This is a genomic window from Streptomyces sp. NPDC047841, assembly GCF_040704085.1.
Classification (GTDB): domain Bacteria; phylum Actinomycetota; class Actinomycetes; order Streptomycetales; family Streptomycetaceae; genus Streptomyces; species Streptomyces argyrophylli.
Map to the genome: position 1 here is coordinate 1 of NZ_JBEYRP010000029.1, position 91,633 is coordinate 91,633.

69 protein-coding genes, 1 rRNA gene and 1 other RNA gene are annotated in these 91,633 nt (G+C 72.6%); 40 read left to right on the forward strand and 31 right to left on the reverse strand.

Annotation, left to right across the window (positions count from 1 at the left end; genetic code table 11):
- Positions 1 to 91 (forward strand): 5S ribosomal RNA (rrf, locus tag AB0947_RS35020); the annotation flags it as partial.
- Positions 92 to 187: 96 nt separating this feature from the next.
- Here the strand turns inward: rrf and AB0947_RS35025 are convergent.
- From AB0947_RS35025 to AB0947_RS35045, 5 genes are all read right to left on the reverse strand, one after another.
- Positions 188 to 1,498 carry a DUF58 domain-containing protein gene (locus tag AB0947_RS35025; RefSeq protein ID WP_366754415.1) on the reverse strand — a complete coding sequence of 437 codons (1,311 nt, stop codon included), beginning with the start codon at positions 1,496 to 1,498 and terminating at the stop codon, positions 188 to 190.
- Entirely contained in the window at positions 1,498 to 2,490 is a 993-nt protein-coding gene (locus AB0947_RS35030; protein WP_366754416.1) for a MoxR family ATPase, read from the reverse strand. Before AB0947_RS35030 ends, AB0947_RS35025 begins: the two co-directional genes overlap by 1 nt.
- Positions 2,487 to 3,683 carry a DUF4350 domain-containing protein gene (locus AB0947_RS35035; protein WP_366754417.1) on the reverse strand — a complete coding sequence of 399 codons (1,197 nt, stop codon included), beginning with the start codon at positions 3,681 to 3,683 and terminating at the stop codon, positions 2,487 to 2,489. Before AB0947_RS35035 ends, AB0947_RS35030 begins: the two co-directional genes overlap by 4 nt.
- Positions 3,680 to 4,399: a DUF4129 domain-containing protein gene (locus AB0947_RS35040; protein ID WP_366754473.1), complete on the reverse strand. Its 720-nt coding sequence runs from the start codon at positions 4,397 to 4,399 to the stop codon at positions 3,680 to 3,682. The genes AB0947_RS35035 and AB0947_RS35040 overlap by 4 nt, the downstream gene beginning before the upstream one ends.
- Before the next feature lie 73 nt (positions 4,400 to 4,472).
- The gene (locus tag AB0947_RS35045; protein WP_366754418.1) at positions 4,473 to 5,852 is read right to left on the reverse strand and encodes a glycerophosphoryl diester phosphodiesterase membrane domain-containing protein; all 1,380 of its coding nucleotides are present in this window, start codon (positions 5,850 to 5,852) and stop codon (positions 4,473 to 4,475) included.
- Positions 5,853 to 5,992: 140 nt separating this feature from the next.
- Between AB0947_RS35045 and mtnA the strand changes: the two genes are divergently transcribed.
- From mtnA to AB0947_RS35080, 7 genes are all read left to right on the forward strand, one after another.
- Positions 5,993 to 7,138 carry an S-methyl-5-thioribose-1-phosphate isomerase gene (gene mtnA / locus AB0947_RS35050; RefSeq protein ID WP_366754419.1) on the forward strand — a complete coding sequence of 382 codons (1,146 nt, stop codon included), beginning with the start codon at positions 5,993 to 5,995 and terminating at the stop codon, positions 7,136 to 7,138.
- Between the two features lie 118 nt (positions 7,139 to 7,256).
- A complete protein-coding gene (gene mtrA, locus AB0947_RS35055) occupies positions 7,257 to 7,946 on the forward strand; it encodes a two-component system response regulator MtrA (RefSeq protein WP_005316841.1) in 690 nt (229 codons plus the stop codon).
- Between the two features lies 1 nt (position 7,947).
- The gene (gene mtrB, locus AB0947_RS35060; protein ID WP_366754420.1) at positions 7,948 to 10,056 is read left to right on the forward strand and encodes an MtrAB system histidine kinase MtrB; all 2,109 of its coding nucleotides are present in this window, start codon (positions 7,948 to 7,950) and stop codon (positions 10,054 to 10,056) included.
- The gene (locus AB0947_RS35065; protein WP_366754421.1) at positions 10,046 to 11,878 is read left to right on the forward strand and encodes an LpqB family beta-propeller domain-containing protein; all 1,833 of its coding nucleotides are present in this window, start codon (positions 10,046 to 10,048) and stop codon (positions 11,876 to 11,878) included. Before mtrB ends, AB0947_RS35065 begins: the two co-directional genes overlap by 11 nt.
- Positions 11,879 to 12,025: 147 nt before the next feature.
- A complete protein-coding gene (locus AB0947_RS35070) occupies positions 12,026 to 12,976 on the forward strand; it encodes a ComF family protein (protein ID WP_366754422.1) in 951 nt (316 codons plus the stop codon).
- 279 nt (positions 12,977 to 13,255) lie between these two features.
- Entirely contained in the window at positions 13,256 to 13,987 is a 732-nt protein-coding gene (gene raiA, locus AB0947_RS35075; RefSeq protein ID WP_366754423.1) for a ribosome-associated translation inhibitor RaiA, read from the forward strand.
- Between the two features lie 203 nt (positions 13,988 to 14,190).
- Positions 14,191 to 14,934 (forward strand): response regulator transcription factor, encoded by a 744-nt coding sequence (locus AB0947_RS35080; RefSeq protein WP_366754424.1) that lies wholly within the window; start codon positions 14,191 to 14,193, stop codon positions 14,932 to 14,934.
- A 25-nt stretch (positions 14,935 to 14,959) separates the two neighbouring features.
- Here AB0947_RS35080 and AB0947_RS35085 read toward each other — a convergent pair whose 3' ends face one another.
- Both AB0947_RS35085 and AB0947_RS35090 read right to left on the reverse strand, forming a co-directional pair.
- Positions 14,960 to 16,135, reverse strand: coding sequence for a crosslink repair DNA glycosylase YcaQ family protein (locus AB0947_RS35085; protein WP_366754425.1), 1,176 nt, complete (start codon positions 16,133 to 16,135; stop codon positions 14,960 to 14,962).
- Between the two features lie 71 nt (positions 16,136 to 16,206).
- Positions 16,207 to 16,776, reverse strand: a complete 570-nt coding sequence (locus AB0947_RS35090; RefSeq protein WP_366754426.1) for a GNAT family N-acetyltransferase — start codon at positions 16,774 to 16,776, stop codon at positions 16,207 to 16,209.
- A 253-nt stretch (positions 16,777 to 17,029) separates the two neighbouring features.
- Here AB0947_RS35090 and secA point away from each other — a divergent pair, with 253 nt between their 5' ends.
- Complete coding sequence (gene secA / locus AB0947_RS35095; RefSeq protein ID WP_366754427.1) at positions 17,030 to 19,840, forward strand: preprotein translocase subunit SecA; 2,811 nt, start codon at positions 17,030 to 17,032, stop codon at positions 19,838 to 19,840.
- Positions 19,841 to 20,006: 166 nt separating this feature from the next.
- On the opposite strand, the gene AB0947_RS35100 is transcribed toward secA, so the two are convergent.
- Positions 20,007 to 20,486 (reverse strand): Rv3235 family protein, encoded by a 480-nt coding sequence (locus AB0947_RS35100; protein WP_366754428.1) that lies wholly within the window; start codon positions 20,484 to 20,486, stop codon positions 20,007 to 20,009.
- Positions 20,487 to 20,822: 336 nt separating this feature from the next.
- Here AB0947_RS35100 and AB0947_RS35105 point away from each other — a divergent pair, with 336 nt between their 5' ends.
- Together AB0947_RS35105 and AB0947_RS35110 are read left to right on the forward strand one after the other, a co-directional pair.
- Complete coding sequence (locus AB0947_RS35105; protein ID WP_366754429.1) at positions 20,823 to 21,335, forward strand: hypothetical protein; 513 nt, start codon at positions 20,823 to 20,825, stop codon at positions 21,333 to 21,335.
- A 57-nt stretch (positions 21,336 to 21,392) separates the two neighbouring features.
- Complete coding sequence (locus tag AB0947_RS35110) at positions 21,393 to 22,061, forward strand: HAD family hydrolase (protein WP_366754430.1); 669 nt, start codon at positions 21,393 to 21,395, stop codon at positions 22,059 to 22,061.
- A gap of 148 nt (positions 22,062 to 22,209) precedes the next feature.
- Here the strand turns inward: AB0947_RS35110 and AB0947_RS35115 are convergent, their stop codons facing one another.
- Positions 22,210 to 22,776: a DJ-1/PfpI family protein gene (locus tag AB0947_RS35115; RefSeq protein ID WP_171155722.1), complete on the reverse strand. Its 567-nt coding sequence runs from the start codon at positions 22,774 to 22,776 to the stop codon at positions 22,210 to 22,212.
- Positions 22,777 to 23,375: 599 nt separating this feature from the next.
- Between AB0947_RS35115 and AB0947_RS35120 the strand changes: the two genes are divergently transcribed.
- Both AB0947_RS35120 and AB0947_RS35125 read left to right on the forward strand, forming a co-directional pair.
- On the forward strand, positions 23,376 to 28,322 hold the full coding sequence (locus tag AB0947_RS35120) for an NAD-glutamate dehydrogenase (protein WP_366754431.1): 4,947 nt from the start codon (positions 23,376 to 23,378) through the stop codon (positions 28,320 to 28,322).
- A 246-nt stretch (positions 28,323 to 28,568) separates the two neighbouring features.
- Entirely contained in the window at positions 28,569 to 29,963 is a 1,395-nt protein-coding gene (locus AB0947_RS35125) for a hypothetical protein (RefSeq protein WP_366754474.1), read from the forward strand.
- 26 nt (positions 29,964 to 29,989) lie between these two features.
- Here the strand turns inward: AB0947_RS35125 and AB0947_RS35130 are convergent, their stop codons facing one another.
- The 4 genes from AB0947_RS35130 to AB0947_RS35145 form a co-directional block, all read right to left on the reverse strand.
- A complete protein-coding gene (locus tag AB0947_RS35130; RefSeq protein ID WP_366754432.1) occupies positions 29,990 to 31,654 on the reverse strand; it encodes a glycosyltransferase family 2 protein in 1,665 nt (554 codons plus the stop codon).
- Positions 31,651 to 33,861: a CDP-glycerol glycerophosphotransferase family protein gene (locus tag AB0947_RS35135; protein ID WP_366754433.1), complete on the reverse strand. Its 2,211-nt coding sequence runs from the start codon at positions 33,859 to 33,861 to the stop codon at positions 31,651 to 31,653. Before AB0947_RS35135 ends, AB0947_RS35130 begins: the two co-directional genes overlap by 4 nt.
- Before the next feature lie 101 nt (positions 33,862 to 33,962).
- Entirely contained in the window at positions 33,963 to 34,862 is a 900-nt protein-coding gene (locus AB0947_RS35140; RefSeq protein ID WP_366754434.1) for an ABC transporter ATP-binding protein, read from the reverse strand.
- Entirely contained in the window at positions 34,855 to 35,769 is a 915-nt protein-coding gene (locus AB0947_RS35145) for an ABC transporter permease (RefSeq protein WP_366754435.1), read from the reverse strand. Before AB0947_RS35145 ends, AB0947_RS35140 begins: the two co-directional genes overlap by 8 nt.
- Before the next feature lie 203 nt (positions 35,770 to 35,972).
- Between AB0947_RS35145 and AB0947_RS35150 the strand changes: the two genes are divergently transcribed.
- Positions 35,973 to 36,611 (forward strand): TetR/AcrR family transcriptional regulator, encoded by a 639-nt coding sequence (locus tag AB0947_RS35150; protein ID WP_366754436.1) that lies wholly within the window; start codon positions 35,973 to 35,975, stop codon positions 36,609 to 36,611.
- A 332-nt stretch (positions 36,612 to 36,943) separates the two neighbouring features.
- Here the strand turns inward: AB0947_RS35150 and AB0947_RS35155 are convergent, their stop codons facing one another.
- Positions 36,944 to 38,560, reverse strand: a complete 1,617-nt coding sequence (locus AB0947_RS35155; RefSeq protein WP_366754437.1) for a glycosyltransferase family 2 protein — start codon at positions 38,558 to 38,560, stop codon at positions 36,944 to 36,946.
- 44 nt (positions 38,561 to 38,604) lie between these two features.
- Entirely contained in the window at positions 38,605 to 39,876 is a 1,272-nt protein-coding gene (locus AB0947_RS35160; protein ID WP_366754438.1) for a glycosyltransferase 87 family protein, read from the reverse strand.
- Between the two features lie 231 nt (positions 39,877 to 40,107).
- Here AB0947_RS35160 and AB0947_RS35165 point away from each other — a divergent pair, with 231 nt between their 5' ends.
- On the forward strand, positions 40,108 to 41,586 hold the full coding sequence (locus tag AB0947_RS35165) for a glycosyltransferase family 39 protein (RefSeq protein ID WP_366754439.1): 1,479 nt from the start codon (positions 40,108 to 40,110) through the stop codon (positions 41,584 to 41,586).
- Here AB0947_RS35165 and AB0947_RS35170 read toward each other — a convergent pair.
- Complete coding sequence (locus tag AB0947_RS35170) at positions 41,534 to 41,998, reverse strand: MarR family transcriptional regulator (protein ID WP_366754440.1); 465 nt, start codon at positions 41,996 to 41,998, stop codon at positions 41,534 to 41,536. The genes AB0947_RS35165 and AB0947_RS35170 overlap by 53 nt on opposite strands.
- A gap of 101 nt (positions 41,999 to 42,099) precedes the next feature.
- Between AB0947_RS35170 and AB0947_RS35175 the strand changes: the two genes are divergently transcribed.
- Positions 42,100 to 42,513, forward strand: coding sequence for an organic hydroperoxide resistance protein (locus tag AB0947_RS35175; protein ID WP_366754441.1), 414 nt, complete (start codon positions 42,100 to 42,102; stop codon positions 42,511 to 42,513).
- Positions 42,514 to 42,580: 67 nt separating this feature from the next.
- Here the strand turns inward: AB0947_RS35175 and AB0947_RS35180 are convergent, their stop codons facing one another.
- The 7 genes from AB0947_RS35180 to AB0947_RS35210 form a co-directional block, all read right to left on the reverse strand.
- The gene (locus tag AB0947_RS35180; protein ID WP_366754442.1) at positions 42,581 to 44,782 is read right to left on the reverse strand and encodes a CDP-glycerol glycerophosphotransferase family protein; all 2,202 of its coding nucleotides are present in this window, start codon (positions 44,780 to 44,782) and stop codon (positions 42,581 to 42,583) included.
- Positions 44,783 to 44,788: 6 nt separating this feature from the next.
- Positions 44,789 to 46,990, reverse strand: a complete 2,202-nt coding sequence (locus tag AB0947_RS35185; protein WP_366754443.1) for a CDP-glycerol glycerophosphotransferase family protein — start codon at positions 46,988 to 46,990, stop codon at positions 44,789 to 44,791.
- Positions 46,991 to 47,115: 125 nt separating this feature from the next.
- Positions 47,116 to 49,323, reverse strand: coding sequence for a bifunctional glycosyltransferase family 2 protein/CDP-glycerol:glycerophosphate glycerophosphotransferase (locus tag AB0947_RS35190; protein ID WP_366754444.1), 2,208 nt, complete (start codon positions 49,321 to 49,323; stop codon positions 47,116 to 47,118).
- Between the two features lie 150 nt (positions 49,324 to 49,473).
- Entirely contained in the window at positions 49,474 to 50,382 is a 909-nt protein-coding gene (locus AB0947_RS35195) for a carbohydrate ABC transporter permease (protein ID WP_366754445.1), read from the reverse strand.
- The gene (locus AB0947_RS35200) at positions 50,379 to 51,659 is read right to left on the reverse strand and encodes a sugar ABC transporter permease (RefSeq protein ID WP_366754475.1); all 1,281 of its coding nucleotides are present in this window, start codon (positions 51,657 to 51,659) and stop codon (positions 50,379 to 50,381) included. The genes AB0947_RS35195 and AB0947_RS35200 overlap by 4 nt, the downstream gene beginning before the upstream one ends.
- Positions 51,660 to 51,729: 70 nt before the next feature.
- Positions 51,730 to 53,109 (reverse strand): ABC transporter substrate-binding protein, encoded by a 1,380-nt coding sequence (locus AB0947_RS35205; protein ID WP_366754446.1) that lies wholly within the window; start codon positions 53,107 to 53,109, stop codon positions 51,730 to 51,732.
- 231 nt (positions 53,110 to 53,340) lie between these two features.
- Positions 53,341 to 56,907, reverse strand: a complete 3,567-nt coding sequence (locus tag AB0947_RS35210; protein ID WP_366754447.1) for an FHA domain-containing protein — start codon at positions 56,905 to 56,907, stop codon at positions 53,341 to 53,343.
- Positions 56,908 to 57,303: 396 nt separating this feature from the next.
- On the opposite strand from AB0947_RS35210, the gene AB0947_RS35215 reads away from it, so the two are divergent.
- The 4 genes from AB0947_RS35215 (at position 57,304) to AB0947_RS35230 (ending at position 62,766) form a co-directional block, all read left to right on the forward strand.
- Positions 57,304 to 59,016 (forward strand): serine/threonine-protein kinase, encoded by a 1,713-nt coding sequence (locus AB0947_RS35215; RefSeq protein ID WP_366754448.1) that lies wholly within the window; start codon positions 57,304 to 57,306, stop codon positions 59,014 to 59,016.
- A 111-nt stretch (positions 59,017 to 59,127) separates the two neighbouring features.
- Complete coding sequence (locus tag AB0947_RS35220; RefSeq protein ID WP_366754449.1) at positions 59,128 to 60,354, forward strand: serine/threonine-protein kinase; 1,227 nt, start codon at positions 59,128 to 59,130, stop codon at positions 60,352 to 60,354.
- Between the two features lie 83 nt (positions 60,355 to 60,437).
- Positions 60,438 to 61,544 carry a peptide chain release factor 2 gene (gene prfB, locus AB0947_RS35225; protein ID WP_366754450.1) on the forward strand — a complete coding sequence of 369 codons (1,107 nt, stop codon included), beginning with the start codon at positions 60,438 to 60,440 and terminating at the stop codon, positions 61,542 to 61,544.
- A gap of 295 nt (positions 61,545 to 61,839) precedes the next feature.
- Positions 61,840 to 62,766 carry a hypothetical protein gene (locus AB0947_RS35230; RefSeq protein WP_366754451.1) on the forward strand — a complete coding sequence of 309 codons (927 nt, stop codon included), beginning with the start codon at positions 61,840 to 61,842 and terminating at the stop codon, positions 62,764 to 62,766.
- Positions 62,767 to 62,842: 76 nt separating this feature from the next.
- On the opposite strand, the gene AB0947_RS35235 is transcribed toward AB0947_RS35230, so the two are convergent.
- Entirely contained in the window at positions 62,843 to 63,043 is a 201-nt protein-coding gene (locus tag AB0947_RS35235; RefSeq protein WP_366754452.1) for a hypothetical protein, read from the reverse strand.
- A 261-nt stretch (positions 63,044 to 63,304) separates the two neighbouring features.
- Between AB0947_RS35235 and ftsE the strand changes: the two genes are divergently transcribed.
- The 5 genes from ftsE (at position 63,305) to ssrA (ending at position 67,340) form a co-directional block, all read left to right on the forward strand.
- Complete coding sequence (gene ftsE / locus AB0947_RS35240; protein WP_030610589.1) at positions 63,305 to 63,994, forward strand: cell division ATP-binding protein FtsE; 690 nt, start codon at positions 63,305 to 63,307, stop codon at positions 63,992 to 63,994.
- A gap of 42 nt (positions 63,995 to 64,036) precedes the next feature.
- Positions 64,037 to 64,954 carry a permease-like cell division protein FtsX gene (gene ftsX, locus AB0947_RS35245; protein ID WP_171155745.1) on the forward strand — a complete coding sequence of 306 codons (918 nt, stop codon included), beginning with the start codon at positions 64,037 to 64,039 and terminating at the stop codon, positions 64,952 to 64,954.
- Positions 64,955 to 65,022: 68 nt separating this feature from the next.
- Positions 65,023 to 66,210 carry a S41 family peptidase gene (locus AB0947_RS35250; RefSeq protein WP_366754453.1) on the forward strand — a complete coding sequence of 396 codons (1,188 nt, stop codon included), beginning with the start codon at positions 65,023 to 65,025 and terminating at the stop codon, positions 66,208 to 66,210.
- A 68-nt stretch (positions 66,211 to 66,278) separates the two neighbouring features.
- The gene (smpB, locus tag AB0947_RS35255; RefSeq protein WP_366754476.1) at positions 66,279 to 66,821 is read left to right on the forward strand and encodes an SsrA-binding protein SmpB; all 543 of its coding nucleotides are present in this window, start codon (positions 66,279 to 66,281) and stop codon (positions 66,819 to 66,821) included.
- Between the two features lie 149 nt (positions 66,822 to 66,970).
- Positions 66,971 to 67,340: a transfer-messenger RNA gene (gene ssrA, locus AB0947_RS35260) on the forward strand.
- 65 nt (positions 67,341 to 67,405) lie between these two features.
- Here ssrA and AB0947_RS35265 read toward each other — a convergent pair.
- Positions 67,406 to 68,638, reverse strand: coding sequence for an MFS transporter (locus tag AB0947_RS35265; protein ID WP_366754454.1), 1,233 nt, complete (start codon positions 68,636 to 68,638; stop codon positions 67,406 to 67,408).
- An 84-nt stretch (positions 68,639 to 68,722) separates the two neighbouring features.
- Here AB0947_RS35265 and AB0947_RS35270 point away from each other — a divergent pair, with 84 nt between their 5' ends.
- From AB0947_RS35270 to AB0947_RS35280, 3 genes are all read left to right on the forward strand, one after another.
- Positions 68,723 to 69,700 (forward strand): LysR family transcriptional regulator, encoded by a 978-nt coding sequence (locus AB0947_RS35270; RefSeq protein ID WP_366754455.1) that lies wholly within the window; start codon positions 68,723 to 68,725, stop codon positions 69,698 to 69,700.
- A 226-nt stretch (positions 69,701 to 69,926) separates the two neighbouring features.
- Complete coding sequence (locus tag AB0947_RS35275; RefSeq protein ID WP_366754456.1) at positions 69,927 to 71,015, forward strand: hypothetical protein; 1,089 nt, start codon at positions 69,927 to 69,929, stop codon at positions 71,013 to 71,015.
- Between the two features lie 22 nt (positions 71,016 to 71,037).
- Complete coding sequence (locus AB0947_RS35280) at positions 71,038 to 73,188, forward strand: bifunctional polysaccharide deacetylase/glycosyltransferase family 2 protein (RefSeq protein WP_366754457.1); 2,151 nt, start codon at positions 71,038 to 71,040, stop codon at positions 73,186 to 73,188.
- Positions 73,189 to 73,197: 9 nt separating this feature from the next.
- Here the strand turns inward: AB0947_RS35280 and AB0947_RS35285 are convergent, their stop codons facing one another.
- From AB0947_RS35285 to AB0947_RS35295, 3 genes are all read right to left on the reverse strand, one after another.
- On the reverse strand, positions 73,198 to 73,533 hold the full coding sequence (locus tag AB0947_RS35285) for a hypothetical protein (protein WP_366754458.1): 336 nt from the start codon (positions 73,531 to 73,533) through the stop codon (positions 73,198 to 73,200).
- 1,045 nt (positions 73,534 to 74,578) lie between these two features.
- Positions 74,579 to 74,776, reverse strand: coding sequence for a DUF397 domain-containing protein (locus AB0947_RS35290; RefSeq protein WP_366754459.1), 198 nt, complete (start codon positions 74,774 to 74,776; stop codon positions 74,579 to 74,581).
- Positions 74,777 to 74,787: 11 nt separating this feature from the next.
- On the reverse strand, positions 74,788 to 75,639 hold the full coding sequence (locus tag AB0947_RS35295) for a DUF5753 domain-containing protein (RefSeq protein ID WP_366754460.1): 852 nt from the start codon (positions 75,637 to 75,639) through the stop codon (positions 74,788 to 74,790).
- A 226-nt stretch (positions 75,640 to 75,865) separates the two neighbouring features.
- On the opposite strand from AB0947_RS35295, the gene AB0947_RS35300 reads away from it, so the two are divergent.
- Genes AB0947_RS35300 through AB0947_RS35310 form a run of 3 tightly spaced genes read left to right on the forward strand, consistent with a single transcriptional unit; the run spans position 75,866 to position 77,003 of the window.
- Entirely contained in the window at positions 75,866 to 76,342 is a 477-nt protein-coding gene (locus AB0947_RS35300; RefSeq protein WP_366754461.1) for an ATP-binding protein, read from the forward strand.
- A 56-nt stretch (positions 76,343 to 76,398) separates the two neighbouring features.
- A complete protein-coding gene (locus AB0947_RS35305) occupies positions 76,399 to 76,755 on the forward strand; it encodes a hypothetical protein (RefSeq protein ID WP_366754462.1) in 357 nt (118 codons plus the stop codon).
- A complete protein-coding gene (locus AB0947_RS35310; protein ID WP_366754463.1) occupies positions 76,752 to 77,003 on the forward strand; it encodes a hypothetical protein in 252 nt (83 codons plus the stop codon). Before AB0947_RS35305 ends, AB0947_RS35310 begins: the two co-directional genes overlap by 4 nt.
- Positions 77,004 to 77,022: 19 nt before the next feature.
- On the opposite strand, the gene AB0947_RS35315 is transcribed toward AB0947_RS35310, so the two are convergent.
- Together AB0947_RS35315 and AB0947_RS35320 are read right to left on the reverse strand one after the other, a co-directional pair.
- Positions 77,023 to 78,174 (reverse strand): uroporphyrinogen-III synthase, encoded by a 1,152-nt coding sequence (locus AB0947_RS35315; RefSeq protein ID WP_366754464.1) that lies wholly within the window; start codon positions 78,172 to 78,174, stop codon positions 77,023 to 77,025.
- An 86-nt stretch (positions 78,175 to 78,260) separates the two neighbouring features.
- Positions 78,261 to 79,634, reverse strand: coding sequence for a nitrate/nitrite transporter (locus AB0947_RS35320; protein ID WP_366754465.1), 1,374 nt, complete (start codon positions 79,632 to 79,634; stop codon positions 78,261 to 78,263).
- 266 nt (positions 79,635 to 79,900) lie between these two features.
- On the opposite strand from AB0947_RS35320, the gene AB0947_RS35325 reads away from it, so the two are divergent.
- From AB0947_RS35325 to AB0947_RS35350, 6 genes are all read left to right on the forward strand, one after another.
- A complete protein-coding gene (locus AB0947_RS35325; protein ID WP_366754466.1) occupies positions 79,901 to 80,494 on the forward strand; it encodes an ABATE domain-containing protein in 594 nt (197 codons plus the stop codon).
- 228 nt (positions 80,495 to 80,722) lie between these two features.
- Positions 80,723 to 81,307 (forward strand): sigma-70 family RNA polymerase sigma factor, encoded by a 585-nt coding sequence (locus AB0947_RS35330; protein WP_009188888.1) that lies wholly within the window; start codon positions 80,723 to 80,725, stop codon positions 81,305 to 81,307.
- Between the two features lie 62 nt (positions 81,308 to 81,369).
- Positions 81,370 to 82,137, forward strand: coding sequence for a zf-HC2 domain-containing protein (locus tag AB0947_RS35335; protein ID WP_366754467.1), 768 nt, complete (start codon positions 81,370 to 81,372; stop codon positions 82,135 to 82,137).
- Positions 82,138 to 82,206: 69 nt separating this feature from the next.
- Entirely contained in the window at positions 82,207 to 84,540 is a 2,334-nt protein-coding gene (locus tag AB0947_RS35340) for a UvrD-helicase domain-containing protein (RefSeq protein ID WP_366754468.1), read from the forward strand.
- A 377-nt stretch (positions 84,541 to 84,917) separates the two neighbouring features.
- A complete protein-coding gene (locus tag AB0947_RS35345; RefSeq protein ID WP_366754469.1) occupies positions 84,918 to 86,333 on the forward strand; it encodes an NAD-dependent malic enzyme in 1,416 nt (471 codons plus the stop codon).
- 322 nt (positions 86,334 to 86,655) lie between these two features.
- Entirely contained in the window at positions 86,656 to 86,937 is a 282-nt protein-coding gene (locus AB0947_RS35350) for an HU family DNA-binding protein (protein WP_014673024.1), read from the forward strand.
- 169 nt (positions 86,938 to 87,106) lie between these two features.
- Here AB0947_RS35350 and murA read toward each other — a convergent pair whose 3' ends face one another.
- Positions 87,107 to 88,447: a UDP-N-acetylglucosamine 1-carboxyvinyltransferase gene (murA, locus tag AB0947_RS35355; RefSeq protein ID WP_366754470.1), complete on the reverse strand. Its 1,341-nt coding sequence runs from the start codon at positions 88,445 to 88,447 to the stop codon at positions 87,107 to 87,109.
- A gap of 278 nt (positions 88,448 to 88,725) precedes the next feature.
- Between murA and AB0947_RS35360 the strand changes: the two genes are divergently transcribed.
- The 3 genes from AB0947_RS35360 to AB0947_RS35370 all read left to right on the forward strand — a co-directional run bounded on the left by AB0947_RS35360 (position 88,726) and on the right by AB0947_RS35370 (position 91,455).
- On the forward strand, positions 88,726 to 89,298 hold the full coding sequence (locus AB0947_RS35360; protein WP_366754471.1) for a YqgE/AlgH family protein: 573 nt from the start codon (positions 88,726 to 88,728) through the stop codon (positions 89,296 to 89,298).
- A 29-nt stretch (positions 89,299 to 89,327) separates the two neighbouring features.
- Positions 89,328 to 89,615 carry a DUF3039 domain-containing protein gene (locus AB0947_RS35365; RefSeq protein ID WP_189294548.1) on the forward strand — a complete coding sequence of 96 codons (288 nt, stop codon included), beginning with the start codon at positions 89,328 to 89,330 and terminating at the stop codon, positions 89,613 to 89,615.
- Between the two features lie 205 nt (positions 89,616 to 89,820).
- Entirely contained in the window at positions 89,821 to 91,455 is a 1,635-nt protein-coding gene (locus AB0947_RS35370; RefSeq protein ID WP_366754472.1) for a beta-N-acetylhexosaminidase, read from the forward strand.
- Positions 91,456 to 91,633 lie beyond the last annotated feature (178 nt).

Consider the following 91,633-nt stretch of genomic DNA (forward strand, 5'->3'; position numbering starts at 1 on the left):
GCCCGGTTACATTCCGAACCCGGAAGCTAAGCCTCACAGCGCCGATGGTACTGCAGGGGGGACCCTGTGGGAGAGTAGGACGCCGCCGAACAATTATTGGGAAAACCCCCGCACCTTCGGTGCGGGGGTTTTCTGCGTTTCAGGCCCCTGAGACATCCCCGAAGGGACACCGACGGTTCGGAGCCTGTCAGAGCCGGCCCGCCGCTTTGAGAGCCAGGTACGCATCCGCTAGCGCCGGCGCCAATTCCTCCGGCGTCGCGTCCACCACCGTCACCCCATGACGGCGAAGCTGCTCGGCAGTGCGCCGACGCTCGTCCTGCGCCTGAGCGGCCGCCGCCGCTTCGTACACCGCCTCCGTGTCCCCCCGGGCCTGCGCCATGCGGGCAATATAGGGATCCGCCACCGAGGCAACCAGAACTGTGTGGCGTTGAGTGAGCTGCGGGAGCACAGGAAGCAGGCCCTCCTCCACCGGTGCCGCGTCCAGCGTCGTGAGGAGCACGATCAGGGAGCGGCGGGGCGCGGTGCGGAGCGCTGTGGCGGTGAGGCCGCGAGCGTCGGTCTCGACGAGTTCCGGTTCCAGGGTCGCCATCGCATGGACCAGAGAAGGCAGCACATCGCCCGCCGCGCGGCCCTGGACCAGGGCGCGGATCCGGCGATCGTAGGCCAGCAGGGCCACGCGGTCGCCGGCGCGTGAGGCGAGAGCGGCGAGCAGCAGGGCCGCGTCCATGGAGGCGTCCAGGCGCGGTGCGTCGCCCACGCGGCCGGCCGAGGTACGGCCGGTGTCCAGGACCATCAGGATGTGCCGGTCGCGTTCGGGGCGCCAGGTGCGGACGGCGACGGCGGACTGCCGGGCCGTGGCGCGCCAGTCGATCGAGCGGGTGTCGTCACCGGGAACGTACTCGCGCAGGCTGTCGAACTCCGTTCCCTCCCCGCGGGTCAGCGCGCTGGTACGGCCGTCGAGTTCACGCAATCGGGCGAGTTTCGACGGGAGGTGCTTGCGGCAGGTGAACGGGGGCAGAACCCGTACTGTCCAGGGGACCTCGTGGGCGCCCTGGCGGGAGAAGAGTCCGAGGGGGCCGTAGGAGCGGATCGTCACGCGGTCGGCCCGGTGGTCGCCGCGGCGGGTGGGGCGCAGTCGGGTCGTCACGCGTCGCCGCTCGCCCGGTGGCACGGTCAGCCCGTGCCGGGATGCGGCGAACTCGGTGTCCGGCTGCCAGCTGCTCGGTGGCCACGCGTCGCGCAGTCGTGCCCGCAGCGGGCGGCGGGAGGGGTTCGTGATCGTCAGTGTGACGTCGGCGGCGTCGCCGAGACGGGTCGAGCTGTCGCCGGAACGGATCAGCTGGAGACGGCGTACCGGTGCGGCCAGTGCGTAGTCGCAGGCGCAGGCCAGGGCCAGGGGGCCGTTGACCGCGAGGATGCCCGTCCAGCTCGGTTCCAGGATGCCGATGGGGATGGAGCCGAGGGCCGCGAGGAGGGCGGCGCGTCCGGTGAGAGCCATCAGCGGGGGACCGGTACGTGGGCGAGGATGGCGTTGATGACCGCATCAGCGGTCACGCCTTCCATTTCGGCCTCGGGGCGCAACTGGACCCGGTGGCGCAGAGTGGGCAGCGCGAGGGCCTTCACGTCGTCGGGAATGACGTAGTCGCGGCCGGTCAGCCAGGCCCAGGCGCGCGAGGTGGCGAGCAGAGCCGTGGCGCCGCGCGGGGAGACGCCCAGGGTGAGGGAGGGCGACTCGCGCGTGGCGCGGCAGATGTCCACGACGTAAGCGGTGATCTCGGGGGAGACGGTCGTCTTGGCGACCGCGGCACGCGCCGCCTCCAAGTCGGCGGGGCCGGCGACCGGGCGTACGCCGGCGGCGCGCAGGTCGCGTGGGTCGAATCCCGAGGCGTGCCGGGTGAGTACGTCGATCTCGTCCTGCCGGGAGGGCAGAGGGATCGTCAGTTTGAGGAGAAAACGGTCCAGTTGGGCTTCGGGGAGGGGGTAGGTGCCTTCGTACTCCACCGGGTTCTGCGTCGCGGCGACGAGGAAGGGCTCGGGGAGCGGACGGGGGGTGCCGTCGACCGTCACCTGCCGTTCCTCCATGGCCTCCAGCAGGGACGCCTGGGTCTTGGGAGGGGTGCGGTTGATCTCGTCCGCGAGGAGGAGGTTGGTGAACACCGGGCCGGGCTGGAAGGAGAACTCGGCGGTGCGGGTGTCGTAGACGAGTGAGCCGGTCACGTCGCTCGGCATCAGGTCCGGGGTGAACTGGACGCGTTTGGTGTCGAGTTCGAGTGCCGATGCGAGGGCGCGGACGAGCAACGTTTTGGCGACCCCGGGGACTCCTTCTAGTAGTACGTGTCCGCGGCAGAGGAGGGCGACGACGAGGCCGGTCACGGCGGGGTCCTGGCCGACCACGGCTTTGGCGATCTCGGCGCGCAGGGCCTCCAGGGAGGCCCGGGCGGTGCCCGGGTCCCCGCTCCGCCCGGCGTTGTCGGTGGTCGGGTCCGTCATGAACGGCGTACCTCTCTTTCGAGGGCGTCGAGTTGGTCGGTGAGGGCGACGAGGGCCGTGTCGTCGCTAGGAGGCGGTCCGAAGAGGAGGGAGTGCAGGGCCTGCCCGTCACCGGCCAGGTGGGCGGACAGGGCGGGCAGCAGGGCCTCGGGCGTGTGCGCCTGGGGGGTGGGGACGCCGACGAGGGGGGCGAGGCGGGTGCGGGTGGCGGAGCGAAGAGCGGCGGCGGCGCGGTCCCGGGCGTTGGCGGTGCGGTAGAGGCGGGCGCGGCCTTCGGCGGTCTCGGAGGCGCGGATCGCGACGGGGAGTTTCTCGGGCACGAGGGGGCCGAAGCGGCGTGCCCGCCAGAAGGCGGCGAGGACGGCCGCGATGAACAGTTGCAGGGTGGCCCAGAGCCATCCCGGGGGGAGCAGGTCGAGGAAGCTCTTCCGCTCGCCGTTCTCGGTGGCGGAGGCGTCGGACAACGAGGGGAGGTACCAGACCAGATGGGGGCGGGAGCCGAGGAGTTGGAGGGCGAGCGAGGCGTTGCCCTGCTCGTCGAGGCGGTCGTTGTAGAGGATGTCGGGCGCGCCGAGTACGACGGTGTCACCGCCTCCGGAGGTCGCGGGGACGCGCAGGAGGGTGGCCAGGCGCTCGCCGGGGTAGCAGGAGTCGGCGTCGAGGCGGGTGGTGGTGTAACGGATGCCGCCGGTGTCGGCGGGGCCCGCGCGCCGGGCTTCGGGCAGCGTGCAGTGCGGGTCGAGGGTGGAGTTGTCGCTGGTGGCGGGGTCCGCGGAGATTCCGGGGGCGAGCCGTTCGACGGACCAGCTGCCGGCCGCGACGAGGACGGTCCGTCCGCCGGAGGACGCGGTCGCCGCGTGCAGCTCGGTCTGCTGGCGGTGGGTCAGCAGGTCGGGTACGGCGACGAGCAGGGTGGTGTCCGGCCCGGCGGCGGCGCGGGCCGCGCCGAGGGTGGTGACCACACGGGTGGAGACGCCTCGTTCGGCGAGGAGTTGGGCGACGGCCCGGCTGCCGTAGGGGTCGGGGGAGCGCGGGTCCAGGTCGCCGTGGTGGGTGGTGGAGCGGACGGCGGCCATGGCGACGGCCGCGGCCAGGAGCAGGACGACGGCGAGTGCGATGCCTCGCGTGCGGGTCCACACCTGGCGGCCGGTGGGCGCGGTGGAGGTGGCCGTCGGGAGGGCCGCGGTGGTCACTCGGCGGCCCCCTGGCGGGTGCTCCGGGCCTTCGTGGTGGTGCCGGCGGGGCTGGTGGCGAGGGCCGGCCTGGTGTGTTCCAGGTCGCGGTCGAGTTCGGCGAGGCGGTGGTACGACGGCTCGTCGGCCGTGCGTCCGCCGTATGTGACGTCGTCGAACGCACGGGCGGCGGCGCGCAGTCGGTCCGTGTGCGCGGGCAGGGCGCGCCCGGCCTCGGCGGCCGCCTCGTCGGCGGTGCGGCCGGGGCGTACGTCGAGCAGGGCCCGTTCCTCCAGGGAGCGGACGAGGGCCCGCATGCGTTCCTGGAGGGCCTGGTTCCAGTGGCCCTGGGCCGCGTGGGCCTCGCTGGCTGCGCGGTGCTCAGCGGCGCTGCGGGGGCGCTCGTCGAAGAGGACGGCGGCCGAGGCGGGCCGGCGCCGGGGAGTGCCCAGGCGCCACCACAGGGCGGCCAGCACGGCGACGACGAACAGGATGACGACGGCCAGGCCGACCGCGCCGCCCGGGGTCGCCGAGGCAGCCGAGCCGAGGGCCCGGTCGAGCCAGTCCCAGAACGCGTTCAGGGCGCGCTGGAGCAGGCTGGGGTCGTTCTCGTGGTACATCCCCTTGGACAGTTCGCGGCGGGCCGCCTCGCGTGCGGGATCGCGTCCGATGATCACCGGGGGCTCGTCCCCCGAGCCCCCGGTCGCGAGCACGACCCGGTCCGTCGCGCGCAGCAGCCGGTCCGCGACGGCGGTGGCGGCACGCGGTAAGGGCGCCGCCGTGAGGACTCCCCCCGTGAGGCTCACCGCATCAGCTCCCGGGGACGGGGCCGGGGACGCCGGTGCCGTAACCCTGGACACCGGCGGCGCGGGCCAGTTCGAGGTCGAGGGCCTCCCGGCGGATGCGCTGGTCGATGTAGAGGAGCACGGTGACGCCGGCGCTGATCGGAAGGGTGAGCGTGGTGCCGATCAGGGAGCCGATGCCCCGGATGATCAGGAACGCCCAGCCGACGTGTCCGCCGCTGGTGCCGAGGATGTCGTCCATGCCGTCGCCGCTGACGGCGGCGCCGATGAGGGCGAAGGGGATGGTGACGACCGCCGAGACGATGTTGGCGATGAGCCAGGCGAGGAGCTGGATGCCGAAGACGCGCCACCAGGAGCCGCGCACCAGCTTCGCGGAGCGGCTCATGGCCTTGGTGACGCTCTGGCGTTCCAGCATCAGGGCGGGGGCGGCCAGGTAGTAGCGGATGGCCAGCCACACCGCGACGACGACGGCTCCGAGGATGCCCAGGGCGAACAGGGCGGACCCGCCGATGTCGCTGCCGCCGCTCAGCAGGACCAGGAAGCCGGGCAGTGCGCCGACGACGATCACTCCGATGGTGATCAGGCCGAGCAGGAGGAGCAGTCCGGCCAGCCTCGGGATCTGCGGGCGGGCCTCGCGCCAGGCCTCGCCGGTGCTGACCGGCCTGCCGAGCACGGCGCGGCTGGTGATGGTGGTCAGCAGGGCGGTGGCGATGATGGCGGCGGCCGCGGAGATCACCGTGACGATGCCGGTGCCGATCATGGAGTCGCGCAGGGAGCGGTAGACGTCGTCGAGGGTGGCGGTCCGGCTGTCGAGCGATGTGCGGGCGAGGGCGTCGTTGACGAAGAAGCCCTGGACGAGCACCAGGCAGGTGTCCGTGACGACGGCGACGGCCAGCGCGATGCCGAGGACCGTGCGCCAGTAGGTGCGCATGGTGGAGACGGCACCGTCGAGGATCTCGCCGACGCCGAGCGGGCGCAGCGGGATGACGCCGGGCTTGGCCGCCGGCGGGGGACCTCCCCAGCCGCCGCCCCAGGCGGGGTAGCCGCCGGGGTTGCCGTAACCGCCGGGGTGCGGGCCGCCGTATCCGCCGCCGGGGGCACCGTAGCCGGGGCCGCCGGGCTGCCCGCCGCCCCAGCCAGGGCCGGGCGGCGGAGGCGGCGGGGCGTGGTGCGGGCTCGGGGCACCGGTGGGCGCGGACCACTGGCCGGCCGGCGGCTGCTCCTTGGACCACTTCGAGCCTGGGCCCTGCGCGTCCGGGCCCGGCTGCGGCGCGGGTTCGGTGGGGGCGGGGCGGTCCGCGGGCTCGGCGGGGCCGGACGCACCGGGTTCCCGCCCCTCGGGCGACGGGGCGGATCCGGGCGAGGCCCAGCCCGGAGTGTCAGTCATCGAAGCTCCTTCTCGGTGCCCGTCCGCGGTCGCGGCGGCAGGTTGGCAGCCATCGTGCCATGTGCTGGTCACCGGGTAACCGGCCACGGTGGGGGCCGGACGCCTTCAATTGTCCGCCGGATCCGGGGCAGACTGACGGCATGGTTGATCAGCAGGCGCGAACCGGTGGGGACAGGCGGCCGACCGAGATACCGGCGATCCGATGGGAGGAACCACCAGAAGGCCCCGTACTGGTCCTTCTTGATCAGACGAGGCTTCCGGCCGAAGAGGTCGAGTTGGTGTGCACGGACGCGGCGGCGCTGGTGGAGGCGATCCGTTCGCTCGCCGTGCGCGGGGCGCCGCTGCTCGGGATCGCGGGGGCGTACGGCGTCGCGCTCGCCGCCGCGCGGGGGTTCGACGTGGCCGAGGCGGCGCGGTCGCTCGAAGAGGCGAGGCCCACCGCGGTGAACCTGTCCGTCGGGGTGCGCCGGGCGCAGGCGGCGCACCAGGCGGCGCTGGCCCGGACCGGCGACCCGACCGCGGCCGCCGTGGCGGCGCTGGCCGCCGCGCGGGCGCTGCACCAGGAGGACGCCGAGGCCAGCGCCAGGATGGCGGCCCACGGTCTGACGCTGCTGGACGAGTTGCTGTCCGGTGGCGGGCACCGGATCCTGACCCACTGCAACACCGGGTCGCTGGTGTCGGGCGGGGAGGGCACGGCCTTCGCGGTGGCCCTCGCCGCGCACCGGGCGGGCCGGCTGCGGCGGCTGTGGGTGGACGAGACGCGTCCGCTGCTGCAAGGCGCCCGCCTGACGGCGTACGAGGCGGCCCGCAGCGGTATGGGGTACACCCTGCTCACGGACAACGCGGCGGGTTCCCTGTTCGCGGCGGGTGAGGTGGACGCGGTGCTCGTCGGGGCGGACCGGATCGCGGCCGACGGTTCGGTGGCGAACAAGGTGGGAAGCTATCCGCTCGCCGTGCTCGCCCGGTACCACCATGTGCCGTTCATCGTGGTGGCGCCGCTGACGACGGTCGACCCGAACACGCCCGACGGGACGTCCATCGAGGTCGAGCAGCGTCCCGGCTTCGAGGTGACCGAGGTGACGGCGCCCCAGGCGGCGGGAGCGGGGGGTGGGATTCCGGTGGCACCGCTGGGGACGCAGGCGTACAACCCGGCGTTCGACGTGACCCCGCCCGAACTGGTGACGGCGATCGTCACCGAGGAGGGGGCGGTGTCGCCCGTGACGGCCGAGGCGCTCGCGGAACTGTGCGCCCGGTCAGCGGCCGGGGCTCCGCAGTCGTCGGGCTGACACCGGCGAGCGGCATCATCGTCGGCGGACAGGGGCAGACAGTGACGGCCCCGTACGACTATCGTCACCGGCCAGTGACCTGCCTCACCAGGGCGCCTGTCGCTGTTATGAGAATGGGATGATGTCGTTTATGAAGGGACGAGTCCTTGTCGTCGACGACGACACCGCACTGGCCGAGATGCTCGGCATCGTGCTGCGTGGTGAAGGTTTTGAGCCGTCTTTCGTAGCCGACGGCGACAAGGCGCTGGCCGCTTTCCGGGAGGCGAAGCCCGATCTGGTGCTGCTCGACCTGATGCTGCCCGGACGGGACGGCATCGAGGTGTGCCGGCTGATCCGGGCGGAGTCCGGTGTGCCGATCGTGATGCTCACGGCCAAGAGCGACACCGTCGACGTCGTCGTGGGCCTGGAGTCGGGCGCCGACGACTACATCGTGAAGCCGTTCAAGCCGAAGGAGCTGGTGGCCCGGATCCGGGCGCGGCTGCGCAGGTCGGAGGAGCCGGCGCCGGAGCAGCTCACCATCGGTGACCTGGTCATCGATGTCGCCGGGCACTCGGTGAAGCGGGACGGGCAGTCGATAGCACTGACCCCGCTGGAGTTCGACCTGCTGGTCGCGCTCGCGCGCAAGCCCTGGCAGGTGTTCACCCGTGAGGTGCTGCTGGAGCAGGTGTGGGGCTACCGGCACGCGGCCGACACGCGGCTCGTCAACGTGCACGTCCAGCGGCTGCGCTCCAAGGTCGAGAAGGACCCGGAGCGGCCGGAGATCGTGGTGACCGTCCGTGGTGTCGGTTACAAGGCCGGACCGAGCTGACATGTCCGGGGACAGCGCCGCTTCGGCCCCCGGCGGTACTGGGGCCCGCCCGGAGCGGCCTGTCGGCCGGACGGCGGCGGGTGCGCGCTGGCGGGCGATGTTCGACGGCGGGCTGATCGAGGGCGGGGTGCAGGGCAGCCCGGTCCTGCGCCTGTTCCTGCGCTGGGTGCGCCGTCCGCTGCTGCCGGTGATGCGGTTGTGGCGGCGCAACATCCAGCTCAGGGTCGTCGCCACCACCCTGCTGATGTCGCTCGGCGTCGTCCTGCTGCTGGGCTTCGTGGTGATCGGGCAGGTGCGCAACGGCCTGCTCGACGCGAAGGTCAAGGCGTCGCAGAGCCAGGCCACGGGCGGGTTCGCGGTGGCCAAGCAGAAAGCCGACGAGGCGGCCGGCGGGACGGCAGCCGGGACCGGTGCCGGCGACGGCACGGCGACCGGGGACGGGCGGCAGTCGCAGAACGTCATCCAGTGGATGAGCGACCTCGTGGAGTCGCTGTCCAGCGGCGGCGCGGGCGCCTTCGACGTGGTGACGCTGCCGGTCGGCGACGACAGCGGTGGCGGACGCAGCCCGCGCGGCTCCGGGAACGTCAACCCGACCTCCAGCGTGCCCGCCGCCCTGCGCGAGCGGGTCAACAGCGGAATGTCGGCCGTCCAGAGCAACACGCGGATCGTCTACTACGGCGGCAAGGACTCGCAGCCGGGACTCGTCATCGGCAAGCAGGTCAACGACCCCAACGGCCGCCCGTACGAGCTGTACTACCTCTTCCCGCTCACGCAGGAGGAGAAGTCCCTCAGCCTGGTCAAGGGCACGCTCGCCACCGCCGGGCTGTTCGTCGTCGTCCTGCTCGGCGCCATCGCCTGGCTGGTGGTGCGGCAGGTCGTCACGCCGGTGCGGATGGCGGCCGGGATCGCGGAGCGGTTGTCGGCCGGGCGGCTGCAGGAGCGGATGAAGGTCACCGGCGAGGACGACATCGCGCGCCTGGGCGAGGCCTTCAACAAGATGGCGCAGAACCTCCAGGGCAAGATCCAGCAGCTGGAGGACCTGTCGCGGATGCAGCGGCGGTTCGTCTCCGACGTCTCGCACGAGCTGCGCACCCCGCTGACCACGGTCCGGATGGCCGCCGACGTCATCCACGAGGCGCGCGGGGACTTCGACCCGGTCACCGCGCGGTCGGCCGAGCTGCTCGCCGACCAGCTGGACCGGTTCGAGTCGCTGCTCGCCGACCTGCTGGAGATCAGCCGTTTCGACGCCGGAGCGGCGGCGCTGGAAGCCGAGCCGATAGACCTCAGGGAGGTCGTCCGGCGGGTCGTCAGCGGTGCCGAGCCGCTCGCCGAGCGCAAGGGCACGCGCATACGGGTCCTCGGCGACCAGCAGCCCGTCGTCGCCGAGGCGGACGCCCGGCGAGTGGAGCGGGTCCTGCGCAACCTCGTCGTCAACGCCGTCGAGCACGGCGAGGGCAAGGACGTGGTCGTGAAGCTGGCCGCGGCGGGCGGAGCCGTGGCCATCGCGGTGCGGGACTACGGCGTGGGCCTCAAGCCCGGTGAGGCGACCCGGGTCTTCAGCCGCTTCTGGCGGGCCGACCCGGCACGCGCGCGTACCACCGGCGGCACCGGCCTCGGGCTGTCGATCGCCCTGGAGGACGCGCGGCTGCACGGCGGCTGGCTTCAGGCCTGGGGCGAGCCGGGCGGCGGCTCGCAGTTCCGGCTGACGCTGCCCAGGACGGCGGACGAGCCGCTGCGCGGCTCACCGATACCGCTGGAGCCCAAGGACTCCCGCCGCAACCGGGGCCTCGACGACGCCGGCCTGCCGCGGGCGGGCGAGGAGAAGCGGGCGACCGTTCCGGTGCAGCAGAACGGCGTCCAGCCCGCGCTGCCGCCGCGGGCGGAGATCGCGCCGCGGCTGACCACGTCCACCCCGGCCACCGGCCCGACCGCCCTGCCCGGCAACGGCAACGGCACGCGTGTCGTGCCCCGGCCCGCCGCCGGCGCACGGCGTCCGGCCGACGGGCCCGCCGCACATCCGTCGCCCGGTGCGGGCGCGGGAGCGGGCGGGCCGGACGCGGCCGTGCCGGAGGACTCGACCGAGCCAGGGGAGGCATTTCGTGGCCGCTGACCGCGAGGGGGGCGCGCGGCGGCGGTCGTGGCGCGCGGTGGCGTACGCCGCCCTGGGTGCCGTACTGCTGGCCGGTTGTGCCTCGATGCCCGACAGCGGGGACCTGCGGGACGTGGAGTCCACGCCGCGGCAGGACACCGGGGTCCGGGTGTTCGCCATGCCGCCGGCCGACGGCGCAGGTCCGGGCGAGATCATGCAGGGCTTCCTGGAGGCGCTGACCAGCGACGACCCGGGGTACGACACGGCTCGCAAGTACCTGACGGCCGACGCGGCCCGCACCTGGCGGCCCGAGCAGTCGACCACCGTCCTCGCGAACGGGCCGACCATCGAGACCGACTGCCGTCCGGGCGGCCGGGAGGAGACCAACAGCGTCACCTGCGTATTGGCCGGAAGCCAGGTCGCCACGGTGGACGCGCAGCAGGCCTACCAGCCCGCCGACGGCACCTACCGCAAGAAGCTGCACCTCACGAAGGACCCGAAGAACGGGCAGTGGCGCATCGACGGGCTGCCCGACGGGGTCGTCATGGGCAAGTCGGACTTCCAGCGGAACTACACGTCCGTCGGCAAGTACTACTTCGCCTCCGACGCGTCCGTCGGGGTGGGCGGGCAGCCGGTGGCGGTCGCCGATCCGGTGTTCGTGCGCAGCAAGGTCGACCCGATGACCCAGCTGGTCCGCTCGCTGCTGAAGGGCCCCACCACCTGGCTCGGACCGGTGGTCCGGTCGAGCTTCCCGACCGGTACGGCGTTGCAGAAGGGTGTGTCCGGGCTGGCACCGGACGACCAGAACAAGGTGACCGTGCCGCTGAACCTCAAGCCGTCGCGGGTGGCGCCGGGCAAGTGCACCGAGATGGCGACGCAGATGCTGTTCACCCTGCGGAACCTGGCGCCGACGCTGGAGTCCGTCGAGCTGCGGGGGACCGGTGGCGACCGGCTGTGCGAACTGACCGGGGAGCGCGCCGAGTCCGTCGCCTGGCACGGGTCGTCCAAGCGCCCCGACTACCTGTACTTCCTCGACGGCAAGCACCGGATGGTACGGATGCAGACCGGGAGCACCGGGACGGCGTCCGCGCCGGTGCCGGGTCCGCTGGGCGAGGCCGGCAGGGGGCTGCGGTCCGTGGCGGTGTCGCGGGACGAGCAGACCGCGGCCGGGATCGCCGACGAGGGCAGGACGCTGTACGTGACGTCGCTGGCGTCGGACGGATCACTCGGCGCTCCGCTGGTGACCAGCGCCGGTACGACCCCCGACCACCGGCTCGCCACCCCGAGCTGGGACGCACGCGGCGACCTGTGGGTGGCCGACCGCGACCCGCACCGGCCGCGGCTGTTCGTCCTGGAACGGGGCGCCGAGAAACCGGAGCCGGTCGCCGTACCGGACCTGTCCGGCCGGATCGAGGACGTGCGGGTGGCCGCCGACGGGGCGCGGATCGCGCTGGTCGTGGAGAAGGACGGCAAGCAGTCCCTCTTCATCGGGCGGATCCAGCGCGACGACGGGACCGGGCAGGGCATCTCGGTGGACGGACTGCGGTCGGCGGCACCGGACCTGGAGCAGGTCAGCGCCATCTCCTGGGCCGGGGACAGCAGGCTGCTGGTCGTCGGGCAGGAGCAGGGGGGCGTGCAGCAGATGCGGTACGTCCAGGTCGACGGCTCCACGCTCGACGGCCCGGCACCGGGCACGCTCACCAGCGTGAAGGCGGTCGCCGCGTCCGAGGACGAGCGGGTGCCGCTGGTGGCCTACTCGGAGGACGGGATCGTACGACTGCCGTCCGGGGCGCAGTGGCAGAAGGTCGACAAGGACGGGTCGGCGCCGGTCTATCCGGGCTGAGCGCGCGGCGGCCGGGATGCTCCGGCCGGGCTGGGCGCGGGACGGCCGGGAGCGGGACGCTCCCTTCCCGAGCCACGGGCCGAGTTGTCCACAGGGCGTTGTCCACAGGGGTGGCCGGTCCGTGGTCGCGTTGGCACAGTGGTGGTCATGCGGGGGTGGTGGCAGGACCTCAGCGACCTGGTGCTGCCGGCCGACTGCGCGGGTTGCGGCGCACCTCGTGCGGCGCTCTGCCCGCGGTGCCGGGCCACGCTGCACGGGAGCGCGGCGCGGCGGGTGCGGCCGGTGCCGGAGCCGGCCGGGCTGCCGGTGGTGCACGCGGTGGCTCCTTACGCGGCGCAGGTGCGCGAGCTGTTGATCGCGCACAAGGAACGGGGTGCGCTGACGCTCACGGGAGCGCTGGGCACGGCGCTGGCGGGGGCCGTGCGGGCGGGCCTGGGCGCGGAGGACGGCGCGGGTGCTGGTGCGGGCGGTGGTGCTCGCGCCGGCATGGACCGTGGTGCCCGCGTCGGTGCGGACCGCGGTGCCCGCGGCGGTGCGGGGCCGGCCGGGTGGACCCGGCCCGAGCCCGTGGTGCTGGTTCCCGTGCCCTCGGCCCGGTGGGCCGTGCGGGCGCGTGGGCACGATCCGGTGCGGCGGATGGCGCTCGCGGCGGCCGGGGAGCTGCGGCGCACCGGGACGCCGGCCCGGGTGGCGGCCGTGCTGCGCCAACGGCGGCCCGTGGCCGACCAGGCGGGGCTGGACGCGCGGCGGCGCCTGGAGAACCTCGCCGGGGCGCTGGAGGTGAGTCCGGGGGGCGGCCGGCTGCTCGGGGCGGGCCGCGTCGTGCTCGTCGACGACCTGATGACGACGGGCGCCAGTCTCGCGGAAGCGGCGCGGGCCCTGCGGGAGACGGTCGTGTCCCCCGGTCCGGGCAGGACGGCTGTGTACGCGGCCGCAACTCGGGAAGGTAGGGAGGAACGACGGATCGGTGCCCCGCCGGGGAGAAGGGAGTCGGTGCACAGTGCACCGGAAAATGCGATGCCGAACGCCCTGCGGTGGATGCTGCATGCCGCCGTGATCGCAGCTCCTCGCGATTCTTTCGAAATGAGCAGGAACTGATCGTCAACGTGCATCGTTCCAGCTAGTGACAGGGGTAATTCACCGGAATGGAGGTACGTCGCAGTAGAGGGTGACGACATCCGTCCGGGCGAGATATGTTCGGGTGTGAGGAAAGGCGCAGGCCACACCTCTCATATCCGATTGCCGTGCTGCGGGTTTTTCGCAATCACCCGCGCCGGTGGGGTGGAGATCTCGCCCATGGGGGAGGAGGAGGTGGAAGTCACCGAGTCCGAGGTCCGGTGATCACCGGATCTGGTGCGAAAGGGAGACGCTCCGCCGATGCAGCGGGGCGATCCGGGAACGGAGTTCTGCGTGGACATCGTCGTCAAGGGCCGCAAGACCGAGGTGCCCGAGCGGTTCCGCAAGCACGTGGCCGAGAAGCTGAAGCTGGAGAAGATCCAGAGGCTCGATGCCAAGGTGATCAGCCTCGACGTCGAGGTGTCCAAGGAGCCGAACCCTCGACAGGCCGACCGCTGTGACCGAGTGGAGATCACGCTCCGCTCGCGCGGTCCGGTGATCCGGGCGGAGGCGGCGGCCAGCGATCCGTACGCGGCGCTGGACCTGGCGGCGGAGAAGCTGGATGCCCGGCTGCGCAAGCAGCACGACAAGCGGTTCTCGCGCCGTGGCGCACGCCGGATCTCGGCGGCAGAGGTCCCCGACCACGTCCCCGGCGCGGCGACACTGAACGGCAGCGGCCAGCCCGTCCACGAGGAGGAGACGGACGGAGTGCCGACCAAGAAGATCGGCTCGCTGGAGGTCAAGGGTGAAGGCCCCCTCGTCGTCCGCGAGAAGACCCACGTCGCCTCCCCCATGACGCTCGACCAGGCCCTCTACGAGATGGAACTGGTCGGCCACGACTTCTACTTGTTCGTCGACTCCGAGACGAAGGAACCCAGCGTCGTCTACCGGCGACACGCCTACGACTACGGCGTGATCCACCTCAGCACCGACCCGATGGTCGCCGAGGCGACGACACAGCCGCCCGCTGCGGGTGGCACGCTGGGCGGCTGATCCGCCCGGCTGAAGCTGTGCGGGTGCCCCTGGAGCGCGTGTGCGCCCCCAGGGGCACCGGTGTGCGACCACTTCGCGCCCCGTACGTCACCTCGGTGCCGCCCGGGCATGAAATCATGGCCGCACCGGCCCAACCGGTGGGCCGCTGCCTTGGGTTGGCGATGGCACAGGACCACAGGCCACAGCCTTCAGGGGGAGGAACGATGGCGGACACCTTCGGACCGATGCGGGACGGGGACGCCGGCGACGATGTCATCGGCGGCAACCAGGACGCGGGCTCCTCGCGCGAGCCGATCAGAGTCCTGGTCGTGGACGACCACGCCCTCTTCCGGCGCGGCCTGGAGATCGTGCTCGCGGCCGAGGAGGACATCCAGGTCGTCGGCGAGGCCGGCGACGGGGCCGAGGCCGTCGACAAGGCCGCCGACCTGCTGCCCGACATCGTGCTGATGGACGTCCGCATGCCCAAGCGCGGCGGGATCGAGGCCTGCACCTCCATCAAGGAGGTCGCCCCCAGCGCGAAGATCATCATGCTGACGATCAGCGACGAGGAGGCCGACCTCTACGACGCGATCAAGGCGGGCGCGACCGGATACCTCCTCAAGGAGATCTCGACCGACGAGGTGGCCACCGCCATTCGCGCGGTGGCCGACGGACAGTCGCAGATCAGCCCGTCGATGGCGTCGAAACTGCTCACCGAGTTCAAGTCGATGATCCAGCGCACCGACGAGCGCCGGCTGGTGCCCGCGCCCCGGCTGACCGACCGCGAGCTGGAGGTCCTCAAACTCGTCGCCACGGGCATGAACAACCGGGACATCGCCAAGGAACTGTTCATCTCGGAGAACACCGTGAAGAACCACGTCCGCAACATCCTGGAGAAGCTGCAACTGCACTCCAGGATGGAGGCCGTGGTCTACGCGATGCGGGAGAAGATCCTGGAGATCCGCTAGCTCCCGACCGGGGCTGCCCGGCGAGTTATCCGAGCAGCCCGGCGAGTTCCCTGGCCAGGGGCTCGCGCAGGCCGGGTGCGTCCACGCGCTCCACGCGGACGTCGGTGCAGTTCACCCACGCCGCCGCCTCGAAGAGGGCCTGGGCGACCGCCGGGACCGCCTTCGACCCGTCCAGGGTGACCTGCTTGGCCACCAGTGTGCGGCCCTCCCGCGCCGGGTCGACACGCCCGACCAGCCGGCCGCCCGCGAGCACCGGCATCGCGAAGTAGCCGTGGATGCGCTTGGGCCTGGGGACGTACGCCTCCAGCCGGTGGGTGAAGCCGAAGATCCGCTCCGTGCGCGCCCGCTCCCAGATCAGCGAGTCGAACGGCGACAGCAGCGTGGTGCGGTGCCGGCCGCGCGGCGGCGTCGCCAGGGCCGCCGGGTCCGCCCAGGCCGGCTTGGACCAGCCCTCGACCTCGACCGGCACCAGGCCGGAGTCCGCTATGACCGCGTCGACCTGCTCGCCCTTGAGACGGTGGTAGTCGGCGATGTCCGCGCGCGTGCCGACCCCGAGCGATTCGCCCGCCAGCCGGACCAGCCGGCGCAGGCACTCGGAATCGTCCAGCTCGTCGTGGAGCAGCTCGGCGGGGACCGCGCGCTCGGCGAGGTCGTACACCCGCTTCCAGCCGCGCCGCTCCACGCACACCACCTCGCCGTACATCAGCGCGCGCTCCACGGCGACCTTGGTGCCCGACCAGTCCCACCAGTCGTTCGTCTTCTTCGCGCCGCCCAGTTCGGTGGCGGTCAGCGGGCCCTCCGCGCGGAGCTGCTTGATGACCTGGTCGTAGGCGCCCTCGGGGAGTTCGTGGTACCAGTGCGGCCGGTTGCGGTAGGCGCGGCGGCGGAAGGCGAAGTGCGGCCACTCCTCGATGGGGAGGATGCAGGCCGCGTGCGACCAGTACTCGAAGGCGTGGGTGTCCGTCCAGTACGCGGCCTCCACGGCCTTGCGGCCGACCGCGCCCAGCCGGGCGTAGGGCACGAGTTCATGGGAGCGGGCGAGCACCGAGATGGTGTCGAGCTGGACCGCGCCGAGGTGGCGCAGCACCCCGCGGACGCCCGCGCGCCGGTCGGGCGCGCCGAGCAGGCCCTGGGCCCGCAGGGCGATCCGGCGGGCGTCGTCCGCGGTGAGGGTGGTGGTCGGGCGCGGAAGGGTCGTCATGCGTCGGACGATAGAGGGTGCCACTGACAGCCCGCGACGGGCCGTCCGTTCCCCGGGAACGGCCGGCGGGCTCAGGAACGCGCGGGCAGGTACGGGGCGGTGGAGGGCAGGCCCAGGTCGGAGGGGAGCAGGGAGCCGACCCAGCAGTCGCGGCGCACGCCCTTGTTGTTGAGGCCGGAGCGCAGGGTGCCCTCCAGGGTGAAGCCCGCGCGTTCGGCGACCGCGCGGGAGGCGTGGTTGCCGACCTCGGCCCGCCATTCGACGCGGTCGACGCCGACCTCGGTGAAGATCCACCGGCAGGCGGTGAGCGTCGCCTCCACGACGTAGCCGTTGCCGCGGTGCTCCTTCGCCGCCCAGAAGCCGACCTCGGCCGTGCCCGGTGAGCGCATCATCAGGGCGAGCATGGCGGCCAGCTCCCCGCCCGCGAGGAAGACGCCGAAGGTGAACGTGGAGCCCTGCGACCAGCCGTCCGGGACGGTCTGCTCCGTGAAGCCGACCGCGTGCTCCGGGAGGTACGGCGAGGGGACCAGTGTCCAGCGCTGGATGTCGGGGTCCTGCGCCGCCGCGTACACGGCGTCCGTGTCGGCGGGGCCGACCGGGCGCAGCAGCAGGCGGTCCGTGGTGAGCGTGACGGGTTCCATCGCCCGATTCTGCTCGGGACGCCCCGCCCCGGCCACGGATTTTCGCGATGTGTGACCAGGCGGTCACGTTTCGCGTAATTCCTCGCGCCGATGCGGCACCATCGCGGCGTCCCGTCCGTTGTCCCGGGTGAAGCAGCCGTCGAGCCGCCAGGCCTCCCGGCGCGGCCGGGTCCTCGCATACGATGGCCGTTGCTCAGTACGTCAGAAGGAAAACCGACCGTCCCAGGCCCGACCGGCAAGGAGACCAGCCCCCGTGTCCGTCCTCTCGAAGATCATGCGTGCAGGCGAAGGCAAGATCCTGCGCAAGCTGCACCGCATCGCGGACCAGGTCAACTCCATCGAAGAGGACTTCGTCGACCTCTCCGACGCCGAGCTGCGGGCCCTCACCGCGGAGTACCAGCAGCGCTACGCCGACGGTGAGAGCCTGGACGACCTGCTCCCCGAGGCGTTCGCCACGGTGCGCGAGGCCGCCAAGCGTGTCCTCGGCCAGCGCCACTACGACGTGCAGATGATGGGCGGTGCCGCGCTCCACCTCGGCTACGTGGCCGAGATGAAGACCGGTGAGGGCAAGACCCTCGTCGGCACGCTGCCCGCGTATCTGAACGCCCTGTCCGGGGACGGCGTCCACCTCATCACGGTCAACGACTACCTGGCCGAGCGCGACTCCGAGATGATGGGCCGCGTCCACAAGTTCCTGGGCCTGAGCGTCGGCTGCATCCTCGCCAACATGACGCCGGCCCAGCGCCGCGAGCAGTACGCGTGCGACATCACCTACGGCACGAACAACGAATTCGGCTTCGACTACCTGCGCGACAACATGGCGTGGTCGAAGGACGAGCTGGTGCAGCGCGGCCACAACTTCGCCATCGTCGACGAGGTCGACTCCATCCTCATCGACGAGGCCCGTACGCCGCTGATCATCTCCGGCCCGGCCGACCAGGCCACCAAGTGGTACGGCGACTTCGCGAAGCTGGTCACGCGCCTCAAGCGCGGCGAGGCCGGCAACCCGCTCAAGGGCGTCGAGGAGACCGGCGACTACGACGTCGACGAGAAGAAGCGCACGGTCGCCATCCACGAGCCCGGTGTCAGCAAGGTCGAGGACTGGCTGGGCATCGACAACCTGTACGAGTCGGTGAACACCCCGCTCGTGGGCTACCTGAACAACGCCATCAAGGCCAAGGAACTCTTCAAGAAGGACAAGGACTACGTCGTCATCGACGGCGAAGTCATGATCGTCGACGAGCACACCGGCCGTATCCTCGCCGGCCGCCGCTACAACGAGGGCATGCACCAGGCGATCGAGGCGAAGGAAGGGGTGGACATCAAGGACGAGAACCAGACGCTCGCCACGATCACCCTGCAGAACTTCTTCCGCCTCTACAAGAAGCTCTCCGGCATGACCGGTACGGCGATGACCGAGGCCGCCGAGTTCCACCAGATCTACAAGCTCGGCGTGGTCCCGATCCCGACGAACAAGCCGATGATCCGCAAGGACCAGTCGGACCTGATCTACCGCACCGAGGTGGCCAAGTTCGAGGCGGTCGTCGACGACATCGCCGAGAAGCACGAGAAGGGCCAGCCGATCCTCGTCGGCACCACCTCCGTCGAGAAGTCGGAGTACCTCTCGCAGCAGCTCAGCAAGCGCGGCATCCAGCACGAGGTGCTGAACGCCAAGCACCACGAGCGCGAGGCGCAGATCGTCGCCCAGGCCGGCCGCAAGGGCGCCGTGACGGTGGCGACCAACATGGCCGGCCGTGGTACGGACATCAAGCTCGGCGGCAACCCCGAGGACCTCGCGGAGGCGGAGCTGCGCCAGCGCGGCCTCGACCCCGAGGAGCACATCGAGGAGTGGGCCGCCGCCCTGCCCGCCGCCCTGGAGAAGGCCGAGCAGGCCGTCAAGGCGGAGAAGGATGAGGTCGAGGAGCTGGGCGGCCTCTACGTGCTCGGCACCGAGCGGCACGAGTCGCGGCGCATCGACAACCAGCTGCGCGGCCGTTCCGGCCGTCAGGGCGACCCGGGCGAGTCCCGCTTCTACCTGTCGCTGGGCGACGACCTGATGCGCCTGTTCAAGGCCCAGATGGTCGAGCGCGTGATGTCCATGGCCAACGTGCCGGACGACGTGCCGATCGAGAACAAGATGGTCACGCGCGCCATCGCGTCCGCGCAGGCCCAGGTCGAGACGCAGAACTTCGAGACCCGTAAGAACGTCCTGAAGTACGACGAGGTCCTCAACCGGCAGCGCGAGGTCATCTACGGCGAGCGCCGGCGCGTCCTGGAGGGCGAGGACCTGCACGAGCAGATCCGGCACTTCATGGACGACACCATCGAGGCGTACGTCGGTGCCGAGACCTCCGAGGGCTTCCCCGAGGACTGGGACCTGGACCGGCTGTGGGGCGCGTTCCGGCAGCTGTACCCGGTGAAGGTCACCATCGAGGAACTGGAGGAGGCGGCCGGCGACCGGGCCGGTCTCACCGCCGAGTTCATCGAGGAGTCCATCAAGGAGGACATCCACCAGCAGTACGAGGCCCGCGAGGCGCAGCTCGGCTCCGAGATCATGCGTGAGCTGGAGCGCCGGGTCGTGCTGTCGGTCCTGGACCGCAAGTGGCGCGAGCACCTCTACGAGATGGACTACCTCCAGGAGGGCATCGGCCTGCGCGCGATGGCGCAGAAGGACCCGCTGGTCGAGTACCAGCGCGAGGGCTTCGACATGTTCACCGCGATGATGGACGGCATCAAGGAGGAGTCCGTCGGCTACCTGTTCAACCTGGAGGTCCAGGTCGAGCAGCAGGTCGAGGAGGTCCCGGTCGAGGAGGCCCAGCCGGTGGGCGAGGGCGTCCAGGACACGGTGCCGGCGCAGGCGGGCGCGCGTCCCGAGATCCGTGCGAAGGGGCTGGACGTTCCGCAGCGGCGGGACCTGCACTTCTCCGCGCCGACGGTGGACGGTGAGGGCGGCATCGTCGAGCGTGACCTGGAGGAGGACGAGCCGGTGCGGTCCGAGTCGGACGGGCTCACGCGGGCCGAGCGACGCCGCCAGGCCAAGGGCGGGCGGCGCCGCAAGAAGTAACGGTCGCCTGCGGCGCCTCAGCGGTCGAGCGGGGCCGGGTTCCCCTTCCGGGGCCCGGCCCCGCCGCGTTGCCCGCGGGGCGGTGCCCTGTGCTGCCGCGGCCGCGCGGGCACCACCACGGTGGTTCCCGCGCCTCCGGCCCCCAGCCCTACGGCGTGCCGCCGGCTCACGGCGTGCCCGTTTCCACCGCTGTGCAGCGCCAGCGGAGGTCCTTGCCCAGTTCCAGGCGGAAGGCCATGGCGCGCAGCCGGCCACCGGCGGCGATGCGGGCGAAGACCTCCAGGGCGCCCTGGCTGGGGACGTAGTAGCCGATGTCCTGGACGACCGGGCGGGGGCCGAGGGTGCGCAGAGGGCCGTGTTCGGCCAGGCGGGCCAGGTCGTCGTAGGCGCGGCCCGCGGTGTGCCGCAGCATCCAGTGGACGGGCCGCTGACCGCTCAGGACGGCCAGCAGGCGCTCGGCGAAGAGGTCGGTGGGCCGGGGCTGCCGTACGGCGGCCCCGGGCCGTGTGCGGGCCGTCTCCGGCCGTGCGGCCGTGGGGCGGCCGGGCGTGCGGGGCGGGGCGCCGCCGGGGCGGCGGGAGTCGCGGCGGGTCGGCGGGCGGTGCCGCGGGCGGGGCTGGGCGGTGCGGCTCATGACCTTGTTCATGGGGCGTCCCCGTTCGGCGGGCCCGGTGGATACCGGGCGGTAACCAAGTGGTGGGGATCTTGTACGGGGCGCCGGAGGGGGTCGCAAGGAAGCGGCGGTGGGCGGGGAAGGGCCGGCACGGTTCACCTATCCGAGCGACCCGCAGGGCACCGCGCCCCGTGGTCAGGCGGCCGGCGAGGGTGAACCGAGGGCTTGGAGTGGACGTCTCCACGCGTGCGGGCAGGGGCCCGAAAGGGGACGGCCGCACGTATCCTGAAGGCCCTCCGGGAGACGCGCCAGCCGCCTTCCCCGGGGCCCAGCGGAGCCTTCGACCAGGAACAGGAAAGAGCGGCCAGCATGCGCGTCTACGTCCCCCTGACCCTCCCCGCTCTCGCCGAGGCGTACAAGACGGGTGAGCTGGGGACCGGCCCCTTCGTCGCGTACGCCGTCACGCCCGGGCTGCGCGAGTGGTACCTCTCCGAGGACATCGAGGAGCTGGAGTACGCCGCGCTCAGCCGGGCCGCGCTGGCCTCGCTGCGGCTGCTCGCGGCGGACCCGGACGCGCCGCGGCGCCGGGTCGTGGTCGCCGTCGACGTGCCCGACGGTGCCACGAGCACGGACCCGGACCGCGCGCTCGACCCCGCCGCGCTCGGCGAGGTCACCGTGAAGGTCGCGGTGCCGCTCGCGAAGGCGGCCGCCGTGCACGTCGACGCCGAGGACGCGGAGCCGGACGTGTCCGCCGCGGCGGACGCCCTGGAGGCGGCGGACGGCGGGGACGACGACGCGCAGTTCGTCGTGGACGGCGCGGACGACCACGAGCTGCTGTGGTACGCCACGCAGGAGATCCCCCACCTGGTCGGGCTGGGCTGACCCGCGCCCACCGCTGTCGTGCCCTGATTGTCAGTGGGGGCGGGTACGGTCTTGGACATGGGGACGCAGGGAAGCGCGCACATCGTCTGGGACTGGAACGGGACGCTGTTCCACGACAATGACGCGATCATCGGGGCGACGAACGCGGCCTTCGCGGAGCTGGGCCTGGCGCCGATCACGCTGGAGCAGTACCGGGCGCTGTATTGCGTGCCGGTGCCGAGGTTCTACGAGCGGCTGCTCGGCCGGCTGCCGTCCGACGCCGAGTGGGAGCTGATGGACGGGGTCTTCCACCGCTACTACACCGAGCAGCGGGTGCGGTGCCGGCTGACCGAGGGGGCGGAGGAGCTGCTCGCGGGGTGGCGGTCGGCGGGGCACAGCCAGTCGTTGCTGAGCATGTACGGGCACGAGGACCTGGTGCCGCTGGTGCGGGGCTTCGGGATCGAGGCGCACTTCATACGGGTCGACGGGCGCACGGGGCCGTCCGGTGGCAGCAAGGCCGAGCACATGGTGCGGCATCTGGAGGCGCTGACGGGGAGGGTGGCGCCCGAGCGGACCGTGGTGATCGGGGACGCGGCGGACGACGCGGTCGCCGCGCGGCACGTGGGGGCGCGGGCGGTGCTGTACAGCGGGGGGTCGCACAGCCGGGTGAGCCTGGAGGGGGCCGGGGTGCCGGTGGTGGACACGCTGGCCGAGGCGGTGGCCGAGGCGCGGAGGATGGCGGCGTAGCCGGGCCGCGGGCCGACGGCCGCCCGCGGCTCGCCGGCTCCCCAGGACGCGGGTCACCACGCGGCCGGCCACGGCGGACGGCCGCCGGTGTACCGCGAGCCTGAGCCGCCGGTGTACCGCGAGCCGGACGGCGCCGCGCGGACGGTTCTCAGCTCACCGGTGCCTTGGAGCGCAGCACCGTCAGGAACTCCCGCATCCACGCCGGGTGGTCCGGCCAGGCGCGGGAGGAGACCAGGGTGCCGTCGACGACCGCCTCGCTGTCCTGGAAGCCCGCGCCGGCCGCTTGCATGTCCGGTTCCAGCGCCGGGTACGCCGTGACCCGGCGGCCCCGCAGGGAGTCGATCGCGGCGGTGAGCAGCGGGCCGTGGCAGATCTGGGCGACCGGCTTGTCGGCGTCGAAGAATGCCTTGAGGATCTTGCGCAGTTCGGGGTCGTTGCGCAGGTACTCCGGGGCCCGGCCGCCGGGGATGACCAGGGCCGCGTAGTCACCCGGGTCGACCTCGGAGAAGGCCAGGTCGGCGGGCCAGGTGTAGCCGGGCTTCTCGGTGTAGGTGTCGAAACCGGGTTCGAAGTCGTGCACGACGAACCGGAGGGTCTTGCGGGTGGGGGCGGCGATGTGGACCTCGTAGCCTTCTTCGCGCAGCCGCTGGTAGGGGTAGAGCACCTCCAGTGACTCCGCCGCGTCGCCGGTGACGATGAGGATCTTGGTGGGCATGTCGGCTCCTCCGGGGAGACTGCGCACAGTGTCCTGGGCACCGTGCCTCCGCCGGGCGCCCCTTGCCAAGAGGGCCCGGCGCTTTTCAGGGTGCGACCGCGGGCGCGGGGGCGCGACCGGGTGTCCCGGACGGGAGGCAGCCGTCGGATACGCCACCCCCACCCGCCCCGCCGCTGTGCAGAACGTCAAACTTCACCCCTCGGTTTTGTACACATACGGCTCATGACGGGCCCGGGGTAAGTGGCGATAGCCTGGTGGCGTGATCAGCGCGATATCTCGCGGGGGCGATCCTGCTCCTGCCCTGCGCCCGGGTTGCACGGAGCACCTCCGTGACCGGGCCGCGATCGCTGGTCTTCGCGGGCGGGACGGGGGCGCGGACGCCCCCAGGACGCCGAGGACGGCCCGGGACGCGGCGGTGCCGAGAGCAGCGTCACACTCCACGGACGTGCCGAGAATGGCCGAATTCCCCCCACTCATCTCACCTCGCGGCATAGCGTCGGACCGGACCGGACACCCCGGGCCGTGGCGTCGAGCCGGAGGGAAAGAGACCGTACTTCCTTCTACGTCACGCAACGGCGCGCGACAGGAGCCAGAGGACAATGCAGACCAAGCTGGACGAAGCCAAGGCCGAGCTGCTCGAACGGGCCGCCCGGGTAGCTGAGAACAGCCCGGTCGGTGGCCACCTACCGACCGGGACGACGAGCGAGGGCACCCCCGGCACCCCGGACAGCGAGTCCGTGCTCGCGTTCCTCCAGCGCTACTACCTGCACACCGCCCCGGAAGACCTCACCGACCGCGACCCGGTCGACGTCTTCGGCGCGGCGGTCTCGCACTACCGTCTCGCCGAGACCCGCCCCCAGGGCACCGCGAACGTCCGGGTGCACACCCCGACGGTGGAGGAGAACGGGTGGACGTGCAGCCACACCGTCGTGGAGGTCGTCACCGACGACATGCCCTTCCTGGTGGACTCGGTCACCAATGAGCTGACCCGGCAGGGGCGCGGCATCCACGTCGTGATCCACCCGCAGTTCGTCGTGCGGCGGGACCTGACCGGCAAGCTGATCGAGGTGCTGCCGGACCGGCCCGCCGGGCTCACCGGCGACCTCCCGCACGACACGCACGTCGAGTCCTGGATCCACGTCGAGATCGACCGCGAGACCGACCGCGCGGACCTGAAGCAGATCACCGCCGACCTGCTGCGCGTGCTGTCCGACGTCCGCGAGGCCGTCGAGGACTGGGAGAAGATGCGGGACGCGGCGGTCCGGATCGCCGACGGCCTGGAGGGCGAGCCCGTCCCCCGCGACCTGCCCGGACCGGAGGTCGAGGAGGCCCGCGAGCTGCTGCACTGGCTGGCCGACGACCACTTCACCTTCCTCGGCTACCGCGAGTACCAGCTGCGCGACGACGACACGCTCGCCGCCGTGCCCGGCACCGGTCTCGGCATACTGCGTTCGGACCCGCACCACGCCGAGGACGAGCAGCACCCGGTCAGCCCCTCCTTCGAGCGTCTCCCGGCCGACGCCCGGGCCAAGGCGCGCGAGCACAAGCTGCTCGTGCTGACCAAGGCCAACAGCCGGGCCACCGTGCACCGGCCGTCGTACCTGGACTACATCGGCGTCAAGAGGTTCGACGCGGACGGCAACGTCGTCGGCGAGCGGCGCTTCCTCGGTCTGTTCTCCTCCGCCGCGTACACCGAGTCGGTGCGCCGCGTCCCGGTCATCCGCCGCAAGGTGGACGAGGTGCTGCAGCGCGCCGGGTTCTCGCGCCACAGCCATGACGGCCGCGACCTGCTCCAGATCCTGGAGACCTACCCGCGCGACGAGCTGTTCCAGACGCCCGCCGCGGAGCTGCAGTCCATCGCCACGAGCGTGCTCTACCTCCAGGAGCGCCGCCGGCTGCGGCTGTACCTGCGCCAGGACGAGTACGGCCGCTACTACTCGGCCCTCGTCTACCTCCCGCGCGACCGCTACACCACCGGTGTGCGCCTGCGGATCATCGACATCCTGAAGGAGGAGCTGGGCGGCGTCAGCGTCGACTTCACCGCCTGGAACACCGAGTCGATCCTGTCCCGGCTGCACTTCGTCGTCCGGGTGCCGCCGGGCACCGAGCTGCCCGAGCTGTCGGACGCCGACAGGGAGCGCATCGAGGTCCGCCTGGTCGAGGCGGCCCGCTCCTGGGCCGACGCGTTCGCCGAGGCGCTGACCGCCGAGTGCGGCGAGGAGCGCGCGGCCGAGGTGCTGCGCCGCTACAGCAACGCCTTCCCCGAGGGCTACAAGGCCGACCACAGCCCGCGTGCGGCGGTCGCCGACCTGGTCCACCTGGAGCAGCTCGGCGAGGACAAGACCTTCTCGCTGAGCCTGTACGAGCCGGTGGGCGCCGCGCCCGAGGAGCGCCGCTTCAAGATCTACCAGAAGGGCGGCTCGGTCTCCCTCTCCAAGGTGCTGCCCGTGCTGAGCCGGCTCGGTGTCGAGGTCACCGACGAGCGGCCGTACGAGCTGCGCTGCGCGGACCGCATCACCGCCTGGATCTACGACTTCGGTCTGCGCATGCCGAAGGCGGCGGGCGGCGGTGAGTACCTGGGCGACGACGCCCGCGAGCGCTTCCAGGATGCCTTCGCCGCGACCTGGACCGGTCAGGCCGAGAACGACGGCTTCAACGCGCTGGTGCTGAGCGCCGGGCTGACCTGGCGGCAGGCGATGGTGCTGCGCGCCTACGCCAAGTACCTGCGGCAGGCCGGCTCGACCTTCTCCCAGGACTACATGGAGGACACCCTCCGCAACAACGTCCACACCACCCGGCTCCTCGTCTCCCTGTTCGAGGCGCGGATGTCCCCGGAGCGGCAGCAGGCCGGTGTGGAGATCACCGACGCGCTGCTGGAGGAGCTGGACGCGGCCCTGGAGCAGGTGGCCAGCCTGGACGAGGACCGCATCCTGCGGTCCTTCCTGACCATCATCAAGGCGACCCTGCGCACGAACTTCTTCCAGGACGCGTCCGGCGGCCGGCCGCACGCCTACGTCTCCATGAAGTTCGACCCGCAGGCCATCCCGGACCTGCCCGCGCCGCGCCCGGCGTACGAGATCTGGGTGTACTCGCCGCGCGTGGAGGGCGTGCACCTGCGCTTCGGCAAGGTCGCCCGAGGGGGCCTGCGCTGGTCCGACCGGCGGGAGGACTTCCGCACCGAGATCCTCGGCCTGGTCAAGGCGCAGATGGTGAAGAACACCGTCATCGTGCCGGTCGGCGCCAAGGGCGGCTTCGTCGCCAAGCAGCTGCCCGACCCGAGCGTGGACCGCGACGCCTGGCTCGCCGAGGGCATCGCCAGCTACAAGACGTTCATCTCGGCGCTGCTCGACATCACCGACAACATGGTGGCGGGCGAGGTCGTGCCGCCGCGGGACGTGGTGCGGCACGACGGCGACGACACCTACCTGGTGGTCGCCGCGGACAAGGGCACCGCGACCTTCTCGGACATCGCCAACGACGTCGCGAACACCTACAACTTCTGGCTCGGCGACGCCTTCGCCTCCGGCGGCTCCGCCGGGTACGACCACAAGGGCATGGGCATCACCGCGCGCGGCGCCTGGGAGTCCGTGAAGCGGCACTTCCGCGAGCTGGGCGTGGACACGCAGAGCGAGGACTTCACGGTCGTCGGCATCGGTGACATGTCCGGTGACGTGTTCGGCAACGGCATGCTGCTGTCCGAGCACATCCGCCTGGTCGCCGCCTTCGACCACCGGCACATCTTCATCGACCCCGACCCGGACGCGGCCGTCTCCTACGCCGAGCGCCGCCGCCTGTTCGAGCTGCCCCGCTCCAGCTGGGCCGACTACAACACCGAGCTGCTGTCGGCGGGCGGCGGGATCTTCCCGCGCACGGCCAAGTCGATCCCGCTCAACAGCCACATCCGCGCGGCGCTGGGCATCGAGGGCAAGGTCACCAAGATGACCCCGGCCGACCTGATGAAGACGATCCTCACGGCCCCGGTGGACCTGCTGTGGAACGGCGGCATCGGCACGTACGTGAAGGCGTCGACGGAGTCGAACGGGGACGTCGGCGACAAGGCCAACGACGCCATCCGCGTCGACGGCCAGGACCTGCGGGTCAAGGTCGTCGGCGAGGGCGGCAACCTGGGCCTGACCCAGCTCGGCCGGATCGAGTTCGCCCTGCACGGCGGCAAGATCAACACCGACGCGATCGACAACAGCGCCGGTGTGGACACCTCCGACCACGAGGTGAACATCAAGATCCTGCTGAACGGCCTGGTCGCGGACGGCGACATGACCGTCAAGCAGCGCAACAAGCTGCTCGCCGAGATGACCGACGAGGTCGGCGCGCTGGTCCTGCGCAACAACTACGCGCAGAACACCGCCCTGGCCAACGCCCTGTTCCAGGCCAAGGACATGCTCCACGCCCAGCAGCGGTTCATCCGCCACCTGGTGCGCGAGGGCCACCTGGACCGGGCGCTGGAGTTCCTGCCCACCGACCGGCAGATCCGTGAGCGCCTCGCCCAGGGCCAGGGGCTGACCAGTCCCGAGACCGCCGTCGTGCTCGCGTACACGAAGATCACGGTCGCCGAGGAGCTGCTGCGGACCTCGCTGCCGGACGACGCGTACCTGCGCGGACTGCTGCACGCGTACTTCCCGGCGCCCCTGCGCGAGCGGTTCGCCGAGGCGATCGACAACCACCCGCTGCGCCGCGAGATCACCACGACCGTGCTGGTCAACGACACGGTCAACACGGGCGGTACGACGTATCTGCACCGGCTGCGCGAGGAGACCGGTGCCTCCCTGGAGGAGATCGTCCGCGCCCAGACCGCGGCCCGCGCGATCTTCTGCTCCGCGCCCGTGTGGGACGCCGTAGAGGCCCTGGACAACCAGGTCGACGCGGCCGTCCAGACCCGCATCCGCCTGCACTCGCGCCGCCTGGTCGAGCGCGGCACCCGCTGGCTGCTCAACAACCGGCCGCAGCCGCTCCAGCTCGCCGAGACGGTGGAGTTCTTCGCCGAGCGGGTCGAGCGGGTCTGGCAGGAGCTGCCGAAGCTGCTGCGCGGCGCGGACGCGGAGTGGTACCAGCACGTGTACGACGAGCTGTCCGCGGCCGGCGTGCCGGACGAACTCGCCACCCGCGTGGCCGGCTTCTCCTCCGCCTTCCCGACGCTCGACATCGTGTCGGTGGCCGACCGCATGGGCAGGGAGCCGCTGGACGTCGCCGACGTCTACTACGACCTCGCCGACCGGCTGAACATCACCCAGCTCATGGACCGCATCATCGAGCTGCCGCGCGCCGACCGCTGGCAGTCCATGGCCCGCGCCTCCATCCGTGAGGACCTGTACGCGGCGCACGCGGCCCTCACCCTCGACGTCCTCGCGGTGGGCAACGGCACCTCGACGCCGGAGCAGCGGTTCGAGGCGTGGGAGCAGAAGAACAGCGCGCTCCTGGGCCGGGCCCGCACCACGCTGGACGAGATCCGCAGCTCGGACTCGTTCGACCTGGCCAACCTGTCGGTGGCGATGCGCACGATGCGGACGCTGCTGCGGACGCACTCGTAGCCGTACGGCGGGAAGGGCGCCTCGGGGACCGTCTCCCCAAGCGCCCTTCTTCTTGCCCGCTTCTCGTACGAAACGTGCGGAGAACTTACCTTTTCCTGCTCTTCGGGGTGGGTCGGATAGGGTCGGCGTGTGCACACCGCGCCGTCTGACACCGAACGGGTGGCCCGTACGGCACCACCGGGCGGCTCCGCGTCGCGCGTGGGCCGTGAGCTGCCGCAGGTCGCCGCCGCGCTCGTCGTGGTGCTGATGCTCTGGGTCGTCGTCCGCCTGCCGTGGGCGGGCGACCTCGGCATGCACGCGGCCACGATCCAGCGCTTCCGGCACAGCCTGCTGCATCCCGGCAACCCGCTGGTCGACGCCGACACGCCGAGCCCGTACCACTCACCCTGGATGCTGCTGCTCGGCACCGTCGCCAAGCTGACGGGCCTGTCGGTCTTCGTGGTCCTGCGCCTGGCCGCGCTCACCGGTCTGGGCCTGCTGGTGACGGGCGTCCGGCGCTACGTCCGTACGCTGAGCGGCCACCGCGCCGCCCCCGCGCTGGCCTTCCTGAGCCTGGTCTTCCTGTGGGGGCCGCTGCTGTTCGACTGGAGCGGCTTCGTCGGGCTGAACTCCCTCGCGCTGACGGTGTCGTACCCCAGCGTGCTCGCGCTCGGGCTCGCCTTCCACTTCTGGGCCTGGCTGACACGGGCGGTGCGCGGGGAGACGGCCTGGGGGGCGTGCCTGGGGCTGGGCGCGCTGTGGGCGGTGATCCTGCTGTGCCATCAGTTCACCGGCGTGGTGGCCTCGTTGGGCGGGCTGGCGACGGTGCTCGCGGCGCGGCCGGCGCGCGGGGCGCTGCTCCGGCTGGGCACCGGACTGCTCCTGGGCCTGCTGGTGCTGTGGCTCTGGCCGTACTACGACTTCTTCGCGCTGTTCTCCGCAGGCGCGGACCTGGAGGCCGTCCACCGGCCGCTGTACCAGCACCTGGCCGGGCGGTTCGGGCTGGTGCTGCTCGGGGTGGCGGCACTGGCCCTCCGCCTGCGCAGGGACCACCGCGACCCCCTGGCCCTCTTCTTCCTGCTCGGCGCGCTGGTGTTCGCGGCAGGGGGGCTGACCGGCCACTACTCCTGGGGCCGCGCCCTGCCCGCCGCGCTGATCCCCGCGCAGCTCGCGGCGGCGCTGGAGGCGGTGTCGGCGGGGCGGGCCGCGGTGCGGCGCGGATGGGCGTGCGTGCTGCTCGTCGCGCTGGCGGTGGGGGCGTGGACGCAGGCCGGGACGCTCGGGTACGCGGTGCCGCGGGACGCGCTGCCCGGTGTGGTCGCGGCGAAGTACCGCACGCCGTGGGCGGGTTACCAGTGGATCATGCGGGCGGGGGTGCGGTACGGGGACGTGGTGATGGCGCGCAAGTTCCCGGCCCGGCAGATCCCCGCGTACGGCCCGTACACCGTGGCACCCGGCTACCCGGACTTCTTCCTCCCGGACGCCGGGCGGAGGCAGGCGGCGGTGGACCGGTACTTCTCGCCGGCGACGGGTGCGGGGGAACGACGGGCGATCCTGCGGGAGTACGGGGTGAAGTGGGTCGTGGGGGGCGGCGACGCGCCGTGGCTGCGCAGGACGGCCGTGGGCCCGGGCGGGCAGGTCCTGTACCGAGCGGCGCCCTGAGCCGACGGCACGACAGCCCCCTACGGCTACTTCAGCGCACTCGCCACCAGCCGCGCGGCGTTCCGTACCCGGGGCCGGGCCAGGCGGCGGACGGCCGGCCGGGTGATCCGGGCCGTCACCCCGACCGGGCGCCAGCGGAACTGGAGCCGGCCCGGGTTGCGGCCCTCCGGTTCGACGGTCAGCTCGTGGGGGGCCGCACCGGAGTGGTAGTCGATGCGGGCCGTACGGGCCGGGAAGTCCAACGGTGCCAGGAGCAGGCCGGAGTGGGACAGGCCCTGCTGCTCCAGGCGGACCAAGGGGTGCCGTACGCCCTGGAAGCCGTGGAGCGGGACCGGCGCGGACGCGAGGTCGAGGCGGACCGTGCCCTCGAAGACGCCGGGGCGGACCGGGTCCAGGCGGAAGGGGGTCGTCATGCGGCGCCGGCCGGGGGTCAGGAGCAGGGACGCGCGCTGAGGCCCCACGGGCAGGCGCAGGCCGGGGTCGTAGGTGCGGATCGCCAGGGTCAGGGTCGCGCCCGCGCCGGGTGTCAGCTCCGTGATCTCGTGCCGGAACAGGGCGGTCGGGAACGGCCGGGTGTCCAGCTCCAGCTCGGACACGTCCAGTTCGCGGCGGGCGCGGTCCGTCGCGGGCACGGTGTCACCCCAGTACGGGACCCCCGTACCGTCGGCCGTCACCCGCCGCGGTGCCACCGCGTGCCCCAGTCCGCGCGCCGCCAGCCGGGCCTCGTCCGTGCGGCCGTCCCGCAGCAGCTCCAGCACCACCCGCTCGGCGCGCGGCAGCCGCCCGTACGCCGCGGGGGAGAGCGTGTCGAGGTAGGGATTCATGATGTCCGCGAAGGACGTCAGCCACTCCTCGTCCCGGTACGGCAGGTCGCCGGCGTACATCCGGAAGTCGTGCTTGAGGAACTTGTAGTCCTTGTCCTCCCGCAGCCCCGCGTGCCCGCTGCTCACCAGGAACTCGTCGATCAGCCGCTGGACGTGCACCCGGTCGGCGACGTTGGAGATCTTGTGCCGCTGGTTGGAGATGGAGGCGGCGGAGGCGTCGGCGAACGGCTCGATGTACCAGACGTACACCGGGTCCGGGATGATCGTGAACGCCTGCGCCAGGCAGTACGCCTGCGCCGAGAACAGCTGGTCCTCGTAGTGGATGCCCTCGGGGAAGCGCAGCCGGTGGCGGTCGAGGAAGGCCCGCGCGTACATCTTGCTCGTCGACAGGTGCTCGAAGAGGAGGCGGGGGTCCGCCTCGATGCCCTCCAGGGTGCGGCGCTCGGCGACCAGGTGCGGCATCCAGGTCGAGCGGCGGCCGTTGTCCACCCGGACCCGGCGGACCGCGCCCATGGTGAAGTCGACGTCCCGTTCGCGGTGCGCGGCGAGCAGCGACTCGACGGCGCGCGGCGGGAGTTCGTCGTCGCTGTCGAGGAACATCAGGTACGGCGCACGGGCGATCTCGATGGCCCGGTTGCGCGGTGCGCTGCACCCACCGCTGTTCTCCGGCAGCCGGAGGTAGCGGATGCGGTGGTCCTGGGCCGCCAGCTCGCGGGCCACCGCGGGGGTTTCGTCCGTGGAGTGGTCGTCGCTGATGACGATCTCGATGTTCGCGTGGGTCTGCGCGCGCAGCGAGGCCACCGCGCGGGGCAGGCGGGCCGCGTCGTTGTAGACGATGACCGTGACCGTGACGTCGGGACGGGTCATGCCGTGGCCTCCTCGGGCGTGGGAGCGGGGGTGCGGTCCTCGATGGGGAGCACCGGCGGCAGCGCGTCCTCCGGTTCGTCCAGGAACACCCTGCGTACGACCCGTTCGGCGGCGCGCCCGTCGTCGTACTCGCAGAACCGGCGCCGGAACGTGGCCCGCGCCTTGGCCGCGTTCTCGTCGCGCCAGGCACCGGAGAGGAAGATCTCGGCCAGCTCCTCCTGGGTGCGGGCGACCTGGCCGGGGTGTTCGGCCATCAGGTCGAAGTAGACGCCGCGGGTGGTCCGGTACGTCTCCCAGTCGTCGGCGTAGACCACGATCGGGCGGTTCAGGTTGGCGTAGTCGAACATGATCGACGAGTAGTCAGTGACCAGCGCGTCGGCGGCCAGGCACAGCTCCTCGACGGGGTCGTAGGAGGAGACGTCGATGATCCGTCCGGAGCGGCGCAGGCCGGTCAGCGGGGAGGCGGCGCCGCCGTAGAAGTAGTGGGCGCGGACGAGCAGGACGGTGTCCTCGCCGAGGCGGTCGGCGAGGGCGGCGAGGTCGAGGCGGGGGGTGTAGCCGGCCTCGTAGTCGCGGTGGGTGGGGGCGTAGAGGACGGCGGTCCTGCCCGGGGCGATGCCGAGGCGGTCACGGGCCGCGCGGACGTCGGCCGCGGTGGCCGTGTAGAAGACGTCGTTGCGCGGATAGCCGTAGTCGAGGGACGTGTAGCGGGACGGGTAGGCGCGCTCCCACATGCGGGTGGAGTGGCTGTTGGCGCTGACGCTGTAGTCCCACTTGTCGACCCGGGACAGCAGGGCGGCGAAGTCCAGGCCCTTGGCGGCGGCCGGGTGGTCCATCTGGTCCAGGCCCATGCGCTTGAGCGGGGTGCCGTGGTGGGTCTGGAGGTGGACCGCGTCCGGGCGTTTGACCACGGCGTTGGGGAAGTTGACGTTGTTCGTCAGGTACTTGGCGGTGGCGAGGGTCTCCCAGTAGCGGCGGGTGCCGGGGACGACGTGGTCGGTGCCGGGCGGCAGCAGGGCCTCGTTCTGCTTGTTCACCACCCACACCGGGCGGATGTGCGGGGCGAGTTCGGCGAGCTTGGCGGCGATGGCGGCCGGGTTGCAGGCCACGCCGCGCTCCCAGTAGGCCGCGAACACGGCGAGGTGGGGGTCCACCGGGCGGCTCAGGGCGCGCTGGTACTGGTGGTCGCGGATCCTGGTGCTCAGCTGCCGCTTGCGGGTGCGTACGGCCTTGCGGGCGGTGCGGCGGGTGCGGTTGGCGGTCTGGAACGCGCGGTACTTGGTGTACGCGCCCTCCTCCAGCAGCGCGTGCCGCACGCCTTCCAGGCCTGCCGGGCGCCGGTGGCCCTCGGGGCGCCAGCGGACCGCGGCCACGGAGGCGCGGCGGAAGAACTCGCGGGCCACGGGGTCGGGCAGCTCCTCGCGGGCGAAGGTGCGGATGAGGTCGCGCACCATCAGGTCGTACAGCACCGTGCGGGGGGCGCGGCGGTCCCGGGCGAGCGCGAGCAGGGACTCGTAGCGGTCGATGAGCCCGAGCCGGTCCTCGGGGGCGCGCGGCGGCAGGCTCTCGGGGCGCAGCACGCGGTGCTCGTACGCCGTCTGGTTGAGGCAGGCGACCCGGCCGGCGTACAGCAGGGCCGCCTGGGCGGCGCGCTGCTCGTCGTCGGTGTTCAGCCGCTCCTCGTGGGCCCGCCAGAACGCGGTGCGCAGGGCGCGGTTGCCGAGCAGCGGGGTGAGCCGCAGCAGGTCGGCGGTCTCGTCCAGGGGCCGGCCCGCCCGGCCGACGGCGGCGAGGTGGCGGCCGTCGCGGGAGGGCCTGGCGGCGGTCTCCCAGGTGGTGGTGACGTGGTCGAAGAGGAGGACGTCGACGGGTTCGGCGGAGGCGGTGGCGTCCAGTTCGGCGGTCCGCTCGGCGATCAGGCGGGGGGCGCCGGCCGGCAGGCCGTCCTTGGCGTGGACGAAGTGCAGCCAGCGGCCGGAGGCCCGGGCGGCACCGGCCGCCCGGGCCTCCGGGTCACCGGTGCCGTCCGGCAGCGGGACGACGATCGTCTCGGGCGCGTGGTGCTCGGCCGTCTCCCGGGCCCAGTCGCCGACGGCGGCGACGATCACCTCGCAGCCGGTGAGGGGATGGGCCTCCAGGGAGTCCAGCAGATCGGTCAGGTGCCCCTGTGCGTTCGGCCCGTGGACGATGACGCTCAACTGGGGCATCGCGATGGACTCCTTCGGCTCGTCGTCTCCCGTCGCACCCTTCATAACATACTGTCATTAAGCGGATGAAAGGGATAACTACGGTTAGCGTAAGAGCTGCGCTAGGAAGGAAGACCGGCTTTCACGGCGTCCGGTTGCGGCGTGTCCGTTTTTGTGGCGTCCGGCTTCGCTTTCGTGGCATCCGCCTTCGGCGCGGGCTTCTTCGCGGCCGGTTTCTTGTCACCGGTGAACGCCTCGTACTCCTTCATGACGTCCTCGGTCGGCCCGTCCATGCGCAGCTCGCCGCGTTCCAGCCACAGGACCCGCTCGCAGGTGTCACGGATCGACTTGTTGTTGTGGCTGACCAGGAAGACCGTGCCCGCGTGCTGCCGCAGCTCGCGGATCCGCGCCTCCGAACGCTTCTGGAAGGAGCGGTCGCCGGTGGCCAGCGCCTCGTCGATCAGCAGGACGTCGTGGTCCTTGGCGGCGGCGATGGAGAAGCGGAGCCGGGCCGCCATGCCGGAGGAGTACGTGCGCATCGGCAGGGTGATGAAGTCGCCCTTCTCGTTGATCCCGGAGAAGTCGACGATGTCCTGGTAGCGCTCCTTGATCTGCTCCCGGGACATGCCCATGGCGAGCCCGCCGAGGAACACGTTCCGCTCGCCCGTGAGGTCGTTCATCAGGGCCGCGTTGACGCCCAGCAGGGAGGGCTGGCCGTCGGTGTAGATGCGCCCGTTCTCCACCGGGAGCAGGCCCGCGACCGCCTTCAGCAGGGTGGACTTCCCGGAGCCGTTCGTCCCGATGAGGCCGATCGCCTCACCCTTGTAGGCGACGAAGGACACCTTCTTGACCGCGTGCACCTTGCGCACGCCGGCCGCCTTCTCCGCCTGATTGCGGCGCAGGATGCGGTTGAGGGCGGCGGTGGCGGAGCCCCGCCCGGCGCCGGTGCCGTTGACCCGGTAGACGATGTCGACGCGGTCGGCGACGACGGTGGGGACCTTCTCTTCGCTGCGCTCAGCCACGGCCGTACGTCTCCTCAGCCTTCCAGAAGTAGATGAAGCCGCCGATGCCCGCGGCCAGGGCCCAGCCGATCGCCGCCGCCCACACGTGCGGGGGCAGCTGGCTCGCGTGGAAGCTGTCGATCAGCGCGAACCGCATGAGGTCGATGTAGACGGCGGCCGGGTTGATCTCCAGCAGGACGGTGACGACGCGCGGCAGGTCGTCCTTGTCGGCCAGCTTGTCGATGCTCCACATGACGCCGGACACGTACATCCAGGTGCGCAGCACGAACGGCATCAGCTGGGCGATGTCCGGGGTCTTCGCGCCCATCCGCGCCATGACCATCGAGACGCCGGCGTTGAACGTGAACTGGAGTGCCAGGGCCGGCACGGCCAGCACCCAGGAGACGGAGACCGGCACGCCGAAGCAGAGCAGGATGATGACCAGCGCGGCCATCGAGAACAGCAGCTGCTGGAGCTGCTGGAGCGCGAAGGAGATCGGCAGGGCGGCGCGCGGGAAGTGCAGGGCGCGGACCAGGCCGAGGTTGCCGGAGATGGCCCGGGTGCCCGCCATGATCGAGCTCTGCGTGAAGGTCCAGATGAACACGCCCGTGACCAGGAACGGCACGTAGTCGGGCACGTTGTGCTTGGTGCCGAGCAGCACGCCGAAGATGAAGTAGTAGACCGCCGCGTTCAGCAGCGGGGTCATGACCTGCCAGACCTGGCCGAGCTTCGCCTGGCTGTACTGCGCGGTGAGCTTGGCGGTGGCGAAGGCGCCGATGAAGTGGCGGCGGGCCCACAGCTGGCGGACGTACTCCGGCAGGGTGGGGCGGGCGCCGCTGACGGACAGGCCGTGCCGGGCGGCCAGCGCCGCGAGATCGTCGTCTGCCGGGGCCCGGGTGGGGGGCGGTGTGTGGAGGACCTGGCTCACATCCGCTGCTTTCGCTCGGGGGGAGGGGGTGCTGCGCCCGACTTTCGCCGGGGTCGCCGCGTTCGTGCCCGTCGTCCGGCGTTTACTTACGCTTCTCTTCACGTTCTCTTACGTCGGGACGGGACCGTATCGTCGCAACGCGAGCGTAAGTCCAACAGACGTCGGAACGCAACCGTTTCGTCGTCACGCCCTATGCTGTGACCATGACGACGAACGCCGCCGAGCCAGCAGACGAGCCGCCGGCGCGTCCGCGCCGCCGGGCGCCCGCCGGGGCGGCCGTGCTCCGCGAGGACGTGACCGAGGCGATCCGCGCGGCCGTCTTCGAGGAACTGGCGGCCGTCGGGTACGCGCGCATGTCCATCGAGGGGATCGCCCGGCGGGCCGGCGTCGGCAAGACGGCGGTGTACCGGCGGTGGCGTTCCAAGCTCCACCTGGTCCTGGACGTCGTCTCGGCGATGGCGGTGACCGGGTTCCCGGTGCCCGACACCGGCTCCCTGGAGGGTGACCTGCGGCTCCTGTACGAGGTCACGTCCCGCGCCCTGCGCCACCCGGTCGCGTCCCAGATCATCCCCGACCTCCAGGCCGAGGCGGCCCGCAATCCCGAGATCGCGGACGCCTTCCAGAAGGCGCTGCGCGACGGGCAGCAAGGGGTGGCCAGCGGGATCGTGGCGGCGGCCGAGGAGCGGGGCGAGGTCCGCGCGGGCGTCGATCCCGACCTGGCCCTGGACCTGATCTCCGGGCCGCTGTACTGGCGCTCGGTGGTCATCCGCTCCCCGAAACTGCCCAAGGGGTACCTGGAGAGACTGGCGCGGGCGACGGCGGGTGCGCTGAAGGCGCTCTGAGGCGCCCGGAAGGAGCGCGGCGAGCGGCGGGTCTTCCGCGACCGCGCCGCCTGCGGACGCCACGGCACCCGCGGTACCCGTCGTACCCGCCGTGTGTCAGTGGAGCAGGCGGCGCAGCCGGCCGCGGGCCACTGTCAGCACGCCCCGGAGGCCGGTGGCCACCCGCAGGGCGGGTGCGCTGAAGGCGTTGTGAGGGGCCCGGAAGGGGCGCGGGGGACCGTGCGAGCAGCCGCGGCGGGCCCGTGGCCGGTGCAGGGCCCGGTTCCCGGCGGCGGGACTTCTGTGACCGCGCCGCCTGCGGACGCGGCGGTGTCCGTCGTACCCGCCGTGTGTCAGTGGAGCAGGCGGCGCAGCCGGCCGCGGGCCACGGTCAGCACGCCCCGGAGGCCGGTGGCCACCCGCAGGGCCAGCGCGCCGGAGTGCGTGGCGTACGGCTGTGCCAGGAGCACGCCGTGCAGGGCGCTCGGCACGGCGCGCCGGCGCAGCCGGCCGGCGCCCGCGAGGGCGTGCGCCGTGGTCTCGCGCCGGGTGCCGTCCGGGAAGCGGAGGGTCAGACGCAGGTCCCAGGTGCCCGGGCCGAGCCGTGCCAGGTCGACGGGCACCTCGGCGGACCAGCCGTCCGGGCCGGAGGGCGTGAGCGTCACCGCCGTGTGCCCGCGCCCGCGGTCGTCCTCGCGCGCGTGCCACGCCACGTCCACCTCGGGGAGCCCCGCCTCGGCCACCTTCCCGTACAGCTCGTGCAGCCGCAGGCGCAGCAGCGAGGCCCCCGGGCGGGGGCGCAGTTCCGCGTCGACCGCGAGCGGGAGCGCGGCGACGGGCCCGGTCAGCAGGGGGGCCAGCGAGACCTCGGGGAGGTCGGCGGACCAGACCGGGCCGCCCTCGGGGGCGCGGGCGTACGGCGGGAGCAGACGGGCCGGCTGGGCGGCGAGTTCCCGCAGGCGGGGCAGGTCGCGCGGCTCGGGGGAGGCCAGGACGACCCGTGCGAGCAGGCCACCTGGGGTGGCGGGGTCCAGCTCCCGGCCGTCCGCGGCGTAGCGCGCGAGGTACGCGCGGGTGTGCGCCCACCAGGCACGCCGGTACCGCGCGTCGCGCAGCCCCAGCTCGCGCGCGTACATGCGCAGGTCGTGGTCGAGGAACTTGGCGCGTGCCGCCCGCGCCAGTTCCTTCTGTCCGGCGTCCAGCAGGATGTCGTACGCCTGCGCGCACGCCTCGACACGCGCCGTCCAGTTCCCGATGCCGCCCCGGTCCAGCGAGAGCGACGGCCGCCGGGCCGACCGGCGTACCTGCCAGACGTAGACCCGGTCCGGGACCAGGGCGACGCGCGGGGACGCGGCCAGCACGCGCGCGGTGAAGACGAAGTCCTCGTAGAGGAAGCGGCCCTCGGGGAAGCGGACGCCGTGGTCGCGCAGGAAGCCGGTGCGGTACAGCTTGTTGACGCACAGCGTGTCCTGGACCAGCCCGGGGTGCTGCGAGGGGCGCGCGAGGACGGTGTGCGCCGTGTAGAGGGGCGCCTGCCAGGGCTGTTCGCGCCCCGACGGCAGTTCCCGGCGCACGCACAGACCGCTCGCGACCTGGGCGCGCGCCTGCGTGGCCGCCGTCAGCAGCGCGTCCACCGCGCCGGGCGGCAGCACGTCGTCGCTGTCCAGGAACATCACGTACGGCGCGGTCGCCGCGTCGATCCCGGTGTTGCGCGGACTGCCGCAGCCGCCGCTGTTCACGCTCCGGCGCACCACCCGCAGCCGCGGCTCATCGGTGGCCAGCCCGGCGAGCAGCGTGTCACTGCCATCGGTGGAGCAGTCGTCCACGGCGATCACCTCGGCGACCGCGGGCCCCTGCGCCAGCGCCGAGCGCACGGCCTCGCCCACATGGGCGCGGTCGTTGTAGCCGATGACGACCACGGTGACCTGAGCCGCCGGGGCCGGATGCGTCTGACGCGGTGCTGGATGCATGGGGTCCACGGGCCGGGAGCGTAGGGAGACTCGGTAATACGCCGTTAAGAGGCGCTCAGTACTCGCTCCGGAAGACGGTCGGAACCGGGCCGGGGTTGCGTGCTCGGCACCGGCTGCCCGGCCCGCGGCCGCGTGGACCGCCACAGCCGTACGAAGGACAGCACGGCGGCGGCCGTCAGCAGCCCGTTCCGGGACAGCATCAGCAGGCACCCGGCCCAACTGCCGTCGATCACCTCGCGGTAGTGCATCGGGAACGCCACCGTGCTCAGCGCGGACGCGAGCAGGACCAGCACCGCCACCGGCCGCTGGCCGGTGTGGCGCGAGGTCAGGCACACGGCGGCCAGCCCGATCAGCCAGATCATGTACTGGGGGCTGATGACCCGGCTGGTGACCGTGAACAGCAGCACCGCGCTCAGCGCCGCGTCGTACGGCGTCGCCTCGTTCCAGCGGCGCGCCCGCACCCGCCACAGCACCAGCAGCCCGAAGGAGACCGCCGTCAGCGCCAGCGAGGCGGTGGCGACGGCGTGCACGTGGGGGCCGGTCATCTCCATGGCGCCGTACTGGTAGCGGGCCCGGCCCGGCCAGCCGAAGTGCCGGGCCAGGTTGAGCGCCGTACCGCCGAGCGACTCGATCTGCACGCCCCGGCCGCCCTGCTCCCGCAGGAAGGACAGCGGATGCGTGAAGAGGGCCGCGAGCACGGCCAGGCACGCGGCCCCGGCCCACGTCGCCCACGCCCACGCCGTGCGCGTCGGCCGGCCCCGGGGCGTGCCCAGCAGCACCAGCGCCGGCCACACCTTCACCAGCGCGCCGAGCGCCCCGAGCACACCGCCCGCGCGCGGGGAGCGCGCCGAGGCCAGCAGGGACAGCACGGCCAGGGCGGTGACCTGCACGTCGTACCGGGCGAGCGGCATGTGCAGCAGCAGCGGCAGACCGCCCGTCCACAGCGCCGCGCCGAGCGGGCTCCGCCCGGGCCGGGTGCCCGCGCGGAGCAGCGCGAGCGCGGTCAGCGCGTCCACGGCCAGGGTGAGCGCCACGAACGCCTCGAAGTAGGTCAGGCCCGGCAGCAGGCCCGGCGCCAGCAGCACCGCGCCCGCGCCCGGCGGGTACTGCCACAGCGTGTCGTGCACCGGGAAGGAACCGTGCGCGAGGACGCCGTACCAGCGGAAGTACAGCCGCCACACCTCACGGGTCACCGAACCGCCGCCCAGCAGCGGGGCGCCGCCGTGGACGAGCAGCCACAGCATCAGGGCGCGGGTGGCGAGCCACAGGGCGGTGAGGGTGAGGACCGGGCCGGGGGTGACACGGAGGCGGTTCATCACATGGGAGCCTAAGCGGTACGGATGGTGTATTCATGTTGATACGCCGTCAAAGACCGCAAATATTGGCTAATCGCAAGAGATCGGGCCAGGGTGAACGTCGGGCTTCCTGCGAAACCGCAGTCGCGTCGGGCGGCTGGAACGACCACGGACGTACCGACAGGTGCAACGAGCCACCCCCCGCACGGGACACTCGGGCCCACCCGGCTCCACCGGGCCGCCGTCGTGGGCGTGCCCGCGCTGGTGATGCTCGCGCTCGGGCTCTGGGGCCTGGACCGGGGCGGCATGTGGCGCGACGAGGCCGTCAGCTTCCAGGTCGGGCGGCGTACGGTGCCGCGGATCTGGCTCCTGCTGCACGACGTGGACGCGGTGCACGGCCTGTACTACCTGCTGCTGCGGCCGGTCCTCGCGGTCCATCCCGGCGAGGTCGCCCTGCGGCTGCCGTCGGTGTGCGCGGCGACCCTCACGGCGGGCCTGGTGGCCGCCCTCGGCGCCCGGCTGGCCCGGCCGCGGGTCGGCCTGTGGGCCGGGCTGCTCTACGCCGTCGCGCCGATGGCCGGCCACTACGCGCAGGAGGGCCGCTCCTACGCCCTGGTCGCGGCCGGCGCCACCGCGGCGACCCTGCTGTTCGTCCGGGCCGTGCGGTGCAGGTCGTGGTGGCCGTACGGCGCGGTCCTCGCACTCACCTGCTGGCTGCACGAGTTCGCGGTGCTGCTGCTCCTCGCCCACGCGGTGTCGCTGGCACTGGCGCGGACCGGGGCGCGGGTGTGGCGGGGGTGGGCCAGCGCGGCGGCGGCGGTCGTGGTCGCGCTGGTGCCGATGGTGGTGGTCTCGCGGGGGCAGTCGGCGCAGGTGGCCTGGTTGCGCACGCCTACGGCGGACACAGCGGAAAGGTTGCTGCGCAGGTTCCTGGGGCCGACGGACGAGGTGTTCTGGGTGTGTCTGGCGCTGGCCGTGGTGGGGCTGGTCGGCTTGGTCGGGCGGCGGGGGGAACCGACGTGTGCCGGAGTGGCGCTGCCGCTGGTGGTGGTGCCGCCGGCGGTGCTGATGCTGGCGTCCCAGTTCTCGCCGCTGTACGTCGACCGGTACGTGCTCTACGCGCTGTCGGGGGCGCCGCTGCTGGTGGCGTCGGGGGCCGAGCGGGTGGCGGGCGCGGTGGGACGGTGGCCGCTCACGCAGTTCCCCGCGGTCCCCCTCACCGGCGTCCTCGCCGTCGCCCTCTCCCTCCTCCACCAGTTCCCGCTCCTGCGGCAGGACCGCGACCCGGGCAGCCGGCCGGATGATCTCGGTGCCGTCTCCCGCGCGGTCGCGCGCGGAGTGGAGCCGGGCGATCCCGTGCTGTTCGTGCCGGCGTCGGCGCGGAACGTGGCGCTCACCTACCCGGGGGCGTTCCGGGGGACCCGGGACGTGGCGCTCGTGGCGGGGGCCGCCGGGTCCGGGACGCTGTACGGGAGGGAGGCCGGACCGGCGGAGGTGCGGCGCAGGCTGGCGCGGGTGGAGCGGGTGTGGGTCGTGGCGGACCGCAAGCTGCTCACCGGCCGCGGGGCACCGGGCGGTCCCGTCGAGCGTGCGAAGACCGACGTGCTGGGGCGGGAGTTCCTCTGCCAGGACGAAACCGTACGGGGCCCGGTGACCGTACGGCTGTACGTCCGCCCGGTCATCCCGCTGCTCGCGCCTCAGCCTCCGCCGCCGCGTCCAGGGCCGTCGTGAGCCGCTCCAGGCGGGCGTGCAGGTCGACGACCTCCGCCAGGTCGAGGCCGGTCGCCGCCATGATCCGCGGGGGCACCTCCAGGGCCCGCTCGCGCAGCGCCGTGCCCTCCTCGGTGAGGTGGACCCGGACCGAGCGCTCGTCCTGCGCGCTGCGCTCGCGCCGCACCAGACCGGCCCCCTCCAGCCGCTTGACGAGGGGGGACAGCGTGCCGGAGTCGAGCCGGAGCTGTTCGCCGAGCTTCTTGACGGGCAGGTCGCCCTGTTCCCACAGGACCAGCATCACGAGGTACTGGGGATAGGTGAGCCCGAGGTCCTTGAGGATCAGGCGGTAGACGCCGTTGAAGGCGCGGGACGCCGCGTGCAGCGAGAAGCAGATCTGGCGGTCCAGTCGCAGCCACTCCGTGTAGGTCATGGCTCCAGGATAGCTCTTGCGGCCCATTTAGTTGTGCGCAACTCAGTTGTGTGCTCTACTAGTGCTCGCAACGAACCGCACACCCCAGAGGGATGGTCTTCATGGACGCGCTCTACACCGCTGTCGCCACCGCCACCCACGGCCGCGAGGGCCGCGCCGTCTCCTCCGACGGCAAGATCGACCTCAAGCTGGCCCCGCCGGTGGAGCTGGGCGGCAACGGCGAGGGCACCAACCCCGAGCAGCTCTTCGCCGCCGGGTACGCCGCCTGCTTCGGCAGCGCCCTCGGACTCGTCGGGCGCCAGGCCAAGGTCGACGTCAGCGACGCGTCCGTCACCGCCGAGGTCGGCATCGGCAAGCAGGGCGAGGGCTTCGGGCTAAAGGTGACCCTGCGCGTCGAGCTGCCCGACACCCTGGACCAGGAGACCGGCCGCAAGCTCGTCGAGAGCGCCCACCAGGTCTGCCCGTACTCCAACGCCACCCGCGGCAACATCGACGTCGACCTGGTCGTCGAGTAGGCACCGCGCACACCTGAGGGGGCCGCCCCGGCCGGGGCGGCCCCCTCACGTGTCCCTGGCGGCCCCGCTACGCCGACGTCAGCGCGTCCGGGGAGGCCGCCTGGCCCGGGATCCGCGGCACGGGGGCGGGCATCGGCTCGCCCAGCAGCAGGGACCGTACGACCCGCTCGGCGGCCCGCCCGTCCTCGTACGCGCAGAACCGGGCACGGAAGTCCGCGCGCAGCCGCGCCGACTCCTCGTCCCGCCACGCGCCCGAGGCGAACAGCCACGCCAGCTCCCGGTAGGAGCGCGCGACATGGCCGGGCGGCTCGGCGGTGATGTCGAGGTAGGTGCCCCGGCTCGCCGTGAACGCGGCCCAGTCGTCGGCGTGCACCACGATCGGCCGGTCCAGGTTGGCGTAGTCGAACATGACGGACGAGTAGTCCGTGACCAGCGCGTCCGCCGCCAGCAGCACGTCCGGCAGCCGCGGTTCGTCGGTCGCGTCCACCACGACCCCGCGCCTGGCCAGCTCCGCGAGGCCCATGCCGCGCGCGTGACCGTTCGCCAGTGACGGGTGCAGCCGGACCACGAGGGTGTGCCCCTCGCCGAGGTCGGCCGCGAACCGGGCGAGGTCGAACCGCTCCACGTACCCGCCGCGACGGTAGTCCCGGCGGGTCGGCGCGTACAGCACGACCGTGTGGTCCGCCGGGATGCCGTGCCGCTCCCGGAAATCGCCGGGACCACCGTTCACCAGCACGTCGTTGCGCGGGCTGCCGGTGCGCACCGAGGTGAAGTGGCAGGGGTAGGCCCGCTCCCAGACCAGCTCGGAGTGGCGGTTGGCGACCAGGCTGTAGTCCCAGCGGTCGGCCCGGCGCAGCATCTGCGGCACGTCGAAGCCGAGCCGGGCGCCCGGCTTGTCCAGCAGGTCGGCGCCCAGGTGCTTCAGCGGGGTGCCCTGATGGGTGTGGATGTGCACGCTGCCGGGGCGCTTGGCGAGGCCGCCGGGCCAGTTGACGTCGTTGACGAAGAACTTCGCGCGCGCGGTCACCTCCAGGTAGCGCCGGGAGCCGACGATCACGTGCTCGACGTCGGCCGGCAGCCCCGCGGCCGTCTCCGCGTCCCGCACCACCCACACGCCCCGCAGCCCCGGGGCGATCTCCCGGGCGGCGGCGTGGACGGCCGCCGGGTCGCCGAGCACGCCCCGGTGCGAGGACGCCGAGTAGACCACGAGGTTCTCGTCGAGCGGCCGGCGGGCGTGCAGGGCCGTCCAGCCGGTGCGGGCCCGCGCGGCGGCGGCCCGGCGCGCCCGCTCCGCCCGCCGGGCCGCCTCCCGCCCGGCCCGCGCCGCCTGCCGCCTGACCCGGTACCCGGCCCAGGAACCGGTCAGCACGGCGACCTCGCCGTCCACCGGGGCGCCCTGCGGCCGGTGCCCGCGGAACATCTCCGCCGTACGCCGGAAGAACTCGGCCTTGTCGGCGGGCGGCAGCCGGTCCGGCTTGGCCAGGATGTCCAGGCAGTGCTCGCCCATCTTGCGGTGCAGGTACGGCCGCCAGGCCGCCAGCTCCGGCCGCTCGGCCACGAAGGCGAAGACCCGCTCGTACTGGTCGTGGATGTCGAAGTGCTTGCGGCTGGTGGTGGACAGGATGTTGCCCTGCCGGCGCTGCCGGTAGTTCAGGCAGATCCGGTCCAGGGCGGCGATCCGGCGGGCGCTGAGCATGACCGGGAACGTCCAGGGGGTGTCCTCGTAGTAACCCGGCGGGAACGCGAAGCCGTGCTCCGTGACGAACTCGCGCCGGTAGACCTTGTTCCAGACCACCATCAGCAGGTCGAGGACCTGCGGGTACTCCGAGACGGCGAACGTGCCGGGGGCCTCGGCCAGGACGTGCGCGAGGACGTTGCGCCGGGTGCCGCCCCACCAGTAGGTGCGCGCGTAGTCGAAGACGAGCACGTCCGGGTCCCCGGCCTCGGTGAGCCGGTCGGCGACGGCCCGCAGCGCGCCCGGGGTGAGGGTGTCGTCGCTGTCCAGGAAGAGGAGGTAGTCGCCGGTGGCGTGCGGCATGCCCGCGTTGCGGGCCCGGCCGAGGCCCACGTTCTCCGGCAGGTGCAGCACCGTCACGCGCGGGTCGCGTTCGGCGTACTCGTCCAGGATCGCGCCGCACCCGTCCGGGGAGCAGTCGTCCACGGCGATCAGCTCGAAGTCGCCGAAGGACTGGCCGAGCACCGAGTCCAGGCACTCGCGCAGGAACCCCTGCACCTTGAAACAGGGCACGATCACACTGAAGCGGGGCACGGCGGATCAGCTCCTCACGAGGGTCGCGGCGGCGGGGGCGGGGATGCGCTCCGCGAGCGGGATCACGGCCGGGACCGCCTCCGGCGGCTCGCCGAGCAGCACCCGCCGCACGACCCGTTCGGCGGCCCGCCCGTCGTCGAACTGGCAGAACCGCTCCCGGAACGCGGCCCGCAGCGCCCGGGCCTCCGGGCCGGCGTAGGAGCCGTCGCGGAAGACGGCGGCCAGCTCCTCGGGGGTCCGGGCGACCGGTCCGGGCGGCTCGGCCATCAGGTCGAAGTAGACGCCCCGGGTCTCCCGGTAGACGTCCCAGTCGTCGGCGTACACGACGATCGGCCGGTCCAGGTTGGCGTAGTCGAACATGATGGACGAGTAGTCGGTGACCAGCGCGTCCGCGGCCAGGCACACGTCCTCGGCGGAGCGGTGGGCGGTGACGTCGATGATCCGCCCGGAGCCCCGGACGCCGCCCCGGTCGTAGAAGTAGTGGGCGCGCAGCAGCACGACGACGTCCTCGCCGGCCGCCGCGCAGAACGCCTCCAGGTCCAGGCCGGGCTCGAAGCCGCTGTGGTGGTCGCGGTGGGTCGGCGCGTACAGCACGGCCGTCCTGCCCTCCGGGACGCCCAGCTCCCGCCGGATGCGGGCCACGTCCCGCGCGGTCGCCGTGTAGTAGACGTCGTTGCGCGGATAGCCGTACTCCAGGTGCTCGTAGGAGCCGGGGAAGGCGCGCTCCCACATCTGGGTGGAGTGGCGGTTGGACGACAGGTTGAAGTCCCAGCGGTCGACCCGCCCGAGCAGCTTGGCGAAGCTGCCGGACCGCGCGGCCACCACCGGGTACGTCGACTGGTCCACGCCCATCGTCTTCAGCGGGGTGCCGTGCTGGGTCTGCACGTGCACGCTGCCCGGCCGCTTGACGACGCCCTCGGCGAAGTTGGCGTTGTTGATCAGGTACGTGGCGCGGGCCAGCACCTCCCAGTAGCGGCGGGAGCCGATCACCGCGTACTCGACGTCCCCCGGCACGGCGTGCTCCTGGCCGGCCTCGACCAGGAACACCGAGCGGATGTGCGGGGCGAGTTCCCGGGCCTTGGCGTGGATCGCCGCCGGGTTGCAGGCGTAGCCGCGGCCCCAGTAGGCGCAGTACACCGCGAGGTTCGGGTCGAGCGGGCGGCGCAGGTCGCGGGCGTAGCGCAGCCGGGTGCGTACGCTGTGCGGGCGGGGCAGCCGGCCGGTGGCGCCGCCGGCCGCCCGGTTGGCGCCGCGCAGGGCGCGGAACGCCGTGTACGCGCCCGCCGCCAGCAGCCGGTGCTGCACGCCCAGGCTGCCGCCCGGCACCCGGTGGCCGGCCGGCCGGTGCCGTCGGTAGAGGCGGGCCGCCCGGCGGAAGAACGCCCGGCGCCCGGCGAGCAGCCGCTCCGGCCGGGACGCCGTCTTCAGCACCACGGTGAAGAGCTGGTCGAACAGCGGCCCCGTCCGCTCGGCCGGCAGGGCGCGCTCGGCCGCCCGCGTCAGCACCCGCTCCACCTGGTCCAGCAGGGTGTGCTGGTGCGGCCCGGGCAGATTGAGCCGGCTGCCCTGGCGGCGCACCCGGTGCCGTACGACGGTCCGGCGCAGCACCGCGATCCGCTCGGCGGCGACGGTCACCAGCCCGCCCCAGCCGAGGTCGGTGAAGTGCCCTTCGGGGAAGGCGAGTTCCCGCTCGGCGAGGAAGGCGCGGCGGTAGACGGCGCTCCACGCGGGCAGCTGGACGCCGGTCAGCGCGGGCCGGTCGGCGGGGGCGAAGGCGCCCTTCGGGGCCCCCGCGAGCAGCGGCGCGGCCGGGTTCGTCGGCTCGCCCTCCCACCACGGGGCGCGCTCGTGCTCGGCGTACAGCACGTCCACGCCGGCCGTCTCGGACAGCCGGGCGTCCAGCGCCGCCAGCGCGCCCGGCAGCAGCAGGTCGTCGCCGTCGAGGAACAGCAGGTACGTGCCGGTCGCCGCCCGGATGCCGGCGTTGCGCGCCCCGCTCAGCCCGGCGGACGGCGGCGAGTGCACGGGGGTCACCCGGGAGTCCCGCTCGGCGTACCCGGCGGCGACCTCGGCGGCCGGGGCGTCGGGGGCGTCGCAGACCGGGATCAGTTGCAGGTCGCCGAAGGACTGGCCGAGGACCGAGTCCAGCGCCTGGGACAGCCGGCCGGTGACCCCGTGGGACGGGACGATGATGCTGAAACGGGGCATTCTGTTCTTTCTGTCGTCTTGCGGACGCGGCCGGGCCGTCCCGCCGGACGCCAGGTGGACGGCCGGCTCGGGGTGGGCCGCGTCGAGCCGAGGGGCATGGGAACTCCCGGTATGACCAACGCCGTTCAGCGGCTCTCGGTGACGGGGACGGGGCCGGAAGGTTGCGGCACGGTGGCCAGCGGGGAGCGCGCGCAGGACGACGGGGCCGGAGTACGGTCCGGCGGCGGTACCGCGGGCGGCGGCTCCGTCTCGCCCAGGACCACCCGCCGCACCACCCGCTCGGCGGCGTGCCCGTCGTCCCACGGGCAGAACCGCTCCCGGAACGCCGCCCGGAGCTGAGCCGAGCGCGAGCCGCGCCAGTGCCCGGAGGCGAAGATGTCGATCAGCTCGTCCTCGCTGCGCGCCACCGCGCCCGGCGGGAAGCGGCGCAGGTCGAAGTAGGCGCCACGGCACGCCTCGTACGCCGCCCAGTCCTCGGTGTGCACCACGATCGGCCGGTCCAGGTTCGCGTAGTCGAACAGGACCGGCGCGTAGTCGGTGAGCAGCGCGTCCGAGGCGAGGCACAGCTCCGCCAGGTCCGGGTGGCCCGAGACGTCGATGACCCGGGCGCCCCCGGCGGGCGCGTGGGTGCGGGCCAGGATCACGTAGCGGGGGCCGAGGCGGCGCACGATCCGCTCCAGGTCGAGCAGGGGCTGCTGGGTGCGCCGGTGGTCGCGGTGCGCGGGCGCGTACAGGACGGCGACCGCGCCCTCCGGGACGCCCAGCGACGCCCGCAGCCGGGCCACGTCCGCCGCGGTCGCCCGCTGGAGGACGTCGTTGCGGGGCAGCCCGTACTCCAGCGTGGTGTAGCCGCCCGGCAGGACCCGCTCCCAGGTCAGGGTGGCGTGCCGGTTGCCGGACAGGACGTAGTCCCACTGGTCGACGTCCCGCAGCAGCTCCGCGAAATCCAGGCCGCGGGCCGCCGCCGGGCGCTCCAGCAGGTCCAGGCCCGCGTGCCCGAGGGGGGTGCCCTCCAGGGCCCGCACGACGACCTGCCCGGGCCGCTTGCGCAGCCGCCGCTCGAAGCGGGCGTCGCTGACCAGGTAGCGGGAGCGGGCCAGCGCCGTCCAGTAGGCGGCGGTGCCGGGCGTCAGCCGGCGCGGGCCCGGCGGCACCGCGCCCCCGGGCGTGGCGACCCACGCCGTGCGCAGCCGGGGGGCGTGCGTCCGGAACGCCTCCTCCAGCGCGGCCGGGTCGCCGTACCCCTCCCGGGCGGCGAACACCGCGCGGTCGGACCGCAGCGGCAGCCGCAGCTGGACGCCGTAGTGCAGCCGCAGCGCGCCGGTGCGCAGGGCGCGGGCGAGCCTCAGCGCCGCCCTCGGCACGCGCCGGCGGACGGCCGCGGCCAGCCGCAGCGCCCGGAACGTGCGGTGCAGCCCGAAGCGGACCAGGCCGTGCCGCAGCCGCAGGCGCGTGCCCGGCACGCGGTGGCGGCGGCAGTGGACGCGGGCCCGGCGCAGGAACTCGCCGTGGCTGCCGCGCGGCAGCCGGTCCGGCCTGGTGAACACCACGGCGTAGTGGTCGACCATCCGGCGGTACAACTCGGGGCGCCAGCGTGCCAGTTCGGGCCGCTCCTCGACGTAGGCGAACACCCGGTCGTACTGCTCGAACAGGTCGAAGTGGCTGCGGCTGGTGGTGCCGAGGATGCTGCCCCGCCGGCGCTGCCGGTAGTGCACGCACACCCGGTCCAGGGTGGCGAGCGACTCGGCCGTCAGCAGCACCGGGAAGGTCCAGGGGGTGTCCTCGTAGTAGCCCGGCGGGAACGTGAAGCCGTGCCGGGTGACGAACTCCCGTCGGTACGCCTTGTTCCAGGCCACCATCAGCACCCGCAGCAGCCCCGGCCGGTCCTCCAGCCGGAACGGCGCCGGGCCCTGCTCGGCGAGCTCGGCGGCGAGCTGGTTGCGCACCCGGGTGCCGTCCCAGTAGGTGCGCGCGTAGTCGAAGACCAGCACGTCCGGGTCGCCGGTCTCCTCCAGCCGGTCGGCCACCGCCCGCAGCGCGTCCGGGGTGAGCGTGTCGTCGCCGTCCAGGAAGACCAGGTAGTCGCCGGTGGCCTCGGCGAGCCCCGCGTTCCGGGCCCGCCCCAGCCCCTGGTTGACGGCCAGGTGGACGGGCTTCACGCGCGCGTCCCGGGCCGCGTACTCGTCGATGACCGCGCCGCAGGCGTCGGGTGAGCGGTCGTCCACGGCGATCAGTTCCAGATCGGGGAACGACTGTGAGAGCACCGAGTCCAGGCACTCGGGGAGGTACGCCTGGACCTTGTACGCGGGGACGATGACACTGAACCTGGGCACTGGACATCCATGGGTCGGTCGGCGCGGGCGTTCTGCCCGGGAACGGCCGATGGAGTGACTTGGTTACGGCCCCCTGCGGCATTCGGGCGACAACGGGGGAACGCGAAGGGGCGGGCCGCGGGCGGCCCGCCCCGAGATGTCCCGCCCCGGCTACTTGACCGCGCCCGCCATCACCCCGGACACGAACTGCCGCTGGAACGCGAAGAACACGGCCAGCGGGATCACCATCGAGATGAACGCGCCGGGCGCCAGCACGTCGATGTTGTTGCCGAACTGCCGTACCTGCGTCTGCAACGCCACCGTGATCGGCTGGGTGCCCGACTTGGTGAACACCAGCGCCACCAGCATGTCGTTCCACACCCACAGGAACTGGAAGATGCCGAGGCTCGCGATGGCCGGCCCGCCGAGCGGCATCACCACCCGTGCGAACAGCCGGAGTTCGCCGGCGCCGTCCAGCCGGGCCGCCTCCAGCAGCTCGCGCGGGATCTCCGCGAAGAAGTTCCGCAGCAGGAACACCGCGAACGGCAGGCCGAAGCCGGTGTGGAACAGGATCACCCCGAGGATCGTCCCGAACAGCCCGAGCTTGCCGAACAGTTCGGCGATCGGGATGAGCGCCACCTGCACGGGCACCACCAGCAGGCTCACCACGCCCAGGAACCACCAGTCCCGGCCCGGGAACTCCATCCACGCGAACGCGTACCCGGCCAGCGCCCCGATCACCACGACCAGGACGGTCGCCGGAACCGTGATCAGCACCGTGTTCACCAGGGAGTGGGTGATGTCGGGGTTCTCCAGCAGCTTCCGGTAGCTGTCCACGGTGAGCTGGGACGGCTCGGTGAACACCGTCCACCAGCCGCCGGCGCTCATGTCCTGCGGGGTGCGCAGCGAGGAGACGAGCAGGCCGATGGTCGGCACCAGCCAGAACAGGCCCACGAGGACGAGGACCACGCGGACCAGTCCGCCGCCCAGCCGTTCCGTGATCCGGGAGGCGACCGACTGCCTGGCCTTCACCGTCCCGACCGGATCGGCCTTCCCGATGCGTCCGGCGGTCGCCGTCATCGCCGCACCTCCCGCCTGAGCCGACGAATGTTGAACAGCATCACCGGGATCACCAGCAGCAGCAGGAACACCGAGATCGCGCTCGCGATGCCCGGCTGGCTCTCCGCGAAGCCCTTGCGGTAGAGCTCCAGCGCCAGCACGTTCGCGTCGTCCTGGGAGGAGCCCGGCGCGATGATGAACACCAGGTCGAACACCTTCAGCACGTTGATCATCAGCGTGACGACGACGACCGCCAGCACCGGTGCCAGCAACGGCACGGTGACCTTGCGGAACACCTGCCACTCGGTGGCGCCGTCCACCCGTGCCGCCTCCAGCAGTTCCCGGGGCACGCCCGCGAGCCCGGCCGCGATCAGCACCATCGCGAAGCCCGCCCACATCCACACGTACGACCCGATGATCGCCGGGGTGACCAGCGCCGGGCCGAGCCAGTCGACCCCGTTGTACGGCTCCTTGAAGTTGCTCGCGGGCAACCGGAGCAGAGCCCCGTCGGCCGCCGCGGGCAGGGTGAAGGTGCCGTCGCCGGACGCCTTCGTCGAGGCGACCACACGGCCGTCCTTCACCGCCTCGATCCGCATCCCGGCGTAGCCCACCTCGGACGCGTCGGGCGCGCCGAGCTTGCCGACGCCCTTGCCGCGGGTGAAGTCCTGCCAGGTGGTGCCGGTGACCTTCCCCGGCTCGGGCCGCGCGGCCGCCGCCTTCTTCGCGTCGCCCGGCAACCGGTCCGGGGCGACGCCGACGAGCGGCAGGGCGACCGGCTGCCCGGCGTGCACGGCGGTCTTGGTGACGAAGCCCCCGCCCTGGGCCACGAGCGGCGACTCGCGGCCCGGGTGCGCCTTCGGGAACGCCGACGACTGCGCGAACGTGTCGTGCACGCCGACCCACACCGCGTTCGCGACGCCCTTGTCCGGGTCCTGGTCGTACACGAGCCGGAAGATGATCCCGGCGGCCAGCATGGAGATCGCCATCGGCATGAAGACGACCAGCTTGAACGCCGTTCCCCAGCGCACCCGTTCGGTCAGCACCGCGAAGACCAGGCCGAGCGCGGTGGAGACCGTCGGCGCGAACACCACCCACAGGACGTTGTTCTTCAGCGCGGTGCGGATACCGTCGTCGGTGAAGAGGGTCTTGTAGTTGTCGAAGCCGACGAAGCCGTCACCGGAGGCGTTGGAGAAACTGCGGACGAGCGAGTACCCGATCGGGTAGACCACGAGCGCGCCCAGCAGCACCAGCGCGGGCAGCAGGAACAGCGCCGCCACGGTCCTGCGGGTGCCGGTCACGCTCTTGCGACTGCGGGGCGCGGCGGGGCCCGGTGGGGCCCCGGCCGCCGCTGCCGACGCCATGGCCGGATCAGCCCCCGTTCCCGTAGGCCGCGGCCGCGTCCTTCTCCAGCCTCGCCTGGGCGCCCGCCACGTCCTTCGGGTTCTTCAGGAAGTCCTGGAGGTCCTTCCACTCGCCCTTGCCGGGCGTCCCGCCGAAGGCCTGCGGGGCCTGGTCGGACATGTCGAAGCGGAAGTCGTCACCGGACGCGATCAGCGCCTTGGCGATCTTCTGCTGCACCGCGTTCGGGTACGCCGAGATCGGCACGTTCTTGTTCGGCGAGAGGTAGCCGCCGAGCTTCGCCTGGATCGTGGCCGCGTCCGGCGAGGCGAGGAAGGTGACGAGGGCCTGTGCCGCCTTGGAGTCCTTCAGGATCACCGCCGCGTCACCGCCGGAGACCACCGGCGCGCCCGCGCCGACCGCGGGGAACGGGAACACCTTGGCGTCCGTGCCCACCTTCGCCTTGGTCTCACCGATGTTCACCTGCACGAAGTCGCCCTCGTAGACCATCGCGGACTTCGGCTGGTCGCCGCCGGTGAAGGTCTGGGTGACGGACTGCGGGAACTCCGTCTGCAGCGCTCCCTTCTGACCGCCCGCCAGATAGTCCTTCCTGCCCCAGATCTCGGCGAGCGTGGTCAGTGCCTGCTTCACCGACGGATCGGTCCACTTGATCTTGTGCTGGGCGAGCTGGTCGTACTTCTCCGGCCCCGCCTGCGACAGGTACACGTTCTCGAACCAGTCGGTCAGCGGCCAGCCGTCCGCGCCGGCCACCGAGAACGGGGTGACACCCGAGTCGTACACGGCCCGCGCGGCGGTCAGCAGGTCCTTCCAGGTCTTCGGCTCCTGGGCGCCCGCGTTCTCGAAGACCTTGGCGTTGTACCAGATCAGCGACTTGTTGGCGGCCTTGTAGTAGACGCCGTACTGCTTGCCGCCGACCGTGCCGATGTCCTGCCAGCCCTGCGAGTAGTTCTTCGCCAGCTCCTGCTGGGCCCCGGCCCCGAGCGGCTTGGCCCAGCCCTTCTCGACGGCCTGCTTGATCGCGCCGGGCTGCGGCAGCAGCGCCACGTCCGGCGGCTGGCCACCGGCGATCTTCGAACCGAGGAAATTGATGATGGGGTCCTGCGCGGGAACGAAGGTGACCGTGGCGCCGGTCCGCTTCTCGAACTCGGCCAGGACCTTCTTGAAGTTGGCCTGCTCCCCGCCGGTCCAGACGGCGGCCACCTCCAGGTGGGCGCCGTCCAGCTTCGGCAGAGTGACGGTGGAGCCGGTGGCCCCGCTGCTCTTGTCCCCGTTGTCCTTCTTGTCGTCGTCACCGCCGGAGCAGGCGGAGAGCGCGAGCGCTCCCGTCAGCAGTGCGGCGAGTGTGGTGACGGCCCTGTGTGACCGGAACGTGCTGCTCTTGCTGCGCATCACTTCCCCGTTCGTCGTTCTCCGTTGAACGTTGTTGAACGTCAGAACTCTGTCCCGTGCGGTCCGGTGTACGCCGGGCCGCGACGGGTGGGCAAGAGCGCCTGCGGTGTCCACCGGCTCATCGTGACCGGCTCGTGACCAGGGGTGCATGCCCCCGGATCTATGACGGCACGCGGGCCGGGGGCCGGCCGGGGAGGGGCCGGGTTCGCCTGGAGGGGTGACGGGGTTCCGTCAGAGCAGGGAGGGCACCTCCGCCGCCGCGACCTCACGGGCCGCCCGCTCCACCGCGCTCGCCAGCAGCGCCAGGTCGGTCGGGCCGTTGCCCAGCTCCCGCACGGGCCGGCGGGCCGGCGGGTCGCCCATGCGCTCCCAGTCCAGCGGGACGACCGTGGGCCGCTGGGTCGCGGTCCGCGGGATACGGCCCGTCACCCGGCCGCCCTGGAAACCGGTGGCCCGCCCGTCCGCGTACACCAGCGTGCCCCGGCCCGGCGCCGGCTGGTCCGGCCCCGGCTGCGGGGCGTCCAGCGTGACGCGCAGCGCGGCCCGGCGCGCCGGCTCGGACTCCGCCGTACGGCCGCCGGTCCCGGCCGCCGCCACCAGCTGGACGCCGAGCCGCTCGCCCTCCCGGGCAACCGCCTCCAGCGCCCGTATCACCGATCCGGCGGCGGGCCGGCCCGGCGAGCCGAGCGCCGGGGAGACCAGTGCGTCCAGGTCGTCCACGACCACCACCAGCCGGGGCAACGGCGCCACGGCCGCGGCCCGCTGCCGGGCGGCGGCACCCGGCCGCAGCCGCAGGGTCGAGCTGGGGGGCGTCTCGATGTCACCGCAGGAGGACGCGGCACCGGGGTGGGGCGTGCGCTGGGCGACCAGCCGGCCGGACACCTCCTGTCCGGCGTGCCACTGGGCGAAGTCGGTCCGGCCCAGCAGCTCCGCCCGGCGCTTCAGCTCGGCGGCCAGCGACTGCGCGAACTCCCGCATGCGGACCGGGTCGTTGGCGATGAGGTGCGTGGTCACATGCGGTATGTCCGTGCACACGCGCAGGCCCTCACCACGGCCGGCGCCCGTGCCGACCCCGTCCCGGCCGTCGAGCAGGACCATGGCCAGCCGGTCCGGCCGCTCGGCGGCGGCCAGCGAGGCGACCACGGCCCGCAGCAGTTCGGTACGGCCGCTGCCGGCCGGCCCCTCGATCAGCAGATGCGGCCCGTCGGCCACGAGATCGACGGTGACCGGTCCGCGCGGCCCGGCCCCCAGCACCGCGCGGGCCCGCCCGCCCAGCGACCGGGTGTCGTCGGCCGCGTCGGCCCAGCGGGCCATCAGCGACGCGGGGGTGGCCCGGGCCAGCCCCAGCTCGTCCAGCAGCCGGGCCGACTGGGGCAGCGGCACCGCCACGCGCGCGTGGTGCTCGCCGGCGGGGCCGTCCGGACGCAGCGGTGCGAGTGCCCGCGCGAACCGCTCGGCCCAGGCGGCGGAGACGGCGTCGACGGTGGCGGGCGAACCGGGGCCGACCGGACCGCCCGGCGCGACCCGCGTCAGCCGCAGCGTGGCGGCGACGTCCCCGCCGAGCAGCGCCACGGCACCGCAGTGCCGGAACGTGGGCGTCACCGCGCAGGCGGCCTCGTACGTCTCCGCCACCGGGGAGGCCGGCGACGCGGTCGGGGTCTCGGCGAGACACACCACGTGGACCCCGGCGCGGGGCCCGGCCACGGCCAGCCGCGCGAGCGCGTCCCGCAGCGCGGCCCCGCCGGGGTCCCCGTCCACGACGACCACGGTGAACGGTCCGCCGAAGCCGCCGCCGGCACCGGAGGTCTCCCTGGCCCAGGAGGGGCGGCGGGCGGGGGGCTCGGTGTGGGCGGGGGAAGCGGCGGGTGCGCCGGGCGTGCCGGGGCCGGCGGGGCGCACCGCGTGCCCCGGGCCGCCGTAGGTCCCGTACGCCTCATGGGTCCCCTGGGGCCCGTCGTAGGTCGCGGGGGAGGGGTCCGGTCCGTGGTGGATGCCGGTGCCGGACGGGGCCGGGGCGGCCGCGTCGCGCGCAGGCGCCGGGTGGGCCGTCGCGCGGCCCGTCGCCGCGTGGTCCTCCACCCGGCGCAGCAGTTCCTGTGTGCGGGCCGCCGCCTGCTCACGGTCGTAGGCCAGCAGCAGCCGGCAGTCCTGGCCGTGGCCCGGACGGACGTGCGGGAGCCAGCCGAGCCAGGCCCACTCGGCGGTACGGTCCGCCACCGGCCGTGCGTGGTCCGCGCTGATCAGCACGATCTCCAGCAGGTCGGGGGAGTGCAGCGCGGCGAGCTGGGCCAGCACCGCGCGGGCCAGCCCGGACAGCCTCGGGCGCGGACCGGCCAGACCCAGCGCGCCCGCCTCCCGCAGCGCGGCCGTCACCGGCACCGCCGGCAGCAGGCCCGAGCCGTCCGGCGTGCTCCGGTCGGCCGTGCCGAGCCGTACGGTCAGCGCCTCGGGGTGTCCCGGCCCGCGCTCCCACAGCCGGGGCCCGGGGCCGAGCGCGGTCAGCAGCAGCGCGGCCGGGTCCGGCCAGGTCTCCGGCTGCCGTGGGGCGTCGTCCGGCGGGGCGCCGCCGGCGGGCGCGGCCGTACCGTCGTACGCCTGCGGGCCGGACGGCTGCTCCCCGCGCCCGCCGGCCAGCCGGCGCGCCCAGGCGCCGAGCCCGCGCCGCCGGACACCGTGCGGGAGGCCGGTGCCCCCGAGCGGGGTGCCGTCGCGCCCGCGCGCCCCCGTGTCCTCGGCACCGGTCCCGGCGATCCCGGACCGGCCCGCGTGCGTGTCCGCGCCGGACACCGGGCGGAACGCGCCGGCCGAGCCACCGCCGGGACTCTCCACGCCCGGCGCGCCCGCCTGCCCCGGCACGACGGGCGACTGCCCGCGCCGGTGCTCCCGGGCCCCGGCGTCCCAGCCGGCGGAGCCGTGGGGGTCGTAGGCGTGCCGGGCACCGCCGGAGGAGGCCCACGCACCGGAGTGCCCGCCGGCGGAAGGCGCCGCGCCGTGCGGGTGCCCCGCGCCACCGGCAGCCCCTCCGGCCTCACCGGCACCGCTCACTCCGGAGGAGGGCGTCCGTGCGGGCGGCACGGCGGCACCGGCCCCCGGCGGACCCGCGTCCGACGGGCCCCGCTCCTCGCCCACGGCGACCCGTACGCACCCCTCACCGTCGGCCATGGTCCGCACCCGCATCCCGGGTCCCCCGGACGGAGTCACCCGCAGGGCGGACTCTCCGATCCGCAGCAGGCCCCCGGCGGGCACCCGTACCGGCCGCTCCGTCACCCGTACGCCGTCGAGGGACGTGCCGTTGGTGGAGCCGAGGTCGGCGACCGAGACCCGGCCGTCCGCGCCGACGGTGACCACGCAGTGCAGACGGGAGACGTCGGGGTCGTCCAGCGGGACGTCGGCGTCGGCGGAGCGGCCGACCGTGATCCGGCCGCCGTGCAGCAGATGGACCCCGCCCGCGTCGGGGCCGGCGACCACGTGCAGCCGGGTCGGCGCGTCGTCCAGTTCGGGATGCGGCTCGGGGGCCGCCGGGGCGCCCAGGGACAGCACGGCGCCGTCGACCAGCGGAGGCTCGCCGAGCGTGCTGCGGCGCGGGTCGAGCCGCTCGGTGCCCGCGTACAGCACCACGGACGCGCCGCCGGCCTCCCGCCCCGTGCCGCCCTCCGCGGTGACCGCCCCGGCCAGCGCCGACGCGACCGCGGCCAGCTCCGTGCCCGCGGGAGCCGTGACCAGCACGTCGCGGCTCGCGGCGCGGCCCCGCTGCGGGGACGGGCCGAGCGGGTCTACGACGGTCAGCCGGATCTGCATCGGCGTCAGCGGTCCCTTCTGCGCGGATCTGCGCGGGCGCGGACTTCCCCCCACCCCCGCACGAGCACGTCGGCCAGCAGCCACTGAAGGCATCCCAGGGAGCTGCTGCACGCATCCTCGCACCTGCCACCGACAACGCGCCCGTGACCCGGGCAGAAGTGATCTTGATTGGTCGGCTCTGCCCCCAAAAATGCCTGACCAACACGTCACAGGTGATCAGTTGAGATCGGTCACGTCGGTCCCCGGCAACCGGCGGACCGGGCCGCGCGTCTTCCCGTCGAGCCAGCGAACGTGCTCGGGAACGCGTACGTGGTGCCGTGGAGCACGGCCTACAGTGGGTCGGAACACCGGAACGCAGGCAAGCGAAGCAACAGCGACCAGCAGGGAGCGCGAGACGTGCGGCCAGTCGGCAGCAAATACCTGCTTGAGGAACCGCTCGGACGCGGTGCCACAGGCACCGTCTGGCGTGCCCGCCAGCGTGAGACCGCGGGCGCCGAGGCGGCCGTGCCCGGACAGCCGGGGGAGACCGTCGCGATCAAGGTCCTGAAGGAGGAGCTGGCGAGCGACCCGGACATCGTGATGCGCTTCCTGCGCGAGCGCTCCGTGCTGCTCCGGCTCACCCACCCGAACATCGTCCGGGTCCGCGACCTGGTCGTCGAGGGCGATCTGCTGGCGCTGGTCATGGACCTCGTCGACGGCCCCGACCTGCACCGCTACCTGCGCGAGAACGGCCCCTTCACCCCGGTCGCCGCGGCCCTGCTGACCGCCCAGATCGCCGACGCCCTCGCCGCGAGCCACGCCGACGGCGTCGTCCACCGCGACCTGAAGCCCGCCAACGTGCTGCTCATGCAGCACGGCGGCCGGATGCACCCGATGCTGACCGACTTCGGCATCGCCCGCCTCGCCGACTCCCCGGGCCTGACCCGCACCCACGAGTTCGTCGGCACGCCCGCGTACGTGGCGCCGGAGTCCGCCGAGGGCCGCCCGCAGACCTCCGCCGTCGACGTCTACGGCGCCGGCATCCTGCTGTACGAGCTGGTCACCGGACGTCCGCCGTTCTCCGGTGGCTCCGCCCTCGAGGTCCTGCACCAGCACCTGAGCGCCGAACCGCGCCGCCCCTCCACCGTCCCCGAGCCGCTGTGGACGGTCATAGAGCGCTGCCTGCGCAAGAACCCGGAGGAGCGGCCGAGCGCGGAGAACCTCGCGCGCGGGCTGCGGGTCGTCGCCGAGGGCGTCGGGGTGCACGCGAACGCCGCGCAGATCGCCGCCGCCGAGGGCGTCGGCGCGCTGCTCGCCCCCGACCCGGCCCCCGCCGCGGTCCCGGGCGTCCCCGGTGCCGCCGACCCCACCCAGGTCCTGCCGACGAACGCGCCGCAGGGGGCGTACGACCCGAATGCCGCCACCAGCGTGCTGCCGCACACCGGCGGCCCGGCCGGCGCCGCCGACCCCACCGCCGTACTGCCGAACACGGGCGCGGCGGACCCGACGGCGGTCCTGCCGCCCGTCCCGCAGGGGCAGCAGGGGCAGTACGGCCAGCAGGGGCAGCAGGGGCAGGGCGAGCAGCCGCACCCCTGGCAGAACCAGCTGCGGGCCGCCCGCGACCGCAACGAGCAGACGCAGATCCAGTACCTGGGCCCGGACGAGGACCCGCTGCGCCGCCGCCCCCAGCGGCAGGTGGCCCGCCCCCAGCAGCAGCCGCGCCCGGCCCCGCAGGGCCGTCCGCAGCAGCCGCAGCCGCGCGGCCGGCAGCAGGGCGCCGGGTACGGCTATCCGCAACAGCAGCCCCAGCAGTACGCCCCGCCCCAGGAGCCCCGGCAGCCCCAGCGGTACGCGCCTCCCGCCCCGCCGGAGCCGCAGCGGCCCGCGCGGGAGCCACGGGAACCCCGGCAGCGCAGCGCCAACCGGATGAAGATCCCCGGACTGGGCTGCCTGAAGGGCTGCCTGTTCACGATCGTCATCCTGATCGTGGCGAGCTGGCTGGTCTGGGAGCTGACCCCGCTGCAGGACTGGATCGGCACCGGCAAGGGCTACTGGGACCAGATGTCCGACTGGATCGGCAAGGCCGGTGGCTGGATCAAGGACCTCGGCGGTTCCGGCAGCGGAAACTGACCGCTGGTTCGGAGATTTGTCGACATCTGCCGGGTGATTTCCGTCTCCGCGGTGAAGGTTGGCTCGTCGGACGCGTAGTTTTGGCGACAACACGCGTCTGTAGGAGCAGTCTTGGCACGGAAGATCGGCAGCCGGTACACCGCGAACCAGATCCTGGGGCGGGGAAGCGCCGGGACGGTGTGGCTGGGCGAGGGACCGGACGGCCCCGTCGCCATCAAGCTGCTGCGCGAGGACCTCGCCTCCGACCAGGAGCTCGTCGGACGCTTCGTGCAGGAGCGCACCGCGCTGCTCGGTCTGGAGCACCCGCACATCGTCACCGTGCGCGACCTGGTGGTCGACGGCAACGACCTGGCCCTGGTCATGGACCTCGTGCGCGGCACCGACCTGCGCACCCGGCTGGAGCGGGAGCGGCGGCTCGCCCCCGAGGCGGCCGTGGCGATCGTCGCCGACGTCGCCGACGCGCTGGCGGCGGCCCACGCGGCCGGGGTCGTCCACCGGGACGTCAAGCCCGAGAACGTCCTGCTCGACATGCGGGGCCCCATCGGGCCGGGCGGTTCCCACCCCGCCCTGCTCACCGACTTCGGCGTCGCCAAGCTGATCGACTCGCCCCGGCGGACCCGCGCCACCAAGATCATCGGCACGCCGGACTACCTGGCACCGGAGATCGTCGAGGGCCTGCCGCCCCGGGCCGCCGTGGACATCTACGCGCTCGCCACGGTCCTGTACGAGCTGCTGGCCGGCTTCACGCCCTTCGGCGGCGGCCACCCGGGCGCGGTCCTGCGGCGGCACGTCACCGAGACCGTCGTACCGCTGCCCGGCATCCCCGAGGAGCTGTGGCAGCTGCTGGTGCAGTGCCTGGCCAAGGCCCCGGCCTCCCGGCTGCGCGCCTCCGAGCTGGCGGCGCGGCTGCGCGAGCAGCTGCCCACGCTGGCCGGGATGCCGCCGCTGGACGTGGACGAGCCCGACCCTTCCGAGGACGGCGCGGAGGAGTCCGTGCCGTCGGCCCCGCAGGGCGAGCCGGTACGGCGGCGGGGGGCGGTGTCCCTGGTCCCAGGGGCCAAGCCCGACTCCAACCGCGACACGCACACCTCGATGCGGGTGCCGGGGCCGGACGAGCTGGCGGGGGGCGCGCACGGGACCGCCCGCGTGCCCCGGGCCAGCGGCGCGCCCCGGCCGGGCTCGGCCCGCCACCGGGCCGCCGTGCGGCGGCGCCGGGTGACGCTCGGGGTGGCCGGGGTGGTGGTGGCCGCCGCCGTGGCCGTCGGCGCCTGGCTCGCCTCCTCCGGCGGGGACGACGACCAGCCGGCCCCGGGCACCCACAGCACGTCGGCCCCCTGACCCGGGCCCGGCCCGCCTCCCGTCCGGCCCGGTCGGCCGGGAGGCGGGCAGGGTCGCTTGCCACAGCCGTTACGCTGGAAGGCGTGGCAGTCGTCGATGTATCCGAAGAGCTGAAGTCCCTCTCCTCGACCATGGAGTCGATCGAGGCCGTCCTGGACCTCGACAAGCTGAGGGCAGATATCGCCGTGCTTGAGGAGCAGGCGGCGGCCCCGTCCCTGTGGGACAACCCGGACGAGGCGCAGAAGATCACCAGCAAGCTCTCCCACCTCCAGGCCGAGGTCAGGAAGGCCGAGGCGCTGCGCGGCCGGATCGACGACCTCGCGGTCCTCTTCGAGATGGCCGAGGAGGAGGACGACCCGGACACCCGCGCCGAGGCCGAGTCCGAGCTGGTCTCGGTGAAGAAGGCGCTGGACGAGATGGAGGTCCGCACCCTCCTGTCCGGCGAGTACGACTCCCGTGAGGCGCTCGTCAACATCCGCGCCGAGGCCGGTGGCGTCGACGCCGCCGACTTCGCCGAGAAGCTCCAGCGCATGTACCTGCGCTGGGCCGAGCAGCACGGATACAAGACGGAGCTGATCGAGACGTCGTACGCCGAAGAGGCCGGCATCAAGTCGACCACCTTCGCCGTGCACTCGCCGTACGCCTACGGCACCCTCTCCGTCGAGCAGGGCACGCACCGCCTGGTGCGCATCTCGCCCTTCGACAACCAGGGGCGCCGGCAGACCTCCTTCGCCGGTGTCGAGGTGCTGCCCGTGGTCGAGCAGTCCGACCACGTCGAGATCGACGAGTCCGAGCTGCGCATCGACGTCTACCGGTCCTCCGGCCCCGGCGGCCAGGGCGTCAACACGACCGACTCCGCGGTCCGCATCACGCACCTGCCCACCGGCATCGTGGTCTCCTGCCAGAACGAGCGGTCGCAGATCCAGAACAAGGCCACCGCGATGAACGTCCTCCAGGCCAAGCTGCTGGAACGGCGCCGGCAGGAGGAGCAGGCCAAGATGGACGCCCTCAAGGGCGACGGCGGCAACTCCTGGGGCAACCAGATGCGTTCGTACGTGCTGCACCCGTACCAGATGGTCAAGGACCTGCGCACGGAGCACGAGGTGGGCAACCCGGAGGCCGTGTTCAACGGCGAGATCGACGGCTTCCTGGAGGCCGGGATTCGCTGGCGCAAGCAGCAGGAGAAGTAACTTTGTCGACATGACAACTGCCGCCCCGCAGGCGGCAGTTGTTCGTTCTCCTGGGTTTTACGTCACACTCACAGGCTTCTACTCCCCGCAAAGGCCACTCCACCGGACATTGCGCCCGCAACGCCCTTGACGTTGCTGTGAAAACTCGGAAGGGTGAGGCGCGGCATGCGTACCTTGGGGCGCATGTGAACCGGGGGATCGAGTTGACGCCACTTCGTCACCAGCTGCCTCCGTCGATCACGGCACGCCCCACGCGCCGCCTCATTGACGAACAGCTACTGGGGGTAGCAACCATATGACGAAGAAGACGCGGATCCGGGTCGCGCGGATAGCCGCCGGCGCCGTGATCGCGGCCGGTGCGTCGCTGACGGCCGCCGGCGCGGCTTCCGCGCTGGACCTCGGTGTCCAGGCCGGTCCGATCAGCCTCGGCGTGAGCGGTGTCGGCGCCGACGGCGGCAACACGGACGGTGGCACCGCCGACGGCGGCGCCACCATCGGCGTGACCGAGGGCACGACCCTGGGGACCGACGGTGGTGGCAGCGCGGACGGCGGGTCAGGGACGAACGGTGACACCGGTGACTCCGGCACCACCGGTGACAGCGGTACCACCGGTGACAGCGGTACCACCGGCACCAGCGGTGACACGGGTACGACCGGTACTACGGGCGACACAGGCACCACTGGTGACTCCGGCACCACCGGTACTACTGGCGACACCGGCACCACGGGTACTACGGGCACGACCGGCACGACCGGCACTACGGGCACGACCGGTACCACCGGCACGACCGGCACCAGTGGTGACAGCGGCACTACGGGCACGACCGGCACTACGGGCACGACCGGCACCACGGGCACGACCGGCACCACGGGCACGACCGGCACCAGTGGTGACAGCGGCACGACGGGTACGACCGGCACCACCGGTGACACCGGTACGAGTGGCACCACTGGCACGAGCGGTGACACCGGCACCTCCGGCACTACCGGCAACAACACCATTCCCGACGGCGGCAACAACAACGTCCCGCAGGACGAGGGCTCCTCGGCGCTGACCGACACCGGCTCCGACACCTCGGTCCAGGGCGGCGACAAGCAGCTCGCCGAGACCGGTGCCGGCCAGACCGCGTTCCTGCTCGTCGGCGCCGCGACGATGATCGCCGGCGGCATCGGCTTCCGCATCCTGCCGCGCCTGGTGAGCGGCCGCGGCGCCGCCGCCTGACCGTATCCGCGAGGTCACGCACGGCACACGCGTAAGGGCCCGGAGCCTCGGCTCCGGGCCCTTGTGACGCTTTCCGTCAGGCCGTCTGGTGCGCCAGCAGCGCCACCGCGGCGATCAGCACCGCCAGCAGCGCGATCAGCGCCATCGGGTTCAACCCGCCCAGGCCCTGGAAGAAGCCCTCCTGCTGCAGTCGCTCGCGGTTGGCACGGCACACCGGGCACCGGCCCTCGCTCACGGGCGCCGCGCAGTTCGCGCACACCAACCGGTCGTACGTCATGCGCTCGCCCTCCTTGCACCGGCCATCACATGCACAACGCTCACGGCCACGAGAACGTTCCCCCGCGTTCCCGTCGTCCTTCGTTTCCCTTCCACTGTGCCAGGTTCCCGCGGCGCGTGCGCGGGGCCTCCGGGAACGGGGCGCGGGAAGCGGCCGGTACAAAAACGTACAAGTCTTGCCAACCTCAACCCGCGACTGCGCCGGCACGCCCGGTTCGCGTATGGTCACGCTCATCTACCCCCGGCGACCCGTGGTGCATCCGTGATCCGATTCGACAATGTCTCCAAGGTCTACCCCAAGCAGACCCGCCCCGCACTCAGGGATGTCTCCCTGGAGGTGGAGAAGGGCGAGTTCGTCTTCCTCGTGGGGTCCTCCGGCTCCGGAAAGTCCACCTTCCTGCGGCTCATCCTCCGCGAGGAGCGGTGCAGCCACGGCCAGGTGCACGTGCTGGGCAAGGACCTCGCGCGGCTGTCCAACTGGAAGGTGCCGCAGATGCGCCGCCAGCTGGGCACGGTCTTCCAGGACTTCCGGCTGCTGCCGAACAAGACGGTCGCGGAGAACGTGGCCTTCGCCCAGGAGGTCATCGGCAAGTCCCGCGGCGAGATCCGCAAGTCCGTGCCGCAGGTGCTCGATCTCGTCGGGCTCGGCGGCAAGGAGGACCGCAGGCCCGGCGAGCTGTCCGGTGGTGAGCAGCAGCGCGTCGCCATCGCGCGCGCGTTCGTCAACCGGCCGAAGCTGCTGATCGCCGACGAGCCCACCGGCAACCTCGACCCGCAGACCTCCGTCGGCATCATGAAGCTGCTCGACCGCATCAACCGGACGGGCACGACCGTCATCATGGCGACGCACGACCAGAACATCGTGGACCAGATGCGCAAGCGCGTCATCGAGCTGGAGAAGGGCCGCCTCGTCCGCGACCAGGCCCGCGGCGTCTACGGCTACCAGCACTGACCGCACCAGCACCCAGTTCCGGAAAGGCCTGAAGAACCCGCCATGCGCGCCCAGTTCGTCCTGTCGGAGATCGGTGTCGGTCTCCGCCGCAATCTGACGATGACCTTCGCCGTCATCGTCTCCGTCGCCCTGTCCCTGGCCCTGTTCGGCGGCTCGCTGCTGATGAGCGACCAGGTGAGCACCATGAAGGGCTACTGGTACGACAAGGTCAACGTCTCGATCTTCCTGTGCAACAAGCACGACGCGGAGAACGACGTCCACTGCGCCAAGGGCGCGGTCACCGAGGACCAGAAGAAGCAGATCCTCGCGGACCTGGACAAGATGCCGGTCGTCGAGAAGGTGACCTACGAGTCGCAGGACGAGGCGTACAAGCACTACAAGGAGCAGTTCGGCAACTCTCCGCTGGCCGGCTCGCTGACGCCGGACCAGATGCAGGAGTCGTACCGGATCAAGCTCAAGGACCCGCAGAAGTACCAGGTGATCGCGTCCGCGTTCAACGGGCGGGACGGCGTGCAGTCGGTGCAGGACCAGAAGGGCATCCTGGACAACCTCTTCCAGCTGCTGAACCTGATGAACCGGGGCGCGCTCGGCGTGATGGCGATGATGCTGATCGTCGCGCTCCTGCTGATCGTCAACACCGTGCGCGTCTCGGCGTTCAGCCGACGGCGGGAAACCGGGATCATGCGCCTGGTCGGTGCCTCGGGCTTCTACATCCAGGCGCCGTTCATCGCCGAGGCCGCGGTCGCCGGACTCATCGGCGGCGGCCTCGCCTGCATCGCGCTCGTGGTCGGCCGGTACTTCACCATCGACCACGGCATGGAGCTGTCCCACAAGCTCACGCTCATCAACTTCGTCGGCTGGGACGCGGTGTTGACCAAGCTGCCGCTGATCCTGGCCACCAGTGTCCTGATGCCGTCGCTCGCCGCGTTCTTCGCCCTGCGCAAGTATCTGAAGGTGTGACGCATGCCAACGGGGTCGTACGGGCTTCCGGCCGTACGGCCCCTTCGCGTTGCCCTAGACTCGCCGCCATGTCAGGCCGTGACCTGTTCTGTCAGCCCCGCCGCGTCCGCCGTGGGGCCACCCTGACATTGGTCTTCGCCGGTGTGCTGATCGCCGGTGCCGCCACCGGCTCCTTCCCGGAATCCGACGTTCCGGCGCGGAGGTCCGCCGCCGGCCCCGCGGGCCCGACCGCCCGGCACGAGGCCGTCGAGAGGGCCGCCGCGGAGGCGATGGCCGACGGCAAGTCCCCGATGGAGGCGGCGGAAAGGGCCGTCAGCCGCAGCGGGGACCGCTGGGCCGCGGTCTACTCCGAGGGCGAGTACGAGGAGTTCCAGGACGCGCTCGACGGGCGGTACACCGGTGTCGGCCTGTGGGCGCGGCAGGAGGCGGACGGCGGGATCGAGGTGACCCGGGTGCAGTCCGGCTCGCCCGCCGCCGACGCCGGGATCAGGGCGGGCGACCGGTTGCGCAGCATCGACGGCAGGAAGGTCGACGGGCGCCCGGTCACCGAGGTGGTCGCCCTGCTCCGCGGCGACGCCCTGCGCGGGGTCGGCGACGGCGCCCCGGCCGGTACGACGGTCACCCTCGGCCTGGAGCGCGGCACGCGCGCGTGGACCGAGACCCTGCACCGGGCCCGGCTGTCCACCGACTCCGTGACCGTGCGCCGGCTGCCCGACGGCGTCACCGTGCTCAAGGTCGCCGCGTTCACCAAGGGCTCCGCCGACGCGGTCCGCGAGGCGCTGCGCGCCGTCCCCGCCGACGGCCGCACCGTCCTGGACCTGCGGGGCAACTCCGGCGGCCTGCTCACCGAGGCCGTGGACACCGCCTCCGCCTTCCTGGACGGCGGCCTGGTCGCCACCTACGACGTCGACGGCGCCCAGCGCGCCCTGCACGCGGCCTCCGGCGGTGACACCAGCCGCCCCCTGGTCGTCCTGGTCGACGGCGGCACCATGAGCGCGGCCGAGCTGCTCACCGGGGCCCTCCAGGACCGGGGCCGCGCGGTGGTGATCGGCTCCCGCACCTTCGGCAAGGGCTCGATCCAGATGCCGACCGAGCTGCCCGACGGCTCGGTGGCCGAGCTGACCGTCGGCCACTACCGCACCCCTGCCGGCCGCACCGTGGACGGCCGGGGCATCACCCCCGACCTGGAGGCGGGGCCCGAGCAGGCCCTGCCACGGGCCGAGACGGTCCTCACCGGGCTGGGCGACCCGTCGTAGCCACGCGTAATCGGCTGTACGCACACCCCCTGTGTGGTGCGAAAATGGTGGGCACTATGAGCAAGGGAATGTACGTACCGAAGGAGTCCCAGCCCAAGCAGGGCGGCGGGGCCGACAAGGCCAGGGACGGCGAGAAGGGCGGCAAGCGCAAGATCGTCGCCCAGAACAAGAAGGCCCGCCACGACTACGCGATCATCGACACCTACGAGGCCGGGCTCGTGCTCATGGGCACGGAGGTCAAGTCGCTGCGCGAGGGGCGGACCTCGCTGACCGACGGCTTCGTCCAGATCGACCGGGGCGAGGCGTGGCTCTACAACGCCCACATCCCCGAGTACCACCAGGGCAGCTGGACCAACCACTCCGCGCGCCGCAAGCGCAAGCTGCTCCTGCACCGCGAGGAGATCGCCAAGCTGGAGTCGAAGGCCCAGGAGACGGGACACACGATCGTGCCCCTGGCCATCTACTTCAAGGACGGCCGGGCGAAGGCCGAGATCGCCCTCGCACGGGGCAAGAAGGAGTACGACAAGCGGCAGACGCTGAGGGAGCAGCAGGACCGGCGGGAGGCGGACCGGGCGATCGCGGCGGCCAAGCGCAGGCAGCGCGGCCACTAGCCGGCCGACGGGCCGACGGGCCTTCTTCCCGACGGGCCTTCGGGCCGACGGGAATAGGCTGGCATCGTCGGGCGTTGGTCACGTACGATGGCAGTGCACTCCACAGAGGGTGTGCGAACCCTCCTCGGAGGGGTTTGAAAAATCAACATGGGGATGATCGGTTTCGACAGCGGCTGTCGAAGCAGGGGAAGCGTGTCGAGGAAGCGGCAATGATCTCGTAAACCATATGTCGCAAAAAATAATCGCCAACACCAAGCGCGATTCCTTCGCCCTCGCTGCCTAAGTAGCGACTTGCGAAGTGTCAGCCCGGGGCTGTTCCCGACCCGGATCCTGGCATCAGCTAGGGAACTAAACCTCTAGACCCGGTCACGGGGTGTAGAGGGAAACCAAACAGTGACTGAGCCCGTCGGAGACTTGTCCGCGTGATCTCCGGGGCCGAGAAAATCGCAGCGGACTGCACACGGAGAAGCCCTGATTCCGCACCGTTGGACGCGGGTTCGATTCCCGCCATCTCCACGAGGCCCCTTCGGGGGGCCGACCCCATGTGGGCGAAGGCCCCGTCGCTTCGAGCGGCGGGGCCTTCGTCATGGGGTGGTCCTGTCGGCGCGGGTGAGCGTGGCCACGCCGAGGGCGAGGGCGGCGGCGGCCACCGGTGCGGCGTACGCGGTGGTGGGGGAGAGGTGCTCCGCCGCCCAGCCGCCCGTCGCCGAACCGCACGCGATGCCGGCGAGCAGGCCCGTCACCATCAGACTCATCCCCTCGTTGAGCCGGTCGGCCCGGGTCCGCCGCTGGACCAGCGTCATCGCCGTCACCATCGTCGGCGCCGTCGCCATCCCCGCCACCAGCAGCGCACCCGCCAGCGCCGGCAGGGACCGGGTGCCGGCCGCGAGCCAGGGCAGGGCCATGAGCCCGGCCATCGCCGCCAGACACCAGGACAGGCGCGCCCTCGCCGGCTTCCGCGCCCCGTACACCAGGCCCGCCGCGCACGAGCCCGCCGCCTGGAGCGCAAGCACCGCACCGGCCGCCGCGCGGTGCCCCTGCGCGTCGGCGTAGGCGATCGTGACGACCTCCATGGAGCCGAACACCGCGCCGGTCGCGATGAAGCACGCCAGCAGGGGCGGGATGCCCGGGCTGCGCAGCGGCGAGGGTCCCTGCGAGCGGGGCGTCGGCGGCGGCTCGGTCGCCCGCTGGGCGAGGAACACCAGCGTGCCGGCGAGCAGCAGCACCGCCCCGGTGAGCGTGCCCGCCTCCGGGAAGAACGTGCCGGTCAGGAAGGACGCGAGCACCGGCCCGAGCATGAAGCACAGCTCGTCCGCTGCCTGCTCGAACGCGTTCGCCGTGTGCAGCGCGCCGGGCTCGTCCCGCAGCAGATGGGCCCAGCGGGCGCGGGACAGGCCGCCGATGTTGGGGGTGGCCGCGGTGCCGGCGTAGGCGGCGAACAGGGTCCAGTCCGGGGCGTCGTAGCGGACGCACAGCAGCAGCGCGAGGCTGCCCAGCACGGATACGACCGTGGCCGGCAGCGCGACCCGGGCCTGCCCGTGCCGGTCGACCAGCCGGGCGAGCCAGGGACCGGCCAGCGCGGTCGCCGCGAGCCCCGTCGCGGTGACGGCACCGGCCAGGGCGTACGAGCCGCGGGAACCGGCGATCATCACGACCGCGCTCACGCTGAACATGCCCATCGGCAGGCGGGCTAGGAGGTTGCCGGCGGTGAAGGCACGGGTGCCGGGGAGACGGAACAGGCGGCGGTATCCACCGGCGTGGCCGCTCCTGCCGTCTGTTCGGCTTCTTCGGACGTCTTGGGCGGTCTCTTGGGGCATGGCTCAACGGTCGCCGGGAGCGGATCACCGGGTCCAACACCTTCTGCGCCCCGATCCACGCGTCCGCGTTGTAAATTCGCCGCCATGTCCGCCCCCGCCGCCCACATAGACCCCCGCCTGCTGCGGTCCTTCGTCGCCGTCGCCGAGGAACTGCACTTCACACGGGCGGCGGCCCGGCTGTACGTCGCCCAGCAGGCGCTCAGCCGGGACGTACGGCGGCTGGAACGGGAGCTGGGCGCCGAGCTGTTCGTACGGACCACCCGGCAGGTCACGCTGACCCCGGACGGCGAACGTCTGCTGCCGCACGCGCGCCGGGTCCTCGCCGCCCAGGACGACCTGCTCGCCGCGTTCGCCGCCGGCCAGGCCCGCCCGCTGCTGGTCGACCTCAACTCACCGGGCCTGGCCACCGGTCGCCGCGTACTGCACCGGGCCCGTGAACTCGCCCCGGACTGCGAGCTGATGGCCCGCTACGAGAGCGGCCTCACGGGAGCCGCCGCCGAGTTGCTCACCGGCCGCCTGGACGTCTCCTTCGGCCGGTTCGCCGGACTGGACGCGGCGCTCCGCTCCGGCCTGGAGCAGCAGCCGGTGCGGTACGAGCCGATGGCCGTCGTGCTGCCCGACGACCACCCGCTGGCCGCGTCGGCGCGGGTGCCGCTGTCCGCGCTGGCCGGCGAGACGGTGTACGCCGGGGCCGGGAACCCGCGTACCCGCGAGTGGACCGACCTGGCCCTGCGCCTCTTCCAGGACCGCGCCATCCGGCTCGCCCCGCCGCTCCCGCTGGCCGTCGGTGACGAGGAGTTCGGCCGCATCATGGCGAAGACCCGCAATCCGGTCCTGGCCGTCGTGGACTTCCCGCCCATGCCGGGGACGGTACGACGGCCCCTCGTCGATCCCGTCCCGCTGTCGCCCGTCTCCCTGGTCTGGCGCAAGGGGCTGGTACATCCCGGATTGACCGCCCTGCGGACGGCGGTGGCCGAGATCGCTCGGGTGGAGGGGTGGTTGCGGCGGCCCGCCGACGGTTGGATTCCGGCCATGGACGAGGACGTCATGAACGGCGTGTGACGTAGGGGCACGGGCGTCCGCGCGTACCCGGTCCGGCACGTTGCACTCCTCCGCGTGCGTTACATTCTTGGCCCGGGCACAGGGTGATAGTGGAACCCTCGGGCCGGGTGGGCGTCGGGTCCGGTCGACGGGTGCCCGGGATCGTGAGAGCGCCCGTGACTGTCCCGTGGGGGGATGAACGCGCGTGGAAAAGTGTCCTGAAGACGCCCAACCCGAGGGGCGAGAGATGGCGTCCGATGGGCGCGGTGAGCCGATGGGCGGGGGCGACGAGCGGATGAATTCGGACGCACGGGTTGCGCAGGTCGCGGCCTCCGGTGCGGGGGCCTTCGGCGACTCCGGCGTCGGTGCGGGGGCCGTCGGCGTCTCCGGTGCCGGGACCGGCGAGGCGTCCGGGGCTGTCGGGACCGTAGCCGAGTCGGCCGGGTCCGCCGGTCTCGGGGAGCCGGGCGACTCCGCGCGGTCGGCGGGGACTGAGGCGGAGGGTGCATCCGGGGCGTCCGCCGAATCGGAGCGGCCCGCTGGACCGGCCGAGCCCGCGGATGCCATCGAGGCCGGCCAGCGCGCCGGGTCTGCCGAGGCCGGCGAGCCCGCCGCGCAGGAGCCCTCCAGGGCCTCCACCGGCACCGTCGAGGCCCCGGCGACCGGCTCCGCCCCCACGCCCGCCCCCGCCCTCACCCCGCAGGACGAGACCGTCCAGCTGGGCGACGTACGACTCGGCGCCGTCGGTGCGGAGTCGGCCGTACGGGACCCCCGTGGCTCGGACGGGCCCGTCTTCGTGGACGAGTCGGGCCGTCGCAGCCGCCGTTTCCGCCGGCTCGGCGTGGCCGTGGCCGTCGCCTGTGCCGGTTACGCCGCCGTCATCGTCGCCACCCTGCTGTCCGGCGACTCCGCCGCGCCCTGGCTGCCGGTACCGGGCCAGCACGAGGACAAGCCGGCCGGCCAGGTGGACACCTCACCGCTGCCCAGCGTCTCCACGACCCCGGCCCCGCCGGGAGCCGGCACGGTGACCGCACCCGTCGTCGGCGCCGGGGCGGGCGCCACCGCCGTACCGGCCGGCGGAGCGCCCACCGGCGCCGACGCCTCCGCGTCCACCGGGCCGGACGGCGGCGGCACCGCCTCCGCGCCCGCCGCCGACGCCGGGACCACTGGTTCCCCGACCCCGTCGGCCCCGGCCACCGCCGCGTCCCCGGCACCGTCCGGCACCGCCACCGCCACCGCTCCGGCCACCGCTCCGGCGGCCACGCCGACCCCGCCGGGCCGGACCCACACCCCGCCCGGTCACACCCGGCGCCCGCACCCCAAGCTCTCCCTCTGACGACCGGGCGGAACACCCCCAGATGGCCTCACACCCCCGCCGCCGTACCCGGCTGCCGCTGCGCTACCTGCTCCCCCTCCTGGTCCTGGTGGCGACCCTGGCGATGCTCATGCTGCGCGGCTACGTGCACAACGAGATCCTCGCCGACCACCGTGTCCGGCCCGCCGCGGCGAACGACGAGGTTCCGCGGCGCGTCCTGGACGGCGGCCCGGTCATCGACACGCGCGACGGCCGCAGCGACAGCCTGCGCATACCCGGCCACCGCATCGTCCTCACCTTCGACGACGGCCCCGACCCGACCTGGACCCCGAAGGTGCTCGACGTGCTGAAGAAGCACCACGCGCACGCGGTCTTCTTCGTCACCGGCGCCATGACCTCGCGCCACCCCGAGCTGGTCCGGCGCATGGTGGCCGAGGGCCACGAGGTGGGCCTGCACACCTTCGGCCACCCCGACCTGTCGTACCACTCCACCCGGCGCATCGACTGGGAGCTGTCGCAGAACCAGCTGGCGCTCGCCGGGGCGGCCGGGATCCGCAGCTCGCTGTTCCGGCCGCCGTACTCCTCCTCCGCCGACGCGATCGACAACCGGTCCTGGCCGGTGACGCGGTACATCGGCAGCCGTGGCTATCTCACGGTCGTGGACGACACCGACAGCGAGGACTGGCGCAAGCCCGGCGTCGAGCGGATCATCCGCAACGCCACGCCGCACGGCGGCCGGGGCGCGGTCGTCCTCATGCACGACTCGGGCGGCGACCGGCACCAGACCGTCCAGGCGCTCGACCGGCTCCTGCCCCGGCTCCAGCACCAGGGCTACACCTTCCAGACCCTCACCGGAGCGCTGCGGGCCCCGAGCGCCGACACCCCGGTCACCGGGCTCGGCCTGTGGAAGGGGAGGGCGTGGATCTTCCTGGTGACGGCGTCCGACGACATCACCACGGTCCTCGTCGCCGGACTCGCCGTCGTCGGCTGCCTCGTCTTCGCCCGGTTCGGCCTGATGCTGCTGCTGTCCGGCGCGCACGCCCGCCGCACCCGGCGCCCCGGTTTCCGCTGGGGCGGGGAACCGGTGACCGAGCCGGTGTCGGTGCTGGTGCCGGCGTTCAACGAGGCCAAGTGCATCGAGAACACGGTCCGTTCGCTCATGCGCAGCGAACACCCCATCGAGGTGCTGGTCATCGACGACGGCTCGGCGGACGGCACGGCCGACATCGTCGAGGCGCTGGACCTGCCGGACGTACGGGTGATCCGCCAGGCCAACGCGGGCAAACCGGCCGCGCTCAACCGGGGCCTGGCGCACGCCCGTCACGAGCTGGTCGTGATGATGGACGGCGACACCGTCTTCGAACCGGCGACCGTCCGCGAACTCGTCCAGCCCTTCGCCGACCCGCGCGTCGGCGCCGTCGCCGGCAACGCCAAGGTCGGCAACAAGAACCGGCTCATCGGCGCGTGGCAGCACATCGAGTACGTGATGGGCTTCAACCTCGACCGCCGCATGTACGACGTCCTGCGCTGCATGCCGACGATCCCGGGTGCGGTCGGGGCGTTCCGCCGCTCGGCGCTGCAGCGGGTCGGCGGCATGAGCGACGACACGCTCGCCGAGGACACCGACGTCACGATGGCCCTGCACCGCGACGGCTGGCGCGTGGTGTACGCCGAGAAGGCCCGCGCCTGGACGGAGGCGCCCGAGTCGGTCCAGCAGCTGTGGTCGCAGCGCTACCGCTGGTCGTACGGCACCATGCAGGCCATCTGGAAGCACCGCCGCGCGGTGTTCGACCGGGGTCCGTCGGGCCGCTTCGGCCGCGTGGGCCTGCCGCTCGTGTCGCTCTTCATGGTCGTGGCCCCGCTCCTGGCTCCCCTGATCGACCTCTTCCTGGTCTACGGCCTGGTCTTCGGCCCGACGGCCAGGACGGTCCTGGCCTGGTGCGCGGTGCTGGCCGTCCAGGCGCTCTGCGCGGGGTACGCCTTCCACCTCGACCGCGAGCGCCTCACCCCGCTCCTCTCCCTCCCCCTCCAGCAGATCCTGTACCGCCAGCTGATGTACGTCGTCCTGCTCCAGTCCTGGATCACCGCCCTCACCGGCGGCCGGCTGCGCTGGCAGAAACTCCGCCGCACGGGCGGGGTGGCGGCACCGCCGACCGAGCGCCCGCCGGTGCCGGAGGCGACACCGGCCGGCTGAAGCCGCCCCCTACTCCTGATGGGTCACGGCGTCCTTCTGCAACTGCACCGCCGCCAGCAGGCTCAGACCCGGCTCGGCCTGGCGCAGTGCCTTGACGGCGGCGACGGAGGCGATGTCCCCGGTGAAGCCGACGTCGGCCAGCCGGGCGCGGACCCAGTCGGCACGCAGCCGTCCCTCACTGGCGCCGGCGGTGGCCCCGACGAGCGCGACGGCCCGCTCCAGCCCCGCGCGCTCCTCCTCCGAAGCCCCGTCCAACGCCTCCCGCAGCGCCGCCCCGACCAGGTCCGAGTCCCGGATCACCAGCACCAGATCCTGCTTCCTGCCGAACCCCGCGAATCCCTTCATACGACCAGGGTGAACGCCGCGAGCCGCCGTCTTCAAACCACTTGAGCAGTTCCAGAGGCTCGAGCCGCTCCCGGCGCCGCGGGGCAGGGGAGGTGGCCGGGACCGAGGTTCGGGGAACAGGTCACGACAGCCAGCGACAGGAAGGAGGGGCGCTTCAGTAGACCGGCGGAAGCGACCCAGGGCCTGCTGAAGCGCGCACAGACGGACGCACCGTCAGGCAGTTCAGAACACCCTGCCGGGGGTATGGAGCATTCTGCTGGCTCAGCCCTGAGGAGCACGGGGAGTGCAAAAGGTGCAAATACGGCAGGGTAAGGCGAATCCGTGCACCGAAGATCCGGAATGCGATCCAATCCCGCGAGCGGAAAGCATGGCTCGAAGGAAGTCGGACGCGGGCGAGGTGCTTGTGACCGTGAGTGCCACGGCCGCCACGTGGGCCTTGGCGCCGTTCATTCAGTCGATGGCCTCCAAGGCTGCGGACGGGGCATACCAAACGGTCCGCGCATGGCTCGGTTCCTTCGTAATGCCGCAACGTCAAAGGGGGAGAAGGGGTGCAAGGCCGACCGTCGTCGTACTGCGGTCGGGAGACGGCAAGTTGAGTCTCGTGTGCGAACTCAATTTGCCCGATGAGGCACTGCAGGCGCTGCCTGCGGCCATCGAGAGGCTGAAGGACTGCGACGCGACCGTGGTGTCCATCAGCATGGAGTGGGACAGCCGTCGGCAGAAGTGGGTCTGCTCCTTCAGCCGTGACGTTCGGACAAAGCACGGAGCGACGGGCTAGCGACGTCGGGGGTGGTGTTCGGGAAGGAGTGATGTTCCTGGCAGATGGGTTGTCGACCGAGATCGACCTGTCTGCCAGGAGGGTCCTCCGTCTCGAAGCGGATACGGCCGGCTGCGGTGGCGTTCCGACCGTCGTCAGCCAAGCGGCGGTCTTGCGCGACTCCGGCTGATCTCGTCCTGCCTGGAATCCGCCAGCTAACGGCTGGATGAAGTGGTCACAGACGGCCTTCCGGCTGTCCGGACTGATCCTCCCCGATTCCGGCAATCGTCAACGCGAAGCGGCCGAGGAGTCGGCTTGCGCCGCGTACAGAAGGAAGTCCGCCCAGGTCGAGGGGGCGAGTGTGAGGTGGTCGGCGGTGGGGGTCTTGGAGTCGCGGATGTGGATGGTGGTGGGGGTGGTGGCTATCTCCACGCAATTGGAGGCGTCGCCGCTGTAGGTGGATTTCTGCCAGGTCAGTTCGGGCATGGCGTGGTTCCTCAGAGGTCTTGTGCGATGCGGTGGATGATGTCGCGGGACGCTTCGGGGCGGAGGGCGCTCGCCTCCATGTGGTCCACCACCGCGCGGTACTTGTCCAGTTGAGCTTCTCCGTCGAGAAACTCACAGCCATGGTGGGTGTCCAGCTGCACCGTGTCGAGCTGGGGCACCGCTCCGGCGACGTAGTCGATTCCCTGGCCGGTGCCGTGGAAGCTCGCCTTGCCGAAGGGGATGATCCGGATGGTGACGTCGGGGAGTTCGCTCATGCTCAGCAGGTGTTCGAGCTGAGCGGCGGCTACGTCCCGGCCGCCGAACCCCATTCTGAGCGCCGCCTCGTGAATGGTCGCGGTGTACGGGGTGGGACTCTCCCGGTGGAGGATGCTCTGCCGCTTGATGCGGTGGGAGAGGCGGTGCTCGATCTCGTACTGCTGGAGCGGCGGGAAGACCGTGCGGAACAGCGCCCGGGCGTGGTCGGTGGTCTGCAGCAGAGCGGGGATGTGGATGACGAGAGCCACCCGCAGCCCGGCGGCGTGGTGCTCCAGTTCGGCCAGGTCGATCAGGCTGGCGGGCAGGTGATCACGGTACTCGTCCCACCAGCCGCGCGTGCGTCCGCCGGTCATCGCCGCGAGGGCCTCCACCAGGGCGGTGTCCGCGCAGCTGTAGGTGCGCGCGAAGGTGCGTACTCGGTCGGCGCTGACGGCGTAACGGCCCGACTCGATGTTGCTGATCTGCGCCTGCTTGAGGCCGAGCAGTGCCGCGGCGGCCGTAGTCGTAAGCCCTGAGTGCTCCCTGAGCTTGCGCAGTTCGGCGCCGAGGCGCTGCTGACGCAAGGTGGGGGTGGTGCTGGGCGGCACTGATTCCTCTCTCGTCGTCGTGTACGCCGTGAGTCACCCACAGGAGGGAACTATCAACCGTTCCCTTCGATCGATGTCAATTATGACATCCCTGCGCTCTATGGTGATGCTGCGTTGCTCAACTCCCCGCGCCCACAAGCCGGAAGCGCACCTGTACCGCAGGCAAAGCCACCGCCCGGCGCGACCAGTTGAGCGAGCCCGTTCCCTTCTCTCACCGGAGGTCTTCATGGGCACCGTATCCCTGCCCGACACCTGGGTGTACGCCCTTCGGCTGCCGCATGATCCCCGCGCGGCACGCGTCGCACGCATGACCGTACGGGCCGTGCTGAACGGGCACGGCAGACACGAAGTCCTCGACGCCGTCGAACTGCTGACGTCCGAGCTGGTCGGCAACGCCTACCGGCACACCGCCGGCCCCGCCTCCCTCCGGCTCACCGCCCTCGCGGACGGCCGGCTGCGGGTCGGCGTCTGGGACAGCCACCCGCGCGTCCCGGCGCCTTTCGGGGATCCCCCCTGGGACCGTGTTCCGGCGGCTCCGGTGGACGCCGAGGCCGGGCGCGGACTGCACCTCGTGCAGGAGTACGCCGACTCCTGGGGCGGCCTGTCCCTGGCGGACAGCCCGCTGGACCGGGGCGCGGGGAAACTGCTGTGGTTCGAGGTGGGCGGGGCACCGCTGCGCCGGACGCCACGTCGCTGTCCGTGATGCCCAGTACGGTGGGGTGCAGGAAGCCGAGCATGGGCGCACGGAGGAGCCGCGGCGTGACCACACAACCGGACCACAGTCACGAGCTGATCCCGCGCCCCGAGGGCACCCCGGCCGCGGTTCGCGTCGCGCTGGCGCGCATCGCCCCGCATCGCCTGGGCGAAATGGAACAGCACAAGGAACAGGCCCTGGGGGCCGCCCTCCAGGACGGCAAGATCGGCCACCTTCAGTACTGGCTCAGCTACTGGCAGGCACAGGTGGAGATCGAGCGGCGGCCCGAGCTGCGTTCCCGCTACCAGGCCGCCCTCGTCGCCGTGCACAACGCCGGCAGCCGGGACGACCCCGGGTTCCGCACGGCGATGGCAGAGCTCCGCACCGTCGAGACCGAGGCCCGGCAGGCGGTGTCCGCGTGACGTGGCGGTGGGAGTACGACCCGGACGAGGCGTACGTCATCGGCGGCGCTCCACCCGCCTTCGTGGCCGAGGTCGAGAAGCAGGCCGACGAGCTGGTCCGCGCGGCAGCCGCGTTCTACCTCGACGGCACCTCGTACCAGGAGGCGGCCCCCGAGGGGAACGTCTCGCACGTGCCCGGCGGGTTCTTCCTCTATCTGATCGTGCCGCGGCACGAGTGCCTCTACGTCCACCAGGCCACCTACCTGTGAACAGGGCCCGGACGACGCCTCACGCGTCCGCGTACTTCGCGTCCGCCGCCGGGTCCAGGGCCAGGCGGTAGCCCCGCTTCACCACCGTCTGGATCAGCTTCGGTGCGCCGAGGGCCGTGCGGAGGCGGGCCATCGCCGTCTCGACGGCGTGTTCGTCGCGGCCCGCGCCGGGGAGGGCGCGCAGGAGGTCGGCGCGGGGGACGACCCAGCCGGGGCGGCGGGCCAGGGCGCGCAGCAGGGACATGCCGGCCGGGGGGACCGGCTTGAGGTCGCCGTCGACCAGGACCGCGTGACCGCGGATCTCCACCCGGTGCCCGGCGACGGGCAGGGACCGGGCGCGGGCCGGGAGTTCCTGGCACAGGAGCTGGACCAGGGGGCCGAGGCGGAAGCGTTCCGGCTGGACCGTGTCCACCCCGCGGGCCTGGAGGGGGATCGCGGTGACCGGGCCGACGCAGGCCGGGAGGACGTCGTGGGCCAGGGCGGACAGCAGGTCGTCCAGCAGGCCGCGGTCCTCCGCGCGGGAGAGGAGGGAGGCCGCGGCGGGGGCGCTGGTGAAGGTGAGGGCGTCCACGCCACGGGTGACGGCCGCGTCCAGGAGGCGGTCGAGCGGGCCGAGGTCCTCGGGGGGCATCCAGCGGTACACCGGGACGGGCACCACGTCCGCCCCGGCGGCCCGCAGCGACTCCACGAAACCGGGCAGGGGCTCCCCGTGGAGCTGTACGGCGACGCGGTCGCCGTCGACGCCCTCCTCCAGGAGCCGGTCCAGGACCTCGGCCAGGGACTCCGAGGACGGCGACCATTCCTCGGTGAGGCCCGCCGCGCGGATCGCGCCCTTCACCTTGGGGCCGCGGGCCAGCAGGCGGACCCCGCGCAGCCGGCCCAGCAGCTGTTCGCCGAGGCCCCAGCCGTCCGCGGCCTCGACCCAGCCCCGGAAGCCGATCGCCGTGGTGGCGACCACGACGTCCGGCGCCCGGTCGATGATCTCCCGCGTGGCGGCGAGCAGTTCGCCGTCGTCCGCGAGCGGCACGATCCGCAGGGCGGGGGCGTGCACGACGGTGGCGCCGCGCCGCTGGAGCAGGGCGCCCAGTTCCTCCGCCCGGCGCGCGGCGGTCACGCCCACGGTGAACCCGGCGAGGGGGCCGTGCTCGGGATGCTGTTCTTCGTCGTACATGGGCCCTCCTGGCTGACCGGCGCGCCGACCGAGCCTGTCAACGATGCGTGACAGGCTCGGTTCCGCTCGATGTCACCGGTGTTACGTCACACCTCGGCGTAGCCGAGCCGGGCCTTCGCCTCCGATGCGGTGGTCGTGGCCGGGACCCGCGCCGCCGTACGGCGAAGGTATACGGCCCAGGTGACCACGAAGCAGACACCGTAGTAGGCGAGGAAGGCGACGAACGCGCCGGTGCCGGAGCCGTAGGAGAGGAAGGACTGGCGGAAGGCCAGGTTGATGCCGACACCGCCGAGCGCGCCGACCGCGCCGATCAGGCCCATGGAGGCGCCGGACAGCCGCCGGCCGTGGGCGACCGCCGCCTCGCCCTCCAGGCCCTCGGCCAGCGCCTTGGCGTGGAAGATGCCGGGGATCATCTTGAACGTCGAGCCGTTGCCGAGCCCGCTGAGCACGAACAGGACGACGAAGACGGACACGAACAGCGGCAGCGACTCGCGCATGCCGGCCACGATGAGGACGGCGGTGGCGGCGGCCATGCCGACGTAGTTCCACAGGGTGATGCGGGCGCCGCCGTAGCGGTCGGCGAGCCGGCCGCCGAGGGGGCGGACGAGGGAGCCGAGCAGCGGGCCGATGAAGGTGAGGTACGCCGCCTGGAGGGGCGTCCGGCCGAACCCGTTCGTCAGCACCTGGCCGAAGGCGAAGCTGTAGCCGATGAAGGAGCCGAAGGTGCCGATGTAGAGCACGGACATGATCCAGGTGTGGGCGTCCCGGGCGGCGTCCTTGGCCGCGCCGGTGTCGTTCCTCACCGAGGACAGGTTGTCCATGAACAGCGCGGCGAGCACGGCGGTCACGACGATCAGCGGGATGTAGATGCCGAGCAGTACGCGCGGGCCGCCGCTCGCGCCGATGACGGCGAGGGCGACGAGCTGGATGACGGGGACGCCGATGTTGCCGCCGCCCGCGTTGAGGCCGAGGGCCCAGCCCTTCTTCCTGAGCGGGAAGAAGGCGTTGATGTTGGTCATGGAGGAGGCGAAGTTGCCGCCGCCGATGCCGGCCAGCAGGCCCACCAGCAGGAAGGTGGAGTACGACGTCCCCGGCTCCATCACCACGAACGCGGCGACGGTCGGAACCAGCAGCAGGCTCGCCGAGACGATCGTCCAGTTGCGGCCGCCGAAGACGGCCACGGCGAAGGTGTACGGCACCCGGACCACCGCGCCGACCAGCGTGACCACCGACGTCAGCAGGAACTTGTCGGCGGGCGTGAGGCCGTACTCCGGGCCCATGAACAGGACCAGGACCGACCACAGGGTCCACACGGAGAAGCCGACGTGCTCGGACAGGACGGAGAACCAGAGGTTGCGGCGGGCGGTCCGCTCCCCGGTCGCCCGCCAGAACGCCTCGTCCTCCGGATCCCAGCGCTCGATCCAGCGGCCACTGCGACGGGTTGGGGCTGGGCCTGTCATCACGCCTCCACGGTGCTCCGGCTGCTCGGTCTGCCGACCGCTGACTCAGCCCGAAGGTAGGCAGGACGCGTTTCCGGCCTGTGGCTGCGGGTGACCGTGTTGGAACGTTGCTCTCACTCGGCGGGGGAACAGCCGGTGAGGCACGCCTCCGGCCCGGCGTTCCCCGGGATCCCACCGCGAGCGTGGCGCAAGGGGTTCCGGTGTCCCCTCCGCGCGGGCACTGTGGGGGAGACCCCGCACGGTTCTGCCCAGGCGGTGACTGTCCCATGGCACTCGGTAGCGCCCCCTCCGCGCCCGCGCCGCGGTTCGACGCCGGACGGGTGTGCCTGGACCTCCTCGCGACCACGCATCCGGGCGAACGGCTGGACGGCGTCGGCGCGCTGTGCGCGTGGATCGGGCGTGCCGGGCTCGTGCCCGACGGTACGGCGCTCGGTCACGCCGACGCCTCCTGGCTGAGCGGGTTCCGGGAACTGCGCGGATGCGTACGGGTGTTGGTGCGCGGGCCGGGCCCCGGGAACCCGGCGTCCTACGGGCGGGCGCTCGGGCGCGTGAACGAGCTGGCCCTCGGTGCGACCCCCGCGCCCGTCGCCGTGCCCGTGGAAGGGGGCGGGCTGGTGCGCGAGTTGGCCGGGCCGCCCGGCTCCGCCGCGCTGCTCGCCCTGGTCGCCCGGGACGCCGTCGAGTTGCTCACCGACCCCGTCGCGCGGGCCGCCGTACGGCAGTGCGAGGGGGACGACTGCCCCCTGCTGTACCTGGACACCTCCCGCGGCCGGCGCCGGCGCTGGTGTTCCAGCGAGGCGTGCGGCAACCGGGAGCGGGTCGCCCGGCACCGGCGGCGGGCGGCGCTGGCGCGGGCCTGAGGGTGAAGTGATTTCTGCAACACCGGGTTTGGGTGCCCCGTACACGGGAATCTTCCGGCGACCTCGCCCGCGTGTCGGAGATGTGAAGATCGAGCGGTGGGAATGTGCGCGCATGTCCCGCTCGTCACGTCAGCCTCAAGAAATCTGTCACTCCGGTTTGAACACCGGGCCGCCCCCGTCCGTACGGGTGGGCGAGCGACCGACTGGGGGAACCCCCGGACACCGGAGGTGGGCGTGCGCAAGGATGCGGCCGTGGCCAATGAACGTGGAGCGAGGGCCCGACATCGCATGTCCTCACAGCCCTCGGAGCCGGATGAGGAGCTGATGCGCGCGCTGTACCGGGAGCACGCCGGACCCCTGCTCGCGTATGTCCTGCGGCTGGTCGCCGGTGACCGGCAGCGCGCCGAGGACGTCGTACAGGAAACGCTCATCCGTGCCTGGAAGAACGCCGGTCAGCTCAATCGGGCGACCGGTTCGGTACGCCCCTGGCTGGTGACGGTCGCGCGCCGCATCGTCATCGACGGCCACCGCAGCCGGCAGGCCCGGCCGCAGGAGGTCGATCCGTCGCCGCTGGAGGTCATCCCCGCGGAGGACGAGATCGACAAGGCGCTGTGGCTGATGACGCTGTCGGACGCGCTCGACGACCTGACCCCGGCCCACCGGGAGGTGCTCGTCGAGACGTACTTCAAGGGGCGTACCGTCAATGAGGCGGCCGAAACACTGGGCATACCGAGCGGAACGGTACGTTCCCGGGTGTTCTACGCCCTGCGGTCGATGAAGCTGGCACTGGAGGAGCGGGGGGTGACGGCGTGATGAGCAGCGGGTACGGGGGGATGCAGGGATTCGGACCGGGTGGTCCGGGTATGTCTGGGCCCATGAGCCCCAGTCAGGGATCTTCGGTGCCGAGCGAGCACGAGACTGTCGGCGCCTACGCCCTCGGGATTCTCGACGACGCCGAGGCAACCGCTTTCGAGGCGCACCTCGCCGGCTGCGAGTGGTGCGCCCAGCAACTGGACGAGCTGGCCGGGATGGAGCCGATGCTGGCCGCGCTCGCGGACCTGCCGGGCTCCGGCAGCACGCCCGCGATCGGCGAGTCGCTGTCGGCCAGACCGAGCCCGCGGCTGGTGGAGAAGCTGGTCGACGAGGTCGCCGAGAAGCGCGCCCAGAAGCGCCGGCGCGGCTTCTACATGATCGCCGCGACGGCAGCGCTGATCATCGCCGGACCGCTGGCCGCGGTGGCGGTGAACGGCGGCTCGGACGGCGGCGGGCAGGTCACCGCGACGCCGGCCCAGGCGACCTTCCGCACCATGTCCGACAAGAAGTCCGCCACGGACGCGTCGACCCACGTCAGCGCCACCGTCGCCATGGCGGGGAAGGACTGGGGCACCCAGGCGGTGCTGGAGCTGAAGAACGTCAAGGGCCCGCTGAAGTGCTCCCTGGTCCTCGTCGCCAAGAACGGGCAGCGCGTGACCATGTCGTCGTGGTCCGTGCCCGACTGGGGGTACGGCGTCCCGGACGCCAAGACCGAGCAGTCGAAGCAACCGCTCTACATCGGCGGGGCCGCCGCCTTCCAGCCCAACGAGATCGACCACTTCGAGGTGGTGACGTTCGAGGGCAAGAAGCTCGTCCAGGTGGACGCGTAGCCGACGTAGCTTCCACGGGCCCCCTTCGCGTACGGTTGACGGCTGCCCAGCACGTCAGAAGGGGGCCCGGTGGCCGCTCAGGTTCAGCAGTCCGCGGTCGGCTCGGTACAGGACGCACCCGATTCCGTCCGCGACCGTGAGATCAGCGTCGAGCAGGAACACCTGGACCGGGTGTACCAGCGCCTGGAGGAGAAGATCCACGAGGCCGAGTTCCTGATGCACGACGCGGCCAAGCGCGGCCAGGTGGGCACCCCGGGCGCGCTCGCCGAACGGGACGCCCAGGTCTTCCGGGCCGGCATCCACCTCAACCGGCTCAACAACGAGTTCGAGGACTTCCTCTTCGGGCGGATCGACCTGCTGCCCGGCAAGGACGGCAAGAAGGGGCCCGACGGGGCCTACACGGCGGTCGAGCCGGCCGAGGGGGCCGTGCGGCCGGACAACACCGCCGACATCGCCGAGACGCTGCACATCGGCCGCATCGGCGTCCTGGACCAGGACTACTCGCCGCTGGTCATCGACTGGCGCGCCCCCGCCGCCGCCCCCTTCTACCGGGCCACCCCCGTGGAGCCGGGACGGGTGGTGCGGCGCCGGGTCATCCGCTCCAAGGGCCGCCGGGTCCTCGGCGTGGAGGACGACCTGATGCGGCCCGAGCTGACGGCCTTCCTCGACGGCGGCCGACTGCCCGTCATCGGCGACGGCGCCCTGATGGCCGCGCTCGGCCAGGCCCGCGGCCACACCATGCGGGACATCGTCTCGTCCATCCAGGCCGAGCAGGACATGGTCATCCGGGCCCCCGCGGCCTCCATCACCTACGTGGAGGGCGGCCCGGGCACCGGCAAGACCGCCGTCGCCCTGCACCGCGCGGCCTACCTGCTCTACCAGGACCGCAGACGCTACGCGGGCGGCATCCTCATCGTCTCCCCGACCCCGCTGCTCGTCGCCTACACCGAGGGCGTGCTGCCCTCGCTCGGCGAGGAGGGCCAGGTCGCGATCCGCGCGATCGGCTCGCTGGTCGACGGCGCGCAGGCCACGCTGTACGACTCCCCGGCCGTGGCCCGCGCCAAGGGCTCGTACCGGATGCTGAAGGTGCTGCGCAAGGCCGCCCGGGGCGCCCTGGAGCTGGGGCCGGCCGCCGCGGCGGGCGACACCGTCACCGGCCCGCCCGCCCGGCTCCGGGTCGTCGCCTTCGGGCGCCGGCTGGAACTGGAGGCCGACGAGCTGGAACGTATCCGCCGTACCGCCCTCGGCGGCACCGCACCCGTCAACCTGCTCCGCCCGCGCGCCCGCAAGCTGCTCCTGGACGCCCTGTGGGACCGCTCGGGCGCCGCCGCCCGGCACACCGACCCGGAGCTGGCCGCCGAGCTGCGCTCCTCCTTCGACGAGGACGTCAGCGGCGAGGACTCCTTCCTCGCGTTCCTCGACGCCTGGTGGCCCGAGCTGACCCCGAAGGCCGTGCTCGCCGCCATGGCCGACGAGAAGCGGCTCGGCCGCTGGGCCCGGCGGGTCCTCAACCCCGGGGAGGTCCGCAAGGTCGCCCGCTCGCTCAGGCGGGAGGGGTACTCCGTGCACGACGTCGCCATGCTCGACGAGCTCCAGGCGATCCTCGGCGCCCCGGCCCGGCCGCGCAGGAAGCGGGAGCTGGACCCGCTGGACCAGCTCACCGGCCTTGAGGAGCTGATGCCGGTGCGCGAGGAGTCCCAGCGGGAGCGGGCCGAGCGGCTGGCGCAGGAGCGCACCGAGTACGCGCACGTCATCGTGGACGAGGCGCAGGACCTCACGCCGATGCAGTGGCGCATGGTCGGCCGCCGCGGCCGGCACGCCACCTGGACGGTCGTCGGCGATCCGGCGCAGTCCTCCTGGTCCGACCCGGACGAGGCGGCCGAGGCCCGTGACGAGGCCCTCGGCACCCGGCCCCGGCGCCGCTTCCAGCTCACCGTGAACTACCGCAACCCGGCCGAGATCGCCGAGCTGGCCGCCCGGGTGCTGGCGCTCGCCATGCCCGGCTCCGAGGCCCCGTCGGCCGTACGGTCCACCGGTGTCGAGCCGCGCTTCACGGTCGTGCGCGACTCGCTGGAGAAGACCGCGCGCGCGGAGGCCGAGCGGCTGCTCGGACTGGTGGACGGCACGGTCGGCGTGGTCGTCGCGATGAACCGGCGCGAGGAGGCGCGGCGCTGGCTGGCCGGGCTCGGCGACCGGGTGGTGGCCCTCGGCAGCCTGGAGGCCAAGGGCCTGGAGTACGACGCGACGGTCGTCGTCTCGCCCGCGGAGATCGCCGACGAGTCGCCGGCCGGCCTGCGCGTGCTGTACGTGGCACTGACCCGGGCCACCCAGCAGCTGACGGTGGTGTCGGGGGAGCGGGACGAGCCGGACGCGGCAGGTGTCCCGGACCTGCTGAGGGACTGAATCCGCGGTCCGGGAATGGCCTTACGGGATCCGTTTGTTAGCCTTGGTGTGGCACCGGCCCGATCCAAGCCCCCGGGCCCAACCTTCGTCCCTCAGAGGGACCACTTGCCGCGAGGCGAGCATGGCGGGTCGGTGTCATAGCGTGTGAGAGACCCACGTCACCACAGTGACGTGGGTCTCTTTCTTTGCCCCGCGCGCCTCTTTCCCCGGCTGATCGATTCTCGTATGGTGGAAGTCGCTTTCCGAAATCGATACCTGCCGGGGAACCCCGCGTGAACACAACGTCCGTAACCCGGGGCGAGTACCACGTACTCAGCGGTAGGTGCGACGATCGGACGGCACAACTAGCGACACGGTGAAAGCAGAGGAAGTCGGCCATGGCAACGGCGCCCAGCGTCTCCTACTCGATGACGATCCGGCTGGAGGTGCCCGCGAGCGGAACCGCCGTCTCGCAGCTCACCACCGCCGTGGAGTCCTCCGGAGGCTCGGTGACCGGCCTCGACGTCACCGCGTCCGGCCACGAGAAGCTCCGCATCGACGTCACCATCGCGGCCACCTCGACGGCCCACGCCGAGGAGATCGTCGAGAAGCTGCGCGGCATCGAGGGCGTCACGCTGGGCAAGGTCTCGGACCGTACGTTCCTCATGCACCTCGGCGGCAAGATCGAGATGGCGTCGAAGCACCCCATCCGCAACCGTGACGACCTCTCCATGGTCTACACGCCCGGTGTGGCCCGGGTCTGCATGGCCATCGCCGAGAACCCCGAGGACGCCCGCCGCCTCACCATCAAGCGCAACTCCGTTGCGGTCGTGACGGACGGCTCCGCCGTGCTCGGCCTCGGCAACATCGGCCCCAAGGCCGCGCTGCCCGTCATGGAGGGCAAGGCGGCCCTCTTCAAGCGCTTCGCCGGCATCGACGCCTGGCCGATCTGCCTGGACACCCAGGACACCGACGCCATCGTGGAGATCGTCAAGGCGATCGCCCCCGGCTTCGCCGGCATCAACCTGGAGGACATCTCCGCGCCGCGCTGCTTCGAGATCGAGGCCCGGCTGCGCGAGGCCCTCGACATCCCCGTCTTCCACGACGACCAGCACGGCACCGCCATTGTCGTGCTCGCCGCGCTGACCAACGCCCTGCGCGTCACCAGCAAGGCGATCGAGAACATCCGGGTCGTCATGTCCGGCGCGGGCGCGGCCGGCACGGCCATCCTCAGGCTGCTGATCGCCGCCGGCGTGAAGAACGCCGTCGTCGCCGACATCCACGGGGTCGTGCACGCCGGCCGCGAGGACCTGGTGAACGCCCCGGCCGACTCGGCGCTGCGCTGGATCGCCGACAACACCAACCCCGAGGGCCTCACCGGCACCCTGAAGGAGGCCGTGCGCGACGCCGACGTCTTCATCGGCGTCTCCGCCCCGAACGTCCTGGACGGCGCCGACGTGGCCGCCATGGCCGAGGGTGCCATCGTGTTCGCGCTCGCGAACCCGGACCCCGAGGTCGACCCGGCGGTCGCCCGGCAGACCGCGGCCGTCGTGGCCACCGGCCGCTCCGACTTCCCGAACCAGATCAACAACGTGCTCGTCTTCCCGGGCGTCTTCCGCGGCCTGCTGGACGCCCAGTCCCGCACGGTCAACACCGAGATGATGCTCGCCGCCGCGAAGGCCCTCGCCGACGTGGTGACCGAGGACGAGCTGAACCCGAACTACATCGTCCCGAGCGTCTTCAACGACAAGGTCGCGGGCGCGGTCGCCGGAGCGGTCCGCGAGGCCGCGAAGGCGGCCGGGGCAACCGTCTGATCAGGGCGTGGCGTACTGTGCAGGGGGCTGTGAGCATCACCACGGCGGCCCCCCGCACCGGCGCGTCGTGGAACCCCGCGATGCCGGGTGCGCTCTAGGGTGACGGCCGAGCAGGCGCTTTTCGTGCGACTCCCCAGGGTGTTCTCACGACTCCTACGGGTGCCGGATTGGCTTTCCCGCCGCAGGTAGGGGCAGGATGCTCCCCCAGGGACTTAGTCCCAGGGGGCACCCCCAAGGGCGCGAGCGCATCGGCATCGCAGTGCCTCGGGCGGCTCCGCCGCGTGGCACACCCCAACGGCAAGAAAAATACGGGAGTAACAACATGAACCGCAGTGAGCTGGTGGCCGCGCTGGCCGACCGCGCCGAGGTGACCCGCAAGGACGCCGACGCCGTGCTGGCCGCGTTCGCCGAGACCGTCGGCGAGATCGTCGCCAAGGGCGACGAGAAGGTCACCATCCCCGGCTTCCTGACCTTCGAGCGCACCCACCGTGCCGCTCGCACCGCGCGCAACCCGCAGACCGGCGAGCCCATCAACATCCCGGCCGGCTTCAGCGTGAAGGTCACCGCGGGCTCCAAGCTCAAGGAAGCGGCGAAGGGCAAGTGACCTTGCCCTCCCAGTGCCGACGGGACGGCGCGGGGATCCTCTGAAACAACGGCGATGGGGCGGCACCCGGAACACCGGGGCCGCCCCATCGCCGTACGGAAACCCAGCCGCGCTCGAAGGGCGGCCCCCTGCCATCCGGCGGGGGCCGCCCATTCGTCGTGCGTGACGGCTAGCCGAGCGCCTTGCCCGGCAGCTCGACCTTCGCGCCGAGCTCCATGAGCTTCTCCATGAAGTTCTCGTAGCCGCGGTTGATCAGGTCGATGCCGTGGACGCGGGACGTGCCCTCGGCCGCCAGGGCCGCGATGAGGTACGAGAAGCCGCCGCGCAGGTCGGGGATGACCAGGTCGGCGCCCTGCAGCTTGGTGGGGCCCGAGACGACCGCGGAGTGCAGGAAGTTGCGCGCGCCGAAGCGGCAGGCGGAGCCGCCCAGGCACTCGCGGTAGAGCTGGATGTGGGCGCCCATCTGGTTCAGCGCGGAGGTGAAGCCGAGGCGGGACTCGTACACCGTCTCGTGGATGATGGACAGGCCCGTGGCCTGGGTCAGGGCCACCACCAGCGGCTGCTGCCAGTCGGTCTGGAAACCGGGGTGCACGTCCGTCTCCAGCGCGATCGACTTCAGCTGGCCGCCCGGGTGCCAGAACCGGATGCCCTCGTCGTCGATCTCGAAGGCACCGCCCACCTTCCGGTAGGTGTTCAGGAACGTCATCATCGAGCGCTGCTGGGCGCCGTGGACGTAGATGTTGCCGTTGGTCGCGAGCGCCGCGGAGGCCCAGGAGGCGGCTTCGAGGCGGTCCGGCAGGGCGCGGTGGGCGTACCCGCCGAGCTTCTCCACACCGGTGATGCGGATCGTGCGGTCGGTGTCCATCGCGATGATCGCGCCCATCTTCTGCAGCACGCAGATGAGGTCCTCGATCTCCGGCTCGACGGCCGCGTTGGACAACTCCGTGACGCCTTCGGCCAGTACGGCCGTCAGCAGCACCTGCTCGGTCGCGCCCACGGACGGGTACGGCAGCCGGATCTTCGTGCCGCGCAGCCGCTGCGGGGCCTCCAGGTACTGCCCGTCGGCCCGCTTCTCGATGGTCGCGCCGAACTGCCGGAGCACGTCGAAGTGGAAGTCGATGGGCCGGCCGCCGATGTCGCAGCCGCCGAGGCCCGGGATGAAGGCGTGGCCGAGGCGGTGCAGCAGCGGGCCGCAGAAGAGGATCGGGATGCGGCTGGAACCCGCGTGGGCATCGATGTCGGCCACGTTGGCGCTCTCGACCCGCGTCGGGTCGAGCACCAGCTCGCCGGGCTCATCGCCCGGGCGGACCGTCACCCCGTGCAGCTGGAGCAGGCCGCGGACGACCCGCACGTCACGGATGTCCGGAACATTGCGCAGTCTGCTCGGTTCGCTGCCCAGCAGGGCGGCGACCATGGCCTTCGGCACGAGGTTCTTCGCACCGCGGACACGGATCTCGCCCTCCAGCGGGGTTCCGCCGTGGACAAGCAGGACATCGTCGTTGACGGTCATGAATCTCGCGTTCCGATGAGTTGGTCAGGGGCCGGCCGATCACTGTGCGCACGGGCCGGGAAGACAGGGTAATCGCCGATCACCCCCCGCCCGTAAGTCCACGGACCGCCCAGCCGCGTCATGGCTGTGTCACAACACGAACCGTTCCCTGCCGGGCACATGGGGTCACCGGCGCGGAGACGTGCGCCGGGGACGCTCCCGTACGCCCTGAGCTGCCTTCACTCCCGTGCCCCCGATTGGCTCCCCACACCGGGGGAAGATGCGGGATCATGTCTGGCATGACCGAGGTGTCCTCGCTCACAGGGCGGCTGCTCGTGGCCACCCCCGCCCTGGCGGACCCGAACTTCGACCGTGCGGTGGTGCTCCTTCTCGACCACGACGAGGAGGGCTCCCTCGGTGTCGTCCTCAACCGGCCCACCCCGGTGGGCGTCGGCGACATCCTGGAGGACTGGGCCGACCTCGCCGGTGAGCCCGGCGTCGTCTTCCAGGGCGGCCCCGTCTCGCTGGACTCGGCGCTCGGCGTCGCCGTGATCCCCGGCGGCGCGAACGGGGACGGCGCGCCGCTCGGCTGGCGGCGGGTGCACGGCGCGATCGGACTGGTCGACCTGGAGGCACCGCCGGAGCTGCTCGCCTCCGCCGTCGGCTCGCTGCGGATCTTCGCCGGGTACGCCGGCTGGGGCCCGGGCCAGCTGGAGGACGAGCTGGTGGAGGGCGCCTGGTACGTCGTGGAGTCCGAGCCGGGCGACGTGTCCTCCCCGGCCCCGGAGAGACTCTGGCGCGAAGTGCTGCGCCGCCAGCGCAACGAGCTGGCGATGGTGGCCACGTACCCGGACGACCCGTCGCTCAACTGATGCCTGCGAGCTTCAGTACCCTTGCTGGTATGAGCACTCTTGAGCCCGAGCGCGGGACTGGTACGGGGACCCTCGTAGAGCCGACGCCACAGGTGTCCCACGGCGACGGCGACCACGAGCGCTTCGCCCACTACGTCCAGAAGGACAAGATCATGGCGAGCGCCCTCGACGGCACCCCCGTCGTGGCGCTGTGCGGCAAGGTCTGGGTGCCGGGCCGCGACCCGAAGAAGTACCCCGTCTGTCCCATGTGCAAGGAGATCTACGAGTCCATGGGCAGCGGCGGCGACGAGGGCAAGGGCAAGGGCGGCGACAAGTAGGCCGCGCCCCCTCCGCCCGCGGACGGTGAGGTCCCCGGGGCGCGCGTGCGGCGCGTCCCGGGGATCTTCGCGTTCCCCGGCCGCCAACTGGTCCAGACCTCTTGTGGGCTCCTCGCGCAGTGCCTAGCCTTCGGGGCGACGGAGTACCCGTGGAGCGGGCGGCACGAGCGTTGCGTGAGGCGCGACGCCGGGAGGGGCTGATGTCGTGGAACTGATTCCGGCGCCGCGCGCGATCCAGGACCGGCAGGGGTCCGCCGTACCCTTCGGGCCCGGCACCACACTGTGGGCCGGCGAGGGCACCGAACGCACCGAACGCTGGCTGCGCGCCACCCTCGGCGCTGCCCTGGGCCTGCCGCTGCGCCCCGGGCTCCGGGACGCCCGCGACGGCGTACGGCTGCTGCTGGACGACACGCTCGAACCGGAGGCGTACCGGCTCACCGCGGGCGACGGGGGCGTGGAGATCCGCGGCGGCGGGCCCGCCGGCGTGTTCTGGGGCGCGCAGACCCTGCGCCAGCTGCTCGGCCCCGACGCCTTCCGGCGCGCCCCGGTGCGCCCGGACACCGCCCCCGGCGTCCCGTACCAGGTCATCGAGGACGCCCCCCGGTTCCGCTGGCGCGGACTGCTCCTCGACGTCGCCCGGCACTTCATGCCCAAGGAGGGCGTGCTGCGCTACCTGGACCTGATGGCCGCGCACAAACTCAACGTCCTGCACCTGCACCTGACGGACGACCAGGGCTGGCGCATCGAGATCAGGCGCTACCCGCGGCTGACCGAGATCGCCTCCTGGCGCGCGCGCACGAAGTTCGGCCACCGGGCCTCGCCGCTGTGGGAGGAGAAGCCCCACGGCGGCTACTACACCCAGGACGACATCCGCGAGATCGTCGCCTACGCCGCCGAGCGGCACATCGCCGTCGTCCCCGAGATCGACGTGCCGGGCCACTCGCAGGCCGCCATCGCCGCGTACCCCGAACTCGGCAACACCGACGTCATCGACACCACCGCCCTTGCCGTCTGGGACAACTGGGGCATCTCGTCCAACGTCCTGGCCCCGACCGACGCCACCCTGCGGTTCTACGAGGGCGTGTTCGAGGAGGTCCTGGAGCTGTTCCCCGCGGACGCCGCCGCGTTCTCGGAGTTCGTCCACGTAGGCGGCGACGAGTGCCGCAAGGAGCAGTGGACCGAGTCCGTCACCGCCAAGACGCGGATCACGGACCTCGGCCTCGCCGACGAGAACGAGTTGCAGTCCTGGTTCATCGGGCACTTCGACGCCTGGCTCGCCGCGCGCGGGCGCCGCCTCATCGGCTGGGACGAGATCCTGGAGGGCGGTCTCGCGCCCGGCGCCGCCGTCTCCTCCTGGCGCGGCTACGGCGGCGGCGTCGCCGCCGCGCGGGCCGGCCACGACGTGGTGATGTGCCCCGAGCAGTACGTCTACCTGGACCACCGTCAGGCCCCGGGCGAGGACGAGCCCGTGCCGATCGGCTTCGTGCGCACCCTGGAGGACGTCTACCGCTTTGAGCCCGTGCCGGACGGGCTCACCGGCGAGGAGGCCCGGCACGTGCTGGGCACCCAGGCCAACGTGTGGACCGAGGTGCTGGAGGACGCCGCGCGCGTGGACTACCAGGCCTTCCCCCGGCTCGCCGCCTTCGCCGAGGTCGCCTGGAGCCCGCTGCCGGCCCCCGCGGACCGGGACTACGCCGGCTTCGAACGCCGGATGGCCGCCCACTACCGGCGACTTGACGCCCTCGGCGTCGCCTACCGGCCGCCGGCCGGACCCCGCCCGTGGCAGAAGCGCCCCGGCGTGCCCGGCCGCCCGATCGAGGGGCCGCCCCCGAACAGGTGACAGCGCGGGGCCGGCCCCGGACGGGCAGAAACCCCGGCAGCATCACCGAAGAGTGGCAATCCGCGCACACCGGCGATGCCGTGCGAAAACGGCCACCACCCTGGTGGGGTGGGCGAATGCCTCCTAGCGGACCCCTGCGTCCGGGCGTCGCGAAGATGTGCCAGAGTTGCGTCGTCCG

What these genes read in the sequence shown, in the direction of transcription:
- AB0947_RS35025 (WP_366754415.1), bottom strand. Translation starts at nt 1,498, where the DNA reads ATGGCTCTCACCGGACGCGCCGCCCTCCTCGCGGCCCTCGGCTCCATC.
- AB0947_RS35030 (WP_366754416.1), bottom strand. Translation starts at nt 2,490, where the DNA reads ATGACGGACCCGACCACCGACAACGCCGGGCGGAGCGGGGACCCGGGC.
- AB0947_RS35045 (WP_366754418.1), bottom strand. Translation starts at nt 5,852, where the DNA reads ATGACTGACACTCCGGGCTGGGCCTCGCCCGGATCCGCCCCGTCGCCC.
- mtnA (WP_366754419.1), top strand. Translation starts at nt 5,993, where the DNA reads ATGGTTGATCAGCAGGCGCGAACCGGTGGGGACAGGCGGCCGACCGAG.
- mtrA (WP_005316841.1), top strand. Translation starts at nt 7,257, where the DNA reads ATGATGTCGTTTATGAAGGGACGAGTCCTTGTCGTCGACGACGACACC.
- mtrB (WP_366754420.1), top strand. Translation starts at nt 7,948, where the DNA reads ATGTCCGGGGACAGCGCCGCTTCGGCCCCCGGCGGTACTGGGGCCCGC.
- AB0947_RS35070 (WP_366754422.1), top strand. Translation starts at nt 12,026, where the DNA reads ATGCGGGGGTGGTGGCAGGACCTCAGCGACCTGGTGCTGCCGGCCGAC.
- raiA (WP_366754423.1), top strand. Translation starts at nt 13,256, where the DNA reads ATGCAGCGGGGCGATCCGGGAACGGAGTTCTGCGTGGACATCGTCGTC.
- AB0947_RS35080 (WP_366754424.1), top strand. Translation starts at nt 14,191, where the DNA reads ATGGCGGACACCTTCGGACCGATGCGGGACGGGGACGCCGGCGACGAT.
- AB0947_RS35085 (WP_366754425.1), bottom strand. Translation starts at nt 16,135, where the DNA reads ATGACGACCCTTCCGCGCCCGACCACCACCCTCACCGCGGACGACGCC.
- AB0947_RS35090 (WP_366754426.1), bottom strand. Translation starts at nt 16,776, where the DNA reads ATGGAACCCGTCACGCTCACCACGGACCGCCTGCTGCTGCGCCCGGTC.
- AB0947_RS35100 (WP_366754428.1), bottom strand. Translation starts at nt 20,486, where the DNA reads ATGAACAAGGTCATGAGCCGCACCGCCCAGCCCCGCCCGCGGCACCGC.
- AB0947_RS35105 (WP_366754429.1), top strand. Translation starts at nt 20,823, where the DNA reads ATGCGCGTCTACGTCCCCCTGACCCTCCCCGCTCTCGCCGAGGCGTAC.
- AB0947_RS35110 (WP_366754430.1), top strand. Translation starts at nt 21,393, where the DNA reads ATGGGGACGCAGGGAAGCGCGCACATCGTCTGGGACTGGAACGGGACG.
- AB0947_RS35115 (WP_171155722.1), bottom strand. Translation starts at nt 22,776, where the DNA reads ATGCCCACCAAGATCCTCATCGTCACCGGCGACGCGGCGGAGTCACTG.
- AB0947_RS35120 (WP_366754431.1), top strand. Translation starts at nt 23,376, where the DNA reads ATGCAGACCAAGCTGGACGAAGCCAAGGCCGAGCTGCTCGAACGGGCC.
- AB0947_RS35125 (WP_366754474.1), top strand. Translation starts at nt 28,569, where the DNA reads ATGCTCTGGGTCGTCGTCCGCCTGCCGTGGGCGGGCGACCTCGGCATG.
- AB0947_RS35130 (WP_366754432.1), bottom strand. Translation starts at nt 31,654, where the DNA reads ATGACCCGTCCCGACGTCACGGTCACGGTCATCGTCTACAACGACGCG.
- AB0947_RS35135 (WP_366754433.1), bottom strand. Translation starts at nt 33,861, where the DNA reads ATGCCCCAGTTGAGCGTCATCGTCCACGGGCCGAACGCACAGGGGCAC.
- AB0947_RS35150 (WP_366754436.1), top strand. Translation starts at nt 35,973, where the DNA reads ATGACGACGAACGCCGCCGAGCCAGCAGACGAGCCGCCGGCGCGTCCG.
- AB0947_RS35155 (WP_366754437.1), bottom strand. Translation starts at nt 38,560, where the DNA reads ATGCATCCAGCACCGCGTCAGACGCATCCGGCCCCGGCGGCTCAGGTC.
- AB0947_RS35160 (WP_366754438.1), bottom strand. Translation starts at nt 39,876, where the DNA reads ATGAACCGCCTCCGTGTCACCCCCGGCCCGGTCCTCACCCTCACCGCC.
- AB0947_RS35170 (WP_366754440.1), bottom strand. Translation starts at nt 41,998, where the DNA reads ATGACCTACACGGAGTGGCTGCGACTGGACCGCCAGATCTGCTTCTCG.
- AB0947_RS35175 (WP_366754441.1), top strand. Translation starts at nt 42,100, where the DNA reads ATGGACGCGCTCTACACCGCTGTCGCCACCGCCACCCACGGCCGCGAG.
- AB0947_RS35185 (WP_366754443.1), bottom strand. Translation starts at nt 46,990, where the DNA reads ATGCCCCGTTTCAGCATCATCGTCCCGTCCCACGGGGTCACCGGCCGG.
- AB0947_RS35195 (WP_366754445.1), bottom strand. Translation starts at nt 50,382, where the DNA reads ATGACGGCGACCGCCGGACGCATCGGGAAGGCCGATCCGGTCGGGACG.
- AB0947_RS35205 (WP_366754446.1), bottom strand. Translation starts at nt 53,109, where the DNA reads ATGCGCAGCAAGAGCAGCACGTTCCGGTCACACAGGGCCGTCACCACA.
- AB0947_RS35210 (WP_366754447.1), bottom strand. Translation starts at nt 56,907, where the DNA reads ATGCAGATCCGGCTGACCGTCGTAGACCCGCTCGGCCCGTCCCCGCAG.
- AB0947_RS35230 (WP_366754451.1), top strand. Translation starts at nt 61,840, where the DNA reads ATGACGAAGAAGACGCGGATCCGGGTCGCGCGGATAGCCGCCGGCGCC.
- AB0947_RS35235 (WP_366754452.1), bottom strand. Translation starts at nt 63,043, where the DNA reads ATGACGTACGACCGGTTGGTGTGCGCGAACTGCGCGGCGCCCGTGAGC.
- ftsX (WP_171155745.1), top strand. Translation starts at nt 64,037, where the DNA reads ATGCGCGCCCAGTTCGTCCTGTCGGAGATCGGTGTCGGTCTCCGCCGC.
- AB0947_RS35250 (WP_366754453.1), top strand. Translation starts at nt 65,023, where the DNA reads ATGTCAGGCCGTGACCTGTTCTGTCAGCCCCGCCGCGTCCGCCGTGGG.
- smpB (WP_366754476.1), top strand. Translation starts at nt 66,279, where the DNA reads ATGTACGTACCGAAGGAGTCCCAGCCCAAGCAGGGCGGCGGGGCCGAC.
- AB0947_RS35265 (WP_366754454.1), bottom strand. Translation starts at nt 68,638, where the DNA reads ATGCCCCAAGAGACCGCCCAAGACGTCCGAAGAAGCCGAACAGACGGC.
- AB0947_RS35270 (WP_366754455.1), top strand. Translation starts at nt 68,723, where the DNA reads ATGTCCGCCCCCGCCGCCCACATAGACCCCCGCCTGCTGCGGTCCTTC.
- AB0947_RS35275 (WP_366754456.1), top strand. Translation starts at nt 69,927, where the DNA reads ATGGCGTCCGATGGGCGCGGTGAGCCGATGGGCGGGGGCGACGAGCGG.
- AB0947_RS35280 (WP_366754457.1), top strand. Translation starts at nt 71,038, where the DNA reads ATGGCCTCACACCCCCGCCGCCGTACCCGGCTGCCGCTGCGCTACCTG.
- AB0947_RS35285 (WP_366754458.1), bottom strand. Translation starts at nt 73,533, where the DNA reads ATGAAGGGATTCGCGGGGTTCGGCAGGAAGCAGGATCTGGTGCTGGTG.
- AB0947_RS35290 (WP_366754459.1), bottom strand. Translation starts at nt 74,776, where the DNA reads ATGCCCGAACTGACCTGGCAGAAATCCACCTACAGCGGCGACGCCTCC.
- AB0947_RS35300 (WP_366754461.1), top strand. Translation starts at nt 75,866, where the DNA reads ATGGGCACCGTATCCCTGCCCGACACCTGGGTGTACGCCCTTCGGCTG.
- AB0947_RS35315 (WP_366754464.1), bottom strand. Translation starts at nt 78,174, where the DNA reads ATGTACGACGAAGAACAGCATCCCGAGCACGGCCCCCTCGCCGGGTTC.
- AB0947_RS35320 (WP_366754465.1), bottom strand. Translation starts at nt 79,634, where the DNA reads ATGACAGGCCCAGCCCCAACCCGTCGCAGTGGCCGCTGGATCGAGCGC.
- AB0947_RS35325 (WP_366754466.1), top strand. Translation starts at nt 79,901, where the DNA reads ATGGCACTCGGTAGCGCCCCCTCCGCGCCCGCGCCGCGGTTCGACGCC.
- AB0947_RS35335 (WP_366754467.1), top strand. Translation starts at nt 81,370, where the DNA reads ATGAGCCCCAGTCAGGGATCTTCGGTGCCGAGCGAGCACGAGACTGTC.
- AB0947_RS35345 (WP_366754469.1), top strand. Translation starts at nt 84,918, where the DNA reads ATGGCAACGGCGCCCAGCGTCTCCTACTCGATGACGATCCGGCTGGAG.
- AB0947_RS35350 (WP_014673024.1), top strand. Translation starts at nt 86,656, where the DNA reads ATGAACCGCAGTGAGCTGGTGGCCGCGCTGGCCGACCGCGCCGAGGTG.
- murA (WP_366754470.1), bottom strand. Translation starts at nt 88,447, where the DNA reads ATGACCGTCAACGACGATGTCCTGCTTGTCCACGGCGGAACCCCGCTG.
- AB0947_RS35360 (WP_366754471.1), top strand. Translation starts at nt 88,726, where the DNA reads ATGACCGAGGTGTCCTCGCTCACAGGGCGGCTGCTCGTGGCCACCCCC.
- AB0947_RS35365 (WP_189294548.1), top strand. Translation starts at nt 89,328, where the DNA reads ATGAGCACTCTTGAGCCCGAGCGCGGGACTGGTACGGGGACCCTCGTA.